This window comes from Neofamilia massiliensis, assembly GCF_001299475.1.
In the GTDB taxonomy this organism is placed as follows: Bacteria; Bacillota; Clostridia; order Tissierellales; family Peptoniphilaceae; genus Neofamilia; species Neofamilia massiliensis.
The window spans coordinates 519,045-634,387 of the sequence record NZ_CYUJ01000003.1 but is presented as its reverse complement, the minus strand read 5'-3'; the positions used below and the strand labels follow the sequence as shown (position 1 = coordinate 634,387).

Below are 115,343 nucleotides of genomic sequence, written 5' to 3'. Positions count from 1 at the left end.
ACACTATAGAAAATGGAGAGGTTGTTAAATCAGAAGAAGGCGACCCTGTAAGAACAAAGGAACCAGTTAAGAGAATTGTTAAAGTAGGTAAAAAACCAACTGAAGGTGAAGTTACTGAAACTATTGAAAGGGAAATTCCTTTTGAAACTAAGATAATTTATGACGAAAACCTTGATGCTGGCTTCCAAGAAATTGAACAAGAAGGTAAAATAGGCAAGGAAAAAGTTACTATCACACAAGAAATTAAAGATAGCCAACCAGTTGGCGATCCAACAAAAACTATTGAAACTATTGAAGAAAAGGAAGATAGGGTAGTTAGAATTGGTGTTAAGCCAGTTGAAAGAGAAGTTGAACTTGGTCACGATACAGAATATAGATACAATCCACAACTAAAACCTGGAGAATTAAAAGTTATCGAAGAAGGCTCTGAAGGATATGTAAAATACACCGTTACCTTTAACAAGGAAACTGGCAAACTTGAAGTCAAAGAAGAAAGAGTTGAGCCTAAGAATAAGATTGTAGAATATGGATCTAAGACTGAGGGAGAAGTAAAAGTTAAAAGCGATATTCCTTTTGAAGTTGAAATTATAGAAGATCCAGAAATGGAAGCTGGCAAAACTGAAGTTGTTCAAGAAGGTGAACTAGGTAAGAAAGAAACTACTATAAATATTGAAAACAGCAAGGAAGTTTCTAGGGAAGAAAATATAATCAAGGAACCAGTTAAGAAGATTATAAAAGTTGGAACTAAGAATGTCTGCGAAATCCCACCAGTAGATCCGACAGATCCAACAGATCCAACAGATCCAACAGATCCGACTGATCCTGAAGATCCAAAAGATCCAGGAAATCCAGGCGGCGTAGATAAACCAGATCCAAAGGATCCAGAAGATCCATATTATCCACCGATACCAGGAAGACCTGACAGACCAGACAGACCTGAATATCCAAGACCAGGAGATGATAGGCCAATAATACCTTGGAGCCCTAATCCAATTAGGCCAATAACTCCAGGAAATGAAGAACCAGGAACTCCAGGTACAGAAGAGCCAGGTAAACCAGGTGAAGAAAAACCATTTGAACCAGGAACACCTGAAAGAGAAGAACCAACTAAAGACCCTGTAAACGAAGAAACAAATGATCAAGTAAGCAGTCCAGAAGAAACTAGAGAAGACTCAGCTTATAGAGATTCAGATTTAATTCCAAAAACTGGAGACGAAACAAAACAAGGACTTTGGTTAGGTTTATCAGGCTTCTCTTTAGCAGGCTTATTAGTAGCACTTAAAAAGTATTTTGAAAAAGAATAATTTTTAATGAGAACTAGCTAGTCTAGTTCTCATTTACATAGGAGATATAATGAAGAAAAAATCAAAACTACTAAAAGTCTTAATAATAATATTTGCCCTTGGCCTTATTGGGTCGCTATCAAAATTTATAAGCATTAGATACAAGGGAATAAAAGAAGAAGAAGCCTTTGAAAACCTAAGGCAGACAGTAGAGATCACAAAAGATAAACCGAAATCAAAACCAATAAAAGTAGAGGTTGAAGTAGAAACTAAGGAAGATCCAAAACCTGACTTTACAAAATATAAAGTTCTTAAAGAGACCAATCCTGATTTTTGCGGGTGGTTAAAAATTGAAGGTACTGCCATTGACTATCCTGTTATGATCACGCAAGACCAGCCTAGATTTTATATGAGAAGGGGCTTTGATAAAGAATATTCTTTAAGTGGAACTCCTTTTGTTGGAGTAAACGGCGACGTGGATTCTGATATGTTTATAATTTATGCCCACAATATGTCTAACGGCACAATGTTTTCTCAGCTTGACTCCTACAAGGACCAAGAATTTTTTGAAGACCACAAGAGATTTTCTTTTACGACTATTAATGAAGAGAGAACTTATGAAGTCTTTGCAAGTTTAAAGGTCAAGGTTCCAGTTGAAAACGACCTGGCCTACTATGAATATTCAGGTGACTTAGAAGATTACGATTACGAAGATTTAGTAAATTATTTGACAGCCAATTCTCTAATTGCAGCTGAAGGGCCAAGGGACAGGGAACAAATTTTAATTCTCTCAACTTGTTCCTACCATACAGAAGACGGAAGATTTATTATTGCAGCAAAGAGAATAAATTAAGATTATGTATGGGTCTGTCCCTTGTGGACTGACCCTATTATTTTTGTTTAATATTTGGGGATATTCCTTCAGATGTGTCCCCCTTTCTCACGTTATCACCGACTGGGTAGAATCTGACTGCCGTCAGGTGTTTCCTCATTTATAAAACTTTGTGGCTTTACCGGGGACAGGACCAAAGGGACAGTCCCCTGCACACTTTCGGGGACATTCCTTCAGGTGTGTCCCCTTTATCACGTCATATTTCCTCTCACTTAGCCAAAAATCTAATTGCACCTTACATTATAAATATTTATGTTGTATAATAGAAGTTGTTAAAAATTTTTGAAAGACAGGTAAGTTATGGATAAAAAAGAATTTAATCTTATGCATGAAATTGGATCTTGGATAATGGTTTTAGTTTCTGCTATTGTTTTGGCATTTTTTATTAAGACCTTTATTTTTAATACTGTACAAATTGATGGACCGTCTATGAACCCAACCTTAGAACATGGAGACAGGTTAATCACATTAAAGATTCAGTATTTTTTTAAGAATCCTGCTAGGGGAGATGTAATTGTTTTTCAATCTCCAATTGAACCTAGCAAGGAATATATTAAAAGAGTTATTGGAGTTGAAGGTGACGAAGTTAGAATCGAAGATGGCTACGTCTATGTAAATGGAAAAAAATTAGAAGAGTATTATATTGAAGATGGCATCTATACCTTTATCCAAGAAGAAAGTTCTTGGAAGGTAGGCGAAGACAAGCTCTTTGTCCTTGGAGACAACAGGCAGGTCAACAAGTCCATTGACTCTAGGTATTTTGGAGAAATTCCAATTAATACTGTTGACGGCAGGGGAGTTTTTAGATACTATCCTTTCAATAAAATAGGACCAATCCACTAAAGGAGGCCCAATGAATATACAAATTTTCGGATCGACCAAGTCTTTTGATACAAAAAAGGCTGAGAGATTTTTTAAAGAGAGAAATATAAAAGTTCAAGTAATAAATATAAAAGAAAAACCAATGTCCAAGGGAGAGCTAACTAGCGTAGTTAATGCTTTAGGAGATCTTGACAAAATAATTGACCCTAAGGCCAAGGACAAAAACGCCCTGGCACTTATTAAGTATTCTCCAGATGAAACTAAATTTGAAAAACTTTTAGACAGCCAACAGCTTTTAAAACTGCCTATTGTTAGAAATAAACAAAGAGCTACAGTTGGAGTAGATGAAAAGACGTGGGCTGCTTGGATAGAAGAAAAATAAACACAAAAAAGACTTAAGAGGAAATTGACCTCCTAAGTCTTTATTTTTTTGATCTTATTTGTTTACTGTATCAAATACCTTGTTGTAGACAATGGCAATTAGTACTACTGTTAAAATTATTTCTGGAATCATATAAGTTGCGTTGTAGCCTATTGAATATCTCCAGACGTTCATGCCTTCTGGGGCATAAGATCCCCAAACTATAACTCCTGATAGTACTAACATTACAAATCTCATAAATCCGCCGACTAAACCGCCAAGTAAGGCTCTTTTTAAATCCTTAGTCTCTGTGTGGAAGATTCCTGCTAGTCCCATCATTCCATATCCTAGAACATAGTCTAAAATAATTGATGCAGGATGAAGGACAAAGCCGCCTAACATAAATTGAATAACTCCGTAAATACAGGCTGCGAAAAATCCGTCTTTAAGGCCGTAAAGTATTGCAAATAAAATTATTGGCACCATGGCACCTGCAGTTATAGATCCGCCTTGAGGCATCCTAAAAACTTTTACATAAGATAAAACTGTTGATAGGGCAATCATTAGTCCTGCCATTACCATTTTTCTTGTTGAATTATTTTTCATTATTTCCTCCTTGCCAGGCAAACAAAAAAACTACCAGCACAAGTGCAAGTAGTTAAGAAAAAAATTAGTGACTTCGCTCCGACGGCATTATCCGCATCAGCTTCTAAGGGTCGAGACCAAAGTCTCCTCTCAGCACTTGCTCCCCTGGACTATATTTATTTATAAATTTATTATAGACCTAATAAAAAAGTTTTTCAAGGTCTAGGCTTTAATAAGGTCATCAATTATTGGGATGGCCTCTTTAAGATTTTTTACTATATAAGTTGCCTTAGAAAAATCATTGTCAGCTGTATAAGGAGTTGGAATGGCTATGCATTTTATTCCTCCCAAGGCTGAAGCGATAACACCTTTTTCTGCATCTTCTAAAGTTATACATTCAGATGGCTTTAAGCCTAATTTTTTTGCAGCCAGCAGCCAAACTTCTGGATCAGGTTTTCTCTTTTTAACGTCATCAGCTGCTAGAAAAAATTCCATATACTGGTCTAGGTCCAAGGCCTTTAAAATAAATTCAACATCAAAGCCCTTTGATGCAGATGCAACTGCCATAGGAACCCTGCCATAAAAATATTTGACAAAGTCATAAATGTAAGGCATTGGCTGAAGGTCAGAGTGGAGATATTCTTCATAGTGAATATTTTTAATTGCCCTAATATCATCAGCTTCTAGGTCTGATCCTAGGATTTTTAAAACATCTTCAGTTCCGTAACCAATTTGGATCCAGTGCTTTTTATAAAAGTCGTCAGAAATCTCCATGCCTTTTTCTCTAAAGGCCTTTTGAAAACTTTTCATGTGCAGCCTTTCTGTATCTGAAATAAGGCCGTCTAAATCTAAAATTATTCCCTTAATCATTTAATCACCTAATTTATTGTATAAAAAAAGCAGCTATCTTTCAAGCTGCTAATGGAGGTGGTAGCCAGATTTGAACTGGCGGTAAAGGTGTTGCAGACCTGTGCCTTACCACTTGGCGATACCACCACAGGAACTTTATAATACCATAGTTATTTATAAAATTCAAGAGCAAAAGAAGAAATTGTAAAAGAATTATGACATTAAGCAAAAATTACGTAAAATATTTGTGACTTTTAACAAAGACAATTTTTAAAAAAGCATTTTAAAAACTTTTTAAATTTGATATACTAAAAATAGAAAACTTTATTTGAAATATTAGATTTTAGGGAGTGATACCAATGTTTCTGTAATTGATAATTAAAAAAATTATAAATTTTTCAGGAGGGTTTAAAAATGGATAATAAAAGAAATGAAAATATTCAAGCGTTAAAAACGCATAAGCTAACATTTTGGGAAGCTTCAATGACTATAGTAGGAGCTAATATAGGAGCTGGAGTATTAGGACTTGCTTATTCTGCTAGATTAGCTGGTTGGCCAATATTAGTAATGTGGCTAATAATTGCCGGATTCTTTACAACTTGTTCAATGTTGTATGTGGCTGAGTCCACACTAAGAACTGAAAAAAATATGCAACTTCCAGGTTTAGCAGAAAAATATGTAGGATCAGTAGGTTCATGGGCTATATTTTTTTCAGTCGCTGCAAATGCAATAGGATGTTTAATTTCCTATACGGCTGGAAGCGGAGCGATATTAAATGAATTATTTGGTATTTCATTACATTTAGGCAGTATCTTATTTACAATTCCAGCAGTTATAGTTGTTTATTTAGGATTAAAAGCTACAGGTGTTGGAGAAAAAGTAGTTAGTTTTGGTATGATAGTGTTACTTATCGTGATAGTTTTAGCGTCATTCCTATCGGGTAAAGCTGAAATTAATAACGTTATCTATACTAGTTGGAGAAATGCAGTACCAGTTTTTAACGTTGCTTTATTCTGTTACATCGCACAGTATTCTGTACCTGAACTTGCTAGAGGTTTAAAGGATAGACCAAAAGAGCTAGCTCCGTCAATTATAACAGGTATGGTTATAACTTTTATAATGCTTAGTGCTGTTCCACTTGCTGTTTTGGCTTTAGCTGGTCCAGAAAATGTTACAGAAGTAGCAACAATTGCTTGGGGTAGAGTACTTGGAGATTGGGCCCTATTTATAGGGAATATTTTTGCGCTTTTTGCAATGATGACTTCTTATTGGGCAGTTGCAGGAAGTTTTGTATCTAATATAATTGATAAATTTAAATTTAAAGACGACAGTGATATAAAAACTAGAATTTTAATTATAGCAATAATAGTCGTCCCATCATTTTATTTAGCTTATTCCAACACTGTAAGTTTTGTTGATGCTATATTTTTAGCAGGTACATTTGGTGGAATTATAATGTCAATAGTGCCTGTACTTATGATTAGAGGAGCTAGAAAAAATGGTGATAAAGAACCTGAATGGACATGTGGATGGATTGCTAGTAATATTGTGCAAATTTTATTAATAGTAATATTTTGTGCAGGAGCAATATATGCAATCTTAAGTATGCTAGGATTACTTCCTGTAGGCTGGTAAAGTGAGGTAAATTTATGCAAATTTTAAGTAAAAATAATGTAATTTATCATTTTTCACCTGATGATAAGCCTGTTTATTTTGTTAAAGATGGAGAAACTTTTTGGGTTGAAACAGATGACTGTTATAGTGGACAAATAAAAACAGAGCATGATCTTAGGCCAAACATTGATATTTCAATAATGGATGCTGCAGTAGGTCCTATAGCTATAGAAGGTGCAACTACAAATGATATTTTAAAGGTGGAAATTTTAGATATTGAATTTGATAATCACGGTGTTATGGTAACTTCTCCTGGACTTGGAGTATTAGGTGATAAGATTTCAGAAGCTGACACAAAAATAATACCGATTAAAGACAATAAGGCCTATTTTTCTAAAAATATTATTCTACCATTAACACCAATGATTGGAGTTATAGGTGTATCTCCAAAAAATGATCCTATACACTGCGCAAAGCCAGGTGATCATGGCGGAAATATGGACACCAAGATAATTACTATAGGGTCTACAGTTTATTTACCTATATTTCAAGATGGAGCTAACTTATCAGTTGCAGATCTTCATGCTTGTATGGGAGATGGAGAGTTAAGTGGAGTTGGCCTAGAGACTGCAGGACGAGTAAAACTAAAAGTTGAATTAATAAAAAATAGAACGATAAATATGCCTAAAGTTGAGAGAGATGATTGTATATATACAATAGCAACTAGAGATACGATAGATGAAGCTATTAAAACAGCTGTTGCAGAAATGGTAGAAATATTGGAAGAGAAATTAAATTTAGACTTTCAAGATGCTTATAGATTACTAAGTGCTACTTGCGACATTCAAATTTCTCAAGTTGTAAATGGAGTTTTTACACTAAGAGTAAAATGTCCTAAGTATGTAATAAATAATGAAAATTTGTTTTAGATGACTTACAGAAACACCCTCTTAAAAATATTTTTAAGAGGGTGTTTTAAATTTAATACACTACTCTAACATAATGTGAGATAATTTCGGAAAATAAAATTAATTAAAAGGAAAAACATGAAAGATTTTGTTACGATTCAAGAATTATTAAACAATAAGTGTTTAGGAGCCTCTAATATAATAACTAGATTTGATGGATTAAATAACAAGGCCAGAAATGTAGTTGTACTAGAAACTCCAGCTGGTACAGTATAGCTTAAAGGTAGTGAAATAGTTTGACAGTTAGATATGCATTTATGAATCTAATAGAAACTTATAATGGGAAATAAATCTTATTCAAGTTTACAAATAATAAAAAATATTATTATGATTATAATTCAAAATTACATAAAACTTTTTCAACGTATATCACAAATGATTTAATAAGATATAAATTACCGAAGGAACTTCATATACATGTCGAAATTTTGAAGTATAAATTATATAGAATAGAAAACACTACAAGGCAGATACTTATTAAATAATTGTAGACAGATTATGCCATTAATTCAATCAAAAGGTATGTTAGGATACTATGATAGTACATATAAAACCAATAAAAATTCTATGATTAAGCCTATATATGAAAACTAAAACCTCTTATATAATAAAATATAAGAAGAGTAAAGAGAAAAAAGAAAGAGAATTTCTGCATTTTAATCTTTTCTTTTGTTTTAGGTATAACTGTAGTAATTTTTTTAGATTCATTTAATTCTGATATATATTACTATAAAATTGATTTTAAGTATACATTTGAACCTATATTAAGTTACATAATTAAAGAAGATATGGAAGTAATAGTAATTGGGGTAACTAAAGAAAATTTAAAATTAGCATCTACGATGTTCGATAAAGATTTGTTAGTAGAGGTAGATGAGATTATAAAGGAAAAATAGGAGGTGTTCATAATGTTTGAAGTTGGTTTAATTAGAGTATTGTCAACTGAAGATAATGAAATTCTTAACTCTCATGGTAGAATTATCGAACAAAATTTTTCTAACATGGAAGTAGAATCTTTAGCGATTAAGGACCAGCCAAAAGGAATTTATGATGATAACACAGAAGAAATAGCGAAAGCAAAAATTATTGATCTTGCTAAAAACAAATTTTCAAATAAAGATGTAATAATAGTTTCTTGTGCAGGAGATCCAGCTTTAGAAGAACTTAGAAATGTAATGAGTATACCAATAATAGGTGCAGGAGAAAGTGCGGCTTTACTTAGTAAAATTTATGGTAATAAAGTAGGCATAGTTGGTATAACAAGAAACCTACCAAAATCATATGTAAAGTATATAGGAAAAGATGTTATTGGTGAACCTTTTATACCTAATATAAATAATACTACCGATCTTATGAAAAGCTATGGACTAGATAAAGTTCTAGCTCATTGTGAAAATTTAAAAAACAAAGGTGCTGAAGTTTTAGTTTTCGCATGTACTGGTTTGTCTACAACGAGATTTGCTCCAATTATTGAAAAAGAGATTGGGCTTCCAGTAGTAGATTGTGTATATGCTGAGGCTGTATTTGCAAATGCAGTATGCCTAAGAAATTCATTCTATAATATAAAGTAATTATTTTAGTAGGGAAAGCTTTAATTGGACTATAGAACATGATATTAAATTAGTCTATTTAATAAATAGTGTTGATTAAGAAAAACAAGGACTAATAAGTGGCTCAGACGGCAATGTCTGGGTAATTTTCATTGTGGGTTTACCAACCTATGTTGGTGAATGATTACTTTAGATTTAAGCAAAAAAACTTCAATCATGTTAAAATAGATTTATCTATCGATCTAATTAAATGAGAGGGGTTATCCACGTGGATAATAATAGTTTATCACATAAAAAATGGAATTGAAAATATCATATAGTATTTGCACCAAAATATAGATGGTAAATTATTTATGGAAGAAAAAAACAGATATAGGAAAAATCTTACGAGACTTGCTGACTATAAAGGGACAAAAATAACATAAGCAGAATTATTTATAGACCACAGCCATATTTTGTTAGAGATACCAGCACATAAACCTTATAAAGTTTAGGCAGAAAAATTGTAAAAATATAAGACTAGGTGAAGTTTTTTAATTATAAGAGAAGACAAGAGAAATAAATAGGAAAGAAGTATTTAAAAAGAAACAAAATTTAACATTCTAAAAATTTATTTACTATTTAAACTTAGAAGTTTAAAATAACAAGCTTTAAAGGCTTAAAACTTAAAGCAAGATAACTGTTTAGTATATTAATAAAACTACTACAATTTTTATAAAATAAGAAAGGGAAAAATGAGAGATTACATTACAATAAAGGATTTATTAGAAAATGAGTGCTTTGGGGATTGCAATTTAGTAGCGGGTATGAACGGCTTGAAAAACAAAGCGAAAGATGTTGTAGTCTTAGAAACACCAGATGGAGTAAGCTGGTTTCAGGGAAATGAGATAGTTTTAACAGCAGGATATGCATTCATCAATGAGAAAAAGTATAAGTCTGAATTTATTAAGAGTGCATACGAACACAAAGTAGCTGCAATATGTATAAAAATAGGTAGATATTTTGGAGAAATAGATAATAATTTATTAAACGATGCTGATAAATATGGTATTCCTTTAATTATATTGAGAAAAGAGACAACTTATTCTAAAATTGTTGGAAACTTCTATGAGTTTCTTTTTAATATAAAGACAAATAACCTCATAGAGCAAAACTTGGCATATAATAAATTGTTAAACTTAAACTCTAAAAACATAAGACTAGAAAAAATTTTGGAAGAAGTAACTAATTTGATAGGTGAGGAAGTTAGGTATACGAGATTTTTGGACAATGAACAAAGTAACTTTCTTTATTTGCCAATTAATACAACTGAGAATTTGGGATATATTTATCTAGAAAAAGAAGTTCAACTTAATGACTTTCAAAATAATTGTATAACTTATGCTATCTCATTAATTAAAAACAAATTGTATTTGGAACAAACATTTCTTTATAATATCAGTCAGAATCATAGGATAATTACAAACATTTTACTTCAAAATCAAAATCATAGTCAAAGTTTTCTAGATAGTGTAATTTTTAATTTAAATTGGAAAAGTTCAGAATTTTATTGTGTTTATTTTAGGCAAGATGAAAAAATAGTAGCTAATTCAGACATAAGAAAATTTTTAGAGTTTAAATTGAATAGCTATTTTTTATTTAATACTTATAATGATGGGATGGCAATATTTTGCCATATTGAAAGAAATAAGTTACAAAATATTCTTTTTAATCTAATAAAAAAATTAGATCCAGAAAATAAGTATCTACAAATTGGAGTATCATATCTAAAAAAAGATTTGAAAGAAATTAATTTATCGTTAGATGAGGCTGAAAAAATTTCAAAAACGGACAAAAGGACAATATACTTTATTGAAGATTTCCCTAAGGAAAAGATAATATTTGATTTAGCAGATACTATGAATGGGAAGGAAGTTGTTAATGATATAGTTGACAAGATTAAAGTGTACGATCATGAACACAACACTGAGCTATATCTTACTTTTTGTTCATTTATATCAAATAATATGATTAGAAAAGATACGGCAAAAGAACTTCATGTACATGTTGAAACATTAAGATATAGATTAAATAAAATAGAAGAATTAACAGGCTATTGTTTTGAAAATAGCAAAGATCTTATGCTTTTAATTTTATCAAAAGAAATTTCAGATATCCTATAAAGATTATTTATAAAATGATACTATTAAAGCTTAGCTTTCTAATAAGAATTAAAAAAGCTAAGCTTTAATCAAAATGCTTTTATTTAATTTCAGTCAATTTCCCATATATGTGTGGTTTTCTATCTCTTAAATAAGATATTTGAGTTCTATACTTGTCTACCTCATCCAAGTCAATTTTTACCACCTCAACAGCCTCTTTATCTTTAGGTAATTCATGGATAATCTTTCCTCTTGGATTAGCCACCATAGATCTGCCAAACATATGAAGATTATCTTCAATACCATATCTATTTACACCTATAGTAAATAAAATATTCTCAAGAGATCTTTGTGGAATATTCATATTCCACATATCTTCGTCTTCTATTCTCCAAGCGGCAGGTACAAATATCATTTCTGCCCCTTGTAACATTAAAGATCTAAATGTTTCAGGAAATCCCATATCATAACATATTGCAATTCCAAATTTTCCATATTTTGTTTCAAATACAGGATAGTCATTTCCTTCTTTAAAATAGAGTCTATCTCTAAACCAAAGATGACTTTTTGCGAAACTGCCCATTTTTTCCCCTTCATCATCAAAAACGATGGCAGAATTATATACTATTCCAGGAACTTCTCTAACTTCACCAAAAGAGGCGATTAAATATACGTTATTTTCTTTAGCAGCAGCTGCCATAGAATCATAGGTATAGTTAAAATACTCAATACTCAACTCAGCTATTCTTTCTTGTAAAATTTCTAAATTGTATCCTGTTGCAAATAGTTCAGGTAAAACAACTATATTTGCCCCTTTTTTTGCTGCTTCTTCTATTAATTGAACTGCTTTAGAGACATTAGCCTCAACATCTCCTAATACTGATTCAAATTGAATAATTCCAATATTTACTTCTCTAGTCATTTTTTATCCTTTCTTTAATTGACATTAATAAATAATATAACAGTCCTCCCACAATTATTGCGTTTATAGGTGGTATGAAAATACCATATCTATCAGTTAAAAATGAAACAACAAATGCTGCTATCCAGCTTAATACAGCAACAACGTTAGTTCCTTCTTTAAAGTTCAATGATTTTTTATTTAATATATAATAGTCTACCCACATTACTCCTGCTATTCCAGATATTGTCATGCTAAGCAAACCAAGAAATTCTTGAAATTTAAATATTATTCCACTTGCAGCAATAGCTGTTCCAATTAAACCTGCAATTATTGTAAGAGTTTCTCTTTTCATGTTAGGAAAAACTGTATTTAATGCAAGTCCACCTGAGTATGCATTAGATACATTAGTTGACCAGGCTGCTAATAATAATATAAGAAAAGCAACCCAATTAAATCCAAGATTTTCTAAAACCTCAGTTATATCCCAAGACGGTGAATCCATTGCCAAGACACCTGCAGATACTTGCTGAAAAAGAGATATCAAAGCAAATCCTATTACAGATATAATTACTATGTCATTTAAGCTTCTTGTATATCTAAGTTGGTCAGGTGAGATAATTGTTCCAACAATTACAACACCAATTACTATATTAAGTCCCTCAACAATTGTCATTTGAGATGCTGGTGTATACGATAAAATAGATTCAAATCCATTAGCACTTAATGCCTTAAACATTCCCCATATCATCATAATAATTAGTGGAGGAACTGCTAGATAATTGAATTTTGCCATTGCACTAAAACCTAAGACTGCAAAACACATCATTAGTAGACCTAATACTATTACAGAAATAGTCAAATTTAAATTTGGGAAAATCCTAAGTAGAGATAACCCTGCTACACCAGCTTGCACCCCAAACCATCCAAAACTAGTAACTGCCAATATTAATGATATGATCCACTTACCGCCTTTCAATCCAAAAGTACTTTCTGCAAGGGAGTAGGTATCTAAGCCTTCTCTCATTCCTATATTACCTTGTAATATTAGAATGAACACTAGCATTAAGTTTCCTATTATCGAAGTCGCTATCAATTGTTTAAAAGTCATCCCAGCAACAAGGGCTCCTCCAACCATCAATTCAGAGATTGCTACATTGCTACCCAATATATTAAACAATGGTGCCTTCCAACCTACTCTTTCATGATCTTCAACTCTCTTTATGGAGTATCCAATATTATTTTCTTTCACAATCTTACCTCCTTTAAATATTTATTTTTAAATGTTATTTCCAAGAGTTTGCAATATTTTTAAATCTCCGTATCGTTTTTTTATAATGTCCCATTCAGTTTCATCATAAAAAGATACTTTACCTTCTCCAAAATCTTTACAAACTTCTAAAACATATCTAGCTGCTTGCTCCACATCATAGGGGTTGGTAGCACCAGTTGCACACCCTGCTACAATGGATTCAGTAGTTATTGCTACACCAACTACAGGTGAACTAGTAGCAGTGGATGGTTGCATAATGCTGTTAATATGGTGAATATTATTTCCATAAGGGGTAATATCTTGGTTTGTAATAGGAAGGACTTTAGGTAACTTTCCTGTTGTTCTTTCCATGATATCTAATAAATCCTCTGAAACTTTTAATATAAAACCATCTTTTACCGTAGGAGATATGGCGAACCCATTATGATTTATAATTCTATTACCTTTTGTTGTATCAACTGAAATAATAGCATCAAGATTTCCTTTAACTTCTTCTGAATTCATAGTTGCCATGTCTACAGGGGAATCCATAAAAGGAACTGGATTATGAGGAATAGTAGGAGCATCTGGACATATGTGGGTTGAAATAACAACATCTCCTTTTAATAAGTCGCCCTTGCTATTCATGTTTAGTATTTTTGCAGCAACTGCTAATACTGCCAAGGCTCCATCGCCATCTGAAACAAATCCAGTAACTTCCGGTCTAGCACCAATTCCTCCAAGTCTTCCTAATACTCCAAGAGTAGGAGCGTTTCCGCCATTGATCTTTCCGTTCGTACCTGGAATTGTAATTCTAACAAAATCGGTACTTCCTTTTTCTACCTTTAATGTATGAACGTTGATATCAACGTTTTTATTACTAATATTACTTAAATATGATTTGATGTCATACCCAGTTACTTCGGAACTATCAAGTAAATTATAAATTTCAACGATTTCTTTTAATAACATTTCTCCTCCTAATAAAAAATAAATATAGATAGTGTATTTAGCTATTGCAATAACATAAAAGACTTTGTATCAATATGATATAAAGAAAAGACCTATATTTATATAGGTCTAATCATAGAATTACAATATAAGAATTATGACTTATCATAAAATAAAATAAAACAAATTTAAAAATAAAAAAACTCCCTGCCATCAAAAAAGAAGCCTTCAGGCTCCTTCTTTGTCGTTAATTTTTAGGGAGAAAATTAATTGTTGTCTGTGTACAGACTAAATGAAATCGCTTACAGTTAGTTAACGATTTCCTATATCGTTCTTCTATATAATACAAAAATTCTTATCTCTTGTCAAGGTTTTTTATAAAAAAGATTTATTGGATACAAGGTTCTTATTTACTAAGTTTTAGAAGAAATTTGGAAAAAGTTTTTATTATTTTTCAAAAATTCTAAAATTCAAATTTGATTTCAGGGAAAAATGTGTTTACGTTTGCTTTAAGTCTCTTGCATCAAAAGAAAAATTTAATTGTTACTTTATTGTAACTTGTTTTTTTATTTAGATGGTGGTATTTTATTTATAACAAGAGTGTATGTAGTGAACCCACACACTAAGGAGGGATACAAGTGTATAAATTAGATTATGCAAGTAAGGATCCCATCTATCAGCAAATTGTTGACCAAACTAAATTATCTATTGCCAAGGGTTATCTCCAAGACGGCGACCAACTGCCATCTGTTAGAGATATGGCCAAGGACCTTTTAGTAAATACTTCTACTATAACTAGGGCTTACAAGGAAATGGAAAGTTTGGGCCTAATACAAACTGTTGTCGGCAAGGGAACTTTTATTAGTCTCGACGACAAAAAGATGGAATGGGAAAGAGAAAAACTTATTGAAAAACTCAGTGAACTTTTTCTCCAATGTGAATTTTTCAATATTTCTCTAGATGAAATTAATGAACTTTATAAAAAAATTAAGGAGGACCAAAAATGATACTTGAAGGAAAAAATATTTCTAAGTCCTTTGACGGAAAAATTGTTCTAGATGATATATCTTTTACTTTAAACACTGGGAAGATCTATGGTCTTGTTGGAAGAAACGGGGCAGGAAAGACTACCCTTTTAAAAATATTAGCCAGAGTCCTAGATTCTGACAAGGGAGAAACTACTATTGATATGAGAGACTATGTTGCAGAACCAAGCCTTGCTAAGAGCATTGCCTATCTGCCAGACAGGTTTGATTTTTTTTCTTATGTTTCTGCCTTAAAGGCCATGGAATATTATGAGACAATTTATCCAAACTTTGACAGGGCTTATGTCTTACACGAGGCGGAAAAATTAAAATTAGATTTAAAGAAAAATATTAAGGCCCAATCAAAGGGCAACAAAACCCTAATTGGCCTCTTAATGGTTTTAGCAACCAAGGCAGACTTTCTCCTTGTAGATGAAACTTTAGATGGCCTTGACGTTTTAAACAAGGAGGCAATTATTAAATACCTACTTGATGCCAGCCAAGATGGCAGGTGCGTTTTAATTTCAACCCACCAACTCCAAGAGCTGCAAGGAATTGCTGACGAAGTTTTCTATCTTGGTCTTGACGGAAAGATCCAAGGAGTTGATAAGTCTAAGGATGCAAGTTTCCAAAAGGTTCAAGTTGTTGTTAAAGAAAAACTTCCTAAGGACATCTTAGACCAGGCGATTTTGAAAAACCACCTAGGCAGGGTCTATACAATTTTACTTCCAGGCAAGGAAGAGGAAGTTGTTAGAGAACTAGCCAGGGAAGAAATTGTTCAATTTGATATTTTGCCCCTACAAATAGAAGATAGATTTTATTTTGAAAGAGGAAGGGAGAAGGACAATGAAAGACTTTAAAAAGGCCGCAAAATTACTTTTAAAGAGAAATGGTTTTTGGTTAACTTTAACCTTGGTCTTTGTTATCATTGTTAGCTTTTTTACTGCAAATTCTAGAATTGAAAATTACACAAATAATTATGCCTATGCCTTAGTTGGCCTAGAAAAAACTGCAAAAGAAGAAAGTTTTTCCAATGATTATAATTTTGAAAAATCTCTGAAGTTAATTAAGGAAAAATATCCTGACAAGCTTCCAAAAGATTTATTTGCCGAGTATGACAACTACTATAAGAAGGCAATGAAAGTTTATGCCAACACAGCTGATATGGATTTAAAGGACCAGGCCTATTATTATTTAAATGATTATAAGGATATTAGATATACTGATGAAAAAGTTGATATTTATAATTATATGTCTAGCTATGGTGGCATTGAACAAGGCAAAATCATTTTAGGCAAGCAGCTAGCAGCATCATTTTTTACACCGCTGATTTTTTCTTTGGTCTTAGGATTTTTATTTACTTCTATGGAACACTTTACTCCATTTTATGAATTTACTAGAATGCTTCCTTGGTCAAAGACTCAGAACTATTTATTTAAAATCGGCCTAGGTTTGCTTTTAACAAGTCTGGCATATGTAATTAATATGGGCTTTGGGATTTTAATGTGGAAGACTTCATATTTGTCTAACTTGTTAACAACTAACGGTTTTTGGTCAGATATACTTTTAGGCCTAGGAAGAAATGCCATGTTCTATATAGTTGTTATAGGATTGGGAACAGTTGCTGGAAATATTTTTGGCCATTTGGGTATGATGATTATTGGCCTAGGCGGACCAAAACTTCTTGTAGAAAATTATGTAATGCTAAGAAGTATTGTAGGCCTTGATGTTACAAATAGAGATTTTGTTTTTATCTTAGACGATAAGGTTAGAGACACAGTTTTCTATCCTTTATATTTGCCAGCTGAAGGTTTAGATTATAGTAAACCTTTAATGATGGCAGGATTTTTATTTTTTACAATAATTATCTTTGTCCTAGGACTTTTTTGGGCCAATACTAGTAAGGCTGAAAGATCTGGCATGTTGATTTTGAAAAAATCAGTATCTAACTTTGCCTTTTTTATGGCAGTAGTGACAACCCTAAGTGTCTTTGGACAAATTATTGATAACTTCTACGACATTCCAAATTTTATAAATATTCCAATTTGCGCAGTAATGGGCTTTATCTTTTACAGGCTTTACAAGATCCTCTTTAATATAAAAATTGGCGTATAAATAGGAGGACTAAGATGAAAAACGAAAGAGAAAGGGAGGATGTTTATGAAAGATTTTAAGAAAGCCTCTATCTTACTTTTAAAGAGAAATGGTTTTTGGCTTCTTTTAAGCCTATTGGTTGTTTTGATTTTTACTTTTTTCGCGACCAATGGTTCTATAGAAGGTAAAATCCACTGGTATGCAAACACCTTAAATGGAATAGAGCAAGCAGCCCAAGGCGAATTTGATGGTTCTTATTATATTAAGGCCGACTTTGTAGAAAAGCTTAAGGCCAAGTATCCAAAAAAACTTCCTGCTGAAATCTTTAAAGACTATGATGACCTTTATAACCAGGCATGGGAAATTTATAATGACAATATTGAATCAGACGAGTATCGAGAAATAAAATATGCCCTAAACGACTATGACACTCTTAGGTTTAATTTGAATGAAAATTCTTATAGGACATCTCAATTTAAAGATGGCCATGTGGTTTTAGCTGAGCAAGAATATGCAGTTATAAATTTAGTTTTATTCTTTGGCCTAATTCTAGGATTTTTATTTACTTCTATGGAGCATTTTACTCCCTACTATGAATTTACTAGGATGCTTCCTTGGTCAAAGACAAAAACTTATTTTTCAAAGCTTGGCCTAGGAGCACTTTTAGTGACTTTGGCCTATGTAGTTTTAGTTGGATTTTCTGTCCTTCTTTGGAAGACATCTTATGTTTCAAATTTATTGTACACAGGAGGTCTATTAAAGACTTTGGCTCTAGGCCTAGGAAAGAATATTTTATTCTTTGTAGTAGTTGTTGGCCTTGGAACAGCTTCTGGAAATATTTTTGGCCATTTGGGAATGATGATAATCGGCCTAGGTGGACCAATGCTTTTAACACTTGACTATAAGATTTTAAAAGATATGCTTGGTCTTGGCCTAGACAAGATGGATGCTATTTTTAAGTTTGAAGACTTAATAGAAAACAAGTTTTACTATCCACTTTATGCCCCGATAGAAGGACTTTCTTATGGTAAGGACCAAATGCTTATAGGCTTTGCCATTTTCAGCCTAATAATATTTGCCCTTGGCCTTTACTGGACCAAGACTGCAAGGGCTGAAAGGTCTGGCATGTTAATCTTAAAAAAATCTGTATCACACTTTGCCTTTTTTATGGCAGTGATAACCAGTGTCGCTTTCTTTGGACAGATTTTTAATACCTTTATAAATACTAGGGGATTAATTATTCTTCCAATATATGCAGTTATTGGTTTTATCTTCTACAAGCTTTACAAGATTTTGTTTAATATAAAAATTGGCGTATAAAAAACAGGAGGCGGGAATAAATTTTCTCGGCTCCTATTTTTGTCTTTGCAAATAAAAAGTTTTTATTTTTCTTCTTGTTTAGACTCCCAGTGGATAACCATGGCTATGGCTACACGGATAACAACTAAGGCTCCAACATGGGCTAGCATTTTTAAGTCTTCAGCCACCAGGGTCATTAAAATTTCCCCAGCTAAAAATATTTCCAAGGCCTTGGTCAAGCCTGCATTTAGGTTAGGATCACTTTTTGCTTGTTCAAAATCAAATTTTTGGGCAAATAAATTTTTTACTGCTCTAAGTACAGATACTATTATTACTAAAACCCCAACTAACTCAACTAAAAGGGCAAAAAAGTGAACAAAGTCAGAAAAATAAATTTGAAAACTTCTAATAAAATCGCTCATAAATTCACCTCGTCTTTTTATAGTTAAATTATAGCATAAATTTGAAAAAAATCTTTAAAAACTCTAGGCCTACAAGACCTTAGATAAAAAATCCTTGGTCCTGGCACATTTTGGATTTGAAAAAACTTCTTCTGGGCTACCAGCTTCTAAAACCCTACCTGAGTCCATAAATAAAAGTCTAGATCCAACTTCTCTAGCAAAGGCCATTTCGTGGGTGACTATAACCATGGTCATGCCTTCCTTGGCTAGGTCTTTCATAAGGTCGAGAACTTCTCCAACCATTTCTGGGTCAAGGGCAGATGTAGGCTCATCAAAAAGCATTACTTCAGGTTCCATGGCTAAGGCCCTGGCTATGGCTATTCTCTGTTTTTGTCCACCTGAAAGTGAAGAAGGAAAGGCGTATTTTTTATCTGCCAGGCCAACTTTTTCTAAAAGCTTCATAGCTTTTTCTTCTGCTTGGTATTTAGGCATCTTTTTAACTTCTCTTAGGGCCAGGGTAATATTGTCCATAACATTTAAGTTGTTAAAGAGATTAAAGGACTGGAAGACCATGCCCATTTTTTCTCTAACCTTATCTATATTTATAGATTTTTCTGTAATGTCTTGGCCGTCAAAAATTATTTTTCCAGAGCTAGGCTCTTCTAATAGATTTAGGCACCTTAAAAACGTAGACTTGCCTGAACCTGATGGGCCAATTATTACTAGGACTTCGCCTTTTGTAACTTCTTCATTTATTCCCTTTAAAACTTCATTTGCTCCAAAGGATTTTTTTAAATTTTCAATTTTAATCATTGGCCAGTCTCCTTTCTAAAAGACCCATTGCCTTTGATAGGGAAAAGGTCATTATAAAATAAATTAAGGCTGCATAGACAAAGGGTTTAGTAAATTCAAAAGTGGATGTGGAAATATTTTTTCCTACATACATTAGCTCTGCCACACCTACTGTATAGGTAATAGAAGATTCTTTTATTAGGGTTATAAACTCGTTGACTAAGGATGGCAAAATATTTTTTATAGCCTGGGGAAGAATTATCTTCTTCATAGCCAGCTTGTGACTTAGGCCCAAGGACCTAGCTGCTTCCATTTGGCCCTTGTCAACAGAATTAATTCCCGACCTAATAATTTCTGCTACATAGGCTGCAGAATTTAGGGATATTGAAAGGGAGCAGAGAAACATTGGCGCCTTTAAAAATCCTAGAGAGTCTGGAATAATTTGTTTGAGGCCAAAGTAGACAATCATAATTTGTACAAGCATTGGCGTTCCCCTAACTATTTCTATATAGGCAGAGGAAATAAAATTTAAGACCTTCTTCTTTGAAATTTTCATTAGGGCTAGGACTATGCCCAGGCTAAGTCCAAGAACAACTCCAACTAAGGAAAGTTCTAAGGTAGTAAGGGCGCCTTTTAAATAAGCTGGGCCGTATTTAGATAAGAAAGCCATTTGTTTTTCTATAAAATTCATAAGATCTCCTTTAAAAAAAATCCCTAGCTTTAACTAGGGACTATGAAATTTTAATTTCCAGCAGTGGTGCTTGAAAGTTCTATATACTCATCTAGCCATTTTTCTATTTGGCCAGAATCTTTTAAGTCAGCTAGACTTTGAGAAATTTTATCTCTTAAGTCCTCTTGGTTTTTATTTAAGGCAACTGCAAAGCCAGGTTCGTCTTCAACATCTGCAAGATCAACTATGGCTAGGCCTGGAGTAATTTTTGCAAACTCCTTGGCAGGTACTTCTGATAAAAAGGCTGCGTCTATAGATTTGTTTTTTAGCTGTTCAATAAGCACATTGTTTAGGTCGTAGCCAAAGACACTGTCTCCAAATTTTTCTTGAGCCAGGTCTTGTTGGGTTGACCCTAATTGAGTTCCAATTTTTGCTCCTTCTAAGTCAGCAAAGGAAGTGTACTTGTCCTTGTTTTCTTCTAGGACTAAAAGAACTTGACCTCCTTGGAAGTAGGAATCGGAAAAATCAACTTGTTCTTTCTTTTCATCTGTTGCTGCCATACCTGCAATAACTATATCAACATCGCCAACTGCCAGTGAAGCAATTAGGCCTTCATAGGCCATGTTTTTAATTTCTAAGTCAACTCCCAGGTCTTCTGCAATTTTTTTTGCGATTTCAATATCAACGCCAACATACTCTTCTCCATTTTCGTGGGAGATCCATTCAAAGGGTGGGTAGTCAGCAGATGTGCCTAAAACTATCTTTCCATTTTCCTTTATTCTTTCAATTGTCTTTGGGCCTGCGCCTTCACTTGTTTGACTGCTACCGTTAGAACAGCCACCTAGGCCAAGGGCTAAGACGAGGACCAGTAAAATACTTACAGTTTTTTTCATTTTCTTTACCTCCATCACCCTATAAAAGACAAAATTCTTTAAATTTCAACTAAAATAGGATTATAATAAATATTTTTAAAATCAATTATAAGTCAAAGGACTTTTAATTGCAAGAAAAATTTTTAAAAAATCTTTGATCGTATTAAGAAACAAAATATCCTTCAAAGAAATTCAGCCTAGGTCAAAGTTATTTATCATCTGCTAGGCATGTGTTATAATTAGGTCAAGAGTAAGAAGTAAAAGACAAGAGTTTTAGACAAATAAGAAAGAGAGTGAAAATGAAAAAACCAGTTTTAATTGTTATGGCAGCTGGCATGGGGTCCCGTTTTGGAGGCCTAAAACAAATTGAACCAATAGACGACCAAGGTCAGATAATTATGGACTTTTCAATTTATGATGCCAAACAAGCAGGCTTTGAAAAAGTTATCTTTGTAATAAAAGAAGAAATGAAAGACAGCTTTGAAAAAAATGTTGGCGATAAAATTAAAGACCACATTGACGTTCACTATGTCTTCCAAGATATAAATAACCTGCCTTTAGGATTTGAAGTTCCAGAGGGAAGGGTAAAACCTTGGGGCACAGCCCACGCAATTTTATCTGCCAAGGACCTAGTTGATGGGCCCTTTGTTGTAATAAATGCAGACGACTTTTATGGCCAAGAGTCTTTTATAAAAATCTACGACTATTTAATGGAAAATTCTAAAGAAGATTCCTACGACTATGCCATGGTAGGCTATGAGCTAGCAAAAACTGTTTCTGATAACGGCGATGTATCCAGGGGAGTTTGTAGTCTAGATTCAAAGTTAGAGCTTGTGGATATTGTTGAAAGAAAAGAAATTATAAAAAAAGATGGCAAAATTTTATTTACAGAAGACTCAGGGGAAACTTGGGAAGAGCTTCCAGAAGATACAGTTGTTTCTATGAATCTTTGGGGCTTTCGAAAGACTTTTATGGACCAACTGGATAAAGAATTTCCAGAATTTTTAGAAAAAGGTCTTAAAGAAAATCCATTAAAGTGGGAGTACTATCCAACTATGGTTTTAGCCAGGATGATTAAAGAAGGAAGGGCAAGGGTTAAGGTTCTAAGGACACCATCAAAGTGGTATGGAGTAACCTACAAGGAAGACAAGCCCCTAGTAGTTGAGGCAATAAAAAATCTAAAAGAAAGAGGAATTTATCCTGAAAAACTTTGGGATAAATGAAATGGAAACAAGTAAGATAGATGACCTTCAAGAGACCATTGGAGTTTTCAATTTTCCTGGGTCTCTTATTGATATAAAAATAAACAAGCAAGGTCACATTAATGACACCTATGTCCTAAGTTTTTTAAATGAAGAAAAGATTCAAAAATATATTTTTCAAAGGGTCAACCAGGGAGTTTTTAAAAGGCCTGAGGAGCTAATGGAAAATATTATTGGAGTTACTAAGCATCTTAGAAAAAAAGTTCAAGAGGCCAAGGGAGACCTTGATCGAGAAGTGCTCCAGGTTTTATTAACCAAGGACCAAAAACCCTTTTATATAGATGCTAAAGGAGACTTTTGGCGGGCCTATAAGTTTATAGAAAACTCTTTGGCCCTAGAAAAAGCAAGTGGAGCCAAAGATCTCTACCAAACAGGCCTGGCCTTTGGAAACTTTCAAAGGCTTCTATCTGACTATCCAGCTGAAAGTTTACACCAATCAATAAAAGACTTTCACAACACTGAAGTGAGACTGGAAAACTTTATTAAAGCTCTGGAAGAAAATCCAGCCAAGAGAAGAGATAATGTTTTAAAAGAGGCAGATTTTATTTTATCAAGAGCTGACTTTTGTAAGACCTTTATGGACCTAGAGAGAAAAAAACTAGTGCCTCTTAGGGTAACCCACAACGACACAAAACTTAACAACATTCTCTTAGATGATCAAAGTCACAAGGCCTTATGTGTAATTGACCTAGACACAATTATGCCAGGCCTAAGTATGAATGACTTTGGCGATGGAATTAGGTCAGGAGCCTCTAACGCCTTAGAAGATGAAGCTGACTTAGAAAAGGTTTTTGTAAATCTTGAATACTTTGAAGCCTTTAGCAAGGGGTTTTTACAAGGAGCTGGACCGTGTTTAGAAGATCTAGAAGTTTATCATTTGAGAACTGGGGCCAAGATGATGACCCTAGAATGTGGAATAAGATTTTTAACAGACTATTTACAAGGAGACCAGTATTTTAAAATTTCCTATCCTGACCACAACTTAGTCAGGGCCAGAAACCAATTTAAATTAGTTGCTGACATGGAAAAAAACTGGGAGGTCCTTTTAGATATAGTTAACAAATACAAGGAGTAAGACAATGACAAATGTACTAATTACAGGAGGAGCTGGCTATATAGGCAGCCACATAGCAGTAGAACTTTTAGAAGCAGGCTATGAAGTTGTTGTAGTTGACAACCTTTACAACTCATCAAAAATTGCCTTAGACAGAGTTGAAGAAATTACTGGCAAGAAAGTAAAATTTTATGATGGCGACATTCTCGACACCAACCTAATGAAAAAGATTTTAAGAGAAGAAAAAATCGACTCAGTTATTCACTGTGCAGCCTTAAAGGCAGTAGGCGAATCTGTTAGAAAACCTCTTGAATACTATTCAAACAACCTAACAGGAACTTTAAGTTTATTAGAGGCCATGGCAGCAGAAGATGTAAAAAATATAATCTTCTCATCATCAGCTACAGTTTATGGCAGCCCAGACCACATGCCAATATCAGAAGACTTTCCAAAAGGCGAGTGTACAAATCCCTACGGCTGGTCTAAGTCAATGATGGAACAAATTATGGTTGACCTTTACAAGGCCGATCCAAAGTGGAATATAATTTTACTAAGATACTTTAATCCAATTGGCGCCCACAAGTCAGGAAAAATTGGCGAAGATCCTAAGGGCATTCCAAACAACCTAGTGCCATATATAACCCAAGTCGCAGTTGGCAAGTTAGAATATTTAAGTATCTATGGCGATGACTACGACACAGTTGATGGTACAGGAGTTAGAGACTACATTCACGTTGTAGATTTAGCCCAAGGTCATGTCAAGGCTGTTGAATATTTAGAAAAAAATCCAGGCCTAGATATAATTAATTTAGGAACAGGCAGGGGATATTCAGTTTTAGAAGTATTAAGGGCCTTTGAAAAAGCAGTTGGCAAAGAGATTCCATACAAGATTGTAGAAAGAAGGCCAGGTGACATAGCTACAACTTACGCTAAGGCAGATAAGGCCAAAGAAGTTTTAGGCTGGGAAGCTAAGCTTGGCATAGACGATATGTGTGAGGACTCATGGAGATGGCAAAAAAACAATCCAAATGGCTTTGAAGAATAGAAAATCTATAAATGATGGACTTGTATTTAATTAATCTATAGATATCTTTGATTTAAAAATATATGTGGTATAATTGCAAGAATAAAGTATATTTAGAAAGGAAGATACTATGAAAAGATTTATTTTAACTTTGTTGCTTGTGTCTTTAGTTCTAGTTGGTTGTAATAAGCCAGCAGACAATCAAGCACCAGCTGATAACCAAACACCAGCAGCAGAAAGCACAAGTTCATCAGACTTTAATGGTGAATTATCTTTTGCAGGCTCTTCAACTTTAGGACCTGTAGTTTCAGCAGTAACAGAAGATTTTAAAGCAGCTTATCCAAAATGGAGCGACCTTGACCCTGCCTTTGCTGACAAAGAAGTTGTAGTTAACGTAGCAACAGGTGGTTCTGGAGCAGGAATAAAGGCCATCCAAGAAAAAACTGCAGACTTTGGTATGCTAGCTCGTGAATTAAAGGACAGCGAAAAAGAAATCCAAGACCTAGTAGTTGATAAAATTGGTATTGACGCTTTGACAATTTCTGTAAATCCAGAAAACCCAATTTGTGACATGATTGATGACCTATCAAGTGAAGAAATCAAAAAGATTTTCTCTGGCGAATACAAACTTTGGTCAGACTTTGACCCAAGTCTTCCAGCAGAAGAAATAGTTGTAGTTGTTAGAGACTTAGGCGGTGGAGCCCATGAAGTTTTCCAAAAGGCAATAATGGGAGAAACTCCTGTAAAAGAAGATGTTATCCAAGCACCTTCAATGGGAGCCTTAGTTCAAAAGGTTATTGAAAACAAAAACGCCATTGGCTATGCTTCTTATGGAGTTTCAAAACAAAATGAAGGCCAACTTTTCCCTATTAAGGTAAATGGTGTTCCAGCAACTGAAGAAACAATCCTTGATGGTTCTTATATAATTTCAAGACCATTAATAATTGTTCACACAGGAGAACTTTCTCCAGAAGCTCAAAGCTTTATGGACTATGTAAAATCAGACAAGGGCGAAACAATTTTACACGACCTAGGATTTGTTCCAGTAAAATAAAATATTATTAGAAGGAGGTAAGGATATGAGAAGAAATGATAAGATTTTTAAGTCAGTTCTCTCTATCTTTACCTTTTTTTCTTTGTCACTTTTATTTTTAGTCTTGGCTTTTATTATTTTAGAAAGTCTGCCTTTTTTTAAGGACCAAGGAATTTTTAAATTTATTAGCGGCAAGATTTGGAGGGTGGGAGTAGAATTAAAATATGGGCTTTTAGGAATAATTTTAGCCAGTGTCTATACTTCATTTTTAGCAGTTGCCATAGCAGGACCAGTTTCAATTTTACTTAGCCTTTTAATAGTTGGCTATGTCCCAAGAAAAAAGAAAAAATACATAAATAACCTTTTAAACATTCTAGCAGGAATTCCATCTGTAGTTTATGGATTTTTAGGCCTAACTGTCTTAGTGAAATTTTTTGAAGAAAAGTTTAATTTTCCAACAGGCGAGTCAGTTTTAGCTGGAGGAATTCTTCTAGGTCTAATGATTATTCCCTATATAACTTCAGTTGCCTTTGACAAAATGGAAGGCTCTTATAAGAAATACTATGAGTCCTTTAGGTCCCTAGGCCTTTCAAAGGAATACTTTTTAAAGACCCTTGTTTTAAGAGATTCTCTAAAAAATATTTTTGCAGGTTTAATTTTAGGCCTTGGCAGGGCCTTTGGAGAAACTATGGCAGTTATGATGGTCATAGGCAATGCTCCAATAATGCCAGGACTTTTAACCAAGGGCCAAACAATTCCATCACTAATTGCTCTTGAAATGGGCATGGTGGAAATAAATTCTCTCCACTACCACAGTCTTTACGCTGCTGGTTTAGTTTTAATGCTTATAACAATTGTTAGCAATATTCTATTTTCATTTATAATAGGAGGGGACAAAAACTGATGAAAAATTTTAAGGACCTGCTTTTTAAATTTTTATTATTTTTAAATTTGGCCTTGTTTCTAGGAGTTTTATTTATATTCTTCTCTAAACTTGTAATAAATGGCTACCAAGGCCTAAGTCCAGATTTTATTTTTTCATCTCCTTCAGGCCTGCCACCAGGCAAGGAGGGAGGAGTTTTTCCTGCCCTTGTTGGATCTCTCTTAGTATTTTTCATAGCTACTTTTATTTCAACAATTCTGGCTTTAATGACTAGTATCTATATAGTTTTTTATTCTCAAAGGCCTAGACTAAAGGCAACAATGAGACTAATAATCCAATGTATTTCAGGAATTCCATCAATAGTCCTAGGACTTTTTGGCTACACTCTTTTAGTTTATAAGTTAGGCCTAGGCAGGTCTGTCTTGTCTGCATCTATAACCCTGGCTATAATGATTTTCCCCTTTATAGAAATTAGACTAGAAAAATTATTTATAAACTTTAGCCAGGACAAGATCCAAACAGCCTTGGCCTTAGGTATTGACAAGGGGTATATAATCAGGCATATAGTTTTAAAAAGTCTTTTAAATAAAATAATTCAAACAGCAAGTTTGGCAGGGTCTTTGGCCTTGGGAGCAACGGCGCCAATTATGCTTACTGGAGCAGTTATTCACACAGGACTTCCCAAGGGCCTACTAAAACCTTTTATGGCTCTGCCTTATCATTTATATATTTTAATAAACGAAGGCATATCAACTAGCCAAGGCTACAAAACTGGCCTAGTTCTAATGCTGGTTTTATTACTTGTAAACACAACATCCTTAATTATTGGAGGCAAAGATGACTATTATTAGTTGCAAAAACTTAAATATTTATTATGGCAAGAAAAAAATAATAGATGACTTTTCAATAGATTTTGAAGATATGAAAATAACTGCCCTAATTGGGCCATCAGGTTGTGGGAAGACTACTCTCTTAGTCAGCCTCAATAAAATTTTACAAAATAGAAAGGGGTCCTATGATGGCGAAATTTTATACTTAGGCAAAGACATTGAGACCTATGACATCAACCAACTAAGAACCCAAATTGGCATGGTCTTCCAAGAGCCAACTCCCTTTCCCCTATCTATAAGAGAAAATGTAGAAATTGCTTTAAAGTACCACGGTTTAGAATACAAAAAAAAGGCCATAGAAGCCATAAAAAAAGTTGGCCTTTATGATGAAGTGAAAGATGACTTAAATAAAAAAGCTTCAGCCCTATCTGGAGGTCAACAACAAAGACTATCAATAGCTAGGTCGATTGCAATAAATCCTAGAGTCCTTCTCTTAGATGAGCCTTGTTCTAGTTTAGATGTAATGAATACAGAAAAAATAGAAGATCTTTTAGAAAAATTAAAAGAAGAAATGGCGATAATAATTGTCACCCACAATCTCCAACAGGCCAAGAGGATTTCAGATAAAACTGCCTTTATGCTCAATGGCAAGTTAGTTGAATATGGAGATAGTAAGGAAATATTTTCTAGGCCCAAGGACCCAAAGACCCAGGCCTATGTAAGTGGTTTATTTGGATAGAAAAAATTTAGAATTAGAAAAAAATTTAGAATTAAAAAAGCTAGGCAGAAAAATCCTAGCTTATTTTTATGTCCTTGATAAAATTTTTAAATTGAATTTTTAATTGGTCATTGCCACTTTCGTCTGGGTGGAGGCCATCTTTTGTTGAAAGGTCTTCCTTGGAAAAATCGTAGGGAAGATAATAATAAGCATAGGATGTGGCGCCTTTTTCTATTAGGTCGTTGAGCCTTTTAATCTTTTCATTAATTTCAGCTTCTGAAAAATTGTAAAGAGAGAGAAAATATTTTTTCTTAACAGGAAGAAGAGCTTCCACAATAACCTTTCTATCTAGGTCTTGTAATCTTAAAACAACTTGGACCAGTCTTTCGAAAACCCTGTCAGGGTCCCTGCCATAAATTAGGTCATTGACTCCAATGCCAACTAGGGCCAGGGCTTTTTTTCTTGAAACTTTTGTGTAGACATCTTCTACTAGGTCAAAGACAGTGGCGCCGTTGTAGGCAAAATTTTTCACTTCAAAGCCTGGGACTTCAGCACAATAAACTAAATACTCAAGGCCATAGCCTGCCCTTATTGAATCACCATAAATTTCAAAATCCATTTTTAATCACCAAGAAAATTTTAGCACAAAAAAGCTTTTTTGTAGACTAGTAAGTAAAGTAAATTTTAAGATTATATGGTACAATCTAATTAAAATATCAGACCAAGGAGGCAGACTTATGAAATACAAGTTAGACTATTTAAAAGTGGATCCTGCAGGCAATATAACAGCTTTTATTATTGGAGATGTTGATCCATCCCATAGGGCGAAAATTGCAAATATTATTATAGATGATTATGATCCAAGCGTTGAACAAGTTGGCTTTATTTCTAAAAAAGCTGACGGCACTTATCGTATGGACATGATGGGCGGAGAATTTTGTGCCAATGCCTCAAGGTCCTTTGGCCTGTATTTAGCAAAGACCCTAGACCTTTTTGACGAAGACTTAATAGAAGCAGAAGTTTCTGGATCCAAAGACAAGGTTCAAGTAAAAGTCGACAAGGATCGGATGACAGCTGAAATAATTTTAAGTCCAGCTAGGGAAGTAAAAAATTTAAGCCTTGCTGGAGGCACTTACACCACAGTTTTCCTAGATGGAATTATCCACGTCATAGTAAACGACAGAGAAGAAGATAGGGATCTTGCTGAAGAAATTATTAATGAGCTAAAAAATTTCTATACAGATGACGCCTATGGCCTTATGTTTTTAGATGAAAAAAATCTGACCTTGGTTCCCTACGTCTATGTAGAAGAGACAAAAACCCTAATCAGAGAAGGATCTTGTGGGTCAGGAACTTTTTCAGCAGGATATTATTTAAATAAAGACAAAAATCCAGGCTTTAAGGCGACCTTAAAACAACCAAGAGGCAGCCTAGAAGTCAAGGCCCAACAAGTTAATGACTCCTTAACTTATTCTATTGGTGGGCCAGTTTCCTTTGGCACCATAGAAAAAGTAGAATTTGATTTATAGTTTTTAGAAAAAGATAGAAAGTAGGTCCCAATGACCAAAAATTTTGCTAGAGAAAAAAGAGAAAATAAGATTATAGACTTGGTCCTTGCAAGGACGAAATTTTTTGCAGCCAAGGACCAGATTTCCATTGAAGAAATAGGCGATGGAAATATTAATTATGTTTACAGACTAGTTGAGGAAGAAAGAGGAAAGTCTTTAGTTGTAAAATATTCTGATGTACTCCTAAGGTCATCTCAAAGGCCCCTAGACTTAAAAAGATCTAAAATCGAAGCGAAAGCCTTAGAAATAAAAGGAGACCTTTGTCCAGGGATGGTCCCAGAAGTTTATTATTATGACGAAGAAAATTCTATAATTATTATGGAGGATATTTCTGCCTACAAAAATTTAAGATATGAACTTTTAAATGGAAAAACTTATAAAGATTTAAGCGAAGACCTGGCAGAATTTTTAGTAAAATCACTTTTTCCGACCTCAGACTTAGTTGCAGACAGGAAAGAGAAGAAAGAGGCCATGGGATTTTTTATAAACCCAGACCTTTGCGATATTTCTGAAGACCTAGTCTTTACCGAGCCCTACTACGACTATAAAAATAGAAATATTTTAAGTCCAGGGACAGAGGACTTTGTAGAAGAGAGACTTTATAAAAACTTAAGTCTCCAAGGTCAAGTTTTAAAACTAAAAGACCGCTTTCAAACTTATTCCCAAGGTCTCCTTCACGGCGATCTTCATACAGGATCGGTTTTTGTAAAGGAAGACGGCATCAAGGTAATTGATCCAGAGTTTGCCTTTTATGGGCCCTTTGGCTACGACATTGGCAACCTTTGGGGAAATTTAATTTTTCCCCTTGCCAACCATCTTGTTACAGGGTCTGATCGAGAAATGATTTTAAATTTAGAAAAACTTTTTGTAGAAACTGTGGATAAGACCATGGAAAAACTCTTTTCAGCCTATGACATCCTTGTGACCTTTCCCTACTTTAAAAACGAAAACTTTAAAGAGGCCTATCTTAAAGATATTATCTCCGACTCCTTTGCCTACGCAGGTCTTGAAATTATTAGAAGGACAGTTGGAGACTCAAAGGTTAGAGAACTAACAGAAGTTAAGGATCCAAAAGTCAGACAGATCCTAGACAGGCTTTTAGTTGAAACGGGAATTTATTTAATTGAAAATAGGTCTGACTTGGAAGCAGGAAGCCAAGTTGTTAATTTTATAAATGAGGAAATAAAAAAATATGATTAGATACGACCAAAATATGCCCTTCTTATTAAAATACGAAAATGTTGCCTGGTATGAAAATGGCAAGGTTACAATTTTAGACAGGCGACTTTATCCTAGAGAGGTAAAGTTTGTAATTTGTAAGTCCTATAGAGAAGTTGTAGACGCCATTAGAAATATGGTGACCCAATCAGCTGGACCTTATACTGCAGTAGGCATGGCCATGGCCCTTGCTGCTTATGAATCTAGAGATCTTGCAAATGAAAAGCGCATTAGGTTTTTAGAAGAAGCAGAAAAAGCTCTTAGAAATTCTAGACCGACTACTGCCTTTCGCTATGGAAAAATAACTTCAAGAGCTCTAAAAATTGCCAAAGACGCAATAAAAAATGACCTTGATCCAGTGCCTTTAATTTTTGAAGACACAGTTGCATCTTTAAATCGCAGGTATAAGACCATGCAAAAAGTTGGCGACAACTTATTAAAAGTCATTCCAGACAAGGGGACAATTTTAACCCAGTGCTTTGGCGAAACTATAATTGGCGCACTTATTGCTGGTGCAAAAAAGACCAATAAAAAATTCAAAGTGATCTGTGCAGAAACTAGGCCGTTTTTACAAGGAGCCAGGTTAACTGCTTCTTGTTTTGCAGAAGAGGGCTTTGATACAACTGTTGTAACTGACAATATGGTTGCGGATATTATGTCTAAGGGCATGGTAGACCTTTTCACCTCTGCAGCAGATACAATTACAGAAGATGGATCTGTTGTTAACAAGGTTGGCACCTATCAAATCGCCTTGCTTGCCGATTACTTTTCCATCCCCTATTATGTGACAGGAATTCCAGACCAAGGCAAGAAAAACCTAGATGCAGTTAAGGTTGAAATGAGAGACCCAGAAGAAGTTCTTTCCTTTAATGGAGTTAAACAATGTCAACTTGGAGTCAAGGGCTACTATCCATCCTTTGATAAAACTCCAAGTAACTTAATTAAGGCAGTAGTAACTGACAAGGGAATTTACAAACCAGAAGACCTAGAAGAATACTTTTCCGTGGACCAAGAAGAATTTTATTAGGAGTTATTATGAAATATTTAGAAGAAAGACAAGAACTAATTTCATACGGAAAGAAAATGAAAGAAGAGGGACTTGCTCCAGGTACTTCAGGCAACTTGTCTGTATTTTTAAAAGAGGAAAATCTTGTTTTAATAAGTCCATCTGGTATTGACTACTTTGACCTAAGAGAAGAAGACTTGGTTCTTATAGATTTAGATGGAAATGTTATTGAAGGAGACAAGAAGCCATCAAGTGAATGGTTTTTGCATACAAGTTTTTACAAAAATCGCGACGACATTTTTGCCATAGTCCACACTCATTCAATGTATTGTGCCTGCCTGGCAGCAATGCGCATGCCAATTTTAGCTGTACACTATGTTCTGGCAGATGCAAATACCAACAGGGTTCCTTGCGCTCCTTACGAAAGATATGGCAGCAAGAGCCTAGCGAAAAAAGCAGTTGAAACTTGTGGAGAGAGCAAGGGAGTTTTACTAGCAAACCACGGACTAGTAACCTTAGGCGAGGACTTAAAGTCTGCCTTTAACCTAGCAAAGACCTTAGAATATGTAGCAGAAATCCAAGTTAGAACCATGGCCATTGGCAGACCTTTCGTTTTAAATAAAAAAGAAATGGACCAAGTAATCGATGCCTTTAAAGGCTATGGGCAAAAATAAAAACCAGTTAAAATAAAAAAGCAAAGACAAAGGAGATGAGAACTTGCAAGACTATAAAATTTTTCTTAGAGACATTGACAAGGACCAAAGTAAGTTAGCATTCATTAACGAAGATCTTGTAAACCAGGTACAAAAGTTCCACCAATCATTTGACGAGTACCAAGAGACACCATTATTAGAACTTAAAAATCTAGCAAAACTTTTAGGCCTAAAAAATATTTTTATAAAAGACGAGTCCTATAGGTTTGGCTTAAACGCCTTTAAGGTTTTAGGCGGATCCTTTGCCATTGGAAGATATATAGCAGACCTACTTGACATTGACCTAGCAGAATTAACTCAAGAAAAAATGCTTTCAAAAGAAGTTAAAGACAAACTTGGAGATGTAACTTTTGTTTCTGCAACAGATGGCAACCACGGTCGCGGAGTTGCTTGGGCAGCCCAACAACTTGGCCAGAAATGTACCATCTTTATGCCTGATGGATCTTCAATTCAAAGAAGAGACGCAATAAGGTCTCACGGAGCAGAATGTGAAATTATGGAAGGTCTTAACTACGATGACTGTGTAAGACTAGCCAACAAAAACGCAGAAGAAAAAGGTTGGATCCTGGTTCAAGATACATCTTGGGAAGGTTATGAAAAAATTCCTACTTGGATCATCCAAGGCTATGCAACCCTTGCAAAAGAAGCCAAGGACCAAATTGAAGCTGCAGGTCAAAGACCAAGTCATATCTTTGTTCAAGCTGGAGTAGGTTCATTTGCAACAGCAATTACAGGTTACTATGCTTCAGCCTACAAGGACGACCAACCAATGATTAACGTCGTTGAACCATTAAGAGTTAACTGCCTTTACAAAACAGCAAAAGCCGAGGATGGAAAAATCCACAAGGTTACAGGAAAGTTAGAAACAATAATGGCAGGCCTTGCTTGTGGCGAACCAGTAACAATTGGCTGGCCAGTTTTAGATTCTTTTGTTCAAGGTTTTATTTCAGCTCCAGATTCTGCAGCTGCTAGGGGAATGAGAATTTTAGGAAATCCCCTAGGAAATGACAAGAGAGTAATTTCTGGAGAGTCAGGAGCAGTAAGTCTTGGAGTTTTAGCTGACCTTTGCCAAAGAAAGGACCTAGTAGAATGGAAAGAAAAACTAGGCCTTGATGAAAATTCTGTAATTCTTTTATTCTCAACTGAAGGAGATACAGATTTTGAACATTACAGAAAAATAGTTTGGGACGGCCTTTATAAAAACGAAGGAAGCTATATTTATACCAGCAAATATTAATGGACAAAGAAACCATACGATGGCGCTACTTTTAGATACAATTAAAGACCTATCTCAAAGATAAAAAGTAAATTTAGAAAACTAAAAAAGATTCTTTAAACAAAAAAACCAGGAAGCTAAAAGAAAAATTTAGACCTCCTGGTTTTTTCTTGGAAATTTTTTGATAAAAAGCTTATAAACAAGGATAAAACTTTTCTTAAGGCTAATAAAATTTCTATTTGCCCTAAACAAATTGACGTTTTATTGGTATAATATACTAGATATAGTAAAAACTTTTTTTAGAAATACAAATGCTTCCTAAATACCTTGGAAGTATGCATTTGGAGGATTTAATGAAGAAAAAAATTGCCATAGCCTTGGCCTTTATTGTGGCCATAGTGGGAATTATTTATTTATATAAAAAAGAAAACGAAAGCACACCAGTAGATTCAGAAATTACCTTGCACCGACTTAGTTCAGCAAGTGAAGAAGATCTAAAGAATAAAGTTGATAGAGAAGTTGACAGGGGATTAATTACTGATCTTCCAGATCTTGAGCTAATGGAAAAACTTTATCCAGACAACAAGGCCTACAAGAAGGCCATCTTTAATACTTATTACGACCAAGACCCTAACAAGGGCTTACAATATGCTGGCAAGGTCTTTATGGAAACTGGAGATAGGGAACTTTTAAAACTTTTAGCAGACAAGACTTCAAAGACCTTTAAATACTCTCAAGACTCTAGGTTTGAAGTTATAAAAGAATTGGCAGAGGAAACTGCCAGTAGAATGTTTGGAAGCTGGAAGGACGTATTTTTAAGTCCCTACTATAATGCAGACGCCCCTTATTATTTGAAAAATACCAACCAAGTTGAGTTAATGGATGGGTCAGATGGCAATCTCTATATCTTAGTCTATGGTGCTACTCCCTTCCAAGAGACAATTTCTAAAGGAAAAAAAATCCCAGCTAATGAAGCTGAAATTTATAAAATTAGCAAAGATGGCCAAGTTGACCTAGTTAAAAAAATTGTCAATGACGAAAGTGCTTATAGGGAAATAATTTTTAGAAAGGTCGGACCTAACATAGAATTTTTCCAAGCTAGTTCTATAATAAATCTCCAATCTGAAATTGCATTTTTTGCCAGCTCAACAGAAGAAATTTCTAAGGCCAACCAAGAAATTTTAAATAACTTAGAACACAATTCATTAAATATAGACTGGACAGGCTATGAAAATCTGGCACCTTTTGCCAAGGCCTACATGGAAGAAGTTTTCAAAATCAAAAATCTAAATGCCAAAAATTCAAATGGCGATGGAAAAAGCCAAAGTCTTTTGAAGAAAGGTTTTTTAGTTGACTTGGACCAAGATGGGGTCTTAGACCTAGTTTTACTTACTAGCAATTTTTCAGATACGAAAAAAACTCAAGGCCTTTATATTTACACCTATGCCAACAACCAGGCCATAAAAATTTACCAATACGAAGATACTATAACAGAAAATTCAACTTATAATTTTCATCTAGATGCTGGTCTTTATGAAGAAGATGGAAAGACCTTTGTCTTCCTTGCTCACACAGCAGACTCAGGATATTTTGTAACTACAAACTTAGGACTTTTATCAAAGGCCAAGGGAGAAAATAAGATCTACCAAGAAGAAGGTTATTCAAATGTTGGCTATATGACTTATCTATCAGCTGATGGAACTAGCAATCAATATGAAGAAAGTTCTTTTGTAGAAAACTCAACCTTTATAAAACCAAATACCAATGAGTCACCTGAGGAAGGCTACTACAAACTAAGGGACAAACTTTTTGGACCAGATTCTAATTTCTTTATTACAGATGCCAAGGCCAAAGTAGACCCTAAGACCTTAGCCGAAGGTGAAACTGGAGTAGAGGGCTTTGAATATCCAGCTAGAGACAAGAGAGGAAACCTGATTTATGAAGCTTATGATAACTTCCTTACAGAAGACCAATTACTTTCTCTTTTGCTAATTCCTGTTGAACAGCCAGTAGATTTTCCAATTATAAGAAGATTTAGAATTGGAGACCAAATCTTCCCAGCTGAAATTTTAAAAATTAGAGCAGACTCAACTGGCCACATTAATGCCTCTATTTTTAAAGACCAAGACCAAGTAGCTTTAAGAAAAGATGGAGACAACTTAGTAATTGAAAAAGACAATAAGACTTATACAGTTGAAAATCCTATGATGGACGAAGAGGGAAATTATTATGTTCCATTTGCTACTTTTAAGGAAATGGGAATAATCGCCAAGGACCAAGACTATATAGTTGACTTATCCTTTGACGGATCTTTAAGTGAACAAATCCAAGGAGAAACCTACGAGGCCATTAAGGATAGAGTTGACCAAGAGCTTTCAAGAGGGGGAGTAAAATCTATTAGAGACTTAGAGCTTATTTCTGCCCTTGAAGATGACTTTTCTTATAAGGCAGAGAGAATTAAGTACTACTATGGAGAAAATCCAGACAAGGCCTACTACTATGGCAGGTACTATTATGGAGAAGAAGGAAACTCTTTAGCTATAAAGGCTCTAGATACCAAAGACCTAGAAATTTTATCTGATCAAGACAAGTTAGATGAATTTGTAGAAGACTTAGACGATAATACAAATTTAATAGAAGCAAACAAGGCTTATTTAAATAAACTTTTAGACCTTTATGAAAAAGCCAAAGCCAGTAAGGGTGATAAAGAAACTGCCTTTAGTATTGACTCAGGAATTTTTTATGACTTAGACGGCGACGGAGTAGAAGAGTTTATTCTAAAACTTAGCTTAGATGATGAGCTAATAATTTTAGCCTACACTTATGACCCAGATGACGAAAGCTTAGTTCAAATATTTTCTGAATCTATAAATAGAAGACTAAACCAAAAGCTTGAATATGGAGTTGGAGGACAGGAGAAGACTTTCTTTATTCTAGAAGACTACAAAGACGACCTAAGTAGGACTAGCCTAAAGACTTATAAGTTTGAAGATGGAGAACTTTCTTTAGATTGTGAAGTTTATAAGACATTAAAAGCAGATTCTAAGGAAGATCCTATCTATACTTTTTCTAAAAAGGATGAAGACAATGACAGGGATGCAGAAAAGATCTTTAAGGATTTAAGAGAAGAACTTTTTGGAACCAGCGAAATTTATTTCTATTCAGATGGTCAGGCGAAGAACGTATTATTTTCTAAGTATCCAGACTTTTATAGGCTAGATTTTGAAAGTCTTTTTAAGTATTTGTTAATTCCAGAAAACTTAGACTTTTACCCAGCTATAATTAGAAGGTTTAAGGTAGATGATATAATTTATCCTCAAGGGACTTTGAAAATAAGCCCTGAATCAAAAGGCTATGTAGATCTAAGAGTTCTTAAAGCTATTCCACAAGTTGACCTTAAAAACGATTCTGGAAGTTTTGTTTTAAAAATTGCAGATAAATCTTTTGACCTAAAAGATCTAATAGAAGATGAAGATGGCAATAGTTACCTAAGCCTAGAAGAAGTTAAGGACCTAGGCCTCTTTAAAGAAGACCAAGGACCAATAATTCTTTTGGGAAAATAAAACTGCTTGTTTAAAAGGGAGGGACCTATGAAAAAGTTTATAAGTCTAATGTTGATTCTAACAATTTTGCTTCTGCCAATTAAAGCTCAGGCAGTAGAATTTTCTGACCTGGCTAGTGACCACTGGGCTAAAAGTTATATTGATAATTTAACTAATGAAGGTGTTATTAGTGGCTATCCAGATGGGACTTTTAGGCCAGAAAGATATGTGTCATTTTTAGAAAGTCTAACTATGATACAAAAAATAAAACAGCCTGACCAAGCAGAAATAGAAAATGCCTTAAAGTCCTATGGATCTTTAGCAGACAAATATAAAATTTCTCCTTGGGCCAAGGAGGCCTTTACTTACTGCCTATATAAAAATATTATTTATCAGTCAGAGGTAGAAGATGCTTTGAAAAAAGGTTATTTAGTTGATGACCCAAGCTTAAATGATGCCTATCCAAAAAGAGAAGATTTGGCAGTTTATTTTGCCAGAGCCTTAGAAGTTCCACCTTCTTATGACCACAGCAACCTTCTCTACAAGGACTTAGACCAAATTGGCAGAGCCCTTGGCAACGACTTAGATATAGCAGACTATTTATCAGGCCTTGTTAAACTAGGAATTTTTGATTCTAAAGGATCTGAAGGCTACTTTGAAGGAGATAGACCTTTTAGAAGGGCAGAACTTTGTAAGATAACATATCTTTCTTTAATATATTTAGCTAATCAAGAAAATTAAATATTAAAAAATTTTCCAAAGAAAAGACCCTCAAGTTTTGTACTTGAGGGTTTTGTATTATAACTTATTAGTTATTTAATTTTACTACAGCTTCTACAGCTTCTAGTAAGCTACCATCTTCGATTATAGCAGTTGCTATTTCAAGTTCGTCGAATAATTCGAAGTTCTTGTCGTCATCGATAAATGGAATGTTTTCTCTAACAAGGTCATAGGCTGCTTGAGTTCCCTTACCTAGTTTTAGATCTGGATTTAAATCTTTTCTAAAGTCTATAGCTTGGCAAGCTGCCATTAGTTCAGTTGCTACAACTCTCTTTAGGTTTTCAACAATGTCTCTAGCGTTCCTAGATGCAATTGTTCCCATAGATACAAAGTCTTCTTGGTTTTCACAAGATGTTATTGAGTCTACAGAAGCAGGATGTGCTAGTACTTTGTTTTCAGATACTAAAGCTGCTGCAGAATATTGAGTAATCATAAAGCCAGAGTTTAGACCTGGTTTTTTAACTAAGAAAGATGGGAATTCAGATAGAGTTGCGTTAACTAATCTTTCGATTCTTCTTTCTGAAATGTTTGCTAATTCTGCTGCACCAATACATAAGAAGTCAAATGGTTGAGCCATTGGTTCACCGTGGAAGTTACCACCTGAAATAACTTGGCCATCTGAGAATACAATTGGGTTGTCAGTTGCTGCGTTAAGTTCAATGTCTACCTTAGATCTTACATAGTTAATAGTGTCTTTAGAAGCACCATGAACTTGTGGCATACATCTTAGAGTATAAGCGTCTTGAACTCTAATTTCTGCTGTGTGAGTTGTTAAAGTAGAACCTTCTGTTAGGTTTCTAATATTTTCAGCAGTTGTTAGGTTACCTTGGTGAGGTCTAATGTCGTGAAGTTTATCATAGAAGGCGTCGATAATTCCTCTGTGGGCTTCTAGTGATAAAGCTCCAGTAATATCTGCAACTTTTGCAAGTTCTAGGGCGTCATAAGTTGCTAGGGCACCGATAGCTGTCATTACAGTTGTACCGTTGTTTAGTGCTAGTCCTTCTTTTGCTCCAAGTTTAATTATTGGAATACCAGCTTTTTCCATAGCGTCTTTACCATCTAGAAGTTCATCTTCGTAGAAAGCATAGCCAAGACCTAACATTGGAAGAACCATATGGCTTAGTGGACAAAGGTCACCAGATGCACCAATTGATCCTTTTTCTGGAATATAAGGAACAACACCCTTGTTTAACATTGCAAGTAGAGTTTCAATTGTTTCTCTTCTAATAGCAGATACACCTTTAATTAAAGAGTTAACTCTAATTAAAATAATTGCTCTTACTTCATCGTCAGCAAGTGGAGCGCCGTAACCAACAGCGTGAGACCTAATTAGGTTTTCTTGTAGTTGGGCTGTGTCTTCTTTTGAAATTGATACTCTAGCTAGAGAACCAAATCCTGTGTTAACACCGTATACTACTCTTTCAGATTCAACAATGTCTTCAACAACTTTTCTTGAAGCAACTACTTGTTCCATAGTTTTTTCGTCGATTTCTACTTGTGCATAGTCTCTAGCAACAGCAATTACTTGGTCTAAAGTAAGGCTGTCGCCAGTTAAAATTACTTTTTCCATTATTAATTTACCTCCCGATTTTTAATAGTGTTATTAAGTTTTTTCTTCTTACAATGACTTTATTATCCTAAAATCATAGTGCCAATAACGCCACCAATAATTAGTGGGATATTGAATGCTATAAATGATGGAACACAAGAGTCCCAAATATGGTCGTGTTGACCGTCAGCATTAAGAGCTGATGTTGGTCCAAGAGTTGAGTCAGATGCTGGTGAACCTGCATCTCCTAAAGCTCCTGCTAAAGCTACTAATAGGATTATAGATTTTGGTGAGAATCCTAATTCAAGTCCTAGTGGAACGAAGATAGTAGCAATAATTGGAATTGTTGAGAAGGAAGATCCGATTCCCATTGTAATTAAAAGTCCAATTAGAAGCATTACAAAGGCTGCAACTGCTTTGTTACCGTGCATAGCTGCTGCTGATGCTTTAACAAGGCTTTCAACAGCTCCAGTAGCAGATAAAACTGCACCGTATCCTGCTGCAACTAGCATTACAAAGGCTATAAAGCCCATCATGCCAATACCGCCATTTACTACGTCATCAAGTTCTGAGAATTTAATTCCGCCTAGGATTAACATAGTTAATACACCAAATAAGGCAGAAAGTGGAAGTGATTCAGTAGCAATAGAAGTAAAGGCAGTAACGATGGCGCCAATTAAGGCTGCCCAAGCTTGCTTGTTCATAGTTACTTCTTTTTCATCTGCTCCTTCTTCTTGACCAATAATTGGTAGGTCTTCATATTCTCTTGGCTTGCTCATAAAGTAAGTAGCCATAATAATTAGACCTATAAGCATTGATAGACCGCCAATCCAGTTAACAGAAGTTACATCACCTATTGTAACATTAAGGCCATTTGCATTCACTTGGTCTCTGATTATACCTTGGAAAATAAGTCCGAATCCTGCTGGAATTACAATATAAGGTGCCTTAACTGAGAAGGTAAGTGCTATAGCCATAGCTCTTCTGTCTAACTTCATTTGGTTCATTAGGCCTAGTAGTGGTGGAATTAAAATAGGCATATAAGCAATGTGAATTGGAATTAAGTTTTGAGATAAACATCCAACTGCTGCAATTGTAAATACCATAGCAGCCTTGCTCTTACCTAGGGTTCCTGATAGCTTTCTGGAAAGAATAGTTCCAAGACCAGATCTAGCTAAACCTACAGCGAAAACACCAAGTAGGATATAAGCTAAGGCTGTAGCAGAGTTTCCACCCATACCATCAATAAGAACGTCAACAACTCCAGGAATCTCTTCAGATTGAGCAACTGTTCCTGGAAGCCAAGTAAAGCTATCTTTTACTGCTGCTAAAGGCATTCCACCAAGAAGGCCCCCAACAATAGCTGCTACTATCAAGGCTAAAAGAATATTAAATTTTAATAAGCATAGTGCCGATAAAACTATTACCGATACTACTACAGGGTTAGTAATAATTGACATAATTGTCCTCCTAATAATATTAAAACTTAATAACAACTATTCTAAAGTAAATATACCACTTAAACATCAAAAGAATGTTTAATAGTTTAGAAAAAAACATATATAAATCCAAAGACCTTTTAGGAAAAGATTTTCCTCAAAAAAAATTCTAGACTAAAAACCTATAAAACTAGTAAATCAGCAAAATTAATGTCAAAAAAACGTTTAATAAAAAATAAAACCTTTAAAATAAAGTCGAAAAAATCTAGGTAAAGTCCTTGAAAAATTTTTTCTTCATCCTTATAAATTTGACGAAAATTTTATATTCTACTATAATAAAGTCAATAATATCAGAAAATTATTCACAGGAAAGAGGTGTCAAATTTTTGAAGATTGAGGCGAAATTATTTGGCCTAGGGGAAATATATGTAGACGGAAAAAAAGTAAAGTTTTCCTATTCAAAAATCGAAGGCTTTATTTACTATATGATAATTCAAAAAACAGTTTCCAGATCGGAAATGGCAGGACTCCTTTGGCCAGAAGATAGTGAAAAGACAGCCAAGAAAAATTTGAGAAATGTCCTTTACCACACTAGAAAAACTATAGATAAGGACTTTATTCTAACTCCTAACAACACCATTCTCCAACTTAATGAAGATATAGATATAGAGACAGATTTAGAAGACTTCTTAAAAGATCCCAAGGGCAAATCCTATCTTTACCAAGGCGACTTCCTCCAAGGCTTTAATCTTAGAGATTCTGAAGGATACGAACGTTGGGTTCACAATAAAAGGGGCCAGTATTTTGAAAAATATTACAGAAATCTCCAAGAAAAAGCCAGAGAAGACATTGACAAAAGAAATTTCTTAAGTGTAGAAGGAGACCTACAAAAACTTATTGACCTTGACAACTTAGACGAAGAAAATTATAGGCTTTTAATGACCTATTATCTCCTAAACAAGCGCTACAAAAAAACCATAGAACTTTATTCTGATTTAGACGTTTTATTAAAAAGAGAATTAGGCGTTAAGCCTGGCCAAGAAATTAAAAATCTTTACGAAGAAGCCATTGAAAAAATAAATTCAGATTTAAGAAAATCTACTAAGGATTCTTATTTTTATCTAGCCAGAGAAAAGGAACTGGCCCAAATCCACCAGATTATTTCAAACTTTAAAAATGCCGGGAAAGTTAAAGCTCTTTATCTTGAAGGTGAGGCTGGAATTGGAAAATCTGCCTTGTTAACTAGGGCCTATGAAGATTTTTCAAGAGAGATTGAAATTTATAATATACCTTGCTATGAATTTGAAGAAGGCAGGGTCTTAAATGTCATAAAATTTTTTTTAGAAAACTTAGAGAAAATTAAAGGAGCAAGAGTTGACAGGCTTTTAAAAACCATTAGAAAAATTCAAGAAGCAAGTAGCAGAGGAGAGGCTCTTGATTTTTACCTAGGGGACTTAGAAGAAAAATTACTTGAGCAAATAAAAATTTTAGACGATGGAATCTATAGGATTTTTAATTTTGAAGATGTCCACTGGATAGACGAGCCTTCTGCAAAAATTTTGACTAAATTAATTTTAAAGGATTCGTCTAAGACCATGTACTTTTTCTCAGCAAGATCTAAGTCTAATGATTACGTTGATGATATGGTTGCCAGTTTAGACAAGTATAGAATTTTAGAAAAAATTTTCCTAAGGCCGCTTACCTATGAAGAAGGAGAAAAATATGTAAGAAAGGTTATGGGACCTGACTTTAAAAAAGATTCTTTTAAAAAAATTTATGACCAGGCCCAAGGCAATCCTCTCTTTATGGAAGTCTTTACCAGCCAGGCCATTGAAGGTAAAGAAATTGGCCAGCTTAATGAAAGGCTAGTTAGGGACATAAGGTCTCGTTTTACTTCCTTTAAACAAGGAGAGAAAAGCCTTTTAAATCTCTTGTCTTTTTTTAAAGAACCCTTTCCTCTAGAAATAATTTTTAAGTTAACAGACTTGGACAGAGAAGTAACTGTCAACCTTTTGGACAAGTTAGCAAAGAGAAATATCCTCTACGAAATAGAAAAAGACGGCACCCTTTACTATGACTTTGTCTACAAAAAAATCAAGGACTTTGTCTACTTAGACTCAAACAAGGCTAGAAGAAGGCTCTACCACAAAAAAATTGGCGACCTTTTAGAAAAAAATCCGAAAATATATAAAAATAAACTAAAATATTTAGAAGAACTTTCCTATCACTTCTACCAAGGAGAAGACCAGGCCAAGGAAGTCTTCTACGAAATTGAAATCCTCGACTACTATCTAACTTACAGCCACGAACTCTATCCAGTTTTAGAAGATATAGACTTTAACGAAAATAGAAAAATTTATATTGAAAGTGAGCTTATAGATGAGAGACTTTTTAGCTTAAAAGAAAAATTAGACCAGCTAGAAAAAACTGGCTGTGCAGACCTGGAAGACTTGAAGAAAAAATATTTTTATATAAGAGGCAGGTATTTAATAAGAACAGGATCCTATGAACTAGGCCTTAAAGACATTAACTATGTTCTAACTAAGGCCAAATTTTCTGACGATCTTTCATATATGCTAAAGGCCTACAAGCAGCTAATTTATTATAAAATCCAAGTTAATGAAAGTGCTGACATGGGAGCCTATATTGAAGAAGGCTTAAAGTTATCAGCCCAGGCCAACTACCACAAGGAAATTTCTATGTTTTTAAGATTTAAAGGTCTTTACTATTTAATGAAGGGGACCTATGACCAAGCAGAAAAACTTTTAAGGGATTCAATTAACACCCTCTCTGTTATAGAAGAAATCGCCAACCAATATGCAACTAACATTGCCGCTGCCTATTCTTATATAGGAGAAATATATTTGGCGAGAAAAGATTATTCTAGGGCCAAAAAAGAATTTTTAAAAGCCATAGACCTAGGCTCAGAAAAAAAGGTTCAGTCGTCACTGGCAGTTTTTTATATAAATATTGGTAAGACTCTTTACTATGAAAAAAATCTAGAAGAGAGCAAATTATATTTTTCCAAGGCTCAGGAAATTTTTGAAGCCTATGACTTTTATTGGAAGAGGTCAGTTTTATATTCCTATATGAGTCTAATAGCCTTTGAAGAAAAGGATTTAGAAAATGCAAAAAAATATTTAGACTTAGGGCTGGAAGCAGACCAGCAAATAAAAGACCCAAGGGCTTTGGGAATTTTAAACTTTGTCATGTATACAACTTCAAAAAATATTGAGAAAGACCAAGGAGAAAAATATTTTAAAGAGCTTTTTAAAGAAGACGCAAAAACCTACAAGGACTTGGCCTTAGAAAACTTAGACCCTTATAGAGATATATACGAAAGAGACCTAGTAAAATAAGCTAGGTTTTTTTGTGAAGAAAAATTTTAAAATATCTTCTATAATAGAACCAAGAGTAAATTTCTTAATAATTTTGTAAGAATTATGCAAAAAATAAGTTGAAGTTTTTTGTTAGTATAAATTTGGAGGAAAAAATTATGGACAAATTTAAAATTTTAGTTGCTGAAGATGACAAGGCCATTAGAGAATCAATTGGCATATATTTAAAAAATGCAGGCTATGACCTAGTCTTTGCAGCAGATGGCAAAGAGTGCCTGGAAATATTTAATAGAGAAAAAATCGACTTAGTAATAATGGACTTAATGATGCCAAATTTAACAGGCGAAGAGGCAATAATGGAGCTTCGAAAAGATTCTTATGTTCCTATAATAATTTTATCTGCAAAAAGCGAAGACTATGACAAGGTTATGGGCCTAGACATTGGAGCAGACGACTATATAACCAAGCCCTTTAATCCCCTTGAACTAATAGCCAGAGTAAATTCTAATATTAGAAGGTTTTACAAGTACAAGGAATCCAAGGACGACAATATTATAGAAATTGGCACAGTTAAATTAAATACCTTGGACAAGTCTGTTTCAGTTGAAGATGAAAAAATCTTTTTAACTTCAATTGAATACAAGATTTTAGAGCTTCTCATGTCAAATCCAAACAGGGTCTTTTCTGTAGACGAAATTTATGAAAGAGTTTGGAATGAGCCTGCTATCGAAACTAAAACTGTAACTGTCCACATTAGACGAATAAGAGAAAAAATTGAAATAAATCCCAACAAGCCAATTTACCTCCAAGTGGCCTGGGGATTGGGCTATAAATTTGTTAGCCCTAAAAGGAGATAGGACAAATGAAAGATGGAAATAAATTTTTGTATGAAGGAAAATATATTTTACTAGGCCTTTTAATCATTACCTTAGTTTGTAGCTCACTTAGTTTTTTTCTTCCTTTAAATCTTACAGGCGATAAGTCGGCAGCCTACTGGTCAATAATGAATGGAGTTTCTAGCTCCCTTTATGATGACACTAATCCCGATTTAGATGGAATCTTTAGCTATTATTTAAGGTCAGAAAAAAAAGACAGTCCAAGTTTTGATGATTATGGAGAAGACTACTACGAAGACTATTCTCTTATAAGCTTTGACGAAGACCAAGTTACTATTAGAACCTTTGAAGGATTTATAGCAAAATTTTATAAGGCTTCAGCTGATAAAGATATTTTCTTAAAAGAAACGACCTATGATGAAGGCAATATTAATACCAAAGAAGTTTCAGCTGAAGAGTTTTATTACTACAATCCTCTTTATAAGGACCAAGAAGCCTACAAGCTTAGGTATTTAACTAACGACAATATATTTTTAAGGACCTATGGCAGCGACTTTAAATTTGATCCGCTTAATATGGACTTTGATGAAACTTACGTCTATGTAGTGGGAACTTATGACGGCAAGACAGCAAAAATTTTAAAGACCAATGCTGGTGTGGAAGGCAAAGCTACAAGGGCCTTATCTTATTTAGAAGATGCTGTTGATGAAATTTATAAAAGTATTAGTTCTACAAATAAAATTAAAGACTTAAACTTTGCCTATGCCCTAGATGTTTCCAGTCCAGCCTACGCTGAATTTTTATCTAAGACAAGCTTTCAAGATGGATTTTTCCCAAAGTTAGCCATATTTTTAACTGCAGCTACAGGAATTTTCTTAATTCTAAGTCTACTAACAGCCTATGACAAGGCAAGGGCCAGCAGATTTTATCAAGTTCTAGGAAAATTTCCTATAGAGCTGGCAATAATTTTTGGATCCTTAATTTTTACCTATGGAGCCTTTTACTTGTCTACTGAATTTTTAAGGACCGGGATCTTATCTTTAAGGGCTGAATACATTCTTGGATTTTTAATGCTAACTGCCATGACCTTTTTAATTGGTCTATGTCTTTACTATCTAGTATTTTTATTTAAAGACTTATTTGCAAATAAGGGAAAGAGTTATCTTGTAAAAAATTCTCTAATCCTAAGATTTGTTGGCTTTTTCAAAAGACAAATTCTAACTTTCTTAAGAAAGGCTACTGGAAACTTTGAAGGAACAAAAAAATCAAATGTTCTTTTGGCCTTAGGCTTAATGCTTTTAATAGGTTTTATTGGCGCTAACGCTTTTACCCGCCATCCAGGCTTTGTATTTTTCCTTTGGTGCATTTTAGTTTTTGGAATAAGTTATTTTTTAAAGGGCTACTACGATAGCATCTTAGCCTTAGAAGACTTGTCTTCAAAAATCAAAGACGGCGACTTTACCAGCCAGGTAGACGAAGACAAGACCAGGTTTAAAACCCTGGCCCACAATTTAAACACAGTCAGCCAAAATATGGACTTGGCCATAGAAGATGCCTTAAAGTCTGAGAGAATGAAGACAGAATTAATTACCAACGTCTCTCACGACCTGAAGACTCCGCTAACATCTATAATTAACTATTCAGAACTTTTAATAGACGAGGACCAAGACATGGAAGCAAAAGTCCAATATGCCCAAGTAATAAATGACAAGGCCCACAAGTTAAAGATTTTAATAGAAAATCTCTTTGATCTTTCTAAGGCAACTGCCAAGGCTATTGACCTTCACTTAGAAGACTTAGACTTTGCCCAACTAGTCGACCAGGTCTTAGGAGAATGGGAAGACAAGTTAGAAGAAAAAAATATTTCTGTAAACTTTACATCTGACCCAGGTCCCCTAATTTTAAAATTAGACGGCAACCAAACTTATAGGATTTTAGAAAATCTCCTTTCAAATATTTACAAGTACAGCCTAGAGGGAACTAGACTTTATGTAGATTTAAAAAGAGGCGACAAGACGACTTTGACTTTAAAAAATATTTCCAAGTATCCACTTAATATTTCTGCAGAAGAACTGCTAGAAAGATTTACTAGGGGAGATGCATCTAGAAATACAGAAGGATCAGGTCTTGGACTTTCAATTGCCTCATCTTTAACTGAACTTCAAGGAGGGACCTTCCACATAGAAATTGACGGAGACTTATTTAAAACCAGCCTAGTATTTTAATTTTAAGCCAGACTTTTAGTTTGGCTTTTTTATATTGTTTACTTTTTTCGAAAGTCTGCATATAATAGAAGTATTGAAAGGGTGGACTTATGATAGGAAAAATACTTTTACTTGTAGGGGCAATAATTTTTTCCCTTGCTGCCTATAAAAATTCACAAATAAAAAAAGACCTGCTAGTGCCTTCATCTTTTGATAACAAGATGAAAGTTGGCCTAGTTTTACTTCCCATAGTTTTATTATATATTAGCTATGCCTTAGATCTTAGCCTTTATGGCCTAGCCTTTACTGTCGCATTAGAATTTTTATTTTATTCTCTTAATGCAGGAACAGGTTTTACCAAGGATGAATATATTTATTTTTCAGGTTATAATATTTTTTTGTCTAAGAAAAAATTAGAGGACCTTTGGTTTGTAGATATTAGGTCTAGATTTAAAAATAATTTAATTGTAGTTCACCTTAGAGGCAATCTATTTAAAAAATCTTCCTACTATGAGTTTCGCTATGGAACTAATATAGAAAGACTTTGTAAAAATGCCAAAGTTGATTTTTACCCCCTGGGTCAAGCTGCACCAGAAAAGAAATTATTTTAAGGACTTAATGGAGTTTACAGGCTCCATTTTTTCTTTTTAATTTCACTTAAGTTAGCTTTAATAATCTGGCCATATGAGATAAAATAAATATTGATTTATCGTTTATCAATAAATGACTTTAAAATTAAAAAAGACCTATGTTGAATAAATTATTTATTTAAAGTATTATATAAAACTAGAGAAGATAGGAGATACTATGACGAATAAAGTTGATAAAATTACAAGGTCGGCAACTGCCTTAGTTGTCTTTGCCTTAATAGGAAAAACTATGGGTTTTGTTAGAGAGACCCTAATAGCAAATTACTTTGGAGCAGGAGTTGAAACAGATGCTTTTAATGCAGCCTTAAAGTCTACAAACTTAATAACAGCTATAGTTTCAAATGCCATAGCCAATACCTTTATCCCAATGCTATCAAAGGTAAGGGCAGACGAAGGAGAAGAAAGAGTGGCCTACCACACAAACAACATGCTCTTTATGTCTATTTTTGCATCTATTATCCTAACTGTTTTAGGAATTTTAGCAGCTCCATTAATTGTAGGTTTTGTTGGTCGAGGCTTTGAAGAGCAAACTTTTAACTTAACCTTACAACTTACAAAAATTGGCATGCCAGTTATGATTTTTTCTGCCATCGTAGGAGTTATGACAGGTTATTTGCAATCCCAAGGAAAATTTGCAGCAACTGGAGCTATTCCAATTCCCCTAAACATTGTCTATATTTTTTATCTTATTGTGCTATCAGGTAAGTTTGGTGTATTTGGCCTAACTATTTCCAGCGTTTTGGCCATAGCTGCCCAAGTTATATTTTTACTACCAGAAACTGTAAAGGCTGGCCACAAATATTTTTGGGCCTTTAATATTAAGGACAAGTATGTTATTCACGCCCTTGAACTTTCTATTCCAGTTTTACTTTCTGTAGCAATAAATGACGTCAATATTGCAATAAACACAGCCTTTGCTTCAGGACTTGGAGAAGGAACTGTATCTTGGCTACATTATGCCAACAAGTTAAATGTCTTAATTTTAGGAATTTTTATTGCAGCAATTACTTCTATAGTCTTTCCTATTATGTCTAAGGCCTTTTCAGAAGGAGACATTGATGGCGGTAGAAAGTCAATGGCCCTAGCAACTAGACTCATATTTTTAATAACTATACCAGCAACTATTGGCCTAATTGTCCTAGCCAGACCCATAGTAGAAATTGCCTTCCAAAGAGGGAAGTTTACAAGTTATGATACTGAAATGACTGCTTTGGCCCTAATTTTTTATGCGCCAGCTTTAACAGCCTTATCACTAAATACCTTGTTAAACAGAGTTTATTATTCTCTCCAAGATACTACAACGCCACTTTTAATTTCTGCAATTTCAGTGACCTTAAATGTGCTTTTAAACTTTGTCTTTGTAAAAGTTTTAGGTCACAGAGGCCTTGCACTTGCTTTGACCCTTGGAACAAATATTGCGGTTTTTATTTCATTTATTGGACTTAGAAAAAAACTTGGCCACATTTTTGGTTGGTCATTTTTAAGGGCTATAATAAAAAATTCTATAGCGGCAATTATTATGGGAGTAGTTGTATACTTTTCTTACTATGGACCAATGAATACCTTTGCTATTTTAGAAACTAGAGTTATTTATAAATTGCTTTGTTTCTTATTTGCCTTGGTTTTAGCCATAATAACTTATGGATTCCTGTCCTATTTATTAGGAGTTGGCGAAGTGAAAATGGCCATAGAATTATTTAAAAGCAAGAGACAGAAGAAAGTAGAATAGGGGGAAGTTTTGAAAGAAGACAAGTATCCAATTTCCTTGTTGAATTTATTTATCACATTTTTTAAGATAAACTCAATTACCTTTGGAGGCGGATATACAATTGTGCCAGTTCTCATAGACGAGCTAGCCAACAATAAAAAAATAATTACAGAAGAAGAAATGTTAGATCTTCAGGCTATTGCCCAATCAGGACCTGGCGCCATGGCAATTAATACATCAATTTTAACTGGTTTTAGGCTAAGGGGACCAGCAGGAGCCATAATTTGTCTCCTGGCTTCAGTTCTTCCTTGTATTATTATAATTACAATAATTTCTTATTTTTATAGGGAGTTTAAAGAAAATTATTATATCAACGCCGCCTTAAAGGGCATGGCAGGAATAATTTCTGGAGTCTTAGTTATAACTACAATCAGAATGGCAAAAAATGCCAGCAAGGAGAGAAAAGCCTTTTCTTTTACGCTAATGGTCCTAGCCTTTATAGCTTCCTATATCTTTAGTATAAACACTGGCCTAATAATTTTAATTTCAGCTATTTTTGGCCTAATTTTATTTTCAATAGTTAAGGAGGACCAAATAAAATGACAACTCTTCTTGAACTTTATTTGCAATTTTTAATTATAGGAGCGACGGCCTTTGGTGGCGGCTATGCAGTTTTGCCACTTATTAATTCATATATAGTTGAAGGCAAGGGCTGGATTACCATGGCAGAAATGACAGATGTAATTACCATTTCTAATATGACTCCTGGACCAATAGCCATTAATTCGGCGACCTTTGTTGGAACAAAAATAGCAGGACTTCCAGGTTCTATTGCAGCAACTCTTGGAGTAGTTACTCCATCTTTTATACTAATGTCAATTTTAGGATATTTTCTCTTTGCTAGAAATAAAAAGCTAGATTTTTTAGATAAGATGCTAAAGACCTTGAGACCTACAGTTGTTGGCCTAATAGCAATTGCAGCCCTAGATTTAATTCAAGAGGCGATTTTTACAAACGACCTAAGTCCAGAATCTTTTACCATAAACTATGTGCCCCTAATTACATTTTTTATAGGTCTCTACTTCTACCACAAGAGAATAAACCTAACTAAGCTAATTGTCCTGGGGGCAGTCTTAGGAATTGCCTTGTCATTTGTCTTTTAATTATTAATAGAGAAGTGAAATTATATAAATTGATTTTTTACAGCCTATAGCAACAAAGATATTAAAAATAAATTATGTTATAATAAAAACGAAGAGGAGGGCAAGTATGGTTGAAGTAGTTAATAATGAAGAAAAATTAATGGCCAATAAAAAAATCTTTGTTGGACTCCCATGTTATAACGAAGAAAAAAATATCGGAAAACTTTTAGATTCTTGGTTAGATTTAGCTGACGACTTATTACAAAGAGGTTATGAATTAGTTTTAAGGCCTGTTGACGATAAAAGTTCAGACAAGACTAAGGATATTTTAGAAGCCTATGCCAACAAGTATTCAAATATAAAACCAATTTACCATAAGGAAAATAAAAATTTAGGTGGAGGCCTTAACTCAATAATAAATACATTTTTAGCTAACTGCCAAAGAGGAGACTTATTGGCAGTAATGGATGGAGACTATACCCACTTGCCTATATTTAGCCTATCAATGATTGATAAGCTAGCTTACTCCTATGATATAGTTATTGCTTCAAGATATAGAAAGGGATCTGAAATTCATGGCCTAAGTAAGTTTAGAGAAATGATGAGTATTGGCGCTAGAATTTATTATTCCTTAGTCTTAGGAATTAAGGGCGTAAGAGATTATACTTGCGGCTACAGAATTTATACTTATGAAATTTTAGAAGAAGGAAAAAATAAGTATAAGGAAAATTTAGTCCAAAATACTTCATTTGCCTGTATGATGGAGCTACTTTATAAATTATATAAAAGTGGAGCAAAAATAGCTGAAGTTCCCTTTGTTTTAAAATATGACAACAAAGAAGGGGAAAGTAAAATGAATGTCGGAAAAACTAGCAAGGACAGTATTGTCTCTGCTATAAAATTAAGGCTTGGTAAATAGAATGGAAATTAAAAACTTAAAATTAGATAAAAATAAAATAATTTATTTCCTGCTAATAGCTTTTATTCTCGTATTTTTTACTTTTTTAATAAAACCAACCCTAGGAAACTCAGCAATTGAAAAATATGAATCTTGGAGGCAATCAGATACTTATTCTGTAGCCAAAATTTATGATGTCAAGGGAATAGATCTTCTAAGACCAGAATTTTATTATGACGGCATCGGTCCTCATATAATTCAACTTGAGTTAGAATTATTGCCTATGATGGGAGTTTTTTTAAAAAATTTATTTGATATAAACTTGTTGCTAGCCTTAAGGTCAGTCTCCTTATTTTTCTTTTTAATGTCAGCTGTATTTTTGTACCTACTAGCAAGGTTATTTGTAGACCAAAGCTCATCAGTTATTTGCCTTCTCCTATATTTAATTATGCCTTTAAATATTATGCTTTCAAGGGCAATTATGCCAGAAGCCTTAATTATGTTTTTTTATCTAGGAGGAGTTTACTTTATTTACAAGTGGTACAAATTTGATAAGAGATTAGATTCTTATTTATCAGCTGTATTTTTGTCTCTGGCTATAATAGAAAAAATTCCTGTAATGTTTTTTGGCCTAGTTGTTATTTACTTGTATTTAAAAAAATATGGCCTAAAGACCTTTAAAAAAATAGATTTTTACTTGTATGGAATAATAGCCTTGTTGCCAACTATTATATATATGCTCTACATGCAAAAATTTGCCAACCACGGTTTTGTTAGTGACATTGCCAGCAAACACATATTTTCAAAAGAGATTTTAAATATATTTTCAAAAGAAACGATAAAATTTCATCTAGAAATTTTTAGGAACTATTTTACACTTCCAATTTTCACTATATTTTGTCTTTCACTAATTAAGATTAATAAATTCAGCTCAGGAAAAAAGCTTATCCTTCCTTGGATAGTTTTTATGTCCTTAGAAGTTATGATTATATGCGGAATAATAAAATTCAACTACTATTATGTATTTTATACTCCTATTGTTGCCTTGACTGGAAGCTTTATTTTAGATTTTATTTATGACAAAAGACAAAAAATATTTTTCATAAGCTTATTACTTGTCTCCTTATTTTTTATGGTGAGAAGGGTAAGCTATCAAAAGTTAACCTTAAATGAAGAAACTAATAGGGTTATAGAAAAAATTAGAGAAAATTCAAATGGCAGACCTATAGCTTTAAATACTATTTATCCAATGTATATTAATGAACTTGACCGCTATGGGGCCAGACTAGATGTTGGCGTCTATGATTATGTTCAAAAAGAGCCTAGGGAAGAAATAGAATACTGGCTTGACGATGGAATTAAAGAATTTTTACTATTTAAGAGTATGGACAATTTTGAAAAATATTCAACTGTTATTAATGGCATGGATACTTTTAAAATTATTTTTGAAGATGATGAGATGATAATTTATGATAGCAACAATTAAGGAACTTGTTAACAAGCACAGACAATTAATTAACTACGGTCTTATAACTGTATTTATAAGTCTTGTAGATATAATTATTGTAAAAATACTTCTAAATCTATCTATGGAAATATGGCTAGCCAATACTGTTGGCGTAATAACTGGAAGTATTTTACAATATATACTTACTATTAAATATGCCTTTGGAGTCAAACATTCAAAGGAAAAACTTTTAATACATGGAATAACTTTTGCCATAGGTTTAATATTAGCAGATATAATAATTCACTATTCATATACCTTCCTATTGACACTTTATTCTAAGAATATTAGTTTTTTACTTGCTAAAGCCTTGTCTATGGTTGGAACTTTCTTTATAACCTTTTTCTTAAGAAAAAAATTATACAAGGTATAAGAAAGCTAGTAGAGGAAAAATCTAGCTTCAAAAATAGAATTATCTTCTTAATTAAAATAAAGATTTTCACAAAAAAAGAGCCAAGATCAAATCTTGACTCTTTATTTTTTTATCTAAGCTGCTTTTTTTACTTCAGCATTAACTAATAGGTTAATTTGGTACATAACTTTTGCAAGTTCTGCTCTTGTTGCCTTGCCTTGTGGGTCAAATAGATTGCCTGGTTTACCAGACATAATCTTTGTAAGTTGGACTGTTTGTACATCAGTTAATGCCCAAGTTGCAATTTTGTCTTGGTCTGCAAAGGCTTCTGGTAGCATTGATGTTACAGGTACAGCCTTGTAGGCTAGATATCTAGAAATTATTGCAGCCATTTCTTCTCTTGTTACTTCTTGGTCTGGCTTATAAGATTTATCTTCATAGCCTTTAACAATGTCATTTGCAGCTGCCCAAGCTATTGGGTCTGAATACCACATATTTGTTTTAACATCGGAAAATTCAGCTGGGTTTTTAACTTCTGGCATGCCTTCTAGTCTATAAAGAGTTGTTACAATCATAGCCCTAGTAATATTTGCATTTGGTTCAAAAGTTGTCTTTGAAGTTCCCATAAAGATTTTATCTTCTACAACTGAGTTTATAAATTCTTCTCCCCAGTGGCCTTTAATATCAGTAAAGCCTACTTGTTCTTCTGTCTTAGGCATAGCTGCAGCTACAACTCTGCCTTCAACCTTAGGTTCAACAACTTTTTCTTTTTCAATATAGTCTGCTAGGACTTCAGAAAGTAGTGGATATTCAGATAGTTTCTTAGTTCCCTTAAACATTTCATAGCCGTCTCCACCACCAGCCATAAAGTCATTAGTTACAAGCTTGTAAGTTTTATTTAAATCAAGGGCTTCTTTGCCAACGACTACATCAAAAACTCTTGAACCTGGTTTTTGATTTTGGTCATATTTAAAGGTCATGCCAGCAATGTGTGGGAATTTTCCTACAACTTCTGGTGCAGAATCTACACCATATTCTAAGGCGTCTTTAATAGTTTGACCAGTTACTTCAATAACAACTGGATAATTTGCAAATGGGAATGTTTGTAGAATTTGGCCCATTGTAACGTCGCCTTTAGCAATAGATTCTCTAATGCCGCCGCCGTTAGTTAAGGCTACATCTGCCTTAGTTAGGTTTAACATTGCATCTGTAACTAGGTTACCTAAATTAGTTTCGCCAGTTCTTACGTGGTCACGAAGACCGTCTAAGTCTACTGCAGTTTTGCCAACAACTCTGTCTAAATAAGGTTTGTTAGCTTTTTCAACTTCTTCGATTTTTCCTAAAATTTCTTTATTGGCTTCAAGACCTTTTAGTTCTTCATATGGATGAAGTTTTGCTGATTTTGCACTAACTTTTCCATCTTCAACAACTAGGGTAACTTCGCCAATATTTTTAGTGTGGTCGCCAGTTTGAGCAATTAATACTCCATTTTCTAGCTTACCATTTGCTAAGTCAGTGTGAGAGTGGCCGTCAATAATTAGGTCGATGCCAGCAACTTCTTTGGCTAGGACGTCAGATCTTTCTTTAGATGCTGGGTCTAGGCCAAGGTGAACTAGTGCAACAACTACATCTGATCCTTCTTCTTTAAGTTGAGCAACTTGAACTCTTGCTGCTTCAATGTAGTTTGTAAAGCCTAGGCCTTCAGTGTTTTTTGGATTAGACTTAGTTCTAGTTTCTGGAGTAGTTATTCCAAAAATACCAACCTTTACGCCGTCAACATCAATTATTGTTCTGTCTTTTAGGAAAAGTTTTCCGTCTTTGTCTACAACATTAGCTGATAAAATTGGGAATTCTGCCTTAGTAGCTAGTTCTTTTAGTCTATCTGATCCATAGTTGTAGTCGTGGTTACCAGGGGCCATAGCCTTGTAACCTACTAAGTTCATTAGGTCAACAATTGATTGGCCCTTTGAAATAGTTGCAAAAGTTGTTCCGTGAAGAACGTCTCCTGCGTCAACTAAAATTGCGTTTTCCTTAGAGTCTGCAAAAGTTTTTAATTTTGCATATCCAAGTTTTCCATCTTTTTCGTTTTCAACGACATTTCCATGAACGTCATTAGTGTGTAGGATAGTAATAACTTTTTGGTCAGCAGCAAAAACTTTTTGACCAGGTAGGACTAGACCTACAACTAAGACTAGGGCCATTAAAAGGCCTAAGATACGATTTCTTTTCATAAATAACCTCCTAAATATTTAAATGTTATACACTTATAAAATTATTATACCCATTTTTTCACAAGATGACCATAAAATCATTAAAAATAGAAATCTTTAAATAACTTTCTTATTTTAATTATTATCTGATATAATGTTAAAAGTTAAAATGAGATTTTAATAATTTTGGAGGAATAAATGTTACAAGTAAACAATGTTTCTATGATCTTTCCAGACAAAAAACTATTTGAAGATGTAGACTTAGTTTTTAGTCCAGGCAACTGCTATGGAATTATAGGAGCCAATGGAGCAGGAAAGACAACTTTTTTAAAAATCCTTGCAGGTGAAAAAGAACCGACCAAGGGATCAGTAACCATGGACAAAAATGCCCGTATGTCTAAATTAAACCAAGACCACTATGCCTTTGAAAACCAAGTAGTCTTAGACGTTGTAATAATGGGCAACAAAAAACTTTATGACATTAGCAAGGAAAAGGAAGCCATCTATATGAAGGCAGATTTCTCAGACGAAGACGGCATGAAGGCAGCCCAACTAGAGGCAGATTTTGCAGAAATGGGAGGCTATGAAGCTGAAGCAGAAGCGGCAACACTTTTACAAGGCCTAGGCGTTGATATTTCCAAACACTATATGTTAATGGCAGACTTAAAAGAGGCAGACAAAATTAAAGTTTTACTTGCCCAAGCTCTTTTTGACAGTCCAGATATTTTACTTTTAGACGAGCCTACTAACGGATTAGATATTAAAGCAGTCCTTTGGCTGCAAGATTTTTTAATGGACTTTCCTGGCATTGTAATAGTTGTATCTCATGACAGGTACTTTTTAAATGAAGTTTGTACAATGACAGTTGACGTAGACTATGGAAAAATTTCTCTCTTCGTTGGCAACTACGATTTTTGGTATGAGTCATCTCAGCTCGCCTTAAAAATGGCCAAGGAACAAAACAAGAAAAAGGAAGAAAAGGCCAAGGAACTTAAAGACTTTATTGCCAGGTTCTCAGCAAATAAGTCCAAGGCCAGACAGGCAACATCAAGGAGAAAACTTCTAGAAAAAATCACCTTAGATGACATTAAACCATCAACTAGAAGGTATCCTTTCGTCGGCTTTCCACTTTCAAGAGAGCCAGGTAACGATATTTTAATTGTAGAAAACCTAAGTCTAAAAGATGGCGACAAAAAATTAATTGACTCTATGTCCTTTATAGTAAACAAAAATGACAAAATCGCCTTTATAGGCAATGACCTAGCTATAACAAAGTTTTTTGAAGTTATAAATGGAAATACAGACGACTATGAAGGGTCCTTTAAATTTGGCCAAACAATAACCAAGGACTACTTTCCCAAGGACAATAACGAATTTTTTAAAGACATTGACCTAAACTTAATTGACTGGATGAGACAGTATTCAGAAGAGCAATCTGAAATTGAAATGAGAGGCTATCTTGGAAAGATGCTTTTTTCAGGAGATGAGGCTTTAAAAAAGGCAAGTGTTCTTTCTGGAGGAGAAAGAGTTAGGATGATGTTTTTAAAGATGATGGTTGAGCCATCAAACCTTTTAATCTTCGACCAACTTACTAACCACTTAGACCTTGAATCAATTGAAGCTGTCAACAAGGGGCTGGAGGCCTACAAGGGAAATATTTTATTTACTTCCCACGACACTCAAATTATCTTTACAGTTGCCAACAGAATAATTGAAATATTTGAAGACGGAACTTATAGGGACGAAGAAATTTCTTATGAAGATTATATTGACAAGTATTACAAGGAAGAAAAGTAAATACATTTAAGCCTGAGATCATAAAAATCTTAGGCTTTTTTCTTTGAAAAAATTTGGGAAAAATTTTCCTAAAAATTAAAAAAACTTCTATTTATTAATTGACAAAGATATTTTCTTCATTCATAATGATTATAGGAAAACATATTCACAAGAACGAATAAAAATCACTTGGAGGTGGTAAAATGGCAGCAACAATTAAAGACGTTGCAAAAATGGCCAATGTTTCTATTTCTACAGTTTCTAGGGTTGTAAATGACTCTAAACCTGTAAGTCCAGAGGCCAGAAGAAGAGTACTTCATGCCATAGAAGTATTACAATATGAACCAAACGAAATAGCCAGAAGTCTAGTAACTAGAAAGTCAAATATTATTGGAGTTATAGTTGAAGACTTTGGCTTATCTTTTGTGTCTCAAGTTTTAAGAGGAGTAGAAGAAGTTGCTAGGATGTACAAGTACGATATTTTAGTTTCTTCAACCTATGGCGATCCTGAAATAGAAAACAAATACATGAAATTATTTTTACAAAAACAAGTTGAGGGAATAATTGTAATAACTGAATCTGACAACGCTGAAAGAATCCAATACCTAAAAAGTCTAAAGGTGCCAGTTGCCTACTTAAATAGGTATTATAGAAATGACGAAATTTCTACAACAACTATAGACAACACTGAATCTACCAAAGCTTTAGTAGAATATATTATTTCTATGGGCCATGAAAAGATATCTTATTTAGGCAATAAAAAAGACCTAGAAGCAACAGTTGAACGTTTTAGAGAAAAGGGCTATATGGAAGCAATGAAAGAAAAAGGCCTTAAATCTGAAATTCTATCTGTAAGCGAAGACTCTGAAGAAGGATTTTTAGACGCAAAAGATTCTATTTTAAAAACTGTAAAAAATGGAACTACTGCCCTTGCAGTTTTCTCAGACGAAGGAGCTATTAGGGTTATTAATATGCTTAAAGACAATGGTATTAGAGTTCCTGAAGACGTATCTGTTACAGGTATGGGAGATATTACCATGGCAGACCTTTACAGGCCAAAACTTACAACAGTAAAAGAACCCCTTTACGACTATGGTGCAGTTTCTGTAAGAACTATTATTAAGGCCATTAAAGGCGAAGGCAAAATGCCAAAGGAAAAATTGATTTTACCTTACCAAATAATAGAAAGGGAAAGTGTAAAAAAACTTTAAACCATGAAATATGCTGTAGTATCGTCATCTCAACTTAGGGGCCAGGCCATTTACAGGCTCTGCCAAAGTTTTGTAGATGAAGAGTGTGGCCATTTATTAATAGGCTCCTATGATATGGACTATGTCCTCTACGAAGACTTAGATATTTTGCTTTTTGACTATAAATACTATGTGGATTATAGAAATAAAATTAGAAACTTAAAGACCATAGACAAGCTTTTAATTTTAATTACTTTTGATTTAGAAAAAAAAGACTTAGGAAAAACTCCAGACTTTATAAATGTTCTTGGAGCAGAATCTTCTATAAGAGATTTAAAAAGACTTTTTATAATAGAAGAAAAAAAAGAAGAGACTTTACTTTTAGAAGACAGGGACAGGTCGATTTTATTTTTACTGGCCCAAGGTCTTACTAACAAGGAAATAGGAAAGAAACTTTACCTAAGTGAAAAGACTATAAAAAATAACTTGTCTAGGATTTATAAGTCTATGCAAGTGAAAAATCGCTATGAGGCCATTGAGGCCTACAAGAACAAAAAAATAATTTATCAAAAAAAAGGCTCTTAAGAACAATCTTAAAAGCCTAATTTTTTTATAGAGATTTAATATATTCTGTTGCTTTAATTGCAGCCCTAGTTCCATCGGCAACTGCTGTAGAAACTTGGCGGACGTTTGTATTTCTAACATCTCCTACTGCAAAGACTCCTGGAATATTTGTCCTGCACCAGTCGTCAGTTTTAAAATAGCCATTTTCTTTTTCAACTTGGTCAGCTATAGAGACATTTGGATTTGCTCCAATGTGAACAAAGACTCCAATTTCATCTGCAGAAATCTCTTCGTCTTTTCCACTTTGAGAATTTGTTAAAGTTACTTTATTGACTTTGTCATCTCCATCTACTGCCTTTACAGCTGATGATAGGTGGACTATTATATTATCCCTTTCTTCGATTATAGTTTTAAATTCCTTAACTGTGCCTAAAAAATCTCCATGGTGGATCAGGTGGACCTCTCTTGTAAATTTAGAAAGAAAAATTGCCTCCTTACAAGCTCCATCAGATCCTCCTACTACAACTACTACCTTGTCCTTGTAATAGTCGTGGTCATTTTGGGCGTTTTGATAAAGGCCTTTTTTTGTAAATTTTTCTTCATTGGTTAAGCCTAATTTCTTTGGACTTGTGCCGCTGGCAAGGACAATGGCCTTTGCCTTATAAGTTTTGTCTTTAGTTCTTACAATTTTTTCTGGCTTCTTTAAATCTGTGCCAATAACTTCTTCATAGACAACTTCTAGGCCATAGGAAGAAACTTGGTCAGCCATTTTTTTGGCAAAGGATTTACCAGTTTCATTTGCTATGAGTCCTGTGTAGTGGGTGACTGTAGAAATATTTCCAATCATGCCACCAATTTTATTTTTTTCTATTAATAGGGTTTTGAGACCTCTTGAAAGAGCATAAATTGCTGTAGATACTCCTCCAGGTCCGCCGCCAACAATAATTAAATCGTACATACTTACCTCCTCATAAAATAAAGTACTACTCTTTTATTATAAGACTAAAAATTTTTATTTGCTAGAAAATAAAAAACTTTCAACAAATCTTCTTAAAGCCTTGGCTCAAAGACTTTAAATAAAGAAAAATATTTACTATAATAGAAAGAGATGATAATAAAAGGAAGAGATAAAATGACAGAAGATTTAACAATTAACGAACTTTGGAAGACTTATCCCATTGAAATAAAAAACCCAAACCCCAACTGGCCAAATTTATACGAAAAAGAAAGAGACAATCTTAAAGATATTTTCGAAGCCAGGTCCTATAAGATCCACCACATTGGCTCAACTGCTGTGCCAAATTTAAAGGCTAGAGACATAATCGATATACTAGTTGAAGTTCCAGAAAACGAAGACATGAACTTCTTAGCCTTTCTCCTAGTAAAAAGTGGCTACAAGAAAATGCTGACAGAAAAATCTAGAATTTCACTAAACAAAGGCTACAGAGAAGATGGAGAAGAAGATCAAATATTCCACATCCACCTTAGAAGGACAGGAGATGTTGATGAAATTTATTTTCGCAATGCCCTTAGAAAAAGTCCAAGAATGGCAAAAAACTACGAGTCTTTAAAGGAAAAATTAGCTGAAGAGTTTCCTGAGAGTAGGGAAGACTACATTGCAGGCAAGTCTGATTTTATTAACAAGTACACCCAAATGGAAAAAGAAAATTTTAAATAAAAAGAGATGAGATTTTTTACGATCTCATCTTTTTTATATTGACCTAGCTTGTTTTCTAAAATTTCCAGGACTAGTTCCTTGGTAGGTTAAAAATGTAGTTGAAAAATGACTTTGAGACTTATAGCCGCATTTTTGGGCTATGTAGTCAAGAGGATAGGAGCTTGTGCCTAAAAGGTCTTTGGCTTTTTCTATTCTCAGTGAGTTTACATATTTACAAAAACAAGCCCCAGTTGTCTTTTTAAACAAATTTTAAAAATAATTTTTATTTAAATGAACTTTGCCTGCTACTAGGTCTAGGGAAAGATCCTGGTCTAGATTTTCCCTTATATAATTTAAAGCAGTGTTTATGTATTCATTTTCAATTGGGATATTTGTCCTAATACAGTTGTAGTAGTCTTCTAAAATCAGCGGGTCAATAAAGCCTTGGGAGATTTTTTTTAGGTTATTGCTATAAACTCCTTCAATGCAAGTTTTATTTAAGCCAAAGGCTTTTTTATAGTGTAAGTAAGTCATTGTATTTAAGCTAGAAATGATTGTAAGTTGTTGGACTCGGTCTTTGTTTTTTATTAGAGCCTTATAAATCTCTCGTATGTGGTCTTGGTCCTTATTTTCTATTGCTTGCAACAAGAAATTAAAATTTCTTTCTATTATAGTAATCATTTTTTCCTCCAAGGCTATTATAATATAAGTGATAATTAATATCAATAATTATTTGTGAAAAATTTTACTAGACAAGTTTTCTCTAAAAAATACTTGCAAATAAAAAAGATTGGACTTATCATCCAATCTTAAAAACTTCTACCTGCTCCACCGCCGCCTGAAGATCCGCCACCGCCAGAAAATCCTCCGCCAAAGCCTCCAGATGAAGAACCTCCACCTGAAAATCCTCCGCCAAAGCTTCCTGGAGAACTATAACCTCCGTAGTAGCCTCCTCTATACCTTCTTCTTCTGCCTCTAGGACCTCTAGGTCCACGCCAAAAGTTTAGGTAAAATGCAATTAGTATGATCAATATTAAAATGGTAAAAAGGTCTATTCCATCACTTTGATTATTTAAAGTATTAATATAATCTTGGTAGTTTCCCTCTAATTCTATTCCGTATTCTATTGCAACTTGAGATATTACAGCTCTAAAAGTTTCCATTAAAGCCTCATCAAAAGTTCCTAAATCGTTTCTATCAACTAGGGGCAAAAAATACTCATCAATAATTCTACCTACCTTACCATCATTTAATATTCCCTCTAGACCGTAACCAGTTGTAATATAAATAGAATACCTATCTGTACTTGGTTCCTTGGCTAAAAGAATTAGGGCGCCATTATTTAATTCTCCATCTCCAATTTTCCATTTTCTAAAAAGTTCCAAGGCGTAGTCTTCAACTGGATAGCCTTCTAGGTCATTAATAGTTGCTAAAACTACTTGGGCCTTGGTCTTTCCTTGAAGCTCAATGTTAGTCTTCATTATTTCTTCTTTAGAAGTTTCTTTTAAGACTCCCATTTGATCGTAGTAGAAAAATTCTCTAGATGGGTCAGGCAAGTCTATGGCAAAGACTAGGTCTGGCAGGGTAGATAAAATAAATATTAGAATTAAGAAGAGAGGAATAAACTTTTTAAAAGTTCTATCCTTCATGGTCTTATCCTAGGTAGTTTTTTACAAAGATATAACCAAAGTCAACTGTAGGTGCCTTTTCAGAACCTGGATCAGCTTCAAAATAATCCTTAGGAGAGAAGCCTAAAATTTTTGCAAAAATAGAAGTAGGGAACCTTCTAACTTGAGAATTAAAAGTGTTAACTACGCCGTTGTAGTCTTTTCTAGCTACAGCAATTCTATTTTCTGTTCCAGCAAGTTCGTCTTGAAGTTGAATAAAGTTTTCATTGGCCTTTAATTCAGGATAGGCTTCTACAACTACGTTAATGTCGCCTAGGGCCCTAGTTAGTTCTGCATTTGCCTTAGAAAGTTCTTCAGGATTTGATGCACTAGTTACCTTAGACCTGGCTTCAGTAATTTTTGTAAGTGTTTCTTCTTCGTGGGTTGCATAGCCCTTAACTGTGTTAACTAAGTTAGGAATAAGATCAGCCCTTCTTTGTACTGCTGTTTGTAAGTCTGCGTAGGACTGGTTGACTTTTTCTTCTGTTACAACTAGGCCGTTGTAGGTATTAAAAAGCCCAAGTCCTATTACTACAACAATAATTAAAATAATTAAAAATTTGCTTCCACCTTTTTTCATAAAATCCTCCTTTATGCTTGTAAGTTAAAAAATATATTAGCAAGCTTTTGTTTTTAAAAAGAAAAAAGTTTTTAATTTTAGTCTTGTCTTATAAAAACTAAATCTTTATGTTTAATTAATACCCCAAAATACAAGTTCAAGACAAAATTTATTAGTTAAAAAACTAGCTAGACAAGAAAATAAAAATAAAATATGTAAAAGCCTAAAAAAAGGCCTGTAAAATTTTAAAGAAAAGAAAAAAACCTCTGCTATAATAATAGTTGATAATAGTTATCAATCAAACTTACTATTATTTACCTCTTATTAAAAATTGTTAGAAAAAGAAAAAAACTGGGAGTCAAGCTTCCAGTTTTTTCTTTGGAAAAATAAAAAAAAATAACAAGCAGATGGCTGCTTGCTATTTTACTTGTAATTTAATTTTTGAAATTCTATTTTTGTCTAAGTCTAAGATAGTAAAAATAAGATTTTCATATTCTAATACTTCTCCTTGTTCAGGAATCCTATCGAACTTTTCGAAAATAAATCCTGCTATTGTATCTACCTCATCTGATTCTAATCTCAAGTTTAGTCTTTCGTTTAAGTCTTCTAATCTTAAAGCTCCATCTAAAAGGTAGGCGTTTTTGTTTAAGACTCTAATTTCTTCATCTATTGAGTCATCGTCATATTCGTCTTCAATTTCTCCTACAATTTCTTCTATTAAGTCTTCCATAGTTACAATGCCATCAGTTCCACCGTATTCATCTAAGACTATGGCCATGGTAGAATTATTTTTTCTCATTTGGGCAAAGAGATAGGAAGATTTTTGATATTCAAAAGAGTAAATAGGTTTTCTCAAATATTTTCTAATGTCTATATCTTTTTCGTTTATTATAGGAAGTAGATCTTTAACGTGAAGGATTCCAAGGACATTGTCTATGTCATTTTCATAGAAGGGAATTCTAGAATATCCTTCTTCCACAAAAGTTTTAATAATCTCGTCCATACTAGTGTCTTCAATGTCAATGGCAACTACATCTGTTCTTGGCGTCATAACATCTTTTACATAAGTATCGGAAAAATCAAAAACTTTTTCTATAATGCCATACTCGTTAACGTCTAAGAGACCTTGTTCCTTTGATAGGTTCATTGCATTGAAAAGTTGGTCTTCAGTTATTTTTGGTTCCTTGCTGTCTTTTTCTAGACCAAACAGTGAGCCTAGTGCCTTTGAAGATACACTGACAAAAGAACAAATTGGGCGGGAGAATTTTGTATAAGCAAGGGCAAAGCCTACAAATTTTATACAAACCTTGTTGCCCATGGCCCAAGATATATAGTAGGGGGCACTTTCTCCTATTACTAGAATCAAAATAGACGCTACAATAACAGCGACAATAAGTCCTGTTAGTTGGTAGCAGTAATAGCCAATAGATGCAATTGCTGCAGCAGCAAAGGCATTTGAAAAGTAATCTGAAATTAGAAAGGCAGTTTGCAAGTCTGATAAGTTATCTAAAAGAATTAAAAGCTGGCCTTCTTTTTTACTAGTAATTAAGTCTTCTTCCATAAACTCTTGGATTTTAAATTTATTTAAGTCCTGGTAAGAATACTTTAAAAGGGTAAAAAAACCACTAAGAAATAGAGCTACTAAGGCAACTATTATCTGGGGCAGTGGATCAATTCCCATAAATCAACACTCCTTTAAAATTAAGATTTCCTTTATTATACCACAGGAAATAAAAAAATATCTACTTCCTAATGAAAACTTAAGAAAATTTATTTTAAATTAAGTCAAAGATTTGAATGGCTAAAGGCTAGTAATGAACAGCCTTATAAAGATTTATCTCTTAGAAGTAAAAAAATGAAAAACTCAGGTAATATTTTTGTAACAATTCTGTAATACTTTTTACAAGCCTTGTAAATACTGAATCCTAGGGCTTGAAAAAATGACTTTATATTTGAAAAAACCCTATAAGCTAGATATACAAAGGCTTACAGCAACTGGTTAAAAATGTTGACAAAATTATACAAATAAATTAATATCTCAATAGAGCTGAAAAGTTACAAAAAAGTTACAATTCAGTTTTTAACAGGAGGTAATTATGAGTCAGAACAAAAATCAATTCAGAGGAAAGTTCCGTCTGATATTGATGTTGCTCGCTTTTGTACTTATAGGCATGGGCTTTACAACTATGTTAACTAACGAAGTAACCCTTGTTTATAATGGAGAAAGCACAGTCATTAATACTACTTCAAATACAGTAAAAGACTTATTAGCAGAAAGAAATATTGAATTAGTTGATCATATATACTTAAGTCACAAAGTAGATACAGCCATAAAAAATGGCATGGAAATTACCGTAAGGTCTCCAAAAAATGTCATCATTCTTGACAACGGAGAAGAAAAGACAGTTCAAACAGGAAATTTAAAGGTATCTGAAATACTTAAAGAGTATGGCTATGAGTTAAAAGAAAAAGACTATACAATTCCAAAGTCAACTGAAAATATCAGATTTACAGAAGACAAGGATCCATTAATTATAGTAAACAGAGTTTATGAAAAAACTGTTACAGAAGTTGTTTCAATTCCATTTGAAGAAGAAACAAGAGAAAATCCTGAAATTGATAAGGGCCAAGCTCTTATTATTCAAGAGGGAAAAGACGGATCAAAAATTGTTACAACTGGAATCACTGTTATGAATGGGGTTGAAGTTGAGTCTCATTTAGTAGAAGAAAAAGTTGTAAACAAACCTGTAAAGAGAATTTTAGAAGTAGGAACAAAAGAAGTACAAGTAGTAAAAGAAAAAATTGCAAACGCAAAAGCCAGCTCAGAAGAAATTAAATCTGGCTACATCAATGGTAGAAAAATCTTAAAGGTTTTAACCATGAATGCAACAGCCTATGATGCATCAGTTGAATCAAATGGTCATTGGGGTGCTGTAACAGCTATAGGAACAAACCTAAGACCAGGCGTTGTAGCTGTAGACAAAAGTGTTATTCCACTAGGATCAACACTTTACATTGAGTCTATGGACGAATGGCCATCATATGGAATGGCAAGTGCCGAAGATACAGGTGGAGCTATAAAGGGAAATAAAATCGACTTATTCTTCCAATCTAGAGACACTGTAAAACAATTTGGCAGAAGAATGGTAAAAGTATATGTATTAGAATAGTATTAAACCGAGGTCAAGACTGGCCTCGGTTTTTGCATGGAGAGAAAAATTGTGTTATATTTATAGGTGGAAAAATCCGAAAATTAATAGATGATAGCCTTTTGGGTATTAATAAATAGAAAAAATTGGAGGGCCTATGTTTGGGAAAAAAGTACAAGTAAGCCTCGAACTAAGTGAACCTATCCTTAGAGAAATTGAGACGCTTTTAAAAGAAAATAATTTAAATTTAGACCAGGCAGTAAATTTATTTTTATATTCATCTGTAAGCGATGAAAGACTAACTTATAACCATGAATTGGCCAAGGATTATTATACAAATATAGGAAAAAATGCCAGAGACTTTCTCTTTAAAGAATTAAAAGTAGGAAGAGAATCCTTTTCTGGCCCTGAAATAAAGCAAGATCAGGTACTAATGTTTTTAGGACTCTATTAAAATGATTAAATACTCTTTAAAGGCCTTAGAAGACCTGGCCGCTTTAAAAAATGACCTTATAAATAAAGATCCAGTTCTCGCCATAGTTTCTGTTAGCGACCTAGTAGAAGGAATTGGCAGGATAGATAAAAAAGAATTAAAATCAATTTCAAATGAGGGATTAACTTATTATTATACTAGTATTAATGACCATCTGATATTTTTAAGAATAGGAGCAGGCGATTTGTATATCGATAGAATTTTTAACAAGGACCTAGACTTTATAAGACTGGCCTTAGATTTAGAAAAATAAAATGGAGGGCTTATGGCACTAAAAGAAAACATACTTGAAATAATTAAAGAAGCAAAGAGACCTCTTACCCAAGAAGATCTAGCTGAAATCATTGGAGTAAGAGGGAAAGAAGCAAAACTTGTCTATAAGACCTTGAAACAAATGGAAAAAGAAAATCTCCTAGTTAAGGATAAAAAATCTCGCTACAAGCTTTTAGACCAAGACAATATTTTTGTTGGCCAAGTTGACATGGCCCAAAGAGGCTTTGCCTTTGTCATAGTTGAAGGCAGAGATGATATTTTTGTGGCGAAAAATGATTTAAACACAGCCATGGACAAGGACGAAGTTTTAGTTGTCTTAAAAACTAAGGCCACTGATTCAGAAAAAGCTGAAGGCTATGTAAAAAAAATTATAAATAGAAATATAAAAAACATAGTGGGAAAAGTTTCCAAAAAGAAAAAAGATGACTTTGCCTTTATTATTCCAGACAACAAGTCCATTAATTACGACATCTTTGTAAGGGCCAAGGACTTAAAGGGAGCAGTAGATGGGCAAAAGGTCTATGTAAAAATAACCAAGTATCCAGAAGACGACAGAAAACCTGAAGGAGAAGTTGTAGAAGTTTTAGGTTTTCCAGACGAAGATGGCATAGATGTTCTTTCTGTAGCCTACAAGCATGGCATAAGAATGGAATTTCCACAAAGTGTTTTAGACGAAGCTCAGGCCATGCCTTTAAGTGTTAAAGACGAAGATTTAAAAATTCGCAAGGACTTTAGAGATGATTTGATTTTTACAATTGACGGAGCAGATGCTAAAGACCTTGACGACGCAGTTGGCCTTGAAATATTAGAAAATGGCAACTTTCTTCTAGGCGTTCACATTGCAGATGTTTCTCACTATGTAAGAGAATACTCAGACCTTGACAAGGAAGCTAAAAAAAGAGGCAACTCTGTTTATTTAATAGATAGGGTTGTGCCAATGCTACCTGAAGAGTTGTCAAATGGAATTTGTTCTCTAAATCCAGGAGAGGACAGGCTTACTCTTAGCGTCCTAATGGAAATTGACCCAAGGGGCAAGGTTGTAAATTCAGAAATTTGCCAGGGACTAATTAGGTCCAAGGCTAGACTTACCTATACTGATGTATCAAACTATTTAGAAGATGACGACAAAGCTTCTAAGGACATTTTAGGTCCAGAAATTTGCCAGGTTCTTACAAACATGAAAGACCTGATGGAAATTTTAAACAAGAGACGCCACGACAAGGGAGCCATTGACTTTAACTTTGCTGAAACTAAAATCGACTTAGACCAAAGAGGAAAAGTTTTAGATATTTCTAAAGAAGAAAGGCGAGTGGCCAATAGATTAATAGAAGAGTTTATGCTAGTTAGCAACCAAACTGTTTCTGAAAATTACTTTTGGCAGGAGATACCATTTTTATACAGGATCCACGAAAAGCCTGATGACGAAAAGCTTATGACCTTTTTAAATTTTGTTAGAGGTCTAGGATATTCTGTAAAAACTTCGCAAAACGAAATTCACCCTAAAGAGCTTCAAGCTGTTATAGAAGAAGTCCAAGGAAAGAAAGAAGAAATGTTAGTTTCTAGAATGATGCTAAGGTCTTTAAAAAAGGCCAAGTACTCTGAAGAAAATGACATTCACTTTGGCCTGTCATCAAAGTACTACTCACACTTTACTGCACCAATAAGAAGGTATCCAGACTTACAAATTCACAGGATTATTAAAGAAAACATAAATGGCCGTCTAAATTCAAGAAGGCTAGACCACTATGAAGAAATCCTTCCTGAAGTTGCTAGTCATTCGTCAAAAATGGAAAGGCTGGCAGAAGAAGCAGAAAGAGATGTTGAAAAAATTAAAAAAGCCGAGTATATGGTCGACTATATTGGTTGTGAATATGAGGGAATAATTTCTGGCATAACTTCCTTTGGAATTTTTGTAGAATTAGAGAACACAGTTGAAGGCCTAGTGTCTTATAACAGCCTTGAAGATGACTACTATGTTTATAATAGAGAGAATATGACAGCAGTAGGCGAGAAAACTCAAAAAACCTACAGTCTTGGAGACAAGGTTAAGATAAAAGTATATAATGTAGATGTGGAAAAATATGCCATAGACTTTATTATAATAAATTAGAAGAGGAAGATAAGATGGCAAAAAAGAAAAAACTAGATGGCAATAATTTAGTTACAAATAGAAAGGCCAGACATGAGTATTTTATAGAAAATACCTTTGAGGCTGGTCTAGTTTTAAAGGGGACAGAAGTAAAGTCAATAAGAAAGGGATCGGCCAACCTTCAAGATGCCTATATTTCTTTTAAAAACGGCGAGGCCTTTGTTGACAATATGCACATTAGCCCCTATGAACAGGGAAATATTTTTAATGAAGATCCAATGAGAAGGAGAAAGCTCCTTTTACACAAGAGGGAAATTAGAAAACTTGAAGGAGAAGTTCAAAAACAAGGCATGACTATAATCCCCCTAAGACTTTACCTGGTTAATGGCAGGGTAAAAATTGAAATTGCCGTGGCCAAGGGTAAAAAACTCTATGACAAAAGAGATTCAATAGCCGAAAGAGATTCGAAAAGATCAATAGATAGGGCTATGAGACAAAATTTAAAATATTAAAGTAAGAGGAAAGACGTAGATGAAAAAATTTAAGAGAATTTTTCTCCTAGGCCTAGCCTTATTAAGTCTAGCTGGCTGCCAGGAAAAAACTTCTGGAGAAAAAACAGAAGAAAGTCAAACACAAGTTGAAGGCCAAGAAGTAGAATCAGAAGATACAATTAAAGTTGAAGCAACTGATGGCCTAAATAAATACAGCAATTATTTTTTTGATAGCTTTGATACAGTTACCCAAACTGCAGTTTTTGCAGAAAGTGATGAGGAAGGCTACAAGTACAGCAACTATATAAAAGATAGGATGGCTGACCTCCACAAGGAATTTTCTTCCTTCGATGCCTATGAAGGAGTAAACAATGTTTATACTATCAACGACCAAGCAGGAAAAAATCCAGTTCAAGTTTCAGATGAACTTTTTGACCTTATAGAATCAGCTTTAGCAGACTATAAAAACTATTCTCACAAAAACGACATATCCTTTGGCAGAGTTACAGAAATTTGGAGAAGGGCCATGGATATTTATGGAGAAGAAGGTCACGACCACAGTGACAACAAAGCCCTACCAAGCCTTGAAGAACTAAAGGCAGCTGACTCCTTTACAAACATAGACAGCATAGTCTTAGACAAGGAAAACAAAACAGTTTTTATTTCTGATCCAAAGACAAAACTAGATTTAGGCTCAGTTGCTAAAGGCTATGCAGTTGAACTAGTGGCGAAAGAACTTGAAGAAATGGGGGCCAAGTCTGTATTAATTTCTGCAGGAGGAAATGTTAGGGCCATAGGCGGTCCATCAGATGGCAAAAGAGATAATTGGGCAGTAGGCGTTCAAAATCCAGAAGCTCACGGAAATGACTCAGTTGATTCAATAAAAGAAATTCTCTACGTAAATGGAAAAAGTGTAGTAACCTCAGGAGACTATGAAAGATATTTTACAGTTGACGGAAGAAACTACCACCATATAATAGATGTAGACACTCTTTATCCAGCAGACCACTTTAGGTCTTTAACAATAGTAACAGATAGTTCAGCCCTGGCAGACTTTTTGTCAACAGCAGTATTTTGTATGGACGTAAGTGACGGCTTTGATTTAATAAATTCAATAGACGGAGTAGAAGGTTTTTGGATTTTAAAAGACGGAACAACTGTTCACACTCCAGGCATGGAAGCTTATATGGAATCAATGGGCGCAAGTCCAGTTAATTAATTTAAGGAGGCCTTATGGACAAAATATTAGTAATTGAAACTGGTGGAACCTTTGCAACAAAAAGTGTAGATGGCATTAGGTCCCTTTCAATTGGCGATGCAGATATTTATAGAAAAAAAGAAGTCTTAGAGAAAAAAGAACTCTACGGCTTTGACTTTGACATTATTAGACCAATTTATACCCTAAGTGAGAACATGACTATAAAAAAACTAAATGTCTTAATAGAGTCAATAAGGACAATGAATCTTGACGGCTACAAGGGAGTAATAATAACTCACGGAACAGACACCATGGCCTATTCAGCAAATGTACTTTCAATGTTATTTGCAACCAAGGGCTTGCCTTTAGTTTTAGTTTCAGCTAACCATCCAATTGATATGGAAATTTCAAATGGGACAATAAACTTTGTTTCAGCAATTGACTTTATTTACACCTGTGATGTTCAAGGAGTCTTTGTAGTTTATAAGGACGAAAGAGGAGAAATCCAAGTTCATCTTGGCTCAAGAGTAAAACAAATGGACCAATCTCTTGATGGCTATAAGAGATATAAAAACAGGGAGTTTGGCCAAATTGTAGATGGAAAATTTGTCCTTTCAGACCAGGCCCATCCAGTTGAAGAATTAAATGAGAGAAAACCTCTATACGACGACTTGTCCTTGGCCAAGAAAAACATTTTAATGTTAATTCCCTATGTTGGACTTAGATATGACCTAATTAGCCTAGATGAAATTGATGGAATAATTTTAGGAGTCTACCATTCAGGAACCTTAAATACAGATGTTAATGAAAGAGAAACTTGTGTAAATACAATTTTTGAAAAGGCATTAGAAAAAAACATTCCAGTTTTTATTTCTGAAGTTGAATCAGACTTTGACCTTTACGAGTCTGCAACATCCTTAGAAAAATTAGCTAATGTCCACTATATTTACGACACAGCCATGGAAAATCTTCACGCAAAAGTTCTCCTGGGCATGTCTAAGTTTGAGGACCAAGAATTATTAGATTATTTAAATACAAATATATTTTTTGAAAAACTAGAAAAGTAAAAAACTATTGAACCACTGTAAGCTAAGCTTATGGTGGTTTATTTATTTTTCAAAAATTAAATTTTGAAATTGCAAGAAAGATAGAACAAATTAGTCCAAATTAAAATAAATGATCGACCAAGATAAATTAAAAAGAAAATCTATTTAAAAGAAAACAAATCAAGGTCATAAGCCAATAAAAATAAGACCAACAAGAAACTAACTTAAAATAAAATTTAAAAAATCAAACTTAAATCACAGATAAATTAGAAAAATTAAAAACAAAATTGAAATAAATCAATTTTATTTCAAACAATACCTTGCATTATTTAGTAGCTGGTGGTATTATATAGTCAAGAAGAAAAGAGGTAGACTTATGAACATACAATTTAAAAAAGGAGTTTTAGAACTTCTAGTGTTTTCCCTCTTAAAAGACAGAGACCACTATGGTTATGAAATGGTAGAAAAAATTTCAGGCCATATAAATATTTCAGAAGGGACCATTTATCCCTTGCTGAGAAGACTAAGCAAGGAAGGTTATGTGTCCACCTACTTAGAAGAGTCTCAGTCAGGACCGCCGCGAAAATACTACAAGTTAACAGAAAGAGGCTACAGCCAATACGAAGACCAAATTGACCAGTGGTATGAATTTGTAAATGGAGTTAACAGCCTTTTAAGGGAGGATGAAGATGAATAAAAAAGATTACTTAGACCTGCTTAGGTATTATCTTAGGGACTTGCCTGACTTAGTTGTAGAAGATATTGTCTACGACTACGAAGAGCACTTTAACATAGGCCTAGCCAAGGGAAAAACTGAAGAAGAAATAGCAAAAGAATTAGGCTATCCAGATGATGTAGCCAAGGAATACTTAAAAGGCGACTTTAATAAAAGGCCAGAAAGACCTAGCTATGAAGAAGATCTTGAAGACCTAGACGACGACTTAGAAGAAGACAAGTATAAAAAATCTAAAATCGGCTGGATAATTTTACTTATAGTCTTGTCGCCACTGATTTTATCTTTAGTAGCTTCTGTCTTTGCTATAATTGTTTCTGTACTAGCAGGACTTTTTGGGGCGGGCATAGGTCTTTTAGGAGGAGGGCTTGCGATTTTTGTATCATTTATTCCAGGTCTTGGACACATAGTTTCTCTATCAATAAGCCATCCTATAACAAAGATATTTGTTGGGCTAGCTTTAACTTGTTTAGGCATAGTTTTACTTTACCTAGGAGTAAAATTTGTTCAACTAATGTGGAAGCTTCTTAAAAAAGCTTGGATAACTATTAAATGGAAATGGGTGAGACAATGAAAAAGTTTATAATTATAGTTTTTGTAGTTGGGATTTTAGCCCTTGTTGGAACTGGATTTTCCTATTACTTTCTTGAAGATAGGTCGGCAGGTGTAGTGATTGGTCCTAGAGACCTAGCAAAAAGAGTTATTGATTCAGACGACTTTGATTTTAAAATAAATGGCGAAAACTTTATAGACAAAGACGACTTTGATTCAGACCTTGACTTTGATCCAGAAGAAGGCTTGGCTGAACCAATAAAGGCCATTGAAATAGAAAAATTAAATGGCTACTTGGTCTTAGAAAAATCAGACAGGGAGGCCATCGAAATAAGTGAAAATGCCCGAGAAGATATTTCCTATAAATATTCCAATGGCGTGCTTACAATAATTGACTCCTTAAACTCTTCAAATGACAATAATTTTGGAAATAAGTTTAACGACTCTAGGGTAGTAAGAGTGTATAGCTCAAAGCCTGAACAAATATCTTTTAAAATGGACAAGCTTAATGGGGCAACAAAAATAAATAATAGCCTTAAGTCCTTAGATGTAAACAAGGTCAACGGGTCCCTACAAGTTAAAGCAGACGAATCATTTGATATAAGTATTGACAAGGTCAATGGAGAGGTGTCCTTAAAGATGGAAGATCTTGACAGCAGAATAAAAGTTTCTAAGGTCAACGGAGCCTGCTTTATCTTTGGAAAAAATATGGTAGACTTTTTCTCTGACGATCCTATTGACGAAGTTGTAGGAGAAGGAAGAGATTTAATTGAAATTGACAAGGTCAACGGTTACCTTGGTATAAGTAAGTAAAAATAAAAAGACTGGATGGAAAAATAAATTTCCTCCAGTCATTTTTTATTTGCTTTCTTTCATTAGCATGTCATAGTAAAGGCCGCCTAGGTCAACTAGGTCTTGGTGGGATCCTCTTTCTACAATATTGCCATAGGAAAGAACTAGAATTTCATCTGCGTCTTTTATAGTAGAAAGTCTATGGGCAATTACAAAAGTCGTCCTGCCTTCTTTTAATTTCTCCAAGCCAACTTGGATAAAGCTTTCAGTTTCAGAATCTATTGAAGAAGTTGCCTCGTCTAGGACTAGGATTTTTGGATCTCTAATTATAGCTCGAGCAAAGGTTATAATTTGCTTTTCTCCTTGAGAAAGACCTGATCCAGCTTCAGAAAAAACTGTGTCTAAGTTTCTGCCTAGGTTGTCAAAGAGATTTTTTCCGCCAACTGCTTCTAAGGCGGCGATAACATCTTCATCAGCATAATCCCTGCCTAAAGTTATATTTTCTCTTAAGGTCCCTTGATAGATAAAGGGCTCTTGTAAAACTATGGCCATGTTAGACCTTAAATCAGAAAGGCTGTAGGCATTTGCGTCTACGCCGTCAAAGAGGACTTGACCCTTTTGTTCCCTATAAAATCTAAAGAGCAAGTTAATAATAGATGACTTGCCAGATCCTGTTTGGCCAACTAAGGCCAGGGTTTTGCCAGCTGGAACTTCAAAAGAAATATTTTTAAGAACATAGTCTTCGTCTTTGTAATAAAATGAAACATCTTTAAAGCTAACATTTCCCTCTAGCTTTAATCCCTTTACTTCTTTTTCTTCTTCAGCTTCCATAGAGAAAATTTCAAAAATATGGTCAGCTGCAGCAAGAGATCTTTGAATTTCTCTCAGCCTATTTAAAACTTGTTGGAGGGCAGAGTAAATCCTTTGGGTGTAGTCTAAAAGTATATACATAAGGCCAACAGAAAAGTTGGGATTGCCCTTTAAATTCATTAGACCAAAGACCAAAAGAACTACTAAAACATTTATATTTGACAATGTTTGGGTAGCGTTAAAGGAGACAAAAGAGTCTAGCCACTCAATTTTCAGGCCAGTTTGAAAATTTTCTTCGCTAACTTTTTCAAAGGCCTGATAAACTCCATCCTCTGTATTAGTAGTTTTAATAACTTCCATACCCTTAATGTTTTCGTTTATATCAGAGTTTATTTGAGACAAAGATCTTCTAAAGTCGTGGTTGTACTGGCTTGAGTACTTGTTATAAAACTTTATTAGAAAATACATTATTGGCATAGGCACAAGGACAAAGAGAACGGCCCAGCTGCCTTTAAATAATAGAACAAAGAAAATTGCAATAATATAAACTGCTGAAGTTACCATTTGGCCAAGTAGGGTTTGGAAAAGGGACTTTAAGGCGTTGGTGTCGTTGGTAATTCTAGATACGACCTTGCCAGCAGAAATATTGTCAAAATATTTTTGTGGCAGCCTTTGAATGTGGTCGAAAAGGTCCCTGCGAATTTCTATGGCAACTAAGTTGGCAGTTTTCATAAAGGACATACTTGATAGGTACCTAATTACAGCCTGGATTAGACCAACTACTAAATAACCTACAAGTAAAAAGCCAATTGATCTAAGTTCTATTAAATGGTCCTGGCCAAGTTTGTCGTCAATTATATTTCCAATTAGCATAGGCATAATAATTTGTAGGCCAGTTAGGATAAATAAAATTATAAAGGCTATGGTAAGTTCTTTCTTAACCCTTTTTCCATAGGCAAAAAGCCTGGAATAAACTTCTTTTGATTTTTTATTCTTGGTCATTTTCACCCTCCATCATTTGCTTGTCATATTGGTCCCTGTACCAAGAAGATTTTTCATAAACCTCAAGGTGAGAACCTTGGGCTTCGATTTTTCCATCGTCAAGGACTACAACATAGTCGTCAGGTTTTATAACAGAAAGTCTGTGGCTGGCAAAAATATTTGTCCTGCCAGACCTTAGATTTTCTAAATTTTTGATGATGTTGACTTCAGTTTTTGTATCAACTGCAGAAAAGACGTCATCTAAAATTAAAATTTCCGAATCTTTAATTAAGGCTCTTGCTAGGGCTATTCTCTGTCTTTGGCCGCCAGAAAGGGCAACACCCTTTTCGCCAGTTAAAGTGTCTAAGCCCTTAGGGAAATTGTCTAAGTCCTTTTGAAAGTCAGCAAGGTCTACAGCTGCTTGAATTTCTTCTATAGAAAAATTTCTGTAAAGGTCGATGTTGTCTTTAATAGACCTAGAGAAGAGGTAATTTTCTTGAGGCACGTAGGCGATTTTATCAATTAGTGACTTGCGCTTGTAGGATTCAATGGCCTGATCATTTATATAAAGGTCGCCGTCAGTAATGTCATAAAGTCTTAAAAACTGTTTTAATAAAGTAGTCTTTCCAGACCCAGTTTTTCCAACTAAAATTACAGTGGACCCAGCTTTAAAGTCTAAGTTAATATCTTCTAAGACCAAGCGGTCAGCAGAAGGATACTTAAAGTCTAAGTGCTTAAAAGAAAAACTTTCAGGACTTCTTAAGGCGATGGCGTCATCTCTATCTACAATGTCTTCCTTGTAGGCTAAAACTTCTTCGATCCTATTAATAGATGCCTTGCCTTCTTGACCCAAAGACAAAAAGTCTGATAGGGCAAAGGCTGGCCAAGAAAGATTAGAAACATAAAGGGTAAAGGTAATTAGTGACCCTATAGTCATGGCACCTTTATTAATTAAGGCAACTCCACCAAAAATTGAAGCAGTCATTAAAATTGTATTAAAGCCACTAGATAGAGGCATATAAAGTTGCAAAATTTTATTTTTGTCCATGTCCTTGTCCATGTTATTGTGAATTTCCTTGGAGAAATTTTTCATAAAGACATCTTCAACATTAAAGGCCCTAATGACCTTTATAGATGAAATAGACTCTAGGGTAAATTCGTTCATTTGGTCAAAGGACTCTTGGAGTTTAGTAAACTTATCTTCTAGTTGTATATTTATTTTTAAAAGCAAAAACATAAAGGGAATAAAAACTAAAATGCAAAAAAGAGTCAGCTGCCAGGAAATATTTACCATAAAAAGTATGAGGGCTATAGGATAAAGAATAGCATCAAAAATACACATAATCCCGTAGCCAACAACTTCTGCCATTGACTCAATGTCGTTTGTGGCCTTTCCCATTAGCGATCCAGTTGAATTCTTTTCGAAAAATCTAGGAAACTGGCCTAGGTATTTTTTCATCAACTCATTTCTCGTGTCTCTAGAAATTAAATAAATGTTTTTAAAAAGGTTAAAAGACCAGCCAACATTTATAAAATAATTTGACACAACTAAAAATGCAAAAATTCCCAACCAAGTTAAAAGCTCTTCCTTAGTATAAGAGGCAGAAACAATTGCATCTGCAACTTTTCCAATTAAATAGGGCTTAGTAAAGGTGACAAAATATGAAATAAGCAAGAAAAAAATTGCTAAAAATTGGTTCTTCTTATATTTTTTTAAAAAATTTCTTAGTTTATAAAGTGAACTAAACATACATTCCTCCCCTAATGATTATACTCAAAAACTTATTTTTTAAGCAGATAAATTTATTACAAGTTGATTAATTTTTCTTATAATAGGGAATAAGTTATTTATTGGAGAGATATTTATGAAAATATTTAAAAAACTTCTTCCCTATTGGAAGGATATTCTTATTGTAACACTAACCTTATTTTTAAATGTCCTAGGAACTCTTTTAATTCCTAGAATGACAGTAAATATAATTAATATTGGAGTCTTAGGAGGAAACCTTGCCTATATTAAGAGCCAGGGTCTGACAATGGTTTTAATTTCTCTTATGGCTTCTATTTTTATGATTATATCTGTAAAATTTGCCACCAAAGTTGCAACATCTTTTGCGGCCGACTTAAGGCTAGAGCTTTTTAAAAAAGTCCAGGACCTATCGATAAACCAATTTGAAAGTTTTTCATCTTCATCTTTAATAGTTAGGGCAACAGATGATATTAACCAACTGCAAGGCTTTGTTAGAATTGGCCTTAGGGTTTTATTAAGGTCGCCACTAATGTTTATTGGTGCAATTTTTATGGCCCTATCAACAAATTTAAAACTGTCAACAGTTTTCATTTTAACTTTGCCCTTGACTATGTTAGTAATTATAATCTTTGCTAAAAAGATGCTACCAATTTCTAAGGATCTAAGACTTGCCTTAGACAAAATCACCCAGGCCTTGCGCCAAAGACTTGCTGGCATTAGAGTCATTAAGGCCTTTAACATGGAAGGCTATGAAGAAGAAAACTTTAGTAAGATTAATACTTCTTACACAGATCTTTTTAAAAGAGCTGGAGATTATACAGCTGTTTTCGGACCGATGATTGGCCTAATTATGAACTTGACCTTAGTTGCCATTGTCTACTTTGCATCAAAATTAATTTTAGCCGAGGCTATGCAAGTTGGAGACCTAGTTGGCTTTATCCAATATGCAACTAGCATTATGATGTCTTTTTTATTTTTCTCAATGATAATTTCCCAACTGCCAAGGGCCCAAGCATCCTTAGAGAGAATTAATGAAGTCTTAGACCTTGAAGCTGATAGGTTAAGATCAGGAAGAGAGATTTTAGACTCAATTGAAAGTCTAGAATTTAAAAATCTAACCTTTACCTATCCAGGGGCAAGACTTCCGTCTTTGCAAAATATTTCCTTTAAAATAGAAAAGGGCATGAGATTGGGAATAATTGGCTCAACAGGTTCAGGCAAGACAACTCTTGCCAACCTTTTAGTGCGCTTTTACGACCCAGACTCTGGAGAAATTTTAATAAATGGCAGAAACATTAAAGACTACGAAATCAAATCTCTAAGAGATAAAATTTCCTACACAGAACAAAAACCTAGCCTAATAGCAGGCACAGTTGCTGACAATATACTAATGGGCGATGACTTAGATTTTAAAGAAGATATAATTTCAGCCTTAGAAATAGCTCAAGCTGACTTTGTTATAAAGAGAGAAGATGGAATTTGTTCTGAAGTTGCCCAAAGAGGCAGAAACTTTTCTGGTGGCCAACAGCAGAGAATTTCAATAGCCCGAGCAGTTTATAAAAAGCCAGATTTATATTTAATTGACGACTCCTTTTCAGCCTTAGACTATAAAACAGACAAGGCCTTGAGAAAGGACCTTTACGAAAATTCTAAAGACTCCCTTATGGTTTTAATAACCCAAAGGGCCAGCGTGGTTTTTGATGCCGACTTAATTGTTCTTTTAGACAATGGCAAAATGCTAGCAGCTGGCAGTCATGATGAATTAAAAAGGACCAGTCCTGAATACAGAGAAATCTTAGAATCTCAAGACTTTAAGGCAGGTGATTTAAATGGCTAAAAGAAAAGTAAATCCTAGGGACCAAAGAAAACTAGACAGGGAATCTTTTAAAATTCTAAAGAGACTTTTTACCTACCTTAGTCCCTTTAAACTAGGCATATTTTTTATAATAGTCTTTGGCCTTTTAGGTACAGTTTTTGAAATTCTTGGGCCCCTATTAATGGGAAGAGCGACCAATATAATTGTGGCAGGCTTTAAAGAAAAAAATTTCATCTGGGAAAACTTTATAAAAATAATTTATATCCTAATAATCCTTTACGGCCTTTCAGCTCTGGCAGAATTTTTGCGCCTTAGAATTGCCAACAAGGTCAAGGTTTCTATAATTTATAGGATGCGAGCAGATGTTTCCAAAAAATTAAAGGACCTGCCAGTGGCCTTTTACGACAAAAATCCCCTAGGAGACCTCTTATCTAGGATGACCAATGACATTCAAACAATAGGCGACTCCCTTAACCAAGTTTTGAACCAGGTTTTTAACTCCCTAGTTGTAGTCCTTGGAATTCTAATTATAATGCTGAGAATTAGTCCGCTCTTAACTTTAATTACAGTTTTAATAATTCCTGCTACAGTTTTGGCCTCAGTTTCTATAATAAAAAAGGCTCAAAAACTTTATTCCATCCAGTACAAGGACCTAGGAGATTTAAATACCCACATAGAAGAAATTTTTTCTTCCAACAAGTTAGTCAAGGCTTACAACTACCAAGACCAGGCCCTAAAAGATTTTGAAGAAAAAAACGAAAGGCTGAGAGACTCCGCTGCAAAAAGCGAATTTCTATCAGGAATAACTATGCCAATTTCATTTTTTATAAACAATCTTGGCCTAGTTGTAACTGCCATGGTTGGTGCCTTTGAAATTATAAAGGGAAACTTAGACATTGGTAGCTTCCAATCCTTCTACCAATACTCTAGGAAGTTTAATAGACCTATTCAGCTAATTACAGAAATGCTAAGCATCCTTCAATCTGGAATAGCTGCAGCAGAAAGGGTCTTTGAACTTTTAGATGGAGAAGAGGAAGTCCAAAAAGACCTAGCTAATGTTAATGTAAATGAATTAAAAGCAAAACTAGACTTTAAGGACGTGAGATTTTCTTACGGAGACAAGGAAGTTATTAAGGGCATAAGTTTTTCTGCCCAAGCTGGATCGAAAATTGCCATTGTCGGTCCAACTGGATCAGGAAAGACAACTTTAGTAAACCTATTAATGAGATTTTATGATGTAGATTCTGGAGAAATACTCCTAGACGGAGTTAACATTGAAAATATAAAACGATCAGACCTTAGAGAAAATATTTCCATGGTCCTACAAGACACCTGGCTTTTCCAAGGCTCTGTTTTAGAAAATATTTCCTACGGAACTAAGGGAGCCAGCAGGGAAGATGTAATAAAAGCGGCAAAGTCTGCCTATGCCCACGACTTTATTTCTAAACTTCCTCAAGGCTATGATACAATTTTAGAAGAAAATGGATCTAATATTTCTGAAGGCCAAAAGCAATTAATAACCATAGCCAGGGCCCTTTTAAAAAATCCAAGAATTTTAATTTTAGACGAGGCAACTTCATCAATAGATACGAGAACAGAAAAGCTGATCCAAAAGGCCATGGACCAACTTGTTCTTGGAAGAACGTCCTTTATAATTGCCCACAGACTTTCAACTATAATAAAGGCAGACATGATTTTAGTTTTAAAAGACGGAAAAATTATAGAAAAAGGCAGGCACCAAGACCTGCTTGATCAAAATGGTTTTTACAAGGACCTTTACAGCAGCCAGTTTTAAATTTTATTAACAAAGGAGACGCTATGACAATTCCAAAGCACGGAGGCAATATTTATGAATATCCCAAGGGGATTTTAGATTTTTCATCAAATATCAATCCCCTAGGCTATCCAAAAATCCTAGAAGAAAAAATTTCGAAAAACTTCTCGGACCTTTTAGTTTATCCAGACATAGACTACAAGGACTTAAAAAATTCAGTTGGATCTTATTTAAAAGTTGACCCAGCTTATGTCTTTTTAGGCAATGGGTCAGTCGAAATTTTAGATATGGTAATTTCTAACTTTAAGAGAATGGTCCTTGTTGAGCCTTGTTTTTCTGAATACAGACTTAGGGCCAAGGTTCACAAGTTAGAAGTTTTATCTCTGCCCCTAGGAGAAGATTTTAAAATTCCTATGGCAGCCTTAAAGAAAAGTATTCGCGAAGGAGACCTAGTTTTATTAACTAACCCTAACAACCCAACAGGCAGGACCCTAAGTTCAGATGAACTTCTAGATCTTTATCTTGACATTGTGGAAAAAAATGCATATTTACTTTTAGATGAGGCATTTTTTGAATTTGCCGACCTAGACTATGACACTCTTGATCTCTTTAGACCACTTGGTTTTGCAAACATTGGAATAATTAGGGCGGCGACAAAATTTTTTGGCCTGCCAGGAATCCGCCTAGGTTATGGAGTATTTGACCTAGATATGATAAGATTATTAAAGGAAGCTGAGCTTCCTTGGTCTATAAATTCATTTGCAAATATAGCAGGTGGATGTATATTCGATGAAGAATTTATTTCTAAGTCCAGGGCCTTTATCTTTAAAGAGAGGGAAAGATTTTACGGCCTTTTAAAAGAAGTAAAAAACTTAAAACCCTATAAGTCAAACTCAAATTATTTTTTACTAGAGTTTAAAGGAAAAAGTGAAGAAGAAATTTTTTCTAGACTTTTAGAGAAGAATATTTTAGTGAGAAGGTGTTCTAACTATAATTTCTTAGAAGGGACCTTTATTCGAATAGCTATTAAGACTAAAAAAGACAACAATAAATTTTTACAAGCAATTAAGGAAATTATGGAGGAATAAAATGGAATTTTCTTATAGGTTTTACACCAACCACGACTGTAAGTACTTACCCTGCCACAAGACAGATGATGTAGAAAACTTCAACTGCCTATTTTGCTATTGCCCTCTCTATATGTTAGAGGAAAAATGTGGAGGAAATTTTGAAATCAAAGACGGAGTTAAAGATTGTACAAATTGTATGATTCCCCACAAGCCAAGAGGTTATGACTACATAAACCAAAAGCTTGGAGAATATATAGCAGAAATGACTATAAAGAGGCTAGAAAATGACTTATAAAATCGAAGAGTTAACAGCTGGCATCGAAGGCATTAAGCCAGAAGATTTTAAAAAATACAGAGACTACTGGGACAGCCTAGTTCATCCAACAGGATCTCTAGGTCAATTAGAAGAAGTTGGCATAAAGCTTTGTGGAATACTAGGAGAACTTCCAGCAAAGGTTTCTAAAAAAGCAGTTTTAGTTTTTTGTAATGACAACGGCATTTACGAAGAAAATATTTCTTCTTCGCCAAGAATTTTAACTGACCTTTTAGCTGTACAAATGGGTGAGAACAAAACAGGAGTTGTTGCCCTAGCAGAAAATGCAGGAGCAGACGTTCTTGTTGTAGACTTGGGAATTGAAGACTTTAAGGGAAACGAAAAAGTTTTAAATAGGAGAATTTCCAACGGCACAAAAAACTTTATGAAGGAAGATGCCATGACTAGGGAAGAGGCCTTAGAGGCAATTTCCATTGGCTACGACCTTGCATGCGACTATATAGAAAAGGGCTACAAGGTTTTAGGAACTGGCGAGCTAGGTATGGGCAACACAACAACTTCAGCAGCAGTAATTAGAGGACTAACAGGAATTTCAGAAGAGAAAGTTGTTGGTCTTGGGTCTGGAGTTACAGATGAACAACTTGCAAACAAACTAAGGGTTGTAAGAGACTGCCTTGATTTTAGAAATATTGATCCAAAAGATCCCCTAGGAGTTTTACAAAAAGTTGGCGGCTATGACATTGGAGCCATGGCAGGAGTTTATTTGGCCTGTGGCAAACACAAGGTTGCAGGAGTAATTGACGGCCTAATTTCTTCAGCAGGGGCCCTTCTTGCCTATAAGCTCAACAAAAATGTAAAAGACTATCTCTTTGCATCTCATATAGCCAAGGAAACTGGATCGAAAATCGCCTTGGACCAAATGGGCCTAAGGGGCTACTTTGATCTTGAAATGAGACTAGGAGAAGGATCAGGTTGTCCACTTTTATTTAGACTCTTAGACGACTCCCTATATTGTATGAACAACATGGTTAAGTTTGACCAAACAGATATTATTAACTGCCTAGTAAACATTAGGGACAAAAAATAAATGATAAGATTAGTTACAGGAGGCCAGCGCTCAGGCAAGTCCTCCTTTGCAGAAGGATTATTAAAAGACAAAGAAAATGTAGCCTATATAGCAACGGCAAATGTTGACGGCGAAGAAATGGAAGAGAGAGTAAAGAGGCACAAGGAGACCAGACCAGAAACTTGGTCAACTTATGAATGCTACAAGGACTTTCTCTCTCATATAGGAGATGAAGATTATTTGCTCCTAGAGTGTCTGGGGACAATGACCTCAAATATTATGTACGAAAAAACCAAGGACCTAGAGAGAATAGCTCCAGAACTTGCAAAAGAAATTGAAGACGAAGTTTATAAAAATGTCAAAGAACTAATCACTTATGTAAGAGGAAGAGACAAGGACCTAACTATAATTACCAACGAAGTTGGCCTAAGTCTAACACCAATGGACCACATAAGTAGAGTTTATACAGACTGTCTAGGTAGAATTTCTCAAAGGGTTGCTAAGCTTTGTGATGAGGTTTATTTAGTAGTTTGCGGAATAGAGATGAAGTTAAAATGATAGATGGAATAATTTTATCCTTCCAGGTTTTTTCTAGGATCCCCTTAAAAAAACCAGTGGACTTTTCTAATAAAAATTTAAAAATCGCCTTAGGCTTTTTGCCAATCCTTGGACTTTTAATTGGCAGCCTTCTTGGCCTGCTTTTACAATGGGCAAATCCAAAGGCTCCATTAGTTGGAGGAGCCTTGGCCTTGACCCTTTATATAATTTTAACTGGCGGACTTCACTTAGATGGCCTTGCAGATACAGCAGATGGATTTTTGTCAAATGCAGATCCGAAAAAGATTTTAGATATAATGAAAGATTCACTAATTGGATCTTTTGGCTCTTTGACTTTAATTCTTTACTGTCTTTTTAAGTTTGCCTTTTATACATCCTTTACAGAAAATTTTATTTTTACCCTGGCTCAAGTTTCTTTTGTATCTAGACTGTCAGCCCTTTATGTAATAAAAAAAGGCGGCCTAGCTAGACCAGGAGGTTTTGGATCAGTTATGAAAGAAGCCTTAAGTGACTACAAGGCCTTTTTATTTAACTTAATCCTCTTAGCAGTTTTGGCATACTTTGACTGGAGAATTTTGCCAGCGGCCTTTATTAGCTTAATTCTTTGCGAACTTATTATTAGAATGGCCAGCAAAAAAATCGGGGGCCTAACAGGAGACCTTTATGGAGCTACAATAGAGATTAACGAACTTGTAGCCTTATTAGTATATTGGGGGTTATTATGGATTTAATATTACTTAGACATGGGGAGACAATTCACAACACCCAAGGCAAATATTCAACAGACGACTGTCCACTTTCAGATAAGGGAATCTACCAAATTGAAAGAGCAGCAGACAAGTTGCAAAAAATGATTATAGACAGGGCCTGGGTTTCTCCTCTAGCTAGGACTATAGAGACCTTTGGAATAATTTACAAGTATCACGACTATCCCTTTGAAATTAAAGACAATATCCAAGAAATAAATGCAGGAGACCTAAGGGGGCTGAGCTTCGATGAAGGCCAAAGACTTTATCCAGATCAGGTAAATGCCTATCTTAAAGATCCTTTTAAAAATCCCCTTCCTCATGGAGAAAGTATAGAAGAAGCCTACGCCAGGGCCCAAAGGGTTTTAAAAGAAGCCAAGTCCTATAGTGGCAATATTCTTCTTGTCAGCCATGGAGGCTTTATAGCCTTAATGTTAGCAGCAGTTATAGGAGACATTAATGCCTACACTCGCTTTGATGTCGCCAACGGGTCCTTTAGCCTAATAAAAAATGGAGACTACCAAAGGATCTCTTACGTAAATCGAATTTAAAAATTAAGAAGCTAGCTTGCAATTTTTGTAAGTGGCTTCTTTTTTATTTGCAAATTTTAAAATGGAAAAATATAATTTGTCTTTTGGAATTTTAAATTTTTATTTTAAATAAATTCTTTGGTAAAAAATTGGTTTTTAAGTCTCGCTTAAGTTTATAAAAAGATTTAAAAAGTACTTTAATTAATAATGAAAATTATTTTTTATTTCTATTTTTCTTAGTGAAAATAAAGAGGGCCTATGTTATAATACTTTCGATAGTCAAATATGTAACAAGGAGTTATTTTAAAAACAACCTATAAAGAAAACCATTGACTATAAACTTGAAAGCCAAAAGGGATAAAACCCCAAGTAATTTTAGAAGGAGTTTTCATAGGTAAATAAAAAACAGGAGGATCTTATGACGAAGAAAGAAAAGAAATCGGGTTTTGACCGATTTATTGACGGAGTTGAAAAAGCAGGTAATGCTCTGCCATCGCCATTTGTGCTTTTTATTTATTTGTGCCTTATTATTTTAGTCCTATCTTTTGTCCTATCTAAATTAGGAGTTGGTGTTGAATTTACATCAGCGGCAAGAGATGGAGCAGAAATGGAAACGGAATTTGTTTCAGTTGTCAACCTATTAAGTAAAGAAGAAATAGCCAAGACACTAACTAACTTTGTTCCTACCTTTATTGATTTCCCACCATTAGGCCTAGTCTTAGTAATGATGATGGGTATATCATTTATCGAACATACTGGTTTAGTTAATGCAGCCATGAGGAAGACTTTAATGGGAGCCCCTCAATATATGGTTACTTTACTTATAGCCTTTGTTGGAGTTAATTCAAACATTGCTTCTGACGCTGGTCCAATTTTCTCAGCATCAATTGCAGCTTCACTTTTCCACTCGCTAGGACGAAGCCCTGCAGTTGGAGCAACCCTTGGATTTGCAGCTGCATCAGGTGGATTTACTGCTAACTTATTTGTAGCAGGAACAGACGCCTTGCTATCAGGAATTACCCAATCAGTTACAGAAGGTATGGGAATTGATGCAGTAACTCACCCACTTATGAACTATTACTTTATGGCAACTGCAACTTTCTTTATTACCATTGCTATAACTTTAGTAGCTGAAAAATACTTGCTACCAAAACACGACTATGAAAGAGTTGGCGAAATTGACCTAGAAGCTCACAAAGTTACAGATTTAGAAAAGAAGGGGCTAAGAAGATCAGGCTTTGCCTTACTTGCTTATATAGTATTAATTGTAGTTTTAACTGTACCTCAAAATTCTCTATTTAGAGCAGAAGATGGAGCTATCCTACCAAAGTCTCCACTTATTTCATCAATTGTTCCAATCCTATTCTTCATGTTTGTACTAATAGGTTATGTATATGGAAAAACTGTTGGAACAATTAAAAGCGAGAAAGATGTTTTCGCTTTATTTAGACAAGGGATCTCTAGTGCTCTTACTTTCTTAGTAATTGCCCTACCAGCATCTCAATTTATCAGTCTATTTAATAGAAGTAAAATTACAACTGTTTTAGCTGTAAAGGGAGCAAACTTTTTAGGTGGTTTAGACCTAGGAACAATTCCACTTTTACTAGTATTTATTTTCCTTGTTACTCTAGTAAATATTTTGATGACATCAGGTTCATCAAAGTGGCTAATTCTAGCTCCAGTATTTGTTCCAATGTTAGCATTTTTAGGCCTATCACCAGCAGCTGCCCAAGTTGCTTATAGAATTGGAGACTCTTCAACAAATATTATTTCTCCAATTAACTCAACCCTAGCTGTTGTTTTAGGTATTATGCAAAACTATAGCAAAGATGGTGATGAGGAAATAGGAATAGGAACAGTAATATCCTACACCCTACCATATTCAATAGCTATCTTATTATCACTGTCAGTCCTACTAGTAATTTGGATCTTATTAGGTTTACCACTAGGACCAGGAGCAGGAATTTATTTGTAGAATCTTTAAAGGCTCCCTTCTAGGGAGCTTTTTTTAAAATGGAGGACTTATGTTACTTATAAAAAATTGTAAGCTTATAGACATGAATAAGGTCTATAAGGAAAAGAGAGACATTTTAATTGATGGAAAGAAAATTGTGGAGATTGCTGAAGAAATTAAAGCAAAAGACGATTATGATATTGTAGATGCTCAGATGAAATTAGTAACTCCAGGCCTAATTGAATCCCACTGTCACATGGGAGTCTATGACACTGGAGCAGAGTCGGGGATAGATGGCAACGAAACATCTGATCCACTTTTACCAGGACTAAGAGGCCTAGATGCAATTAATCCCTTTGACTCAGGTTTTTATGCAGCTAGAAAACATGGAGTGACAACAATAGTTACAGGCCCAGGTTCTGCCAACCTTATGGGTGGGACTTTTATTGCCCTAAAAACATCTGATGAAGATCTTGACCAAAGAATTATAAAAGAAGAAGCAGCTCTGAAAATGGCCCTAGGAGAAAATCCAAAAAGAGTTTACGGCTCTAAAGGCAAATCTCCAGTAACGAGAATGGGATCATCTGCCTTAATGAGAGAAGAATTTTTCAAGGCCAAGGCCTACTACGAAAAATTAAAAAAATATGAAGAGACCAAGGACCCATCAGACAAACCAAAGTATGACATTCATTTAGCCTCTCTTGCTAGGGCTTTTGACGGCATGAGAGTAAAAATCCACGCCCACGAAGCAGATGATATTATAACTGCCATAAGAATTGCAGAAGAATTTTCTCTCAACTATTCAATTGAACACACAACATCAGGCAAGATGATTCTAGATTATTTAAAAGACCACCAGGTGGACTGCATTGTCGGTCCGTCACTAGGTTTTAAAACTAAATACGAACTGAAACACAAGGGAGCAGAAATTGGCGGCCTAATGGAAGAAAGGGGCATGGACTTTGCAATAACAACTGACCATCCAGTTATTCCAATTGAAGCCATGTTAAGTCAGGCGATTTTTTACATTAAAAAAGGCGCATCTAAAAAGAAAGTTTTACAGGCGCTGACAATAAATGCAGCAAAAATTACTGACATTGATGAAAGAGTTGGATCTCTTGAAGTTGGCAAAGACGCCGACCTAGTAATTTGGGATGTCCCACCCTTTGACACCCTTTACCAAGCAGGAAAAGTTTTTATAAACGGCAAACTTGCCTACGACCACAAGGAGGAAGGCTATGACTTTGATTATAAAAAATGCTAAAGTATATGACATGGTAGAAAATTTTGGAAGTGAAAAAAATATACTCATTGAAGATGGAAAAATTTCTGCCATAAAAGATAAAGACGAAAAAATTGATGGAGACTGTGAAGTCATTGATGCTGATGGAAAAATTGTTACACCAGGCCTAATTGAACCATCATCTTCTCTTGGTCTAAGAGAGGCAATTTATCCAGACGGCAACGACATGGACGAAGGAGTAGATCCAATTAATCCAAAACTAAGGGCCTTAGATGGAATTAGTACAGACGACCAGGCCTTTGAAGATGCTCTTAAAACTGGAGTAACAACTGTTCTTACAGGTCCAGGTGCAAAAAATTTAATAGGCGGAACTTGTGCAGCCTTAAAGACCTTTGGCAAGGACTTAGACTCAAGACTTATTAAAGATGAACTTGCCTACAAGTTTTCTCTAGGCATGGGACCAAAATCTGCCTTTGGATCAAAAGGAAAATCTCCAGTAACTAGAATGGGGTCAGCAGCCTTAATTAGACAGGCCCTAATCCAAGCTAATGACTACAAGGACTCTGAGAAAAAAGATTTTGACATGAACCTAGAAGCCCTTAGCCGAGTCTTTGATGGCATGCTAGTAAAGTTTGAAGCCAGACAAGTCCAAGACATTGTTACTGCTGTAAGGATTGGAGAAGAATTTTCTCTCAATTACACTGTAGACAGGGCAGATGAGGCCTATTTAATTCCTGACTTTATAAAAAATCACCAGGTAAGATTAGTTTATGGCCCAGTTTATGGCGGCAAGAGAAACAACGAGGTCTTAAAAAGAGAAGCAGTTGGTGGAAAAATTTTAGCAGATGCAGGAATTTCCTTTGCAGCATCTACCAACCATCCTGAAACTTCCATTGACCTGACCATGGTTAACGCCCTTATGATGTATAGGAAAAAGTTAGACGGCATAGAACTTTTAAAGACTTTGACAATAAATGCAGCCAAGGCTCTTGGCCTAGATCACAAAATTGGAAGTATAGAAGTTGGCAAAGATGCTGATTTAATAATTTGGGACGGAGATCCCCTTGACCTTTATTCAAGTCCTAAAAATGTTATAGTAAATGGCAAGCTCGCCTTTTAAATAAAATAAGTCCTAGACCAAAATCATCTTGGTCCAGGACTTTTTTTCTAAGCTTATTTAAATAATCTTATATCAATTCTATTGGTATCAAGAGAGTCGGCTCTCGTTGGAACAGAGTAGCCCATAAAGGCTCTAAGAACTCCATCGTCAAAATAAGAACCTCCTTGGTCGTTAAGGGACTTGGCCACAAGGTCAATAGTCTTTGACGGCTTGCAGGTCTTATAGACAGGGAGAAAATATTCCATAGGCAAAGCTAGGGCTAAAAGTTCTAAAAGCATGTCTTCAGAAACTCCAATTAATTTTCCTTCCTTGGCAGCTCTTTCAACTTGGGCCATATTTACAATTAGGTCTTGGCCGTATTTGGATTTTTCCATGCCCATATTAATGCCAATTAATAAAATGAATATTGAAAAAATAAGAGAAATAATTCCAGTTATTTCATGTTTAAAAATTGAGACCATGCCTAAAAGAAAAATTACAAGGCCTAAGGCCTTCATTGGCCTGGCAGCTTTTTTGTCGCCAATGGCTAAAATCTTCTTGGCCTTAAGGTCATTTTCAACAGCCAGGGCCCATCTTCCTTGGTCCTTTAAAAAATTATCGCCATTAATGGCCCTTTGGGTCAGGTCGTCAGTTGTTACTTGGTCCTTGTCTCCGAAAATATTTTTCAAAAAAATTTCTTCGTGCGATTTTAAGTCCGTCTCATCTAAAAGTCTAAATTTGTATTCAATAACAAAGTCGGCCCTTTTTTTATTTCTAGAATCTCTTTTGTATTCTTCAATAGAAATTTTTCCTCGTCTATAAAGGTCTAAAAGACTAACTAAAATTCCTCGGTTGAGATAGGTCATGTCCTTGTAAAGATAATTTTTCTCTACAGGCAATAAATTTTCTTCTATTTTTGTAACTTGGCCTTTTTTAATTCTCTTAGAATTTGCAATAATAATAAAAACTCCAAGGACAAAGGCCAGTATATTTAAAATTCTAATAAGCATAAGTCACCTCTAAAATTATTATAACAAAGATTGGAGAGAATAAGTATTCTTTCTAAGTAAAATATTTTGTTGAGTAAAACGGGGATGAACCTGAAGGAACGTCCTCTTCATTAGTTGTTGAGGCATTTAAAAGCTAAGCAAAAAACGTGCTGACAGTCCTTAAAAATGTGGGGACATTGCTTTAGCTGTGTCCCCTTACAAGTCTGTCCTCTTTATTCGCAAGTTAACCTTTAAAAGTAAGGTGAAAAGGGTAAGGATATAAGACAAAAGAAAAATAGAAAGAAGGTAAAAATGCACTATACAGGACAAATTTACAGGCCACCATCAGAGGCTTGGACCCCACTTTTAGAAGTGACTTACGGCTGTTCCCACAATGGCTGTGTCTACTGTACCATGTACAAGGACACTCCCTTTGGCACAGCTAAGAGAGAAAATATTCAAGCAGACATTTTAGAAATTAAGGAAAATTATAGCTATCCAGTAGAGAGAATTTATTTAACAGGAGGAGATCCCTTTGTCTTAAGTCCCAACAAACTTTTAGACATCTCTCAAATGATTCATTCCCAGCTAGACCAGGTTAAGACCATAACTTGTTATGCCTCTCTTTATAATTTAAAAAACAAGTCAGTTGAAGATTTAAAAAAGCTAAAAGAAGCAGGCTACAATGAAATTTATATAGGAATTGAAACTGGTTATGCTAAGTCCCTAAACTTTATTAACAAAAACATAAACCTAGAAGAATCATTTGATCAATTAAAAAAACTAAAAGAAGCTGGCATAGACTATATAGCAATTTTAATGCTAGGCATAGGAGGAAGTGGCCAGGGGGAAGAAAACGCCAAAGCCACAGCCAAACTTTTAAACACCTATATGCCTAAGGCTCTTGGAATGATGACTACATCTGTAATACCAGGATCAAAACTTTATGACATAAGAGACAAGGGACTTTTTAAAGAGGCAACTATGAGAGAAATCCTAGAAGAACAAATTGTACTTTTAGAAAATTTAAAACCAGACCATCCAGAAAAAACTCTTTATAATTCCTATCACATGGTCAACCAAGTTCAAATCCAAGCTAGCTTAGACAAGAAAGATCAAATAATTGAGGTCTATAAGGAAGCCCTTAAAACAACGCCAGCAGAAATTTTAGACAGACCTAATATGCTAATAGCCAGATAAGATTTATAAATCTATGTTAAGACCTCTTTGTCATCAGATTAAAAACAAAAAAGTAAAATTTTTGTAAATTTCTATTGACAAAGATTAAAAAGCTTGTTATTATAAATAAGTTCCTTGCGGGAGTGGCGGAATTGGCAGACGCGCTAGACTTAGGATCTAGTGTCTATGACGTGGGGGTTCAAGTCCTCTTTCCCGCACCATAAAAAGCTATTATCACTAGCCATGTGCAGTGATGGTAGCTTTTTTTATAGCTAGTATTATAATATAAGATAGATAGAAAACGGAGGTTAAGATGAAAAGAAAAATTTTGCTAATTCTCTGCTTGGGCCTAATTCTAGTTGGCTGCGAAAATTTTAATTTAGGTCAAAAAGAAAAGCCTGAAGAAACCAAGCAAGAAGAAATAAAGGAAGAATCTGCATCTAAAGAAAAAGAAGAAGATGATGAAAAGGAAAAGGAAACAGTCAAGGAAGATAACAAGGAAATTTTTAAATCCTTTTACACTTTGCCAATTGAAGACTTTACTCCTAATAGACTTTCTAACTACGAAACAGCATCTATTCTTAGAAATATAAATGAAGGTCTTTACAAAATTGATGCCCAAGGAAACTTTAATCTGGGACTTGCTGATTCAATTGAAGTTACAGAAGTTGAAGGCTATTTAATGTATGACATTGTTCTTAAAGATAATATAAAATTTCACAACGGCGAAGAAATTAAACCAGAAGATGTTCAATATTCTTTCTTTAGATATGCAGGTTTAGTTCCAGAAGTTGACAACACAAGGCTTGAAAACTTTAAATACTGGGTCAACCTCTTAGATGGAGCTCCAGGATCTGCCTATAAAAAAGGTAGGGTTGAAATTCTAGGAACAAATAGAATAATTTTATTTGTAGATAGTTTTTATGGGGAAGATACAACTTCGTCTCTAATAGCAAATACTTTTATAGTCCCTAAAGCCTATAGCGAAAGTGACCAAGTTACAAATCCTATTGGCGCAGGACCTTATAAGTTTGAAGGTCTTGAATCAGATGGAACAATTAAACTTGCTTCTTTTGATGGATATTATGGCGACCAGCCAGCTGTTAAAGAAATCTCCCTAATAAAATCAGCAGACAAACTTAATAGGGGAGAACTTTTTGCAAATGGCGACTTAGACATGGTAGACTCCTATCCAGCCCAAGGCAAAGAAGAAGGCTTTAACAATTTATCTGGAGATATTTATTCTCTAGTTTACAATGTTAATGATGAAGTCCTAAAAGACCCTGACTTGAGAGTGGCAATAAACTCTCTTATAAACAAAGAAGACATTAAAAATCAATTTTTTGGCCAAGCAGGAGGAGTGGTCGAAAGTCCACTAACTCCAAATCTTGCAGGAAAAATTGAAAATTTAAATTTGCAAAAGTCCTTTAACCCAGAAGTCACCAAGGAAATTTTAGCAAAAAGGCCTGAGCTTTTAGAAAATCCTCTTACAATTTCCTATGTTCAAGAAGACTTTTTAGCCAATGCCCTTGGAGAAACTCTTAAAAATTATATAAGTTTATACGGCTTTACAGTTGAGCTTGAGCCAGTAGCCTACAAGGACTTTATGGATAGGACAACTAGCCAACCAGACAAGGCCTACCAACTTGCAATTTTTAGATATAGTGGAGATATTGACCCTATAAAAATCTTCGACAGGTTTACAACTAGGGCTGCGAGAAATATTTCCAACTACTACAACACTGACTTCAATGAACTTACTAAGGGCGGAGTAAAAAACATTCCACAAATGATAGACCTAATAAATGAAACTTGTCCAGAAACTTTTATAATTGACCCAGGCAAGTCCTATAAAATGGCAGAAGGATTTACAGAACCAATAGTCTATCCATATCCTTATTTAGACTTTTCATCAATAAAGACCAAATAAATGATTTAAACTAGTTAGATTTTTTCTAGCTGGTTTTATTTTTGTAAAATTTGCCTTGATGAGATAATAAAAAATTTACTGAAAGAAAAAAAGGGTAAATGTATAACATAAAAAGAGAGAGGAGAATTATTATGAGTTTGAAAGAAATTTTAAACAGTCCTATTTTTTATATTTGTGTAATTATTGGACTAGTAGTTATTTTTGCAATAGCCTTATTTTTCTTTTTAAGAGCAAGAAAAAGAGCTATTGAAATGGGAGTTTCTAAAGAAAAAATTAATTCTGTCATTAGAGGGTCAATTGTATTTTCTATAATTCCTTCTATATCAATTATTATTGGACTTATTTCACTAACTCCACTTTTAGGAACACCTTGGCCATGGTTTAGACTATCTGTTGTAGGTTCTCTACCTTATGAACTTGTTGCAGCAGACCTTTCATCTGAATCAGCAGGCTATGAAAACCTAGCAGACTTTGCAGCTTCTACAGATGTAAATGCCCTAGGAGCAGTTTTATTTGTTATGAGTATTGCAATTATGGGTGGAATGATTTTCAACATCTTCTTCTTAAAGCCACTACACACAGGAGTTATGAAGGCTGGAACTAAAGATACCCCAGCAGTTGATTTAGCCCTATCAGTTTTAATTATTGGTATGATGTCAGTATTCGTTCCAACATACTTTATGCAATCAAAAATTTCAGCTATTGTATTATTAATTAGTGCAGCAATCACTTATTTGTTAACTAAACTTTCTAAGAAAGATGGCATGAAGTGGTTGGGAGATTATGTTATGAGTTTTGCCCTTGTTATAGGTATGGCTTCAGCTGTATTTTTAACAGGCATAATGTAAGACTAGGAGGATTATAATTATGAGTAAATATATGAAGAATTCTTATAGGTACGGAACTATAGCAACCATAATTGCTATGTTAGTTATGCTTGGTATTCCAGCAGTAATTTGTACCTACTTTGGCATTTGGCCAGATATTAATAGCGTATTTAAAGTTGCAGGATCGCTTCTAGCTTTATATGTACCAATTGCAGTTTCTGAACAATTATCACTTATTCCAATTACTGGAACAACTGCTTATTTAAATTCTATAACTGGTAATGTTATGAACATTAAGTTTCCTTGTTACCTATCAGCTTTAGAAACAGCAGAAGCCCAACCAGGAACAGAACTTGCAGACGTTATGGGGATGATAGCAATTACAATTTCAGGTATGGTAACTATGGTTGTAATTGCCCTAGGAGTTTTACTTTTAGTTCCCCTAGAACCACTTTTAACATCAGATACAGTTAATACAGCAACATCTTATATCCTACCAGCCCTTTATGGCTCAATGGGTATTTCAGCCTTTATAGGTAGAAGTGCAGGATCTTATTCTGTACCAAGAAAACCACTAGTTGCTGTAATAAATTTAATTTTAGTTTTTGCCTTTATTATGCTAGTTGGACCAATAAAAAATACAGGTATAGCTATGATTATTATGCTAGTATTTTCAATTGTACTATCCCTAATTTTATACAAGACTAATATAATAAAAATGCATAAAACAGAAAAATAGAAAGTTGAGGCTAATATGGATTTAGAAAAAATTGTTCAAGAGACTTACGCCTATGGAGAAAAATATTTAGACCAAGGAAATATTGTAGACTATATTCCAGGCCTTAAAGACGTAGATCCAAAAGCCTATGGCCTAGCCCTTATTGACGAGGATGGAAATTTTTATGAGGCAGGGGCAATTGATACAAGATATACAATAATGTCAATTACCAAGGTATTTTTATATATCCTAGCCTTAGAAACCTATGGTCTTGAAGAACTTAGAAAATACGTTGGTCTAAAGCCATCATCTAAGGCCTTTAATTCACTTTTAGATCTTCAACTTGAAGACAATATTCCAGTAAACCCTTATGTAAATGCTGGAGCCCTAACAGTTAGCTATTTGCTTTATAAAAAATATGGGGCTAAGGCCATTGACAAGGTCTTAGAAAAAATTAGAACCTTAGCAGAAAATGAAGAAATTGACATAGACGAAGAAGTGGTAATAACAAGTGAACACGCAGGCTATGCCAACAAGGCCATGATTTTTTCCCTACAAAATAAGGGGCCAATTTCAAAAGACGTTGACGTCTTTGATGTCCTAAGTGTTTATAACAGGGCCTGCTGTATAAGAGTAAGCACAAGAGATTTAGCAAAATTATCCTTTGTCCTATCTAATGATGGAAAAAATAGAAATGGAGTTCAACTTATTGATCCAGACCACGCAAGAATTTCTAGAACCCTAATGGCCACTTGTGGAACTTATGATTATTCTGGAGATTTTGCAGTTGACGTTGGCCTAGGAGCAAAATCAGGAGTTGGTGGCGGAATAATGACATCGACAAAGGCTGGTCTAGGTCTAGCAACTTATGGACCAAAGCTTGACTCTAGAGGAAATTCTGTTGTCGGTATTGAAATGCTAAAATATATTTCAGAAAAATTAAACTTAAGTATTTATTAAGGAAGGAAATTTATGGATTATATAAAAGAAATAGACGATATATTCGATGAACTAGTAGAATTTAGAAGAGACTTGCACATGCACCCTGAACTTGGCTACGAAGAGTACAGGACCCAAGGAAAAATTTATTCTGAACTAGAAAAAACTGGCCTAGAAGTTTCAAGAGACTATGGAAAGACAGGAGTTCTAGCCACCCTTTATGGCGAAGCAGGAGAAGGAGAGACGATTTTAATTAGGGCAGACATTGACGCCCTTCCTATTAAAGAAGATAACGACCTGCCTTATTGTTCAAAAGAAAGTGGACTTATGCATGGCTGTGGCCACGATATTCACACAACAATTGTCCTAGGCCTTGCAAAAATTTTAGCCAAGCACAAGGATAAAATTAAAGGCAACATTAAGTTTTGCTTCCAACCTGCAGAAGAAATTGCACCAACAGGTGGGGCCCAAATGATGATTGACGATGGAGTTTTAGAAAATCCAAAAGTTTCTAGGGCCTATGCCCTTCACGTTTGGAACAATCCACTAGGTACAGTTGCTATAAGAGACGGCGCCATGATGGCCCAATCTGATAGACTTTCTATTACCATTAAGGGCAAATCTTCTCACGCTGCCCAACCTCACAAGGGAAACGACGCAATTGTTGCAGCAGCTGCAGTAATTTCTGCCTTACAAACAGTAATTTCTAGAAATACTGATCCTCTTGAAAGTGCAGTAATAACCCTAGGCACAATTTCAGGTGGAAAGAAATACAATGTAATCTGTGACGAAGTTCAAATTGAAGGAACAATAAGACTACTTTCAGATGAAGTTATAAAAAACACCAAGCCATTAATTGAACAAGTTGCAACAAATGTAGCGGCAGGTTTTGGCTGTGAGGCCATTGTCAACTATGTAGATGGTTATGCCATGACCAAAAACGACCACGAACTTTTCCTAATGGCCAAGGAAAAATTAGGCGAAGAATTTGGTTCTGACAAGGTCCTAGTTCCAAAAAATCCTAACACAGGCGGCGAAGACTTTTCAGCCTATGGCAAAAAAGTTCCAAGTCTTTTTATGTGGCTAGGCATGGAATCAGACTTTAACAAGGGCAGGACAACCATCCACAATAAAAATCTTCTAATAGACGAAGAGATAATTAAAGAAGGCATAAGAGCCTTTATCGCCTTATTAAAAGATACAAACCTATAAAAAGAAAAAGTTATTTATATAACCCCAAAGTCTTATAAAGATGGAGGGGTTTTTCTTTGCTCAAATTATAATTAACTGTAATAATAATTAAGGAAAACGTTAATATATTAATTAATTCTAAAAAAATCAAATTCGTGATACAATATAGCTAACATAATATAAGGAGGTAGCGAAATGAAAGAAAAGAAAAAGATGTCCCTTCCTATTCAAATATTAATAGGACTGTTGGCAGGTATAGTGGTAGGTATTTTATTACAAAATAATGCAGAGATAGCAAATAGCTTTATTAAACCACTTGGTACATTATTTTTAAACCTTATTAAACTTGTAATTGTACCATTGGTATTTGCGTCTCTAGTAGTAGGAGTTGCAGACTTAAAAGATGCAAAGCAAATAGGCAAAATTGGAATGAAAACCTTTGTCTACTTCTTTGTAACTACAACTTTTGCAATAATAATTGGTTTACTTCTTGCGAACTTATTAGACGTATCATCAGGCTTTGTTTTACCTGCAGAACAATTAGAGTTTGAAGCAAAAGAAGCCCCTAGCTTTATAGATACACTTATTAACATAGTTCCATCTAATCCGCTTAAGTCTCTAGTTGAAGGCCAAATGCTTCAAATAATTGTCTTTGCTCTTATTCTTGGAGCTGGTTTGCTTTATTCAGGAGACAAGGGCACAGCAGTATTTAATTTCTTTGACGGTTTACAAGATGCTATGATTCACATAACAAATGGAATAATGAAATTTGCTCCTATTGGTGTCTTTGGACTTATTGCTCCAGTTATAGCAGCAAATGGACCTCAAGTATTATTACCTCTTATAAAGGTAGTAGCTATAGTTTATCTAGGTTGTATCTTGCATGCGTTTTTAATATACGGAGGATCAATAAAGTTAATAGCAAAACTTCCAGCTGGAACTTTCTTTAGAAAAGCTTTCACTCCATGGGCAGTAGCCTTTACTACATCATCATCAGCAGGAACTCTACCTATATCTCTAGACACTTGTGAAAATGAACTAGGAGTTTCTAAACCAATTGCATCCTTTGTTCTTCCACTTGGTGCAACTATTAACATGGATGGAACAGCAATTTATCAAGGAGTTTGTGCTCTCTTTATTGCAAAAGTTTATGGAATTGATATGAACTTGGGCCAACAACTTACTATTGTACTTACAACTGTCTTAGCATCAGTAGGAACAGCAGGTGTTCCAGGTGCAGGAATGATTATGCTTGCAATGGTTCTACAAGGAGTTGGAATTCCAGTTGAAGGTATAGCCTTAGTAGCAGGAATCGATAGGATTTTTGATATGATTAGAACATCAATTAATGTCCTAGGAGATATTTCCTGTTCAGTGATAGTTGCTAAATCAGAAGGCAAGTTTGACGAAGAAGTTTATAGAAGACAAAAGTTAAGTAAATAATAACATCTAGCATGATTATAGACCAAGATGAAAAAGAAATTAGGAATACTAGGAGGCATGGGACCTCTAGCAAGTAAAGTTTTTTATGAAAGAATAACTAACAACACCTTGGCAGCTAGTGATAATGACCACATTGACATAATGCTTTTATCTCACGCAAGTATACCAGATAGGACCAAGGTGATTTTAGAAAATAGAGATCATAGTGAAATTATAGATCCAGTGAGAAAGGATATAAGAGCCTTTGAATCTTATGGAGTAGAAAATATTGCTGTAGCCTGTAATACCTTTCACTACTTTCTAGAAGAAGTAGAAAAACTTACAAGCATTTCCTTTATAAATATGATTGACCTTGCAAGTTTTGATGCAAAAAAACTGGGAAATAAAGTTACAGTTCTTGGAACTACAGGGACCTTACAAACTGGCATCTACGACAAGTATATAAAAAAATATGGCCTAGACCAGCTAAAGGTTGATGATCAAATTGCAAAAAAGTTAATGGATACTATTTATCATATAAAGGCAACTAATGATACAAATTTTAAAGACTTTAATGAAATTTGCAGGTACTATTTAGACAAGGGTTCAGTTCCTCTTATAGCCTGTACAGAACTTTCAACTATAAATTTAGAAAAAGATATAGAAGACAAAGTAGTTGATGCCTTATCAGTATTAACTAGAGAGTGCATTCTAAGGTCAGGTTATAAGTTAAAATACAAAAAAATAATTCACTAAATTAAAAAATCCCCTAGCTCTTAGCTTTTTATTTATAAAAGTTAACTTTATGCTAGGGGAAATTTTATTTGGAGAAAAAGGACCCTTATTATATAATGATTTTAGAAGGAGAAAAGATTAAAGAAAGGGCCTATTATGATAGACAAAAGACTTTACGACTTTGCCCAGGGAATTTCAGATGCAATATTTGAAACAACTGGCTGCCATGTAACAATTTCAAATACAGAAAATATTAGAATAGCAGGAACTGGAGATTTTAAAAAGACCATTGGCAAAAAGATTCCAGAATTTTCTGCCTTTAAGTCTGCCAGAGAAAAGAAAAAAACTATTATAGTTAGAAATCCCAAAGCAGACAATGAATGTCTCTACTGCGATAAGAGAGGTCTTTGCCAGGAGAAATTTGAAATTTGCAGTCCAATAATTTTTGAAGACCAAGTTATTGGAGTCCTAGGCCTAATTGCAACAACAGATGAAAAAAGAGACTTTCTCATGGAAAAAGAAGATTCCTTTATAAAGTACATTGAAAAAATGGCCTCACTTCTAGCCAGTCACATGATGGAAGTGGACATAAAAAACCGTATAGAATTAAAAAACAAGGAATTAAATGTTCTAATAAATAATATTAACAACGGAGTAATTTGTATAGCAGAAGACGGAAGTGTCAAACACATAAACGACCCAGCCTTAAAAATGCTAGGGAAAAAATCTGTAGAAAAAAATATAAAAATAAAAAGCCTTTGGCCAGGATCTCTTTTAGAAAAGGCATCAAAAGAAGAAAATACTCGCCTAGAAATTAAAGACCAAGAAGTTATAAAACTTAAAGGAAAAGAAAGACTAGTCTCTAGTCATATAATAAAAATTTACGAAGGGGGAAAACTATCTTCAATAGTTGGAACCTTTACTGACTCTGACTCCATTCAAAAGACGGCGGCAAAAATTAGAGAGTCCTCATCTGATACATCCTTTGACAACCTCCTAGGCCAGGCGAAAAACTATGTAGAAGTAAAAGAAAAGGCAGAAATTGCAGCGACCTTTGACTCAAATATTTTAATAACAGGAGAAAGTGGAACAGGAAAAGAACTTTTCGCCAGAGCCATTCACGAACACTCGCCAAGAAGGTTAAGTCCCTTTGTATCAATAAACTGTTCAGCAATTCCAGAAGCCCTTCTCGAAAGCGAACTTTTTGGTTATGAAGGTGGAGCCTTTACTGGAGCCAGACAGGGAGGAAAAATTGGCAAAATGGAAATTGCCAACAAGGGAACTTTTTTCTTAGACGAAATTGCAGACATGAACCTCTACCTCCAATCAAAAATGCTTAGGGTCCTTCAAGACATGAAAATAACCAGAGTCGGCGGCCTAAATCCAATAAAGTTAGACCTAAGAATAATTGCAGCTACAAATAAAGACCTAGAACAAATGGTCAAGGACGGGTCCTTTAGAGAAGACCTTTACTACAGGCTAAACGTCATCCCAATAAAAATTCCAGCCTTAAAGGACAGAAAGTCTGACATAGAATTAATTGCCAATTATTTTGTAAACTTAAACAACCAGAGATTTCATAAAGACATTAAAGGCTTTACCAAAGAGGCCATGGATCTTTTAGAAGCCTATTCCTGGCCAGGAAATATCCGTGAATTAGAAAATGTAATTGAATACATCTCAAACTTTATTTCCTCTGGCTACATTGAAGTAGACCATGTTAGGACAAGAATAAATATTTCAGATTCAAACACCTTGTCTTTAAACGAAAGGGTAAAAATTTACGAAGAAAAACTAATCCAAGACCTTTTAAACAAATATGGATCAGACGAAGCAGGCAAGGAACAAGTTGCCAAGGAGCTTAAAATTTCTCGGGCGACCCTATATAGAAAGATGAAGTATCAATCTTGAGACTAAAAATCTCAATCTTGATACTTTTTTTATTTTCTAAAAGCAAATAAGCTAATAAAAGCTAGAAAAACTCAACTTGCTTTAAGAAATATAATCTTGGCACGAAAATTGCAACATATATAGGCGAGGTGAAATAAATGGACGACAAAAAAATTTTAAATAAACTAATTTCAAGTGTAAAGGAAGATTCAACTAGAGCCCTAGGCTGTACAGAGCCAGTTGCAATTGCCTACACGGCCTATGAAGCAGGCAGAAGAATAAAAGATGATAAAATTAAAAAGCTTACAATAAGCACATCAAAAAGCATTTACAAAAACGCCAAGTCAGTAAAGATACCAAATACAAAGGGCAGACATGGCATAGACCTAGCAGGAGCCATTGGTCTTTATTCCAAAGACTTAGACATAGCTCCAACATTGATTTTCGAAAGTCTAACTGAAGAAATTTTAGACAAAAGTCTAAAGTTAGTTGATGACGGCCTAGTGGAGGTAAAATACTTAGAAAATACTCCTAATATCTACATCAGTATCAAAGTTGAGACAGAAAATTCAAATGTAGAAGCCATAGTTGAAAACGGACACACAAAATTAAAAGAAGTTTTAGTAGATGGAAAACTTGTCTTCTCAGCAGATGAAGAAAAGGAAACTGAAGAGAAAGTTGATGACTTTAACTTTAGAGACTTGTCCCTAGAAAAATTAAAAGCCATAGTTGACCAAGCTGACCCTAAGGACCTGATGTTTACTTTAGAGGGAATTGAAGTCAACAAGAAAGCAGCCCAAGAAGGACTTAAGGGCTACGGCTCAAAACTTGGCAAAACCCTTCAAGGTCTTAGAGATAAAAAAATTATTGAAGACAATGTCCTAACTAAAACGAGAATTCTAACAGCTGCAGCAGCTGACATGAGAATGGGCGGTGGCCAATGTGAAGTTTTTACATCAGGTGGCTCAGGCAACCAAGGCATAGGAGTTATTCTTCCGATTTCAGTTGTGGGTAAACACGAAAAAATTTCAGATGAAAATTTAGCCAAGGCTCTGTTCTTTGCCCACGTTTTAAACAAATACGTAAAAGAATATTCAGGAAAACTTTCAGGTATTTGTGGCTGTGCAATTGGAGCAGGAGTTGGAGCTGCAGCAGGCATAGTCTATATGTTAGGAGGTGACGAAAAACAAATAGCAGGAGCCTGTTCAAACCTTTACGGCAACCTAACAGGAATGATCTGCGACGGAGCCAAAGAATCTTGTTCCATGAAACTATCAACCTGTGCCGAAGAATCAGTAGTAGCAGCCTACCTAGCCCTAAACGGCATGATAACAGATGACAACGTTGGAGTAGTAGGCGGATCAATTGAAGAGACAATTTTAAATGTAGGTAAGCTTTCTAAAGAAGCCTTTACCCAAGTAGACGAGGTAGTAATTGATATAATAGATAGATAAAAAACAAGGAGGTATATATGAGTAAAAAGCTAGAAGAAAATAGTATCTTTAATGAAAAGACACAAGCTTATTTGGTAGCTAAATACTATAACTACTTAGTAGAAGCATTTGGAGAAAGGGGGGAACAAGCATTTATCAATGCAACAATTTATTATGCTACACAAAGGGGAAGAAGAATGGCTCAGAGGGCAATAAGAGATGGGAAAGAATTAAATTTTGAAACTTATATGAATTATGGGGAGTGGATAAGCACAGAATATACAAAAAATCTAAGACAAGCTAATGATAATCATATTATTGAAAATGACAAAGACTTTGTAATTGAAATTAACACTTGTCCTTGGCATTTACAATTTAATGAAATGAATTGTGAAAAGGCAGGTATGGTTTACTGTAAATACTTGGATTCGTCCATATGTAGGGGGTTTAATCCGTCTTTAATTTATGATGTTGAAAAATTTTTGCATACAGACAATTCTTGTATACACAGAATTCATAATGCCAATATGGTAAACTACAAGCCTATTGATAAAGATAAGGCAAACATTAAACCATTTGTTTATCATTGTGCTCACTTGTATTGGAGTTTCAAAGAGGTTATAACTTCAATTTTTAAATATGAGGGAAAATTAATATCTGATAAAGTGCTAAAAGACTTTATAGATGATTATGGTATGGAAGCGGGAGATAGGTTAATCTCATATAGACAGGAAAATTTTAATATAATATTTTAAAAGAAAGGGTAAAATCATGGAAAATAATAAAATAAGAGAATTTAATATGCCGGAAGGCAATTTGTTTAAAAAGCTAAAATATATATTTGGATTTATTGGAGCCGGATCAGTTTTAATGTCGGCGGTAATGGGGCCTGGAACATTGGCTGCATCAATTTCAGCTGGAAGCAATTTTGGATATTCTTTACTATGGGTAATTATTTTAGGTGGAATCATGAATGGTGTGGTTTCATATGTAGGAGGAAAAATTGCTTGTATTACAGGGAAAAGTGTTTATGAATATTTTGCTGATAAATATGGAAAAGTTTTCACGACTGTTTTGCTTTGCTTAGTATTAACAACATGGGCTTTAGTTATATTGTCACAAGGTGCAGCTATGCTACAAATTGTTGAGTTTTTTGTAGGAGCACCTGGAACAATAGCTATTATTGCATTTATAATTGTTGAATTAGTTGCGGGATATTTTTTTACATCAGGAAATGTGACTGTTAATAAACTAGCATCTTATATGGTAACAATAGTTTCCCTACTATTATTAATTAACGTTTTTGTTGTAAAACCAGATATGGTTGAAGTAGGAAAAGGTTTAATTCCTAGAATTCCACCATTAGCTCAAGCTGCTGTTATCACAGGAATTATAGGTGGATCTGCACCTGGAACTTCAGCGGCGTGGTATTCTATTTCAGTAAAAAAATCTGGATACACCCATCCTGATAATTTAAGATTTATAGCTTGGGATCAAATATACTTTTCATTTGTATTTATAGTATTTTCTGCCGGTGCATTTCTTTCAGCAGCAGCAGTTTTGAATCCAATGGGAATAATACCATCAAGTACCTTAGATGCAGCAATTTCTCTAGAACCTCTAGTAGGATCAATGGCTAAATGGATATTTGCTTTAGGATTCTTTGGTGCTTTATTTACAACTGTAGGAGGAATGAGCAACTTATTTTCTGAAGGAATAAACCAGATTAAAACTATAAATAGTTCTTCTAACACAGAAAATACAAGTAATAGAGTTGTTTGGCTAGGGATATTAATCTCAATAGCAGGCGGACTTGTGATAAAGGGATCTATAATGAAGGTTCTTGTTAGCTTTATTGGGTTGCTTAACTTGGGAGGATTTATAATTATTTTCCTATTGACAAAGGATTTAAGAAATAAAGAATTCGCAGGAAAGTATAGAAACGGAATAATTCTAACAATTTTTTCTTGTTTAGCTGTAATTCTTAATGGATATGCAGTTATAAATTATGTATTAAAATTTATAAAATAGTTAAAATATAGTTATTTACTTACTGGAGGTACTATGAGATATAAAAAAGTTGTAACGGATTTACTTGTCATTGGTGGATCAGGAGCCGGAGTTATGGCTAGTGTTTATGCAAGCAAGAGTGATGTTAAAGTAACATTAGTATCTAAGGGTAAAGTAGGATTTTCAGGGAATGCCATAATGGCAGGAGGTGGCTTTGGTATAGATGGACAAAGTGCCTCTGAACTAGGGATTAAAGATGCGGATGAGTCATTTACAAGAGACCGCATGTTTGATTGTATTGTTAAAGAATCGTTCTATTTATCCGATCAAGACATGGTTGAACAATATGTAAAAGAAGGTCCAATTGCTGTTAATAAACTTTTGGAATGGAAAGACGCATCAAAGCAAAAATTTTTGTTTTTTAAACCAGCTAATTGGATTATGTCAGGCCTATCTATAGGAAAGTCCTTAAGATATGGGCTAAAACAACATCCTGAAGTAGAGGTTTTTGAGGATGTAATAATTTTTGAACTTATAAAAGATAAAGAAAAAGTTTGTGGAGCCTTAGGTATAGATATTATAAACGGAGAGTTTATATTTTTTGAATCTAAAGCAACTATAATTGGGACTGGTGGATACCAACCATTTTCAGAAAATAATACTGTTACTGACATGACTGGTGATGGGCAAGCTATGGCTCTAAGAGCTGGAGCAAGTTTATCAGACATGGAATTTATTTTAGCTTTTCCAACTGCAGTTTACCCTGAGCACATGAAAGGATCAATTTACCCATTTATATTTGAATATAATATGAGAGACTTAAAATACGATATCATTGACAAAAATGGAGAAGTAGTAAATATTCCTGAAGATGTTATACGAGTTTCGCGTGGTGGCAAGCTATCTAAATTAATAACAACATATTATTTTGGTAAATGTAAGGATGAAAACTTACTTGGATCACACGATGGTTGGTTTTATGACTATTCACAAAATTCAGTTGAGACAATTGATAAAAGCTTTGAGACTTTATATAACCGTTTTGATAATTGGCACAAACATGGATATTATAAGGGAGAAAGCTTAGCTGAAGTTGAAAAAATTATATACGATAAAAAGCCTCTTGAAGTTGGTATGGGGTTTGAGTACTGTATGGGTGGCATAGAAGTAAATGACAAAATGGAAACTTCAGTAGAAGGATTGTATGCAGCAGGAGAAGTTACTAGTGGTGTATTTGGTGCTTGTAGAGTTGGTGATGGAATAGTCGAAATGTTAGCACAAGGTATGAGAGCTGGATTGAGCGCATATGAATATATAAAAAATATAAATAGACTTGAAGTTGAAGATGAATTAATTGAAAAATCTATAGATAAAGTTATGAAATATTTAGACGATGAAGATGGTATGAATGCTATTCAAATTTATAAATCAATTGAAAAAGCTTGCGATGAAGGATTTTCTTATCTGCGAGATGAAGAAGGAATGGGAAAGGCACTAAATACAATTAATTGTTTAATTGATCAACAAAAGAGTATAAGAACTAAAGAAAAATCTTTAATTTATAATGTTGAACTTATTAATGCTATATCAAGCGAAAATTTACTACAATGCGTAAAAGCTTCTATCATTTCTGGACTAGAAAGAAAAGAAAGTAGAGGATGTCATATAAGAAAAGATTTTCCAGAAGTAGATTTTGATAACTATACTGTAAAAAATGTGGTTTCTTTAGATGAAAACAATAATTTTATTATAACAAAAAGGAAACCAAGAGTAACAAAGATAGATTTAAAGCAAGGAAAATCAGAATCGGTTGTTGAATATTTTATGGACCCAAGTTTAAATTATAGGAGGTAATATGAGAATAAAAGTTGATAGATACAATCCTAGAGAAAAGAAACAATGGGTTGAAGAATATAAAGTTGATTATGATAAAGTTAGGGGAAAAACAATAATGGATTTATTAGTTTATATCTCAAGTGAAATTGACCCTACTTTAAGTTTTTATTCTCATAGCAAGTGTAATCATGGAATTTGTATGAGATGCATAATGAAACTAAACAATAAAAATATTGTTTCCTGTATAACAAAAATTGAAAAAGATGAAGATATTCATTTATCACCACTTAATAATACTTGTATTAAAGATTTAGTTTGTAGGAGTTTATGATATATGGACATTCAAAATATGATTTTAGATATAGAAAAAGAAGTTATAGAATTAAGAAGATACTTCCACATGTATCCTGAAAAATCCTGGGATGAGTTTAATACACAAAAAAAGATAATAGAATGTCTTGAAAATTACGGTATTTCTTATAGAAAAGTAAAAAATACTGGAGTGATAGGCTGGATTAAAATAAATGAAGACTATAGAACAATAGGAATTAGGGCAGATATTGATGCTCTAGAAATGGAAGAAAATACAGACTTACCATTTAAATCAAAAAATGCTGGTATTATGCATTCTTGTGGACATGATTCCCATACAGCAATGCTATTAGGAACTTGCAAAATTTTAGCTCAAATAAAAGATGAACTAAAAGTAAATATTGTTTTTATCTTTCAACCTGCTGAAGAATTTATAAGTGATTCTGGAGCTAAATATTTAAAAGAAGAAGAAGAAATATTAGAATGTGATAATTTGATAGCGATTCATATTTGGCCTTCAATACCAGCTGGATATATAGCTTTAAGAGAAGGGCCAGTTATGGCTTCTGCGGATACTTTTGACATCTCCATTCAAGGCAAGGGTGGCCATGGAGCCATAATTCATGAAAACATAAATCCAATTGTTGCTGGGAATTATATAGTAAATACTTTGATAAATACTATGTCTTTAAAATATGATTCACAAGAATCTGCTGTTATATCAATAACAGCGTTTCAATCAGGACAAACATATAATATAACTCCAGAAACTGCAGTTATAAAAGGAACTACAAGATCGTTTAATCCAAAAATCTCAGAAAAATTTGAGGAAGATATAAAGCAAATAGTAGAAAGTATAAAATCTTTGACAAACACTAAAATAAGTCTAAATTATTACCAAGGACCGCCTGTAATGATAAATGATAAAGAAGTTGTTGAAATTGGAATTAGAGGACTGTCTAATGTATTAGAAGATAAATTTATTATCAAAGACTTTCAAAGACAAATGGGTGGAGAAGATTTTGCAAAATATAATTGCAAAAAGGCAATTGCTTTCTTAGGAGGAGGTAAAGAGGAAATGGAAGATCGTCATCCGTTACACTCTCCTGAAATGGATATAGATGAAAGAGTTTTAAAACTAGGAGTTTTATACTTTGTAAATTATGTTTTAGAGTATCAAAAATGTTTATAATAAAAAACATATTAAAGTTGTTATTTTTAGAAGAATTTTACTAATTTTAGTATTAATAAATTAATTATAAAAGACTTCATACAAAATAGTGTTGATGGACAAAAGTCTGTTAACACTATTTTTGCTTTATTGTAAATAATAGATATAGTTTAAATTTCCTTCCATAATAAATCTAATATAAATATCAACGATAAACGCTAACCCTTATGATTGAAAGCTGGTCCATATTTTCGTAATATTTCTTTAGACCATGATATAGTATTTTTAATTTTATAGCTTATTTCTATAAATGTATCTATTATCAGGGTAATAAGGCTAGTATATTTATTATGGCTTTCGTTAGTATTGAATCTTTAAATAATTTTTCCAACTTATTGAAATCCAAGCTCATTGTTACTATTATTGATACTTTTCCATTTCTTGATGATAATAGGTTAAAGAGTATTACAGGTTTGTTTGGCCTATCTTAGCCTCTATTAGGATTTCTAATGTTTGACATTTAAAGATATATTTTATTCTATGCTTGATACGAAATTTGATTATAGTCTCTAACTATATTAATTTAGTAATTGAGACTTAGAGGATTTACTATAAATAATTACAAGTATGATATAAGAATTGTTTTTAAAGAAAATATCAAAAAGATTGAGCTTATTAAGAGTGATACGTTTAGTTATAAAAGTTTCTATAACTAAAATAAAACAAAAGTCTTCGTATATAAAAAGCTTCAGTATAATGAAAAATGGCCAAGACATTACTGTCTGAGCCACTTGTTAGTTACTTTTCTCTTCATCAAAACTATTTGACAAAGAGCCATTAAAAGTTACTTTATTCTAAAAAATCTATATTTATTATTAATTAAAATTAAAAAAATAAATAGAAAAGATTTTTTATTAATTTATACTATTTTCTACTTACGCCAGTTTTAATGGCTGTTTCTTTTACAGCATTGGCTACTGCATCTGCAACTCTTTCATCAAATGGTGATGGAATTACATAGTCTTCGTTTAAGTCTTTTTCATCAATTAAGTTTGCAATTGCATGAGCTGCTGCAATTTTCATTTCTTCGTTAATTTCTTTAGCACGAACTGCTAGAGCTCCCTTGAAGATTCCAGGGAAGGCTAAGACGTTGTTAATTTGGTTAGGGAAGTCTGATCTTCCTGTTCCCATAATTCTAATGCCACCAGCCTTGGCTATTTCTGGAGTTACTTCTGGAACTGGATTGGCCATTGCAAAGGCTATAGCGTTGTCGTTCATTGATTCAACCATTTCCTTAGAAACTACATCTGAAACTGATACTCCAATAAAGATGTCTGCTTCCTTCATAGCGTCTGCTAGAGTTCCTGTCTTCTTAGTCTTGTTTGTAGTCTCAGCTACTTCTTTTCTAATTGGGTCAAGTTTTTCGTCATTTGGTTCTAGGATTCCCCTTGAGTTACAAACGATTACGTCTTTAATACCAGCTGAAACTAAAAGTTTTGCTATGGCAATTCCCGCAGCTCCTGCTCCAGAAATTGCTGCTGTACAGTCTTCGATTTTCTTTCCAACAACTTTAAGGGCGTTAATAATTCCTGCTAGAGTTACTATTGCTGTACCATGTTGGTCGTCGTGGAAAACTGGAATGTCTAATTCTTTTTTAAGTCTTGCTTCTATTTCAAAGCATTTTGGTGCATTAATGTCTTCTAGGTTAATTCCACCGAAAGTTGGTGCAATATGCTTAACTGTTTGAATAATTTCTTCTGGGTCTTGGGTGTCTAAGCAAATTGGGAAGGCATCTACGCCAGCAAATTCTTTAAATAATACAGCCTTTCCTTCCATAACTGGAAGTCCTGCTATACCACCAATGTTTCCAAGGCCTAAAACTGCTGAGCCGTCTGTTACAACAGCTACCATATTGCCCTTGTTTGTATATTCAAAAGCTAGGTCCTTGTCTTTGGCAATTTCCTTACAAGGTTCTGCTACTCCTGGTGAATAGGCAAGTGAAAGGGCCGCTGCATCTTTTACCTCTACCTTTGACTCAACAGAGATTTTCCCATGGTTATCCTTGTGTAATTTTAAAGCATCTTCTCTTAATGACATAATTTCCTCCTCGTAAATTCGTTAGATGTAAGTAATTATTAACTTCACATAATGGTATAACATAAATAAAAGTCTATAGATTCGATTAAAAAAATAATGATTTCTTTAAAAAATTGAAGATTATTGTCAGACATTCACTAATAATAAATATTTGTTAAAAATATCTACAATTTATATAAAAAAGGCTGGGCATAACTAAAAACTTTTCCTAAAAAAGTTAATATAAACCTAAAATTTAGTAATTAAGTTAAGCCCAATTTTTATATAAACGGTGTTAAATTAAAGTAAAAAAATTCTGGTGAGTAAAATCAAAATATAATAATTTTAATTAATCGAACATTTTTTATAGTGAGTTTATAACTCGGTTTGTAGTTTTATTATTACCAAGCGGCAACACAACCATCTGTTCTTGGTTCAGTCGCACCACATAAAACATCTTCATCATTTCTCCAAATTATTTCTCCTCTACCAAAATTGGTAGATTGTGTATTTGTTATTACGTCGTGTCCAGCTCTCATTAGTTGTTGAGCTATATTATTATCAAATCCTGGCTCGACTTCTATAGTTTTACCACCTGTCCATTGCCATCTAGGTTTATCTAATGCATCTTGAGGATTACAATTATTAATTATAGTACTCAATAAAACTTGTAAATGAGCTTGAGGCTGCATAAATCCCCCCATAATTCCGAATGGACCGACAGGTTTTTTATCTTTCATTAAAAAGCCTGGAATTATAGTGTGATAAGGTTTTTTTCCACCTTGAATGAAATTATCGTGATTAGGATCTAAACTGAAGTTAGCTCCTCTATTGTGTAAACTGATTCCAGTTTCGGGAACGACAACCCCAGAGCCAAATCCCATATAATTAGATTGAATATATGAAACCATATTTCCTTCGTTGTCTGCCGCTGCCATATAAACGGTGCCTCCTTTAATAATATCAGAAGGTTCTGGTGTCAAAGCAGTATCTGTTATTAAAGATGCTCTTTGTTTTGAGTAATCATCTGATAGAAGATCTGAAATAGACACACTCATATAATTTGGATCAGTTACATATTTTTGAGCATCTACAAATGCTAGTTTCATAGCTTCGATTTGTTTGTGTATGCTTTCAAAAGAATTTATATTTTTAATATCTAAATGTTTTAGAATGTTTAGTGCCATTAATACGCTAATACCATGACCATTTGGAGGAAGTTCAAATACATCATAACCTTCAAAATTTGTAGATATTGGTTCGACATACTCAGTTTCAAAATTATTAAAATCAGATAACTCCATGGCACTACCATTTTCTTGTAAAAACGTAACAATTTTCTTTGCCAGATTTCCTCGGTAAAAACTATCAGAATTTGTTTCGGCAATTTCTTCTAAAGAGTCTGCTAAAAACGGATTTTTAAATAAGTCTCCAGCTTTTGGGCATGCTCCATTTGGAGCAAATGTATCATACCAATATTTAAAAATATTGTCCTTTTCTAATTCTATTTTATATTTGTCATACGCTGCTTTCCATAACTTTGATACATTAGGTTGCAGAGTAAAACCATCTCTCGCATAATTAATAGCTGGCTTTAAAACATCTTTTAATTCAAGTTTTCCAAATTTATCAACAAGAGATGACCATGCTGACGGAATACCGGGTACAGTAATTGGTATTACTCCATAAGATGGAACTTTAGTATATCCTTTATCAATTAAATCTTGAGGATTTAAATTTTTAGGAGATCGTCCCGAACTATTCATTCCATATAATTTTCCTTTATACCATATAATGGCAAAAGCGTCTCCACCTACTCCGTTTCCAGTAGGCTCAACAACGCTTAATGTACTTGCTGTTGCTATTGCTGCGTCAATAGCGTTTCCACCTTTTTTTAAAATTTCTAAACCTGCTTGTGCTGCCAATGGATTTCCTGTTGCTACCATACCATTTTTAGAAAAAACAACGTTTCTTCTAGATGGGTAAGAATAGGAAAGCGAATCAAAATTAAATTTCATAAATTCCTCCTTAAATTCTATTTATAAATATTTACATATATATAACAAGCAAAATTCGTGCCAAAATATTAAGAAATATAAGATTTTCCCTCTGGTGTTAAATTCAATCCATTTCTACCAAGTTGAATAAATAATAAATTCTCATCATGAAGCTCATTAATTAATTTTCTTAAACTATATTCAGTGACGATAATATTATTTTTAGACAGTTCTTTTAAAATGGAACGTCTACCTCTAAAACCAGAATCAATCAAATATAGTATTTCCCTTTTTATGTCATAATTATCGTCACGATAGCTATTATAAGTGGAATACGTTCTTATCATATAAGAAGGTAAATCCACAATATCTACAAACCCTGTATACATTTCTGTTAAATAATTTATACAATTTTTTAGTTCTCGAATATTCCCGTTCCAAGGGTAATTTTCAAGGAATTCTAATGCTTTATTTGAGAATGTTATAGTCGAGTTTGCTTGCTTAACAAACTTTTTAATAAAAAATACAATATCATCTTTTCTAAATCTAAGCGGAGGTATTTCAAGTACCATTGTATTTAAACGGTAATACAGGTCTAATCTAAATTTTCCATTTTTTATTAGTTCTTCAATATTTCGATTAGTTGCTGCTATTATTCTTATATCTACATCAATAACTTTTTCACTACCAATTTTAATAATTTGTCTTTCCTCTAAAACTCTTAATAGTTTCACTTGAGTATCAATAGGTAAGTCTCCCACTTCATCTAAGAATAAGGTTCCATGATTAGCTTTTTGAAAAAGGCCTTCTTTTCCACCCCTCTTACTTCCTGTAAAAGATCCTTCTTCATATCCAAACAACTCTGATTCTAATAAATTTATCGGCAGTGCAGCTATATTTATGCTAACAAAAGGAAAATTTTTTCTACTTGAAGCATTGTGTATTGATTGAGCAAATAATTCTTTTCCAGTTCCAGATTCTCCAAGAATCAAAACTGGAAAATTCACGTCTGCCATTTTTACACCTTTTTCTTTACAATCAACTATTTCTTTACTTATTCCATCTATATCTGAAAAATTATATTTTGCTAAAAATCCATGAGATTGTATCTTCCTAGTAAGGCTATTTTCAATTTTTATTATTTTTGTTATATCCTTTATTAAAATTACAATGATATCGTGATTGAAATAATTGCTTTTAATGTATTTAATGGTTATCATCAAATTTAAGTTGTTTATGTCTAGATGTACATCCTCTATATTTTTATTGGATTTTAAGTGAACAATTAAACAATCTAAAGACATAAAATCATTAATATTCTTATCTATAATATTAAATTTCAAATTAAAGATTTTAATTGCTGCGTAATTATAGTTTATTATATTGTACTCGCTGTCAATAATAAGAACTCCATAGTCTATATTATCGATTATATTTCTTAATTGATATTGAAATGGGTTGTAATATAGATACATTTCATTTAAAAAACTATTAGGGACAGCAATATTTTTAACGTATTCATCAACTTTAAAAAAAAGCGGATCACTCATAATGTCAGATGAGTTTATTATATTTAAAATTGTTGAGTATGTAAAGAATCTTTCTCCTAAGTTAAATATATTATTAAAATTTAAAGGTAATATAGTAGATGTATTATCTACAATTATATAATCATAAGAGTCATTGTTGCTTTCATCATCTTTACCAGTAAATATCTCTAAGGAGGTATTTTGAATTCCCATATTATATAGTAGCTTTTTATTATATTCACTCGTACTTAGGTGGTCAAAGCATAAAAAGAACCTACTTTGTTTTAAGAGTTTAAGTTTCTCTATTGATTCTAAACTATAAGTAAACTCTAAGTAAATAACTTTACATTTAGGATTTAAATAACTACCATACATATCTAAAAGTGTGTTATGGCTTATCAATAAAATATCACAAGTTGAAATAAGTTTTAAATCCTCATCAGTAATTTTCTTTTCAATACTTAAAGAGTTGATTTCGAGATAATCGCTAAAAAGTTTAATTAATGGGTTAAGATATACAGTTTTAATTTTTTCTCTGATAGTAAATAATAATAACTTTTTCATTGAATCACCATATACATTATATCATCACAAGGGAATATATTCAAAAAATCACCCCATAAAATCCCATTACATCCCAATAAAATATAAATAAACTAGATTACAAGCTTAAAAAATAGCATCTTAAAATATAGTAAGAAAAATAAAAAGTCAGAAAACATTGAAAATAATTTCAAGTGTTTTTGATATTGTGATTTAGTACAAATAATTAACAATTTTTCTACATGATTTTTAATTTCACTTAATTAATAGATTTTTGCAACTATTTAATTTTATCTATATAACAACTGACATAGCTCTATAACTAACAAGATTGAATTATAATATAATTTAATTTTTGTAAGTTTTGTTATATTGGACTTTAAATTGTACTAATTAAGACGAAAATTATAAATTTTGTTCTATTTATATCTTGCTTTGCAATAATTATAAAAAGTGTAACACGAAATTTATAAAGCAACCACTAATACAACTTTAGTCAAATAAAAAATTTGGCACAAAATTTGCTTTTTATAAAAATAGAAATGAATTATGAACTTTATAGAAAGGAAAAAATTTATTGTGCTAATTAATAAAAAAATGGAAAAGCAAAAAGATATTTTATTTCACATGCTATCAATGTCTATTGGGGGGTTTATAAATGCTTATACATTTTATACAAGAAATGGTTTTATGGCGAATAATCAAACATCGAAT

At 34.0% G+C, this 115,343-nt stretch carries 104 protein-coding genes, 2 tRNA genes and 1 riboswitch (2 of these 107 cut by a window edge); of the genes, 79 read left to right on the top strand and 27 right to left on the bottom strand.

The features are described from left to right. The 4 genes from BN2667_RS07390 to BN2667_RS07375 form a co-directional block, all read left to right on the top strand. Window positions 1-1,304 carry the final stretch of a G5 domain-containing protein gene (locus BN2667_RS07390; RefSeq protein WP_054252689.1) on the top strand. It extends 4,723 nt beyond the left edge of the window, so only the last 1,304 of its 6,027 coding nucleotides appear in the window; the start codon falls outside the window, past its left edge; the stop codon is at window positions 1,302-1,304. A gap of 49 nt (window positions 1,305-1,353) precedes the next feature. Further along, a complete protein-coding gene (locus BN2667_RS07385) occupies window positions 1,354-2,136 on the top strand; it encodes a class B sortase (protein ID WP_054252688.1) in 783 nt (260 codons plus the stop codon). Window positions 2,137-2,475: 339 nt separating this feature from the next. Further along, entirely contained in the window at window positions 2,476-3,018 is a 543-nt protein-coding gene (gene lepB, locus BN2667_RS07380) for a signal peptidase I (protein WP_075967908.1), read from the top strand. Window positions 3,019-3,028: 10 nt separating this feature from the next. Next, on the top strand, window positions 3,029-3,379 hold the full coding sequence (locus BN2667_RS07375; RefSeq protein WP_054252687.1) for an arsenate reductase family protein: 351 nt from the start codon (window positions 3,029-3,031) through the stop codon (window positions 3,377-3,379). Between the two features lie 54 nt (window positions 3,380-3,433). Here the strand turns inward: BN2667_RS07375 and thiT are convergent, their stop codons facing one another. The 3 genes from thiT to BN2667_RS07360 form a co-directional block, all read right to left on the bottom strand. Continuing rightward, window positions 3,434-3,964, bottom strand: coding sequence for an energy-coupled thiamine transporter ThiT (thiT, locus tag BN2667_RS07370; protein WP_054252686.1), 531 nt, complete (start codon window positions 3,962-3,964; stop codon window positions 3,434-3,436). Between the two features lie 56 nt (window positions 3,965-4,020). Next, window positions 4,021-4,120: riboswitch (TPP riboswitch) on the bottom strand. Window positions 4,121-4,165: 45 nt separating this feature from the next. After that, on the bottom strand, window positions 4,166-4,813 hold the full coding sequence (locus tag BN2667_RS07365; RefSeq protein ID WP_054252685.1) for an HAD family hydrolase: 648 nt from the start codon (window positions 4,811-4,813) through the stop codon (window positions 4,166-4,168). Window positions 4,814-4,865: 52 nt separating this feature from the next. Beyond that, a tRNA-Cys gene (locus BN2667_RS07360) sits at window positions 4,866-4,939 on the bottom strand. Between the two features lie 267 nt (window positions 4,940-5,206). Here BN2667_RS07360 and BN2667_RS07355 point away from each other — a divergent pair. The 5 genes from BN2667_RS07355 (at window position 5,207) to BN2667_RS07340 (ending at window position 11,086) form a co-directional block, all read left to right on the top strand. Next, window positions 5,207-6,427, top strand: coding sequence for an aromatic amino acid transport family protein (locus BN2667_RS07355; protein WP_075967907.1), 1,221 nt, complete (start codon window positions 5,207-5,209; stop codon window positions 6,425-6,427). A gap of 14 nt (window positions 6,428-6,441) precedes the next feature. After that, a complete protein-coding gene (locus BN2667_RS07350; protein ID WP_054252684.1) occupies window positions 6,442-7,335 on the top strand; it encodes an acetamidase/formamidase family protein in 894 nt (297 codons plus the stop codon). A gap of 117 nt (window positions 7,336-7,452) precedes the next feature. After that, on the top strand, window positions 7,453-7,590 hold the full coding sequence (locus tag BN2667_RS09370) for a hypothetical protein (protein ID WP_156191369.1): 138 nt from the start codon (window positions 7,453-7,455) through the stop codon (window positions 7,588-7,590). A 692-nt stretch (window positions 7,591-8,282) separates the two neighbouring features. Further along, entirely contained in the window at window positions 8,283-8,945 is a 663-nt protein-coding gene (locus tag BN2667_RS07345; RefSeq protein ID WP_054252683.1) for an aspartate/glutamate racemase family protein, read from the top strand. Window positions 8,946-9,658: 713 nt separating this feature from the next. After that, a complete protein-coding gene (locus BN2667_RS07340) occupies window positions 9,659-11,086 on the top strand; it encodes a PucR family transcriptional regulator (protein ID WP_054252682.1) in 1,428 nt (475 codons plus the stop codon). Window positions 11,087-11,165: 79 nt separating this feature from the next. Here the strand turns inward: BN2667_RS07340 and BN2667_RS07335 are convergent, their stop codons facing one another. Genes BN2667_RS07335 through BN2667_RS07325 form a run of 3 tightly spaced genes read right to left on the bottom strand, consistent with a single transcriptional unit; the run spans window position 11,166 to window position 14,190 of the window. Further along, window positions 11,166-11,987 carry a nitrilase-related carbon-nitrogen hydrolase gene (locus tag BN2667_RS07335; RefSeq protein ID WP_054252681.1) on the bottom strand — a complete coding sequence of 274 codons (822 nt, stop codon included), beginning with the start codon at window positions 11,985-11,987 and terminating at the stop codon, window positions 11,166-11,168. After that, window positions 11,980-13,218: a cytosine permease gene (locus tag BN2667_RS07330; RefSeq protein WP_242848722.1), complete on the bottom strand. Its 1,239-nt coding sequence runs from the start codon at window positions 13,216-13,218 to the stop codon at window positions 11,980-11,982. The genes BN2667_RS07335 and BN2667_RS07330 overlap by 8 nt, the downstream gene beginning before the upstream one ends. Window positions 13,219-13,245: 27 nt before the next feature. Continuing rightward, window positions 13,246-14,190 (bottom strand): DUF1177 domain-containing protein, encoded by a 945-nt coding sequence (locus tag BN2667_RS07325; RefSeq protein WP_054252680.1) that lies wholly within the window; start codon window positions 14,188-14,190, stop codon window positions 13,246-13,248. Between the two features lie 617 nt (window positions 14,191-14,807). Here BN2667_RS07325 and BN2667_RS07320 point away from each other — a divergent pair. The 4 genes from BN2667_RS07320 to BN2667_RS07305 are packed head-to-tail and all read left to right on the top strand — an operon-like array spanning window position 14,808 to window position 18,608. Then, window positions 14,808-15,176, top strand: a complete 369-nt coding sequence (locus tag BN2667_RS07320; protein WP_054252679.1) for a GntR family transcriptional regulator — start codon at window positions 14,808-14,810, stop codon at window positions 15,174-15,176. Continuing rightward, window positions 15,173-16,054 carry an ATP-binding cassette domain-containing protein gene (locus BN2667_RS07315; RefSeq protein WP_054252678.1) on the top strand — a complete coding sequence of 294 codons (882 nt, stop codon included), beginning with the start codon at window positions 15,173-15,175 and terminating at the stop codon, window positions 16,052-16,054. The genes BN2667_RS07320 and BN2667_RS07315 overlap by 4 nt, the downstream gene beginning before the upstream one ends. Then, entirely contained in the window at window positions 16,041-17,309 is a 1,269-nt protein-coding gene (locus BN2667_RS07310) for a hypothetical protein (RefSeq protein WP_054252677.1), read from the top strand. Before BN2667_RS07315 ends, BN2667_RS07310 begins: the two co-directional genes overlap by 14 nt. A gap of 45 nt (window positions 17,310-17,354) precedes the next feature. Beyond that, on the top strand, window positions 17,355-18,608 hold the full coding sequence (locus BN2667_RS07305; protein WP_054252676.1) for a hypothetical protein: 1,254 nt from the start codon (window positions 17,355-17,357) through the stop codon (window positions 18,606-18,608). A 62-nt stretch (window positions 18,609-18,670) separates the two neighbouring features. Here the strand turns inward: BN2667_RS07305 and BN2667_RS07300 are convergent, their stop codons facing one another. The 4 genes from BN2667_RS07300 to BN2667_RS07285 form a co-directional block, all read right to left on the bottom strand. Further along, window positions 18,671-19,009: a DUF1622 domain-containing protein gene (locus tag BN2667_RS07300; protein ID WP_054252675.1), complete on the bottom strand. Its 339-nt coding sequence runs from the start codon at window positions 19,007-19,009 to the stop codon at window positions 18,671-18,673. Window positions 19,010-19,078: 69 nt separating this feature from the next. Next, complete coding sequence (locus BN2667_RS07295) at window positions 19,079-19,801, bottom strand: amino acid ABC transporter ATP-binding protein (RefSeq protein WP_054252674.1); 723 nt, start codon at window positions 19,799-19,801, stop codon at window positions 19,079-19,081. Beyond that, a complete protein-coding gene (locus BN2667_RS07290) occupies window positions 19,794-20,471 on the bottom strand; it encodes an amino acid ABC transporter permease (protein WP_054252673.1) in 678 nt (225 codons plus the stop codon). The genes BN2667_RS07295 and BN2667_RS07290 overlap by 8 nt, the downstream gene beginning before the upstream one ends. Window positions 20,472-20,521: 50 nt before the next feature. Beyond that, a complete protein-coding gene (locus tag BN2667_RS07285) occupies window positions 20,522-21,343 on the bottom strand; it encodes a transporter substrate-binding domain-containing protein (RefSeq protein ID WP_054252672.1) in 822 nt (273 codons plus the stop codon). 278 nt (window positions 21,344-21,621) lie between these two features. Between BN2667_RS07285 and BN2667_RS07280 the strand changes: the two genes are divergently transcribed. The 7 genes from BN2667_RS07280 (at window position 21,622) to BN2667_RS07250 (ending at window position 28,147) form a co-directional block, all read left to right on the top strand. Then, the gene (locus tag BN2667_RS07280) at window positions 21,622-22,545 is read left to right on the top strand and encodes a sugar phosphate nucleotidyltransferase (protein ID WP_054252671.1); all 924 of its coding nucleotides are present in this window, start codon (window positions 21,622-21,624) and stop codon (window positions 22,543-22,545) included. 1 nt (window position 22,546) lies between these two features. Continuing rightward, window positions 22,547-23,659, top strand: coding sequence for a phosphotransferase enzyme family protein (locus BN2667_RS07275; RefSeq protein ID WP_054252670.1), 1,113 nt, complete (start codon window positions 22,547-22,549; stop codon window positions 23,657-23,659). A gap of 4 nt (window positions 23,660-23,663) precedes the next feature. Further along, window positions 23,664-24,683, top strand: coding sequence for a UDP-glucose 4-epimerase GalE (gene galE, locus BN2667_RS07270; protein ID WP_054252669.1), 1,020 nt, complete (start codon window positions 23,664-23,666; stop codon window positions 24,681-24,683). 109 nt (window positions 24,684-24,792) lie between these two features. Then, window positions 24,793-25,716: a phosphate ABC transporter substrate-binding protein gene (locus BN2667_RS07265; protein WP_054252668.1), complete on the top strand. Its 924-nt coding sequence runs from the start codon at window positions 24,793-24,795 to the stop codon at window positions 25,714-25,716. 25 nt (window positions 25,717-25,741) lie between these two features. Beyond that, window positions 25,742-26,599, top strand: coding sequence for a phosphate ABC transporter permease subunit PstC (pstC, locus tag BN2667_RS07260; protein ID WP_054252667.1), 858 nt, complete (start codon window positions 25,742-25,744; stop codon window positions 26,597-26,599). After that, complete coding sequence (locus BN2667_RS07255; RefSeq protein ID WP_054252666.1) at window positions 26,599-27,429, top strand: PstA family ABC transporter permease; 831 nt, start codon at window positions 26,599-26,601, stop codon at window positions 27,427-27,429. Before pstC ends, BN2667_RS07255 begins: the two co-directional genes overlap by 1 nt. Continuing rightward, entirely contained in the window at window positions 27,416-28,147 is a 732-nt protein-coding gene (locus tag BN2667_RS07250) for a phosphate ABC transporter ATP-binding protein (protein ID WP_054252665.1), read from the top strand. The genes BN2667_RS07255 and BN2667_RS07250 overlap by 14 nt, the downstream gene beginning before the upstream one ends. A 55-nt stretch (window positions 28,148-28,202) precedes the next feature. Here the strand turns inward: BN2667_RS07250 and BN2667_RS07245 are convergent, their stop codons facing one another. Continuing rightward, window positions 28,203-28,745 carry an SGNH/GDSL hydrolase family protein gene (locus tag BN2667_RS07245; protein ID WP_054252664.1) on the bottom strand — a complete coding sequence of 181 codons (543 nt, stop codon included), beginning with the start codon at window positions 28,743-28,745 and terminating at the stop codon, window positions 28,203-28,205. A 118-nt stretch (window positions 28,746-28,863) separates the two neighbouring features. Between BN2667_RS07245 and BN2667_RS07240 the strand changes: the two genes are divergently transcribed. From BN2667_RS07240 to BN2667_RS07210, 7 genes are all read left to right on the top strand, one after another. Then, window positions 28,864-29,655: a histidine racemase CntK family protein gene (locus BN2667_RS07240; RefSeq protein ID WP_075967905.1), complete on the top strand. Its 792-nt coding sequence runs from the start codon at window positions 28,864-28,866 to the stop codon at window positions 29,653-29,655. Window positions 29,656-29,685: 30 nt separating this feature from the next. Beyond that, a complete protein-coding gene (gene mtnK / locus BN2667_RS07235) occupies window positions 29,686-30,894 on the top strand; it encodes an S-methyl-5-thioribose kinase (RefSeq protein WP_054252663.1) in 1,209 nt (402 codons plus the stop codon). Then, entirely contained in the window at window positions 30,887-31,939 is a 1,053-nt protein-coding gene (locus BN2667_RS07230) for an S-methyl-5-thioribose-1-phosphate isomerase (protein ID WP_054252662.1), read from the top strand. The genes mtnK and BN2667_RS07230 overlap by 8 nt, the downstream gene beginning before the upstream one ends. Before the next feature lie 8 nt (window positions 31,940-31,947). Continuing rightward, window positions 31,948-32,592 carry an L-fuculose-phosphate aldolase gene (locus tag BN2667_RS07225; protein ID WP_054252661.1) on the top strand — a complete coding sequence of 215 codons (645 nt, stop codon included), beginning with the start codon at window positions 31,948-31,950 and terminating at the stop codon, window positions 32,590-32,592. A gap of 43 nt (window positions 32,593-32,635) precedes the next feature. Next, the gene (dpaL, locus tag BN2667_RS07220) at window positions 32,636-33,868 is read left to right on the top strand and encodes a diaminopropionate ammonia-lyase (RefSeq protein ID WP_054252660.1); all 1,233 of its coding nucleotides are present in this window, start codon (window positions 32,636-32,638) and stop codon (window positions 33,866-33,868) included. Window positions 33,869-34,200: 332 nt separating this feature from the next. Beyond that, on the top strand, window positions 34,201-37,410 hold the full coding sequence (locus tag BN2667_RS07215) for a hypothetical protein (protein WP_054252659.1): 3,210 nt from the start codon (window positions 34,201-34,203) through the stop codon (window positions 37,408-37,410). A 27-nt stretch (window positions 37,411-37,437) separates the two neighbouring features. Further along, window positions 37,438-38,130, top strand: a complete 693-nt coding sequence (locus BN2667_RS07210; RefSeq protein WP_054252658.1) for an S-layer homology domain-containing protein — start codon at window positions 37,438-37,440, stop codon at window positions 38,128-38,130. Between the two features lie 67 nt (window positions 38,131-38,197). Here BN2667_RS07210 and hutH read toward each other — a convergent pair whose 3' ends face one another. After that, window positions 38,198-39,739, bottom strand: coding sequence for a histidine ammonia-lyase (gene hutH, locus BN2667_RS07205; protein WP_054252657.1), 1,542 nt, complete (start codon window positions 39,737-39,739; stop codon window positions 38,198-38,200). A 62-nt stretch (window positions 39,740-39,801) separates the two neighbouring features. Then, the gene (locus BN2667_RS07200) at window positions 39,802-41,178 is read right to left on the bottom strand and encodes a Na+/H+ antiporter family protein (RefSeq protein WP_054252656.1); all 1,377 of its coding nucleotides are present in this window, start codon (window positions 41,176-41,178) and stop codon (window positions 39,802-39,804) included. 365 nt (window positions 41,179-41,543) lie between these two features. Between BN2667_RS07200 and BN2667_RS07195 the strand changes: the two genes are divergently transcribed. From BN2667_RS07195 to BN2667_RS07150, 10 genes are all read left to right on the top strand, one after another. Further along, window positions 41,544-44,516 (top strand): ATP-binding protein, encoded by a 2,973-nt coding sequence (locus tag BN2667_RS07195; RefSeq protein ID WP_054252655.1) that lies wholly within the window; start codon window positions 41,544-41,546, stop codon window positions 44,514-44,516. Window positions 44,517-44,653: 137 nt separating this feature from the next. Then, window positions 44,654-45,352: a response regulator transcription factor gene (locus tag BN2667_RS07190; RefSeq protein ID WP_054252654.1), complete on the top strand. Its 699-nt coding sequence runs from the start codon at window positions 44,654-44,656 to the stop codon at window positions 45,350-45,352. Window positions 45,353-45,357: 5 nt separating this feature from the next. Next, window positions 45,358-47,556, top strand: a complete 2,199-nt coding sequence (locus BN2667_RS07185; RefSeq protein WP_054252653.1) for a sensor histidine kinase — start codon at window positions 45,358-45,360, stop codon at window positions 47,554-47,556. 89 nt (window positions 47,557-47,645) lie between these two features. Next, window positions 47,646-48,146: a hypothetical protein gene (locus tag BN2667_RS07180; protein ID WP_054252652.1), complete on the top strand. Its 501-nt coding sequence runs from the start codon at window positions 47,646-47,648 to the stop codon at window positions 48,144-48,146. A 196-nt stretch (window positions 48,147-48,342) separates the two neighbouring features. Next, entirely contained in the window at window positions 48,343-49,914 is a 1,572-nt protein-coding gene (murJ, locus tag BN2667_RS07175; protein ID WP_054252651.1) for a murein biosynthesis integral membrane protein MurJ, read from the top strand. Between the two features lie 9 nt (window positions 49,915-49,923). Then, window positions 49,924-50,496 (top strand): chromate transporter, encoded by a 573-nt coding sequence (locus tag BN2667_RS07170; RefSeq protein WP_082380224.1) that lies wholly within the window; start codon window positions 49,924-49,926, stop codon window positions 50,494-50,496. After that, the gene (locus BN2667_RS07165) at window positions 50,493-51,056 is read left to right on the top strand and encodes a chromate transporter (RefSeq protein ID WP_054252650.1); all 564 of its coding nucleotides are present in this window, start codon (window positions 50,493-50,495) and stop codon (window positions 51,054-51,056) included. Before BN2667_RS07170 ends, BN2667_RS07165 begins: the two co-directional genes overlap by 4 nt. Window positions 51,057-51,162: 106 nt before the next feature. Next, window positions 51,163-51,954, top strand: coding sequence for a glycosyltransferase (locus tag BN2667_RS07160; RefSeq protein WP_054252649.1), 792 nt, complete (start codon window positions 51,163-51,165; stop codon window positions 51,952-51,954). 1 nt (window position 51,955) lies between these two features. After that, the gene (locus BN2667_RS07155) at window positions 51,956-53,419 is read left to right on the top strand and encodes an ArnT family glycosyltransferase (protein WP_054252648.1); all 1,464 of its coding nucleotides are present in this window, start codon (window positions 51,956-51,958) and stop codon (window positions 53,417-53,419) included. After that, a complete protein-coding gene (locus BN2667_RS07150) occupies window positions 53,403-53,813 on the top strand; it encodes a GtrA family protein (protein WP_054252647.1) in 411 nt (136 codons plus the stop codon). The genes BN2667_RS07155 and BN2667_RS07150 overlap by 17 nt, the downstream gene beginning before the upstream one ends. Before the next feature lie 113 nt (window positions 53,814-53,926). On the opposite strand, the gene BN2667_RS07145 is transcribed toward BN2667_RS07150, so the two are convergent. Next, a complete protein-coding gene (locus BN2667_RS07145) occupies window positions 53,927-56,023 on the bottom strand; it encodes a 5'-nucleotidase C-terminal domain-containing protein (RefSeq protein ID WP_054252646.1) in 2,097 nt (698 codons plus the stop codon). Window positions 56,024-56,200: 177 nt separating this feature from the next. Between BN2667_RS07145 and BN2667_RS07140 the strand changes: the two genes are divergently transcribed. The 3 genes from BN2667_RS07140 to BN2667_RS07130 all read left to right on the top strand — a co-directional run bounded on the left by BN2667_RS07140 (window position 56,201) and on the right by BN2667_RS07130 (window position 59,553). Beyond that, a complete protein-coding gene (locus tag BN2667_RS07140; RefSeq protein ID WP_054252645.1) occupies window positions 56,201-57,799 on the top strand; it encodes an ABC-F family ATP-binding cassette domain-containing protein in 1,599 nt (532 codons plus the stop codon). Between the two features lie 182 nt (window positions 57,800-57,981). Then, a complete protein-coding gene (locus tag BN2667_RS07135) occupies window positions 57,982-58,989 on the top strand; it encodes a LacI family DNA-binding transcriptional regulator (RefSeq protein WP_054252644.1) in 1,008 nt (335 codons plus the stop codon). A gap of 3 nt (window positions 58,990-58,992) precedes the next feature. Further along, window positions 58,993-59,553, top strand: a complete 561-nt coding sequence (locus BN2667_RS07130) for a helix-turn-helix domain-containing protein (protein WP_054252643.1) — start codon at window positions 58,993-58,995, stop codon at window positions 59,551-59,553. 25 nt (window positions 59,554-59,578) lie between these two features. On the opposite strand, the gene BN2667_RS07125 is transcribed toward BN2667_RS07130, so the two are convergent. After that, window positions 59,579-60,490: an NAD(P)/FAD-dependent oxidoreductase gene (locus BN2667_RS07125; RefSeq protein ID WP_054252642.1), complete on the bottom strand. Its 912-nt coding sequence runs from the start codon at window positions 60,488-60,490 to the stop codon at window positions 59,579-59,581. Window positions 60,491-60,664: 174 nt separating this feature from the next. Between BN2667_RS07125 and BN2667_RS07120 the strand changes: the two genes are divergently transcribed. Then, window positions 60,665-61,210, top strand: a complete 546-nt coding sequence (locus tag BN2667_RS07120) for a GrpB family protein (protein ID WP_054252641.1) — start codon at window positions 60,665-60,667, stop codon at window positions 61,208-61,210. A 33-nt stretch (window positions 61,211-61,243) separates the two neighbouring features. Here BN2667_RS07120 and BN2667_RS07115 read toward each other — a convergent pair whose 3' ends face one another. From BN2667_RS07115 to BN2667_RS07095, 5 genes are all read right to left on the bottom strand, one after another. Further along, entirely contained in the window at window positions 61,244-61,456 is a 213-nt protein-coding gene (locus BN2667_RS07115) for a helix-turn-helix domain-containing protein (protein ID WP_054252640.1), read from the bottom strand. Between the two features lie 3 nt (window positions 61,457-61,459). Continuing rightward, complete coding sequence (locus BN2667_RS07110) at window positions 61,460-61,870, bottom strand: hypothetical protein (protein ID WP_054252639.1); 411 nt, start codon at window positions 61,868-61,870, stop codon at window positions 61,460-61,462. 128 nt (window positions 61,871-61,998) lie between these two features. Then, a complete protein-coding gene (locus tag BN2667_RS07105; RefSeq protein WP_054252638.1) occupies window positions 61,999-62,838 on the bottom strand; it encodes a TPM domain-containing protein in 840 nt (279 codons plus the stop codon). Window positions 62,839-62,842: 4 nt separating this feature from the next. Then, window positions 62,843-63,436, bottom strand: a complete 594-nt coding sequence (locus BN2667_RS07100; RefSeq protein ID WP_054252637.1) for a LemA family protein — start codon at window positions 63,434-63,436, stop codon at window positions 62,843-62,845. A 397-nt stretch (window positions 63,437-63,833) separates the two neighbouring features. Then, complete coding sequence (locus tag BN2667_RS07095) at window positions 63,834-65,096, bottom strand: hemolysin family protein (protein WP_054252636.1); 1,263 nt, start codon at window positions 65,094-65,096, stop codon at window positions 63,834-63,836. Window positions 65,097-65,511: 415 nt separating this feature from the next. On the opposite strand from BN2667_RS07095, the gene BN2667_RS07090 reads away from it, so the two are divergent. The 10 genes from BN2667_RS07090 (at window position 65,512) to BN2667_RS07045 (ending at window position 74,252) form a co-directional block, all read left to right on the top strand. After that, complete coding sequence (locus tag BN2667_RS07090) at window positions 65,512-66,585, top strand: 3D domain-containing protein (protein WP_054252635.1); 1,074 nt, start codon at window positions 65,512-65,514, stop codon at window positions 66,583-66,585. Between the two features lie 136 nt (window positions 66,586-66,721). Continuing rightward, a complete protein-coding gene (locus tag BN2667_RS07085) occupies window positions 66,722-67,018 on the top strand; it encodes a hypothetical protein (protein ID WP_054252634.1) in 297 nt (98 codons plus the stop codon). A 1-nt stretch (window position 67,019) separates the two neighbouring features. Beyond that, entirely contained in the window at window positions 67,020-67,310 is a 291-nt protein-coding gene (locus BN2667_RS07080) for a hypothetical protein (protein ID WP_054252633.1), read from the top strand. Window positions 67,311-67,322: 12 nt separating this feature from the next. Beyond that, window positions 67,323-69,440 carry a ribonuclease R gene (gene rnr, locus BN2667_RS07075; protein ID WP_054252632.1) on the top strand — a complete coding sequence of 706 codons (2,118 nt, stop codon included), beginning with the start codon at window positions 67,323-67,325 and terminating at the stop codon, window positions 69,438-69,440. Window positions 69,441-69,454: 14 nt separating this feature from the next. Continuing rightward, on the top strand, window positions 69,455-69,931 hold the full coding sequence (gene smpB / locus BN2667_RS07070) for an SsrA-binding protein SmpB (RefSeq protein ID WP_054252631.1): 477 nt from the start codon (window positions 69,455-69,457) through the stop codon (window positions 69,929-69,931). A 19-nt stretch (window positions 69,932-69,950) separates the two neighbouring features. Beyond that, window positions 69,951-71,129 (top strand): FAD:protein FMN transferase, encoded by a 1,179-nt coding sequence (locus BN2667_RS07065; RefSeq protein WP_054252630.1) that lies wholly within the window; start codon window positions 69,951-69,953, stop codon window positions 71,127-71,129. Window positions 71,130-71,143: 14 nt separating this feature from the next. After that, complete coding sequence (locus tag BN2667_RS07060) at window positions 71,144-72,175, top strand: asparaginase domain-containing protein (RefSeq protein WP_054252629.1); 1,032 nt, start codon at window positions 71,144-71,146, stop codon at window positions 72,173-72,175. A 355-nt stretch (window positions 72,176-72,530) separates the two neighbouring features. Beyond that, complete coding sequence (locus BN2667_RS07055; RefSeq protein WP_054252628.1) at window positions 72,531-72,851, top strand: PadR family transcriptional regulator; 321 nt, start codon at window positions 72,531-72,533, stop codon at window positions 72,849-72,851. Beyond that, window positions 72,844-73,461, top strand: a complete 618-nt coding sequence (locus BN2667_RS07050) for a DUF1700 domain-containing protein (RefSeq protein WP_054252627.1) — start codon at window positions 72,844-72,846, stop codon at window positions 73,459-73,461. Before BN2667_RS07055 ends, BN2667_RS07050 begins: the two co-directional genes overlap by 8 nt. Continuing rightward, window positions 73,458-74,252 (top strand): hypothetical protein, encoded by a 795-nt coding sequence (locus tag BN2667_RS07045; protein WP_054252626.1) that lies wholly within the window; start codon window positions 73,458-73,460, stop codon window positions 74,250-74,252. The genes BN2667_RS07050 and BN2667_RS07045 overlap by 4 nt, the downstream gene beginning before the upstream one ends. Before the next feature lie 45 nt (window positions 74,253-74,297). Here the strand turns inward: BN2667_RS07045 and BN2667_RS07040 are convergent, their stop codons facing one another. Both BN2667_RS07040 and BN2667_RS07035 read right to left on the bottom strand, forming a co-directional pair. Then, window positions 74,298-76,043 carry an ABC transporter ATP-binding protein gene (locus BN2667_RS07040; RefSeq protein ID WP_054252625.1) on the bottom strand — a complete coding sequence of 582 codons (1,746 nt, stop codon included), beginning with the start codon at window positions 76,041-76,043 and terminating at the stop codon, window positions 74,298-74,300. Then, window positions 76,030-77,772 (bottom strand): ABC transporter ATP-binding protein, encoded by a 1,743-nt coding sequence (locus BN2667_RS07035; protein WP_054252624.1) that lies wholly within the window; start codon window positions 77,770-77,772, stop codon window positions 76,030-76,032. The genes BN2667_RS07040 and BN2667_RS07035 overlap by 14 nt, the downstream gene beginning before the upstream one ends. A 115-nt stretch (window positions 77,773-77,887) precedes the next feature. On the opposite strand from BN2667_RS07035, the gene BN2667_RS07030 reads away from it, so the two are divergent. The 11 genes from BN2667_RS07030 (at window position 77,888) to BN2667_RS06980 (ending at window position 89,923) form a co-directional block, all read left to right on the top strand. Further along, window positions 77,888-79,609 (top strand): ABC transporter ATP-binding protein, encoded by a 1,722-nt coding sequence (locus BN2667_RS07030; RefSeq protein ID WP_054252623.1) that lies wholly within the window; start codon window positions 77,888-77,890, stop codon window positions 79,607-79,609. Beyond that, complete coding sequence (locus tag BN2667_RS07025; protein WP_054252622.1) at window positions 79,602-81,383, top strand: ABC transporter ATP-binding protein; 1,782 nt, start codon at window positions 79,602-79,604, stop codon at window positions 81,381-81,383. Before BN2667_RS07030 ends, BN2667_RS07025 begins: the two co-directional genes overlap by 8 nt. Window positions 81,384-81,406: 23 nt before the next feature. Beyond that, the gene (locus tag BN2667_RS07020; RefSeq protein ID WP_054252621.1) at window positions 81,407-82,450 is read left to right on the top strand and encodes a pyridoxal phosphate-dependent aminotransferase; all 1,044 of its coding nucleotides are present in this window, start codon (window positions 81,407-81,409) and stop codon (window positions 82,448-82,450) included. A 1-nt stretch (window position 82,451) separates the two neighbouring features. After that, window positions 82,452-82,727: a cysteine-rich small domain-containing protein gene (locus BN2667_RS07015; RefSeq protein WP_054252620.1), complete on the top strand. Its 276-nt coding sequence runs from the start codon at window positions 82,452-82,454 to the stop codon at window positions 82,725-82,727. After that, window positions 82,717-83,793, top strand: coding sequence for a nicotinate-nucleotide--dimethylbenzimidazole phosphoribosyltransferase (gene cobT, locus BN2667_RS07010; RefSeq protein WP_054252619.1), 1,077 nt, complete (start codon window positions 82,717-82,719; stop codon window positions 83,791-83,793). Before BN2667_RS07015 ends, cobT begins: the two co-directional genes overlap by 11 nt. After that, window positions 83,794-84,330 (top strand): bifunctional adenosylcobinamide kinase/adenosylcobinamide-phosphate guanylyltransferase, encoded by a 537-nt coding sequence (cobU, locus tag BN2667_RS07005; protein ID WP_054252618.1) that lies wholly within the window; start codon window positions 83,794-83,796, stop codon window positions 84,328-84,330. It begins immediately after the preceding gene. After that, on the top strand, window positions 84,303-85,061 hold the full coding sequence (gene cobS, locus BN2667_RS07000; protein WP_162200281.1) for an adenosylcobinamide-GDP ribazoletransferase: 759 nt from the start codon (window positions 84,303-84,305) through the stop codon (window positions 85,059-85,061). The genes cobU and cobS overlap by 28 nt, the downstream gene beginning before the upstream one ends. Continuing rightward, window positions 85,052-85,627, top strand: a complete 576-nt coding sequence (locus tag BN2667_RS06995) for a histidine phosphatase family protein (RefSeq protein ID WP_054252616.1) — start codon at window positions 85,052-85,054, stop codon at window positions 85,625-85,627. Before cobS ends, BN2667_RS06995 begins: the two co-directional genes overlap by 10 nt. Window positions 85,628-86,024: 397 nt before the next feature. Then, window positions 86,025-87,581 carry an AbgT family transporter gene (locus tag BN2667_RS06990; protein WP_054252615.1) on the top strand — a complete coding sequence of 519 codons (1,557 nt, stop codon included), beginning with the start codon at window positions 86,025-86,027 and terminating at the stop codon, window positions 87,579-87,581. Between the two features lie 49 nt (window positions 87,582-87,630). Beyond that, entirely contained in the window at window positions 87,631-88,824 is a 1,194-nt protein-coding gene (locus BN2667_RS06985; protein ID WP_054252614.1) for an amidohydrolase, read from the top strand. Beyond that, entirely contained in the window at window positions 88,799-89,923 is a 1,125-nt protein-coding gene (locus BN2667_RS06980; protein WP_054252613.1) for an amidohydrolase family protein, read from the top strand. The genes BN2667_RS06985 and BN2667_RS06980 overlap by 26 nt, the downstream gene beginning before the upstream one ends. A gap of 53 nt (window positions 89,924-89,976) precedes the next feature. On the opposite strand, the gene BN2667_RS06975 is transcribed toward BN2667_RS06980, so the two are convergent. Further along, window positions 89,977-90,912, bottom strand: a complete 936-nt coding sequence (locus tag BN2667_RS06975) for a DUF2207 family protein (RefSeq protein ID WP_054252612.1) — start codon at window positions 90,910-90,912, stop codon at window positions 89,977-89,979. 291 nt (window positions 90,913-91,203) lie between these two features. On the opposite strand from BN2667_RS06975, the gene BN2667_RS06970 reads away from it, so the two are divergent. The 16 genes from BN2667_RS06970 to BN2667_RS06895 all read left to right on the top strand — a co-directional run bounded on the left by BN2667_RS06970 (window position 91,204) and on the right by BN2667_RS06895 (window position 108,505). Then, complete coding sequence (locus BN2667_RS06970) at window positions 91,204-92,091, top strand: radical SAM protein (RefSeq protein WP_054252611.1); 888 nt, start codon at window positions 91,204-91,206, stop codon at window positions 92,089-92,091. A 116-nt stretch (window positions 92,092-92,207) separates the two neighbouring features. Next, window positions 92,208-92,291: transfer RNA gene (locus BN2667_RS06965), tRNA-Leu, on the top strand. 92 nt (window positions 92,292-92,383) lie between these two features. Next, the gene (locus BN2667_RS06960) at window positions 92,384-94,000 is read left to right on the top strand and encodes an ABC transporter substrate-binding protein (RefSeq protein WP_054252610.1); all 1,617 of its coding nucleotides are present in this window, start codon (window positions 92,384-92,386) and stop codon (window positions 93,998-94,000) included. Between the two features lie 131 nt (window positions 94,001-94,131). Beyond that, window positions 94,132-94,848: a DUF5058 family protein gene (locus BN2667_RS06955; RefSeq protein WP_054252609.1), complete on the top strand. Its 717-nt coding sequence runs from the start codon at window positions 94,132-94,134 to the stop codon at window positions 94,846-94,848. A 19-nt stretch (window positions 94,849-94,867) separates the two neighbouring features. Next, the gene (locus tag BN2667_RS06950; RefSeq protein ID WP_054252608.1) at window positions 94,868-95,566 is read left to right on the top strand and encodes a hypothetical protein; all 699 of its coding nucleotides are present in this window, start codon (window positions 94,868-94,870) and stop codon (window positions 95,564-95,566) included. Window positions 95,567-95,581: 15 nt separating this feature from the next. After that, the gene (gene glsA, locus BN2667_RS06945) at window positions 95,582-96,505 is read left to right on the top strand and encodes a glutaminase A (RefSeq protein ID WP_054252607.1); all 924 of its coding nucleotides are present in this window, start codon (window positions 95,582-95,584) and stop codon (window positions 96,503-96,505) included. Window positions 96,506-96,517: 12 nt separating this feature from the next. Further along, complete coding sequence (locus BN2667_RS06940) at window positions 96,518-97,696, top strand: M20 metallopeptidase family protein (protein ID WP_054252606.1); 1,179 nt, start codon at window positions 96,518-96,520, stop codon at window positions 97,694-97,696. A gap of 174 nt (window positions 97,697-97,870) precedes the next feature. Beyond that, complete coding sequence (locus BN2667_RS06935) at window positions 97,871-99,118, top strand: dicarboxylate/amino acid:cation symporter (RefSeq protein WP_054252605.1); 1,248 nt, start codon at window positions 97,871-97,873, stop codon at window positions 99,116-99,118. A gap of 27 nt (window positions 99,119-99,145) precedes the next feature. After that, entirely contained in the window at window positions 99,146-99,853 is a 708-nt protein-coding gene (locus tag BN2667_RS06930) for an aspartate/glutamate racemase family protein (RefSeq protein ID WP_075967904.1), read from the top strand. A 135-nt stretch (window positions 99,854-99,988) separates the two neighbouring features. Beyond that, on the top strand, window positions 99,989-101,743 hold the full coding sequence (locus tag BN2667_RS06925) for a sigma 54-interacting transcriptional regulator (RefSeq protein WP_054252603.1): 1,755 nt from the start codon (window positions 99,989-99,991) through the stop codon (window positions 101,741-101,743). Window positions 101,744-101,880: 137 nt separating this feature from the next. Next, window positions 101,881-103,176, top strand: coding sequence for an L-cysteine desulfidase family protein (locus tag BN2667_RS06920; RefSeq protein ID WP_054252602.1), 1,296 nt, complete (start codon window positions 101,881-101,883; stop codon window positions 103,174-103,176). A 17-nt stretch (window positions 103,177-103,193) separates the two neighbouring features. Then, on the top strand, window positions 103,194-103,910 hold the full coding sequence (locus BN2667_RS06915) for an L-2-amino-thiazoline-4-carboxylic acid hydrolase (RefSeq protein ID WP_054252601.1): 717 nt from the start codon (window positions 103,194-103,196) through the stop codon (window positions 103,908-103,910). A gap of 16 nt (window positions 103,911-103,926) precedes the next feature. After that, complete coding sequence (locus tag BN2667_RS06910) at window positions 103,927-105,186, top strand: Nramp family divalent metal transporter (RefSeq protein ID WP_054252600.1); 1,260 nt, start codon at window positions 103,927-103,929, stop codon at window positions 105,184-105,186. A 33-nt stretch (window positions 105,187-105,219) separates the two neighbouring features. Next, window positions 105,220-107,019: an FAD-dependent oxidoreductase gene (locus BN2667_RS06905; RefSeq protein WP_054252599.1), complete on the top strand. Its 1,800-nt coding sequence runs from the start codon at window positions 105,220-105,222 to the stop codon at window positions 107,017-107,019. Window position 107,020: 1 nt separating this feature from the next. Further along, window positions 107,021-107,332 (top strand): 2Fe-2S iron-sulfur cluster-binding protein, encoded by a 312-nt coding sequence (locus BN2667_RS06900; protein ID WP_054252598.1) that lies wholly within the window; start codon window positions 107,021-107,023, stop codon window positions 107,330-107,332. Between the two features lie 18 nt (window positions 107,333-107,350). Then, window positions 107,351-108,505, top strand: coding sequence for a M20 metallopeptidase family protein (locus BN2667_RS06895; RefSeq protein ID WP_242848721.1), 1,155 nt, complete (start codon window positions 107,351-107,353; stop codon window positions 108,503-108,505). Between the two features lie 301 nt (window positions 108,506-108,806). On the opposite strand, the gene BN2667_RS09615 is transcribed toward BN2667_RS06895, so the two are convergent. The 4 genes from BN2667_RS09615 to BN2667_RS06880 all read right to left on the bottom strand — a co-directional run bounded on the left by BN2667_RS09615 (window position 108,807) and on the right by BN2667_RS06880 (window position 114,650). Continuing rightward, the gene (locus BN2667_RS09615; RefSeq protein ID WP_082380220.1) at window positions 108,807-108,950 is read right to left on the bottom strand and encodes an ATP-binding protein; all 144 of its coding nucleotides are present in this window, start codon (window positions 108,948-108,950) and stop codon (window positions 108,807-108,809) included. Between the two features lie 458 nt (window positions 108,951-109,408). Further along, window positions 109,409-110,581, bottom strand: coding sequence for an NAD(P)-dependent malic enzyme (locus tag BN2667_RS06890; RefSeq protein ID WP_054252596.1), 1,173 nt, complete (start codon window positions 110,579-110,581; stop codon window positions 109,409-109,411). A 380-nt stretch (window positions 110,582-110,961) separates the two neighbouring features. Beyond that, a complete protein-coding gene (gene ggt, locus BN2667_RS06885; protein ID WP_054252595.1) occupies window positions 110,962-112,578 on the bottom strand; it encodes a gamma-glutamyltransferase in 1,617 nt (538 codons plus the stop codon). A 68-nt stretch (window positions 112,579-112,646) separates the two neighbouring features. Continuing rightward, on the bottom strand, window positions 112,647-114,650 hold the full coding sequence (locus BN2667_RS06880; protein ID WP_054252594.1) for a sigma-54 interaction domain-containing protein: 2,004 nt from the start codon (window positions 114,648-114,650) through the stop codon (window positions 112,647-112,649). 528 nt (window positions 114,651-115,178) lie between these two features. Between BN2667_RS06880 and BN2667_RS06875 the strand changes: the two genes are divergently transcribed. Further along, window positions 115,179-115,343 carry the start of a YoaK family protein gene (locus BN2667_RS06875; RefSeq protein WP_054252593.1) on the top strand. Its footprint extends 534 nt past the window's final position, so 165 of the gene's 699 nt are visible here — the first part of the coding sequence; the start codon lies at window positions 115,179-115,181; its stop codon lies off the right edge, out of view.

What these genes read in the sequence shown, in the direction of transcription:
- BN2667_RS07385 (WP_054252688.1), top strand. Translation starts at nt 1,354, where the DNA reads ATGAAGAAAAAATCAAAACTACTAAAAGTCTTAATAATAATATTTGCC.
- lepB (WP_075967908.1), top strand. Translation starts at nt 2,476, where the DNA reads ATGGATAAAAAAGAATTTAATCTTATGCATGAAATTGGATCTTGGATA.
- BN2667_RS07375 (WP_054252687.1), top strand. Translation starts at nt 3,029, where the DNA reads ATGAATATACAAATTTTCGGATCGACCAAGTCTTTTGATACAAAAAAG.
- thiT (WP_054252686.1), bottom strand. Translation starts at nt 3,964, where the DNA reads ATGAAAAATAATTCAACAAGAAAAATGGTAATGGCAGGACTAATGATT.
- BN2667_RS07365 (WP_054252685.1), bottom strand. Translation starts at nt 4,813, where the DNA reads ATGATTAAGGGAATAATTTTAGATTTAGACGGCCTTATTTCAGATACA.
- BN2667_RS07355 (WP_075967907.1), top strand. Translation starts at nt 5,207, where the DNA reads ATGGATAATAAAAGAAATGAAAATATTCAAGCGTTAAAAACGCATAAG.
- BN2667_RS07350 (WP_054252684.1), top strand. Translation starts at nt 6,442, where the DNA reads ATGCAAATTTTAAGTAAAAATAATGTAATTTATCATTTTTCACCTGAT.
- BN2667_RS09370 (WP_156191369.1), top strand. Translation starts at nt 7,453, where the DNA reads ATGAAAGATTTTGTTACGATTCAAGAATTATTAAACAATAAGTGTTTA.
- BN2667_RS07345 (WP_054252683.1), top strand. Translation starts at nt 8,283, where the DNA reads ATGTTTGAAGTTGGTTTAATTAGAGTATTGTCAACTGAAGATAATGAA.
- BN2667_RS07340 (WP_054252682.1), top strand. Translation starts at nt 9,659, where the DNA reads ATGAGAGATTACATTACAATAAAGGATTTATTAGAAAATGAGTGCTTT.
- BN2667_RS07335 (WP_054252681.1), bottom strand. Translation starts at nt 11,987, where the DNA reads ATGACTAGAGAAGTAAATATTGGAATTATTCAATTTGAATCAGTATTA.
- BN2667_RS07325 (WP_054252680.1), bottom strand. Translation starts at nt 14,190, where the DNA reads ATGTTATTAAAAGAAATCGTTGAAATTTATAATTTACTTGATAGTTCC.
- BN2667_RS07315 (WP_054252678.1), top strand. Translation starts at nt 15,173, where the DNA reads ATGATACTTGAAGGAAAAAATATTTCTAAGTCCTTTGACGGAAAAATT.
- BN2667_RS07310 (WP_054252677.1), top strand. Translation starts at nt 16,041, where the DNA reads ATGAAAGACTTTAAAAAGGCCGCAAAATTACTTTTAAAGAGAAATGGT.
- BN2667_RS07305 (WP_054252676.1), top strand. Translation starts at nt 17,355, where the DNA reads ATGAAAGATTTTAAGAAAGCCTCTATCTTACTTTTAAAGAGAAATGGT.
- BN2667_RS07300 (WP_054252675.1), bottom strand. Translation starts at nt 19,009, where the DNA reads ATGAGCGATTTTATTAGAAGTTTTCAAATTTATTTTTCTGACTTTGTT.
- BN2667_RS07295 (WP_054252674.1), bottom strand. Translation starts at nt 19,801, where the DNA reads ATGATTAAAATTGAAAATTTAAAAAAATCCTTTGGAGCAAATGAAGTT.
- BN2667_RS07290 (WP_054252673.1), bottom strand. Translation starts at nt 20,471, where the DNA reads ATGAATTTTATAGAAAAACAAATGGCTTTCTTATCTAAATACGGCCCA.
- BN2667_RS07285 (WP_054252672.1), bottom strand. Translation starts at nt 21,343, where the DNA reads ATGAAAAAAACTGTAAGTATTTTACTGGTCCTCGTCTTAGCCCTTGGC.
- BN2667_RS07280 (WP_054252671.1), top strand. Translation starts at nt 21,622, where the DNA reads ATGAAAAAACCAGTTTTAATTGTTATGGCAGCTGGCATGGGGTCCCGT.
- BN2667_RS07275 (WP_054252670.1), top strand. Translation starts at nt 22,547, where the DNA reads ATGGAAACAAGTAAGATAGATGACCTTCAAGAGACCATTGGAGTTTTC.
- galE (WP_054252669.1), top strand. Translation starts at nt 23,664, where the DNA reads ATGACAAATGTACTAATTACAGGAGGAGCTGGCTATATAGGCAGCCAC.
- BN2667_RS07265 (WP_054252668.1), top strand. Translation starts at nt 24,793, where the DNA reads ATGAAAAGATTTATTTTAACTTTGTTGCTTGTGTCTTTAGTTCTAGTT.
- pstC (WP_054252667.1), top strand. Translation starts at nt 25,742, where the DNA reads ATGAGAAGAAATGATAAGATTTTTAAGTCAGTTCTCTCTATCTTTACC.
- BN2667_RS07255 (WP_054252666.1), top strand. Translation starts at nt 26,599, where the DNA reads ATGAAAAATTTTAAGGACCTGCTTTTTAAATTTTTATTATTTTTAAAT.
- BN2667_RS07250 (WP_054252665.1), top strand. Translation starts at nt 27,416, where the DNA reads ATGACTATTATTAGTTGCAAAAACTTAAATATTTATTATGGCAAGAAA.
- BN2667_RS07245 (WP_054252664.1), bottom strand. Translation starts at nt 28,745, where the DNA reads ATGGATTTTGAAATTTATGGTGATTCAATAAGGGCAGGCTATGGCCTT.
- BN2667_RS07240 (WP_075967905.1), top strand. Translation starts at nt 28,864, where the DNA reads ATGAAATACAAGTTAGACTATTTAAAAGTGGATCCTGCAGGCAATATA.
- mtnK (WP_054252663.1), top strand. Translation starts at nt 29,686, where the DNA reads ATGACCAAAAATTTTGCTAGAGAAAAAAGAGAAAATAAGATTATAGAC.
- BN2667_RS07230 (WP_054252662.1), top strand. Translation starts at nt 30,887, where the DNA reads ATGATTAGATACGACCAAAATATGCCCTTCTTATTAAAATACGAAAAT.
- BN2667_RS07225 (WP_054252661.1), top strand. Translation starts at nt 31,948, where the DNA reads ATGAAATATTTAGAAGAAAGACAAGAACTAATTTCATACGGAAAGAAA.
- BN2667_RS07215 (WP_054252659.1), top strand. Translation starts at nt 34,201, where the DNA reads ATGAAGAAAAAAATTGCCATAGCCTTGGCCTTTATTGTGGCCATAGTG.
- BN2667_RS07210 (WP_054252658.1), top strand. Translation starts at nt 37,438, where the DNA reads ATGAAAAAGTTTATAAGTCTAATGTTGATTCTAACAATTTTGCTTCTG.
- hutH (WP_054252657.1), bottom strand. Translation starts at nt 39,739, where the DNA reads ATGGAAAAAGTAATTTTAACTGGCGACAGCCTTACTTTAGACCAAGTA.
- BN2667_RS07200 (WP_054252656.1), bottom strand. Translation starts at nt 41,178, where the DNA reads ATGTCAATTATTACTAACCCTGTAGTAGTATCGGTAATAGTTTTATCG.
- BN2667_RS07190 (WP_054252654.1), top strand. Translation starts at nt 44,654, where the DNA reads ATGGACAAATTTAAAATTTTAGTTGCTGAAGATGACAAGGCCATTAGA.
- BN2667_RS07185 (WP_054252653.1), top strand. Translation starts at nt 45,358, where the DNA reads ATGAAAGATGGAAATAAATTTTTGTATGAAGGAAAATATATTTTACTA.
- BN2667_RS07180 (WP_054252652.1), top strand. Translation starts at nt 47,646, where the DNA reads ATGATAGGAAAAATACTTTTACTTGTAGGGGCAATAATTTTTTCCCTT.
- murJ (WP_054252651.1), top strand. Translation starts at nt 48,343, where the DNA reads ATGACGAATAAAGTTGATAAAATTACAAGGTCGGCAACTGCCTTAGTT.
- BN2667_RS07165 (WP_054252650.1), top strand. Translation starts at nt 50,493, where the DNA reads ATGACAACTCTTCTTGAACTTTATTTGCAATTTTTAATTATAGGAGCG.
- BN2667_RS07160 (WP_054252649.1), top strand. Translation starts at nt 51,163, where the DNA reads ATGGTTGAAGTAGTTAATAATGAAGAAAAATTAATGGCCAATAAAAAA.
- BN2667_RS07155 (WP_054252648.1), top strand. Translation starts at nt 51,956, where the DNA reads ATGGAAATTAAAAACTTAAAATTAGATAAAAATAAAATAATTTATTTC.
- BN2667_RS07150 (WP_054252647.1), top strand. Translation starts at nt 53,403, where the DNA reads ATGATAGCAACAATTAAGGAACTTGTTAACAAGCACAGACAATTAATT.
- BN2667_RS07145 (WP_054252646.1), bottom strand. Translation starts at nt 56,023, where the DNA reads ATGAAAAGAAATCGTATCTTAGGCCTTTTAATGGCCCTAGTCTTAGTT.
- BN2667_RS07140 (WP_054252645.1), top strand. Translation starts at nt 56,201, where the DNA reads ATGTTACAAGTAAACAATGTTTCTATGATCTTTCCAGACAAAAAACTA.
- BN2667_RS07135 (WP_054252644.1), top strand. Translation starts at nt 57,982, where the DNA reads ATGGCAGCAACAATTAAAGACGTTGCAAAAATGGCCAATGTTTCTATT.
- BN2667_RS07130 (WP_054252643.1), top strand. Translation starts at nt 58,993, where the DNA reads ATGAAATATGCTGTAGTATCGTCATCTCAACTTAGGGGCCAGGCCATT.
- BN2667_RS07125 (WP_054252642.1), bottom strand. Translation starts at nt 60,490, where the DNA reads ATGTACGATTTAATTATTGTTGGCGGCGGACCTGGAGGAGTATCTACA.
- BN2667_RS07120 (WP_054252641.1), top strand. Translation starts at nt 60,665, where the DNA reads ATGACAGAAGATTTAACAATTAACGAACTTTGGAAGACTTATCCCATT.
- BN2667_RS07110 (WP_054252639.1), bottom strand. Translation starts at nt 61,870, where the DNA reads ATGATTACTATAATAGAAAGAAATTTTAATTTCTTGTTGCAAGCAATA.
- BN2667_RS07105 (WP_054252638.1), bottom strand. Translation starts at nt 62,838, where the DNA reads ATGAAGGATAGAACTTTTAAAAAGTTTATTCCTCTCTTCTTAATTCTA.
- BN2667_RS07100 (WP_054252637.1), bottom strand. Translation starts at nt 63,436, where the DNA reads ATGAAAAAAGGTGGAAGCAAATTTTTAATTATTTTAATTATTGTTGTA.
- BN2667_RS07095 (WP_054252636.1), bottom strand. Translation starts at nt 65,096, where the DNA reads ATGGGAATTGATCCACTGCCCCAGATAATAGTTGCCTTAGTAGCTCTA.
- BN2667_RS07090 (WP_054252635.1), top strand. Translation starts at nt 65,512, where the DNA reads ATGAGTCAGAACAAAAATCAATTCAGAGGAAAGTTCCGTCTGATATTG.
- BN2667_RS07085 (WP_054252634.1), top strand. Translation starts at nt 66,722, where the DNA reads ATGTTTGGGAAAAAAGTACAAGTAAGCCTCGAACTAAGTGAACCTATC.
- BN2667_RS07080 (WP_054252633.1), top strand. Translation starts at nt 67,020, where the DNA reads ATGATTAAATACTCTTTAAAGGCCTTAGAAGACCTGGCCGCTTTAAAA.
- rnr (WP_054252632.1), top strand. Translation starts at nt 67,323, where the DNA reads ATGGCACTAAAAGAAAACATACTTGAAATAATTAAAGAAGCAAAGAGA.
- smpB (WP_054252631.1), top strand. Translation starts at nt 69,455, where the DNA reads ATGGCAAAAAAGAAAAAACTAGATGGCAATAATTTAGTTACAAATAGA.
- BN2667_RS07065 (WP_054252630.1), top strand. Translation starts at nt 69,951, where the DNA reads ATGAAAAAATTTAAGAGAATTTTTCTCCTAGGCCTAGCCTTATTAAGT.
- BN2667_RS07060 (WP_054252629.1), top strand. Translation starts at nt 71,144, where the DNA reads ATGGACAAAATATTAGTAATTGAAACTGGTGGAACCTTTGCAACAAAA.
- BN2667_RS07055 (WP_054252628.1), top strand. Translation starts at nt 72,531, where the DNA reads ATGAACATACAATTTAAAAAAGGAGTTTTAGAACTTCTAGTGTTTTCC.
- BN2667_RS07050 (WP_054252627.1), top strand. Translation starts at nt 72,844, where the DNA reads ATGAATAAAAAAGATTACTTAGACCTGCTTAGGTATTATCTTAGGGAC.
- BN2667_RS07045 (WP_054252626.1), top strand. Translation starts at nt 73,458, where the DNA reads ATGAAAAAGTTTATAATTATAGTTTTTGTAGTTGGGATTTTAGCCCTT.
- BN2667_RS07040 (WP_054252625.1), bottom strand. Translation starts at nt 76,043, where the DNA reads ATGACCAAGAATAAAAAATCAAAAGAAGTTTATTCCAGGCTTTTTGCC.
- BN2667_RS07035 (WP_054252624.1), bottom strand. Translation starts at nt 77,772, where the DNA reads ATGTTTAGTTCACTTTATAAACTAAGAAATTTTTTAAAAAAATATAAG.
- BN2667_RS07030 (WP_054252623.1), top strand. Translation starts at nt 77,888, where the DNA reads ATGAAAATATTTAAAAAACTTCTTCCCTATTGGAAGGATATTCTTATT.
- BN2667_RS07025 (WP_054252622.1), top strand. Translation starts at nt 79,602, where the DNA reads ATGGCTAAAAGAAAAGTAAATCCTAGGGACCAAAGAAAACTAGACAGG.
- BN2667_RS07020 (WP_054252621.1), top strand. Translation starts at nt 81,407, where the DNA reads ATGACAATTCCAAAGCACGGAGGCAATATTTATGAATATCCCAAGGGG.
- BN2667_RS07015 (WP_054252620.1), top strand. Translation starts at nt 82,452, where the DNA reads ATGGAATTTTCTTATAGGTTTTACACCAACCACGACTGTAAGTACTTA.
- cobT (WP_054252619.1), top strand. Translation starts at nt 82,717, where the DNA reads ATGACTTATAAAATCGAAGAGTTAACAGCTGGCATCGAAGGCATTAAG.
- cobU (WP_054252618.1), top strand. Translation starts at nt 83,794, where the DNA reads ATGATAAGATTAGTTACAGGAGGCCAGCGCTCAGGCAAGTCCTCCTTT.
- BN2667_RS06995 (WP_054252616.1), top strand. Translation starts at nt 85,052, where the DNA reads ATGGATTTAATATTACTTAGACATGGGGAGACAATTCACAACACCCAA.
- BN2667_RS06990 (WP_054252615.1), top strand. Translation starts at nt 86,025, where the DNA reads ATGACGAAGAAAGAAAAGAAATCGGGTTTTGACCGATTTATTGACGGA.
- BN2667_RS06985 (WP_054252614.1), top strand. Translation starts at nt 87,631, where the DNA reads ATGTTACTTATAAAAAATTGTAAGCTTATAGACATGAATAAGGTCTAT.
- BN2667_RS06980 (WP_054252613.1), top strand. Translation starts at nt 88,799, where the DNA reads ATGACTTTGATTATAAAAAATGCTAAAGTATATGACATGGTAGAAAAT.
- BN2667_RS06975 (WP_054252612.1), bottom strand. Translation starts at nt 90,912, where the DNA reads ATGCTTATTAGAATTTTAAATATACTGGCCTTTGTCCTTGGAGTTTTT.
- BN2667_RS06970 (WP_054252611.1), top strand. Translation starts at nt 91,204, where the DNA reads ATGCACTATACAGGACAAATTTACAGGCCACCATCAGAGGCTTGGACC.
- BN2667_RS06960 (WP_054252610.1), top strand. Translation starts at nt 92,384, where the DNA reads ATGAAAAGAAAAATTTTGCTAATTCTCTGCTTGGGCCTAATTCTAGTT.
- BN2667_RS06955 (WP_054252609.1), top strand. Translation starts at nt 94,132, where the DNA reads ATGAGTTTGAAAGAAATTTTAAACAGTCCTATTTTTTATATTTGTGTA.
- BN2667_RS06950 (WP_054252608.1), top strand. Translation starts at nt 94,868, where the DNA reads ATGAGTAAATATATGAAGAATTCTTATAGGTACGGAACTATAGCAACC.
- glsA (WP_054252607.1), top strand. Translation starts at nt 95,582, where the DNA reads ATGGATTTAGAAAAAATTGTTCAAGAGACTTACGCCTATGGAGAAAAA.
- BN2667_RS06940 (WP_054252606.1), top strand. Translation starts at nt 96,518, where the DNA reads ATGGATTATATAAAAGAAATAGACGATATATTCGATGAACTAGTAGAA.
- BN2667_RS06935 (WP_054252605.1), top strand. Translation starts at nt 97,871, where the DNA reads ATGAAAGAAAAGAAAAAGATGTCCCTTCCTATTCAAATATTAATAGGA.
- BN2667_RS06930 (WP_075967904.1), top strand. Translation starts at nt 99,146, where the DNA reads ATGAAAAAGAAATTAGGAATACTAGGAGGCATGGGACCTCTAGCAAGT.
- BN2667_RS06925 (WP_054252603.1), top strand. Translation starts at nt 99,989, where the DNA reads ATGATAGACAAAAGACTTTACGACTTTGCCCAGGGAATTTCAGATGCA.
- BN2667_RS06920 (WP_054252602.1), top strand. Translation starts at nt 101,881, where the DNA reads ATGGACGACAAAAAAATTTTAAATAAACTAATTTCAAGTGTAAAGGAA.
- BN2667_RS06915 (WP_054252601.1), top strand. Translation starts at nt 103,194, where the DNA reads ATGAGTAAAAAGCTAGAAGAAAATAGTATCTTTAATGAAAAGACACAA.
- BN2667_RS06910 (WP_054252600.1), top strand. Translation starts at nt 103,927, where the DNA reads ATGGAAAATAATAAAATAAGAGAATTTAATATGCCGGAAGGCAATTTG.
- BN2667_RS06905 (WP_054252599.1), top strand. Translation starts at nt 105,220, where the DNA reads ATGAGATATAAAAAAGTTGTAACGGATTTACTTGTCATTGGTGGATCA.
- BN2667_RS06900 (WP_054252598.1), top strand. Translation starts at nt 107,021, where the DNA reads ATGAGAATAAAAGTTGATAGATACAATCCTAGAGAAAAGAAACAATGG.
- BN2667_RS06895 (WP_242848721.1), top strand. Translation starts at nt 107,351, where the DNA reads ATGATTTTAGATATAGAAAAAGAAGTTATAGAATTAAGAAGATACTTC.
- BN2667_RS06890 (WP_054252596.1), bottom strand. Translation starts at nt 110,581, where the DNA reads ATGTCATTAAGAGAAGATGCTTTAAAATTACACAAGGATAACCATGGG.
- ggt (WP_054252595.1), bottom strand. Translation starts at nt 112,578, where the DNA reads ATGAAATTTAATTTTGATTCGCTTTCCTATTCTTACCCATCTAGAAGA.
- BN2667_RS06880 (WP_054252594.1), bottom strand. Translation starts at nt 114,650, where the DNA reads ATGAAAAAGTTATTATTATTTACTATCAGAGAAAAAATTAAAACTGTA.